At 68.8% G+C, this 113076-nt stretch carries 109 protein-coding genes and 2 pseudogenes (1 of these 111 only partly in view); 37 read left to right on the top strand and 74 right to left on the bottom strand.

Annotated elements, in window-relative coordinates; all coding sequences use genetic code 11:
* From FB473_RS03370 to FB473_RS03325, 10 genes are all read right to left on the bottom strand, one after another.
* A protein-coding gene (locus tag FB473_RS03370; RefSeq protein WP_167164835.1) for a DNA polymerase IV crosses the window boundary here: on the bottom strand, positions 1-388 show its 5' portion. 1022 nt of this gene lie to the left of the window's left edge; the window shows 388 of its 1410 coding nt (coding positions 1-388); it begins with the start codon at positions 386-388; its stop codon lies off the left edge, out of view.
* Positions 389-403: 15 nt separating this feature from the next.
* The gene (locus FB473_RS03365) at positions 404-829 is read right to left on the bottom strand and encodes a MaoC family dehydratase (RefSeq protein WP_167164833.1); all 426 of its coding nucleotides are present in this window, start codon (positions 827-829) and stop codon (positions 404-406) included.
* Entirely contained in the window at positions 826-1323 is a 498-nt protein-coding gene (locus tag FB473_RS03360) for a dihydrofolate reductase (protein ID WP_167164831.1), read from the bottom strand. The genes FB473_RS03365 and FB473_RS03360 overlap by 4 nt, the downstream gene beginning before the upstream one ends.
* 26 nt (positions 1324-1349) lie before the next feature.
* Entirely contained in the window at positions 1350-2165 is an 816-nt protein-coding gene (locus tag FB473_RS03355; RefSeq protein WP_167164829.1) for a thymidylate synthase, read from the bottom strand.
* Positions 2162-2872 (bottom strand): RdgB/HAM1 family non-canonical purine NTP pyrophosphatase, encoded by a 711-nt coding sequence (gene rdgB / locus FB473_RS03350; RefSeq protein ID WP_167164827.1) that lies wholly within the window; start codon positions 2870-2872, stop codon positions 2162-2164. The genes FB473_RS03355 and rdgB overlap by 4 nt, the downstream gene beginning before the upstream one ends.
* Complete coding sequence (gene rph / locus FB473_RS03345) at positions 2869-3642, bottom strand: ribonuclease PH (RefSeq protein ID WP_167164825.1); 774 nt, start codon at positions 3640-3642, stop codon at positions 2869-2871. Before rph ends, rdgB begins: the two co-directional genes overlap by 4 nt.
* A gap of 76 nt (positions 3643-3718) precedes the next feature.
* Complete coding sequence (locus tag FB473_RS03340; protein ID WP_341770014.1) at positions 3719-4378, bottom strand: LutC/YkgG family protein; 660 nt, start codon at positions 4376-4378, stop codon at positions 3719-3721.
* A complete protein-coding gene (locus FB473_RS03335) occupies positions 4375-5880 on the bottom strand; it encodes a LutB/LldF family L-lactate oxidation iron-sulfur protein (RefSeq protein WP_167164821.1) in 1506 nt (501 codons plus the stop codon). Before FB473_RS03335 ends, FB473_RS03340 begins: the two co-directional genes overlap by 4 nt.
* Positions 5880-6665, bottom strand: coding sequence for a (Fe-S)-binding protein (locus tag FB473_RS03330; protein ID WP_167164819.1), 786 nt, complete (start codon positions 6663-6665; stop codon positions 5880-5882). Before FB473_RS03330 ends, FB473_RS03335 begins: the two co-directional genes overlap by 1 nt.
* Before the next feature lie 29 nt (positions 6666-6694).
* Complete coding sequence (locus FB473_RS03325; protein WP_167164817.1) at positions 6695-8386, bottom strand: L-lactate permease; 1692 nt, start codon at positions 8384-8386, stop codon at positions 6695-6697.
* A gap of 260 nt (positions 8387-8646) precedes the next feature.
* Between FB473_RS03325 and FB473_RS03320 the strand changes: the two genes are divergently transcribed.
* A complete protein-coding gene (locus FB473_RS03320) occupies positions 8647-9489 on the top strand; it encodes an FCD domain-containing protein (protein WP_167164815.1) in 843 nt (280 codons plus the stop codon).
* Positions 9486-12341: an FAD-binding and (Fe-S)-binding domain-containing protein gene (locus FB473_RS03315; RefSeq protein ID WP_167164813.1), complete on the top strand. Its 2856-nt coding sequence runs from the start codon at positions 9486-9488 to the stop codon at positions 12339-12341. Before FB473_RS03320 ends, FB473_RS03315 begins: the two co-directional genes overlap by 4 nt.
* Before the next feature lie 70 nt (positions 12342-12411).
* Here FB473_RS03315 and murI read toward each other — a convergent pair whose 3' ends face one another.
* From murI to clpS, 3 genes are read right to left on the bottom strand one after another with little or no spacing between them, the layout of a single operon-like run.
* Positions 12412-13254, bottom strand: a complete 843-nt coding sequence (murI, locus tag FB473_RS03310) for a glutamate racemase (protein ID WP_167164811.1) — start codon at positions 13252-13254, stop codon at positions 12412-12414.
* A gap of 47 nt (positions 13255-13301) precedes the next feature.
* On the bottom strand, positions 13302-13904 hold the full coding sequence (locus tag FB473_RS03305) for a DUF2017 family protein (RefSeq protein WP_167164810.1): 603 nt from the start codon (positions 13902-13904) through the stop codon (positions 13302-13304).
* Positions 13905-13909: 5 nt separating this feature from the next.
* Positions 13910-14221, bottom strand: coding sequence for an ATP-dependent Clp protease adapter ClpS (clpS, locus tag FB473_RS03300; RefSeq protein ID WP_167164808.1), 312 nt, complete (start codon positions 14219-14221; stop codon positions 13910-13912).
* A gap of 68 nt (positions 14222-14289) precedes the next feature.
* Between clpS and FB473_RS03295 the strand changes: the two genes are divergently transcribed.
* A complete protein-coding gene (locus FB473_RS03295) occupies positions 14290-15645 on the top strand; it encodes a nicotinate phosphoribosyltransferase (RefSeq protein WP_167164806.1) in 1356 nt (451 codons plus the stop codon).
* A 7-nt stretch (positions 15646-15652) separates the two neighbouring features.
* A complete protein-coding gene (locus FB473_RS03290; RefSeq protein ID WP_167164804.1) occupies positions 15653-16237 on the top strand; it encodes an isochorismatase family protein in 585 nt (194 codons plus the stop codon).
* A 27-nt stretch (positions 16238-16264) separates the two neighbouring features.
* On the opposite strand, the gene malQ is transcribed toward FB473_RS03290, so the two are convergent.
* The 3 genes from malQ to FB473_RS03275 all read right to left on the bottom strand — a co-directional run bounded on the left by malQ (position 16265) and on the right by FB473_RS03275 (position 19778).
* Positions 16265-18433 (bottom strand): 4-alpha-glucanotransferase, encoded by a 2169-nt coding sequence (malQ, locus tag FB473_RS03285; protein WP_167164802.1) that lies wholly within the window; start codon positions 18431-18433, stop codon positions 16265-16267.
* A 61-nt stretch (positions 18434-18494) separates the two neighbouring features.
* Positions 18495-19199, bottom strand: a complete 705-nt coding sequence (locus tag FB473_RS03280; RefSeq protein WP_167164800.1) for an RDD family protein — start codon at positions 19197-19199, stop codon at positions 18495-18497.
* 48 nt (positions 19200-19247) lie between these two features.
* Entirely contained in the window at positions 19248-19778 is a 531-nt protein-coding gene (locus FB473_RS03275) for an RDD family protein (RefSeq protein WP_167164798.1), read from the bottom strand.
* A gap of 113 nt (positions 19779-19891) precedes the next feature.
* On the opposite strand from FB473_RS03275, the gene FB473_RS03270 reads away from it, so the two are divergent.
* Positions 19892-21121: a serine/threonine-protein kinase gene (locus FB473_RS03270; protein WP_167164796.1), complete on the top strand. Its 1230-nt coding sequence runs from the start codon at positions 19892-19894 to the stop codon at positions 21119-21121.
* An 8-nt stretch (positions 21122-21129) separates the two neighbouring features.
* Here the strand turns inward: FB473_RS03270 and FB473_RS03265 are convergent, their stop codons facing one another.
* The 7 genes from FB473_RS03265 to FB473_RS03235 form a co-directional block, all read right to left on the bottom strand.
* Positions 21130-22515: an MFS transporter gene (locus FB473_RS03265; RefSeq protein WP_167164794.1), complete on the bottom strand. Its 1386-nt coding sequence runs from the start codon at positions 22513-22515 to the stop codon at positions 21130-21132.
* A 46-nt stretch (positions 22516-22561) separates the two neighbouring features.
* Entirely contained in the window at positions 22562-23461 is a 900-nt protein-coding gene (gene dapA, locus FB473_RS03260) for a 4-hydroxy-tetrahydrodipicolinate synthase (protein ID WP_167164792.1), read from the bottom strand.
* 13 nt (positions 23462-23474) lie between these two features.
* Positions 23475-24434 carry a phosphoglycerate dehydrogenase gene (locus tag FB473_RS03255; protein ID WP_243863707.1) on the bottom strand — a complete coding sequence of 320 codons (960 nt, stop codon included), beginning with the start codon at positions 24432-24434 and terminating at the stop codon, positions 23475-23477.
* Positions 24435-24436: 2 nt separating this feature from the next.
* Positions 24437-25855, bottom strand: coding sequence for an Nramp family divalent metal transporter (locus tag FB473_RS03250; RefSeq protein ID WP_167164788.1), 1419 nt, complete (start codon positions 25853-25855; stop codon positions 24437-24439).
* A 118-nt stretch (positions 25856-25973) separates the two neighbouring features.
* Positions 25974-26753, bottom strand: a complete 780-nt coding sequence (locus FB473_RS03245) for a DeoR/GlpR family DNA-binding transcription regulator (RefSeq protein ID WP_167164786.1) — start codon at positions 26751-26753, stop codon at positions 25974-25976.
* Between the two features lie 40 nt (positions 26754-26793).
* The gene (gene pdxA / locus FB473_RS03240) at positions 26794-27801 is read right to left on the bottom strand and encodes a 4-hydroxythreonine-4-phosphate dehydrogenase PdxA (RefSeq protein WP_167164784.1); all 1008 of its coding nucleotides are present in this window, start codon (positions 27799-27801) and stop codon (positions 26794-26796) included.
* Positions 27794-28939 carry a nucleotide-binding domain containing protein gene (locus FB473_RS03235; protein WP_167164783.1) on the bottom strand — a complete coding sequence of 382 codons (1146 nt, stop codon included), beginning with the start codon at positions 28937-28939 and terminating at the stop codon, positions 27794-27796. Before FB473_RS03235 ends, pdxA begins: the two co-directional genes overlap by 8 nt.
* 131 nt (positions 28940-29070) lie before the next feature.
* Here FB473_RS03235 and FB473_RS03230 point away from each other — a divergent pair, with 131 nt between their 5' ends.
* The 3 genes from FB473_RS03230 (at position 29071) to FB473_RS03220 (ending at position 30994) form a co-directional block, all read left to right on the top strand.
* Positions 29071-30048, top strand: coding sequence for an aldo/keto reductase (locus FB473_RS03230; RefSeq protein ID WP_167164781.1), 978 nt, complete (start codon positions 29071-29073; stop codon positions 30046-30048).
* Between the two features lie 81 nt (positions 30049-30129).
* On the top strand, positions 30130-30393 hold the full coding sequence (locus FB473_RS03225) for a DUF3039 domain-containing protein (RefSeq protein WP_167164779.1): 264 nt from the start codon (positions 30130-30132) through the stop codon (positions 30391-30393).
* A 25-nt stretch (positions 30394-30418) separates the two neighbouring features.
* On the top strand, positions 30419-30994 hold the full coding sequence (locus tag FB473_RS03220) for a GNAT family N-acetyltransferase (RefSeq protein ID WP_167164776.1): 576 nt from the start codon (positions 30419-30421) through the stop codon (positions 30992-30994).
* On the opposite strand, the gene FB473_RS03215 is transcribed toward FB473_RS03220, so the two are convergent.
* The 9 genes from FB473_RS03215 to FB473_RS03175 all read right to left on the bottom strand — a co-directional run bounded on the left by FB473_RS03215 (position 30975) and on the right by FB473_RS03175 (position 37985).
* Positions 30975-32075, bottom strand: a complete 1101-nt coding sequence (locus FB473_RS03215; protein ID WP_167164774.1) for a sulfate/molybdate ABC transporter ATP-binding protein — start codon at positions 32073-32075, stop codon at positions 30975-30977. The genes FB473_RS03220 and FB473_RS03215 overlap by 20 nt on opposite strands.
* Positions 32072-32869 (bottom strand): ABC transporter permease, encoded by a 798-nt coding sequence (locus FB473_RS03210; protein WP_167164772.1) that lies wholly within the window; start codon positions 32867-32869, stop codon positions 32072-32074. Before FB473_RS03210 ends, FB473_RS03215 begins: the two co-directional genes overlap by 4 nt.
* Positions 32850-33659, bottom strand: a complete 810-nt coding sequence (modA, locus tag FB473_RS03205) for a molybdate ABC transporter substrate-binding protein (protein ID WP_167164770.1) — start codon at positions 33657-33659, stop codon at positions 32850-32852. Before modA ends, FB473_RS03210 begins: the two co-directional genes overlap by 20 nt.
* On the bottom strand, positions 33656-34060 hold the full coding sequence (locus FB473_RS03200; protein ID WP_167164769.1) for a TOBE domain-containing protein: 405 nt from the start codon (positions 34058-34060) through the stop codon (positions 33656-33658). The genes modA and FB473_RS03200 overlap by 4 nt, the downstream gene beginning before the upstream one ends.
* A 102-nt stretch (positions 34061-34162) precedes the next feature.
* Complete coding sequence (gene ahcY / locus FB473_RS03195) at positions 34163-35578, bottom strand: adenosylhomocysteinase (RefSeq protein ID WP_167164767.1); 1416 nt, start codon at positions 35576-35578, stop codon at positions 34163-34165.
* Positions 35579-35596: 18 nt separating this feature from the next.
* The gene (locus FB473_RS03190; protein ID WP_167164765.1) at positions 35597-36625 is read right to left on the bottom strand and encodes an SIS domain-containing protein; all 1029 of its coding nucleotides are present in this window, start codon (positions 36623-36625) and stop codon (positions 35597-35599) included.
* A gap of 13 nt (positions 36626-36638) precedes the next feature.
* Complete coding sequence (locus FB473_RS03185; protein WP_167164763.1) at positions 36639-36842, bottom strand: Trm112 family protein; 204 nt, start codon at positions 36840-36842, stop codon at positions 36639-36641.
* 9 nt (positions 36843-36851) lie between these two features.
* Positions 36852-37658, bottom strand: a complete 807-nt coding sequence (locus tag FB473_RS03180; protein WP_341770013.1) for an HAD-IIB family hydrolase — start codon at positions 37656-37658, stop codon at positions 36852-36854.
* Positions 37659-37667: 9 nt separating this feature from the next.
* On the bottom strand, positions 37668-37985 hold the full coding sequence (locus FB473_RS03175) for a DUF3499 family protein (RefSeq protein ID WP_376837277.1): 318 nt from the start codon (positions 37983-37985) through the stop codon (positions 37668-37670).
* 153 nt (positions 37986-38138) lie between these two features.
* Between FB473_RS03175 and FB473_RS03170 the strand changes: the two genes are divergently transcribed.
* The 4 genes from FB473_RS03170 to FB473_RS03155 all read left to right on the top strand — a co-directional run bounded on the left by FB473_RS03170 (position 38139) and on the right by FB473_RS03155 (position 43486).
* Positions 38139-38576 carry a metallopeptidase family protein gene (locus FB473_RS03170; protein WP_167164761.1) on the top strand — a complete coding sequence of 146 codons (438 nt, stop codon included), beginning with the start codon at positions 38139-38141 and terminating at the stop codon, positions 38574-38576.
* Between the two features lie 539 nt (positions 38577-39115).
* Complete coding sequence (locus FB473_RS03165; protein WP_167164759.1) at positions 39116-40009, top strand: DUF1684 domain-containing protein; 894 nt, start codon at positions 39116-39118, stop codon at positions 40007-40009.
* Positions 40010-40032: 23 nt separating this feature from the next.
* Positions 40033-42915 carry a DMSO/selenate family reductase complex A subunit gene (locus FB473_RS03160; RefSeq protein ID WP_167164758.1) on the top strand — a complete coding sequence of 961 codons (2883 nt, stop codon included), beginning with the start codon at positions 40033-40035 and terminating at the stop codon, positions 42913-42915.
* Positions 42916-42994: 79 nt separating this feature from the next.
* Positions 42995-43486: a flavin reductase family protein gene (locus tag FB473_RS03155; RefSeq protein WP_167164756.1), complete on the top strand. Its 492-nt coding sequence runs from the start codon at positions 42995-42997 to the stop codon at positions 43484-43486.
* A gap of 169 nt (positions 43487-43655) precedes the next feature.
* Here FB473_RS03155 and FB473_RS03150 read toward each other — a convergent pair whose 3' ends face one another.
* The 8 genes from FB473_RS03150 to FB473_RS03115 all read right to left on the bottom strand — a co-directional run bounded on the left by FB473_RS03150 (position 43656) and on the right by FB473_RS03115 (position 54289).
* Positions 43656-45407 (bottom strand): carbohydrate-binding domain-containing protein, encoded by a 1752-nt coding sequence (locus FB473_RS03150; RefSeq protein WP_167164754.1) that lies wholly within the window; start codon positions 45405-45407, stop codon positions 43656-43658.
* A gap of 18 nt (positions 45408-45425) precedes the next feature.
* Positions 45426-46193: a polyphosphate polymerase domain-containing protein gene (locus FB473_RS03145; RefSeq protein WP_208390413.1), complete on the bottom strand. Its 768-nt coding sequence runs from the start codon at positions 46191-46193 to the stop codon at positions 45426-45428.
* On the bottom strand, positions 46190-46831 hold the full coding sequence (locus tag FB473_RS03140; protein WP_167164752.1) for a DUF4956 domain-containing protein: 642 nt from the start codon (positions 46829-46831) through the stop codon (positions 46190-46192). Before FB473_RS03140 ends, FB473_RS03145 begins: the two co-directional genes overlap by 4 nt.
* Before the next feature lie 176 nt (positions 46832-47007).
* Entirely contained in the window at positions 47008-48693 is a 1686-nt protein-coding gene (locus tag FB473_RS03135) for a DUF5719 family protein (protein ID WP_167164750.1), read from the bottom strand.
* Positions 48690-51806, bottom strand: coding sequence for a glycosyltransferase (locus FB473_RS03130; protein WP_167164748.1), 3117 nt, complete (start codon positions 51804-51806; stop codon positions 48690-48692). The genes FB473_RS03135 and FB473_RS03130 overlap by 4 nt, the downstream gene beginning before the upstream one ends.
* A 71-nt stretch (positions 51807-51877) precedes the next feature.
* Positions 51878-52138, bottom strand: coding sequence for a WhiB family transcriptional regulator (locus FB473_RS03125; protein ID WP_167164746.1), 261 nt, complete (start codon positions 52136-52138; stop codon positions 51878-51880).
* A gap of 215 nt (positions 52139-52353) precedes the next feature.
* Entirely contained in the window at positions 52354-53196 is an 843-nt protein-coding gene (locus tag FB473_RS03120; RefSeq protein WP_167164744.1) for a hypothetical protein, read from the bottom strand.
* A 16-nt stretch (positions 53197-53212) separates the two neighbouring features.
* Entirely contained in the window at positions 53213-54289 is a 1077-nt protein-coding gene (locus tag FB473_RS03115) for a sugar phosphate nucleotidyltransferase (RefSeq protein WP_167164742.1), read from the bottom strand.
* Between the two features lie 70 nt (positions 54290-54359).
* Between FB473_RS03115 and FB473_RS03110 the strand changes: the two genes are divergently transcribed.
* The 8 genes from FB473_RS03110 to FB473_RS03075 all read left to right on the top strand — a co-directional run bounded on the left by FB473_RS03110 (position 54360) and on the right by FB473_RS03075 (position 62354).
* A complete protein-coding gene (locus FB473_RS03110) occupies positions 54360-55091 on the top strand; it encodes a TIGR03089 family protein (RefSeq protein WP_167164740.1) in 732 nt (243 codons plus the stop codon).
* Positions 55092-55133: 42 nt separating this feature from the next.
* Positions 55134-56531: an LCP family protein gene (locus FB473_RS17845; RefSeq protein WP_243863450.1), complete on the top strand. Its 1398-nt coding sequence runs from the start codon at positions 55134-55136 to the stop codon at positions 56529-56531.
* 5 nt (positions 56532-56536) lie between these two features.
* Positions 56537-57895, top strand: a complete 1359-nt coding sequence (locus FB473_RS03100) for a sensor histidine kinase (RefSeq protein ID WP_167164738.1) — start codon at positions 56537-56539, stop codon at positions 57893-57895.
* A gap of 22 nt (positions 57896-57917) precedes the next feature.
* Positions 57918-58574, top strand: coding sequence for a response regulator (locus FB473_RS03095; protein ID WP_341770130.1), 657 nt, complete (start codon positions 57918-57920; stop codon positions 58572-58574).
* A gap of 227 nt (positions 58575-58801) precedes the next feature.
* Positions 58802-59683, top strand: coding sequence for an ABC transporter ATP-binding protein (locus FB473_RS03090; RefSeq protein WP_167164736.1), 882 nt, complete (start codon positions 58802-58804; stop codon positions 59681-59683).
* Positions 59680-60888 carry an ABC transporter permease gene (locus FB473_RS03085; protein ID WP_167164734.1) on the top strand — a complete coding sequence of 403 codons (1209 nt, stop codon included), beginning with the start codon at positions 59680-59682 and terminating at the stop codon, positions 60886-60888. The genes FB473_RS03090 and FB473_RS03085 overlap by 4 nt, the downstream gene beginning before the upstream one ends.
* A 42-nt stretch (positions 60889-60930) precedes the next feature.
* Entirely contained in the window at positions 60931-61053 is a 123-nt protein-coding gene (gene ykgO / locus FB473_RS03080) for a type B 50S ribosomal protein L36 (RefSeq protein WP_167164732.1), read from the top strand.
* 68 nt (positions 61054-61121) lie between these two features.
* The gene (locus FB473_RS03075) at positions 61122-62354 is read left to right on the top strand and encodes an MFS transporter (RefSeq protein WP_167164730.1); all 1233 of its coding nucleotides are present in this window, start codon (positions 61122-61124) and stop codon (positions 62352-62354) included.
* A 24-nt stretch (positions 62355-62378) separates the two neighbouring features.
* Here the strand turns inward: FB473_RS03075 and FB473_RS03070 are convergent, their stop codons facing one another.
* The 3 genes from FB473_RS03070 to FB473_RS03060 form a co-directional block, all read right to left on the bottom strand.
* The gene (locus FB473_RS03070; protein WP_167164728.1) at positions 62379-62543 is read right to left on the bottom strand and encodes a hypothetical protein; all 165 of its coding nucleotides are present in this window, start codon (positions 62541-62543) and stop codon (positions 62379-62381) included.
* A 190-nt stretch (positions 62544-62733) separates the two neighbouring features.
* Complete coding sequence (purE, locus tag FB473_RS03065; RefSeq protein ID WP_167164726.1) at positions 62734-63243, bottom strand: 5-(carboxyamino)imidazole ribonucleotide mutase; 510 nt, start codon at positions 63241-63243, stop codon at positions 62734-62736.
* On the bottom strand, positions 63240-64451 hold the full coding sequence (locus tag FB473_RS03060) for a 5-(carboxyamino)imidazole ribonucleotide synthase (RefSeq protein ID WP_167164724.1): 1212 nt from the start codon (positions 64449-64451) through the stop codon (positions 63240-63242). Before FB473_RS03060 ends, purE begins: the two co-directional genes overlap by 4 nt.
* Between FB473_RS03060 and FB473_RS03055 the strand changes: the two genes are divergently transcribed.
* Positions 64450-65166 (top strand): Type 1 glutamine amidotransferase-like domain-containing protein, encoded by a 717-nt coding sequence (locus FB473_RS03055; protein ID WP_167164722.1) that lies wholly within the window; start codon positions 64450-64452, stop codon positions 65164-65166. The genes FB473_RS03060 and FB473_RS03055 overlap by 2 nt on opposite strands.
* A gap of 342 nt (positions 65167-65508) precedes the next feature.
* Here FB473_RS03055 and FB473_RS03050 read toward each other — a convergent pair whose 3' ends face one another.
* From FB473_RS03050 to FB473_RS03040, 3 genes are read right to left on the bottom strand one after another with little or no spacing between them, the layout of a single operon-like run.
* Positions 65509-66024, bottom strand: a complete 516-nt coding sequence (locus tag FB473_RS03050; RefSeq protein WP_167164720.1) for an AAA family ATPase — start codon at positions 66022-66024, stop codon at positions 65509-65511.
* Positions 66015-66521 (bottom strand): PH domain-containing protein, encoded by a 507-nt coding sequence (locus FB473_RS18385; protein ID WP_167164718.1) that lies wholly within the window; start codon positions 66519-66521, stop codon positions 66015-66017. The genes FB473_RS03050 and FB473_RS18385 overlap by 10 nt, the downstream gene beginning before the upstream one ends.
* A gap of 10 nt (positions 66522-66531) precedes the next feature.
* The gene (locus FB473_RS03040; protein ID WP_167164716.1) at positions 66532-67335 is read right to left on the bottom strand and encodes a biotin--[acetyl-CoA-carboxylase] ligase; all 804 of its coding nucleotides are present in this window, start codon (positions 67333-67335) and stop codon (positions 66532-66534) included.
* A gap of 147 nt (positions 67336-67482) precedes the next feature.
* Between FB473_RS03040 and FB473_RS03035 the strand changes: the two genes are divergently transcribed.
* From FB473_RS03035 to FB473_RS03020, 4 genes are all read left to right on the top strand, one after another.
* The gene (locus FB473_RS03035) at positions 67483-69060 is read left to right on the top strand and encodes an acyl-CoA carboxylase subunit beta (protein ID WP_167164714.1); all 1578 of its coding nucleotides are present in this window, start codon (positions 67483-67485) and stop codon (positions 69058-69060) included.
* Positions 69057-69275 (top strand): acyl-CoA carboxylase subunit epsilon, encoded by a 219-nt coding sequence (locus FB473_RS03030; protein WP_341770012.1) that lies wholly within the window; start codon positions 69057-69059, stop codon positions 69273-69275. Before FB473_RS03035 ends, FB473_RS03030 begins: the two co-directional genes overlap by 4 nt.
* A gap of 99 nt (positions 69276-69374) precedes the next feature.
* On the top strand, positions 69375-70022 hold the full coding sequence (locus FB473_RS03025; protein ID WP_167164712.1) for a DUF937 domain-containing protein: 648 nt from the start codon (positions 69375-69377) through the stop codon (positions 70020-70022).
* Between the two features lie 25 nt (positions 70023-70047).
* Positions 70048-70680 (top strand): Maf family protein, encoded by a 633-nt coding sequence (locus FB473_RS03020; protein WP_208390631.1) that lies wholly within the window; start codon positions 70048-70050, stop codon positions 70678-70680.
* On the opposite strand, the gene FB473_RS03015 is transcribed toward FB473_RS03020, so the two are convergent.
* From FB473_RS03015 to FB473_RS03005, 3 genes are read right to left on the bottom strand one after another with little or no spacing between them, the layout of a single operon-like run.
* Entirely contained in the window at positions 70664-71119 is a 456-nt protein-coding gene (locus FB473_RS03015; RefSeq protein ID WP_167164708.1) for a hypothetical protein, read from the bottom strand. The two genes, FB473_RS03020 and FB473_RS03015, sit on opposite strands and share 17 nt — an antisense overlap.
* A 33-nt stretch (positions 71120-71152) precedes the next feature.
* Positions 71153-72142 carry a magnesium transporter CorA family protein gene (locus FB473_RS03010; protein ID WP_167164706.1) on the bottom strand — a complete coding sequence of 330 codons (990 nt, stop codon included), beginning with the start codon at positions 72140-72142 and terminating at the stop codon, positions 71153-71155.
* On the bottom strand, positions 72139-72630 hold the full coding sequence (locus tag FB473_RS03005; protein WP_167164704.1) for an NUDIX hydrolase: 492 nt from the start codon (positions 72628-72630) through the stop codon (positions 72139-72141). Before FB473_RS03005 ends, FB473_RS03010 begins: the two co-directional genes overlap by 4 nt.
* Before the next feature lie 41 nt (positions 72631-72671).
* Between FB473_RS03005 and FB473_RS03000 the strand changes: the two genes are divergently transcribed.
* Entirely contained in the window at positions 72672-74423 is a 1752-nt protein-coding gene (locus tag FB473_RS03000) for an acetyl/propionyl/methylcrotonyl-CoA carboxylase subunit alpha (RefSeq protein ID WP_167164702.1), read from the top strand.
* A 97-nt stretch (positions 74424-74520) separates the two neighbouring features.
* Here the strand turns inward: FB473_RS03000 and FB473_RS02995 are convergent, their stop codons facing one another.
* Together FB473_RS02995 and FB473_RS02990 are read right to left on the bottom strand one after the other, a co-directional pair.
* Positions 74521-75048, bottom strand: coding sequence for a 2'-5' RNA ligase family protein (locus tag FB473_RS02995; protein ID WP_167164700.1), 528 nt, complete (start codon positions 75046-75048; stop codon positions 74521-74523).
* The gene (locus tag FB473_RS02990; RefSeq protein WP_167164698.1) at positions 75041-75277 is read right to left on the bottom strand and encodes a hypothetical protein; all 237 of its coding nucleotides are present in this window, start codon (positions 75275-75277) and stop codon (positions 75041-75043) included. The genes FB473_RS02995 and FB473_RS02990 overlap by 8 nt, the downstream gene beginning before the upstream one ends.
* Before the next feature lie 57 nt (positions 75278-75334).
* On the opposite strand from FB473_RS02990, the gene FB473_RS02985 reads away from it, so the two are divergent.
* Positions 75335-75958: a GOLPH3/VPS74 family protein gene (locus FB473_RS02985; RefSeq protein WP_167164696.1), complete on the top strand. Its 624-nt coding sequence runs from the start codon at positions 75335-75337 to the stop codon at positions 75956-75958.
* 27 nt (positions 75959-75985) lie between these two features.
* Here FB473_RS02985 and FB473_RS02980 read toward each other — a convergent pair whose 3' ends face one another.
* Together FB473_RS02980 and FB473_RS02975 are read right to left on the bottom strand one after the other, a co-directional pair.
* Positions 75986-76246, bottom strand: coding sequence for an HPr family phosphocarrier protein (locus tag FB473_RS02980; RefSeq protein WP_167164694.1), 261 nt, complete (start codon positions 76244-76246; stop codon positions 75986-75988).
* Positions 76247-76279: 33 nt separating this feature from the next.
* Positions 76280-78328, bottom strand: a complete 2049-nt coding sequence (locus FB473_RS02975) for a PTS fructose transporter subunit IIABC (protein WP_167164692.1) — start codon at positions 78326-78328, stop codon at positions 76280-76282.
* 218 nt (positions 78329-78546) lie between these two features.
* Between FB473_RS02975 and ptsP the strand changes: the two genes are divergently transcribed.
* Positions 78547-80232 carry a phosphoenolpyruvate--protein phosphotransferase gene (ptsP, locus tag FB473_RS02970; protein WP_208390411.1) on the top strand — a complete coding sequence of 562 codons (1686 nt, stop codon included), beginning with the start codon at positions 78547-78549 and terminating at the stop codon, positions 80230-80232.
* Here the strand turns inward: ptsP and FB473_RS02965 are convergent.
* The 7 genes from FB473_RS02965 to FB473_RS02935 form a co-directional block, all read right to left on the bottom strand.
* On the bottom strand, positions 80216-81217 hold the full coding sequence (locus FB473_RS02965) for a dihydroorotate dehydrogenase-like protein (RefSeq protein WP_167164688.1): 1002 nt from the start codon (positions 81215-81217) through the stop codon (positions 80216-80218). The two genes, ptsP and FB473_RS02965, sit on opposite strands and share 17 nt — an antisense overlap.
* Positions 81214-84780 (bottom strand): pyruvate:ferredoxin (flavodoxin) oxidoreductase, encoded by a 3567-nt coding sequence (nifJ, locus tag FB473_RS02960; protein WP_341770011.1) that lies wholly within the window; start codon positions 84778-84780, stop codon positions 81214-81216. The genes FB473_RS02965 and nifJ overlap by 4 nt, the downstream gene beginning before the upstream one ends.
* 37 nt (positions 84781-84817) lie before the next feature.
* A complete protein-coding gene (ilvA, locus tag FB473_RS02955; protein WP_167164687.1) occupies positions 84818-86059 on the bottom strand; it encodes a threonine ammonia-lyase IlvA in 1242 nt (413 codons plus the stop codon).
* A gap of 72 nt (positions 86060-86131) precedes the next feature.
* Positions 86132-86953, bottom strand: a complete 822-nt coding sequence (locus FB473_RS02950; RefSeq protein ID WP_167164685.1) for a hypothetical protein — start codon at positions 86951-86953, stop codon at positions 86132-86134.
* Positions 86938-87693 carry an ABC transporter ATP-binding protein gene (locus tag FB473_RS02945; protein ID WP_167164683.1) on the bottom strand — a complete coding sequence of 252 codons (756 nt, stop codon included), beginning with the start codon at positions 87691-87693 and terminating at the stop codon, positions 86938-86940. Before FB473_RS02945 ends, FB473_RS02950 begins: the two co-directional genes overlap by 16 nt.
* Positions 87690-88049, bottom strand: a complete 360-nt coding sequence (locus FB473_RS02940; RefSeq protein WP_167168932.1) for a GntR family transcriptional regulator — start codon at positions 88047-88049, stop codon at positions 87690-87692. Before FB473_RS02940 ends, FB473_RS02945 begins: the two co-directional genes overlap by 4 nt.
* Positions 88050-88286: 237 nt before the next feature.
* Positions 88287-89240 (bottom strand): Sir2 family NAD-dependent protein deacetylase, encoded by a 954-nt coding sequence (locus FB473_RS02935; protein WP_341770010.1) that lies wholly within the window; start codon positions 89238-89240, stop codon positions 88287-88289.
* Between the two features lie 91 nt (positions 89241-89331).
* Here FB473_RS02935 and FB473_RS02930 point away from each other — a divergent pair, with 91 nt between their 5' ends.
* From FB473_RS02930 to nhaA, 3 genes and pseudogenes are all read left to right on the top strand, one after another.
* Positions 89332-89985, top strand: a complete 654-nt coding sequence (locus FB473_RS02930) for an RNA polymerase sigma factor (RefSeq protein WP_167164681.1) — start codon at positions 89332-89334, stop codon at positions 89983-89985.
* The gene (locus FB473_RS02925) at positions 89982-90896 is read left to right on the top strand and encodes a hypothetical protein (protein ID WP_167164679.1); all 915 of its coding nucleotides are present in this window, start codon (positions 89982-89984) and stop codon (positions 90894-90896) included. The genes FB473_RS02930 and FB473_RS02925 overlap by 4 nt, the downstream gene beginning before the upstream one ends.
* A gap of 118 nt (positions 90897-91014) precedes the next feature.
* Positions 91015-92208, top strand: a pseudogene (gene nhaA, locus FB473_RS02920) (Na+/H+ antiporter NhaA); the annotation flags it as partial.
* 53 nt (positions 92209-92261) lie between these two features.
* Here the strand turns inward: nhaA and metG are convergent.
* Complete coding sequence (gene metG / locus FB473_RS02915; protein ID WP_167164677.1) at positions 92262-94052, bottom strand: methionine--tRNA ligase; 1791 nt, start codon at positions 94050-94052, stop codon at positions 92262-92264.
* Positions 94053-94057: 5 nt separating this feature from the next.
* Positions 94058-94594 (bottom strand): GNAT family N-acetyltransferase, encoded by a 537-nt coding sequence (locus tag FB473_RS02910; RefSeq protein WP_167164675.1) that lies wholly within the window; start codon positions 94592-94594, stop codon positions 94058-94060.
* 105 nt (positions 94595-94699) lie between these two features.
* Between FB473_RS02910 and FB473_RS02905 the strand changes: the two genes are divergently transcribed.
* Together FB473_RS02905 and FB473_RS18180 are read left to right on the top strand one after the other, a co-directional pair.
* Entirely contained in the window at positions 94700-96097 is a 1398-nt protein-coding gene (locus FB473_RS02905; protein ID WP_167164673.1) for a hypothetical protein, read from the top strand.
* 41 nt (positions 96098-96138) lie between these two features.
* Positions 96139-96237: pseudogene (locus FB473_RS18180) on the top strand (ribbon-helix-helix protein, CopG family); the annotation flags it as partial.
* A gap of 224 nt (positions 96238-96461) precedes the next feature.
* On the opposite strand, the gene FB473_RS02895 reads toward FB473_RS18180, so the two are convergent.
* The 3 genes from FB473_RS02895 to FB473_RS02885 are packed head-to-tail and all read right to left on the bottom strand — an operon-like array spanning position 96462 to position 98842.
* Positions 96462-97355 (bottom strand): ribonuclease HI family protein, encoded by an 894-nt coding sequence (locus FB473_RS02895; RefSeq protein ID WP_167164671.1) that lies wholly within the window; start codon positions 97353-97355, stop codon positions 96462-96464.
* Positions 97352-97750, bottom strand: a complete 399-nt coding sequence (locus tag FB473_RS02890; RefSeq protein WP_167164669.1) for a cytidine deaminase — start codon at positions 97748-97750, stop codon at positions 97352-97354. The genes FB473_RS02895 and FB473_RS02890 overlap by 4 nt, the downstream gene beginning before the upstream one ends.
* A gap of 12 nt (positions 97751-97762) precedes the next feature.
* On the bottom strand, positions 97763-98842 hold the full coding sequence (locus tag FB473_RS02885) for a BMP family lipoprotein (RefSeq protein WP_167164667.1): 1080 nt from the start codon (positions 98840-98842) through the stop codon (positions 97763-97765).
* Positions 98843-98929: 87 nt separating this feature from the next.
* Between FB473_RS02885 and FB473_RS02880 the strand changes: the two genes are divergently transcribed.
* Together FB473_RS02880 and FB473_RS02875 are read left to right on the top strand one after the other, a co-directional pair.
* Positions 98930-100243 (top strand): TrpB-like pyridoxal phosphate-dependent enzyme, encoded by a 1314-nt coding sequence (locus FB473_RS02880; protein WP_167164665.1) that lies wholly within the window; start codon positions 98930-98932, stop codon positions 100241-100243.
* 69 nt (positions 100244-100312) lie between these two features.
* Positions 100313-100804, top strand: a complete 492-nt coding sequence (locus FB473_RS02875; RefSeq protein ID WP_167164663.1) for a nitrous oxide reductase accessory protein NosL — start codon at positions 100313-100315, stop codon at positions 100802-100804.
* Between the two features lie 20 nt (positions 100805-100824).
* Here FB473_RS02875 and FB473_RS02870 read toward each other — a convergent pair whose 3' ends face one another.
* The 4 genes from FB473_RS02870 to FB473_RS02855 all read right to left on the bottom strand — a co-directional run bounded on the left by FB473_RS02870 (position 100825) and on the right by FB473_RS02855 (position 106146).
* On the bottom strand, positions 100825-102084 hold the full coding sequence (locus tag FB473_RS02870) for a phosphotransferase (RefSeq protein ID WP_167164661.1): 1260 nt from the start codon (positions 102082-102084) through the stop codon (positions 100825-100827).
* An 18-nt stretch (positions 102085-102102) separates the two neighbouring features.
* Positions 102103-103536, bottom strand: a complete 1434-nt coding sequence (locus FB473_RS02865; RefSeq protein WP_167164659.1) for a hemolysin family protein — start codon at positions 103534-103536, stop codon at positions 102103-102105.
* Between the two features lie 65 nt (positions 103537-103601).
* Positions 103602-104873, bottom strand: a complete 1272-nt coding sequence (gene larA / locus FB473_RS02860; protein ID WP_167164657.1) for a nickel-dependent lactate racemase — start codon at positions 104871-104873, stop codon at positions 103602-103604.
* A 61-nt stretch (positions 104874-104934) separates the two neighbouring features.
* Positions 104935-106146, bottom strand: a complete 1212-nt coding sequence (locus FB473_RS02855) for an NADP-dependent isocitrate dehydrogenase (protein ID WP_167164655.1) — start codon at positions 106144-106146, stop codon at positions 104935-104937.
* Between the two features lie 64 nt (positions 106147-106210).
* On the opposite strand from FB473_RS02855, the gene FB473_RS02850 reads away from it, so the two are divergent.
* Both FB473_RS02850 and FB473_RS02845 read left to right on the top strand, forming a co-directional pair.
* Positions 106211-107053, top strand: coding sequence for a formyltetrahydrofolate deformylase (locus tag FB473_RS02850; RefSeq protein ID WP_167164653.1), 843 nt, complete (start codon positions 106211-106213; stop codon positions 107051-107053).
* Positions 107054-107303: 250 nt separating this feature from the next.
* The gene (locus FB473_RS02845) at positions 107304-108281 is read left to right on the top strand and encodes a malate dehydrogenase (protein WP_167164651.1); all 978 of its coding nucleotides are present in this window, start codon (positions 107304-107306) and stop codon (positions 108279-108281) included.
* 39 nt (positions 108282-108320) lie between these two features.
* Here FB473_RS02845 and FB473_RS02840 read toward each other — a convergent pair whose 3' ends face one another.
* The 5 genes from FB473_RS02840 to FB473_RS02820 are packed head-to-tail and all read right to left on the bottom strand — an operon-like array spanning position 108321 to position 113040.
* Positions 108321-108617: a DUF3017 domain-containing protein gene (locus FB473_RS02840; protein WP_167164650.1), complete on the bottom strand. Its 297-nt coding sequence runs from the start codon at positions 108615-108617 to the stop codon at positions 108321-108323.
* 3 nt (positions 108618-108620) lie between these two features.
* The gene (locus FB473_RS02835) at positions 108621-109472 is read right to left on the bottom strand and encodes a bifunctional methylenetetrahydrofolate dehydrogenase/methenyltetrahydrofolate cyclohydrolase (RefSeq protein ID WP_167164648.1); all 852 of its coding nucleotides are present in this window, start codon (positions 109470-109472) and stop codon (positions 108621-108623) included.
* A 15-nt stretch (positions 109473-109487) separates the two neighbouring features.
* Positions 109488-111041 carry a bifunctional phosphoribosylaminoimidazolecarboxamide formyltransferase/IMP cyclohydrolase gene (purH, locus tag FB473_RS02830; RefSeq protein ID WP_167164646.1) on the bottom strand — a complete coding sequence of 518 codons (1554 nt, stop codon included), beginning with the start codon at positions 111039-111041 and terminating at the stop codon, positions 109488-109490.
* Positions 111034-111615: a phosphoribosylglycinamide formyltransferase gene (purN, locus tag FB473_RS02825; RefSeq protein WP_167164644.1), complete on the bottom strand. Its 582-nt coding sequence runs from the start codon at positions 111613-111615 to the stop codon at positions 111034-111036. Before purN ends, purH begins: the two co-directional genes overlap by 8 nt.
* Positions 111616-111624: 9 nt before the next feature.
* Positions 111625-113040, bottom strand: a complete 1416-nt coding sequence (locus FB473_RS02820) for a cell division protein PerM (RefSeq protein ID WP_167164642.1) — start codon at positions 113038-113040, stop codon at positions 111625-111627.
* Positions 113041-113076: the final 36 nt, after the last annotated feature.

Below are 113076 nucleotides of genomic sequence, written 5' to 3'. Positions count from 1 at the left end.
CGTCGACGAGGGCCTCGACGACACCCGGATCGGACGCGTCCACGCCCCCGGCCTCGAGGTCGACGAAGGCCTCGTCGAGGCTCAACGGCTCGACCAGCGGACTCAGCTCGTGGAGCAGGGCCATCACGATGCGGCTCGACTGCCGGTAGGCGTCGAACCGCCCCCCGAGGTAGGCGGCGTGCGGCACGCGACGACGAGCCTCCGCGGTCGGCATCGCCGACCGGACGCCGAACTCGCGGGCCTCGTAACTGGCCGTCGCGACCACTCCGCGCCCACCGATTCCGCCCACCACCACCGGTTTGCCTCGCAGCGACGGCTTGTCGCGCTGCTCGACCGAGGCGAAGAACGCATCCAGGTCGAGGTGCAGAACCGACGGGGTGGGACGCATGGCAGCCCCGGACGCTCAGGCCAGCGGGGCGTCGAAGAACTTCAGGATGTGGGTCGCGACGGCGCACAGATCCCCACGCTGGTTGCGGATCTCGATGTCCGCGAAGCTCTTGTCGGCGTCCTGGTCGATCTCGGTGATCCGGTATGTCACGGTGAGGGTGTCGCCGATGAGGACCCCCTCCAGGAACCGCACACGGTCGTAGCCGTAGCTGACGCACGCCTGCTGCGCCTTGGCCTGGATCATCGTGGACGTGTTGGACGCCAGGCTCAGCACCAGCATCCCATGGGCGATCCTCCCGCCGTAGCGCGTCGTCCGGCCGTACTCCTCGTTGACATGGTTGGGCGACAGATCCCCTGTGATGCCGGCGAACAGGTAGACGTCGGACTCGCCGAGCGTCTTGGTGAAGGCGACGGTGTCGCCGATGGCAAGGTTGCGGATCATCGGGCGCTCCTCCTTTGGTAGCGGACGAAATCGAACTGCTCGTGCGGCTCGCGAGCCACCTCGAGCCACCCCCCCGGATCGACGTCGGGGAACACCACATCGCCGGCCGCGTCCTGGTGCACCCGCGTCAGGTCGAGTTCGTCGACGTGGGGCCAGGCGAGCCGGTAGACCTGCCCGCCGCCGGCGATGAAGACCGTGTCGTCCAGACCGCGCGCCACTTCCAGGGCCTGCTCGATGGACGACACCGCGTATCCGCGCGGCTTCCCGTCCTCGGCGCGGGGGAACGTGAGCCCCTCGGGGTGACGGGTCAGCACGACGCTCGTCCGTCCGGGCAGCAGCCCCATTGCCTCGTGGGTCGGCCGCCCCATGATCAGCGGATGCCCCATGGTCACGCGCTTGAACCGCGCCCAGTCCTCGCGAAACTTGAAGGGCTGGTCGTGACCGTCACCGATCACCCCGTTGCGGGCCACGACAGCGATGGCGACAACCGGCATCCGGCCTCCTCGTCTGGTGCCGTCGGTCAGACGGCGATGGGTGCCTTGATGGCCGGGTGCGGGTCGTAGCCTTCCACACGGATGTCGTCGAGCGTGAAGCCGTCGATGTCGTGCACCTCGGGGTTCAGCCAGAGCCTGGGCAGCGCGCGTGGCTCACGCGTCAGCTGTTCATGCACCTGGTCGAGGTGGTTGTCGTAGATATGGGCGTCACCGAGCGTGTGCACGAAGTCGCCGACGTCGAGATCGCAGACCTGGGCGACCATGTGCGTCAACGTGGCGTAGGACGCGATGTTGAACGGCACCCCGAGGAACAGGTCGGCCGAGCGCTGGTACATCTGGCAGCTCAGGCGTCCCCGTTGCCTGCCCTCGGCGGGCGGGGCGACGTAGAACTGGAAGAAGGCGTGGCACGGCGGCAACGCCATCTGCGGAATCTCCGCGACGTTCCAGGCCGACACCACGTGCCGGCGTGAGTTCGGATTGCGCTTGATGGCATCGATCACCGCGGCGATCTGGTCGGTGTGTCCCCCGTCGGGGGTGGGCCAGCTGCGCCACTGGTAGCCGTAGATCGGCCCCAGGTCTCCGTGCTCGTCCGCCCACTCGTCCCAGATGTGGATGTTGTTCTCGACCAGCCAGGCGGTGTTCGTCGAACCCTTGAGGAACCACAGCAGTTCCCCGAAGACGCCACGGGTGAAGACCTTCTTCGTGGTGAGCAGGGGAAAGCCCTCCGACAGGTCGAAGCGCATCTGATGGCCGAACACGCTCGTCGTCCCCGTGCCCGTACGGTCGTCCTTGTGGACGCCGTGGTCGAGCACATGGCGCAACAGGTCGAGATACTGCCTCACGCGTTCCTCGCAATCACCTCGGGCTGGGCTGGATCGAGGGCGTCGTCGTCCGGTTCGTCCAGGACGAGACGTGCGTCGTCGCCGAATGCCTCCAGGAGAATGGGCACCATGGCCCGCACGGCACGCCCGCGGTGGCTGATGGCGTCCTTCTCCTCGGGGGTGAGCTCGGCATTCGTGCGAGGACGATCACACCCCGGACGCTCCGGCTGCTCGAACGCGACGAAGATCGGGTCATAGCCGAAACCACGTGCCCCCTTCGAGGCCAAGGCGATGCGTCCGGGCATCTCGCCGCGGGTCGTGAACTCGCGGCCGTCGGGCAGGACGAGCGCCATCACCGAAACGAACCGGGCGGTGCGGCGGTTCTTCGGCACGTCGTCGATCTGCCGCAGCACCAGTTCGAGGTTCGCGACGTCCTCGTGCGCCGGCCCGGCCCAACGCGACGAGCGGACGCCGGGCATCTGGTTGAGCGCGTCCACGCACAGGCCGGAATCGTCGGCGAGAGTGGGCAGGCCCGTGTGCTCCGTGCCGGCACGCGCCTTGAGGAGCGCGTTGCCCTCGAAGGTCCATTCGGTCTCGACGGGCTCCGGATAGGCCGGGAAGTCGTCCAGCGACTTGACCTCGATGTCGAGGCCCTGCTCGGCGAGGATGCGGCGCATCTCCCCGAGTTTCTTCACATTGTTCGTCGCAAGGAGTACCTGAACAGTCATTGTTTCTGCACTTCCCCATGCAGGGCTGCGGCCTGCAGCCCGGTCAACTCCGCACAACCGGCTTGGCCGAGGTCGAGGAGTTGGTTCAGCAGGTCGCGATCGAAGGGCTTGCCCTCGGCCGTTCCCTGGACTTCGATGAAATCCCCCGTGCCCGAGCACACGATGTTCATGTCGACCTCGGCGGTCGAGTCCTCCTCGTAGCACAGGTCGAGCATCGGAACACCCCCGACGATGCCCACACTGATCGCGGCGACCGACCCGAGGAGCGGCTCGCCCGCGAGCAGACCTCGCCCCCGAAGCCATGCGACAGCGTCCGACAAGGCAAGATAGGCGCCCGTGATGGACGCGGTCCGCGTCCCGCCGTCGGCCTGCAACACATCGCAGTCGATGACGATCGTGTTCTCGCCGAGCGCCGAGTAGTCGATGATGCCGCGCAGCGAGCGGCCGATCAGGCGGCTGATCTCATGCGTGCGTCCCCCGACGCGTCCCTTGCGGGCATCGCGGTCGTTACGGGTGTTCGTGGCCCGCGGCAGCATGTCGTACTCGCTGGTCACCCAGCCGAGCCCGGATCCCTTGCGCCAGCGCGGCACGCCTTCGGTCACGGATGCGGCGACGAGCACGCGAGTGCGACCGAACTCGACCAGCACCGAGCCTTCGGCGTGATCGAGCCAGTTGCGAGTAAAGGTGACGGGGCGCAGTTCATCCACGCCGCGGCCATCGATTCTTACGGGTTCAGACACTCTCCCAAAGCTACTCCGAACCACTGACATTCGTCGCACCCACCCGGTACCACGCGCAGGAACGAGGGGCGAGCACCCGACTGCTCGCCCCTCACCCCGCGGATCGCTATTCGGCGATGATCACGTACAGCGTCCGCGGTCCGTGGACGCCCTCGACTCGGCTGAGTTCGATGTCGCTCGTCGCGCTCGGGCCGCTGATCCAGGTCAGCGGCTGGCCGGCCTGCACCGATGCCTTGAGGCGTGCGACCGCCTCGGGCACCCCGGAGACCACCTGGTCGGCCCGGACGATGCACACGTGCACGTCGGGCACCAGCGAGAGCGCGCGACGCCCCTGGTCAGCCGAATGATCGAGAACGATGGTGCCCGTCTGTGCCGCACCGACGGCGGCCGCGGTCAGCACCGCGCCCGTGTCGTTGAGCTCCTTGTGACTCAGGCGGTGCTCCTCGGAGTCGACGACGACATGCGCTCCTGCCTTCGTCACAGCGTCCTTCCACGACTCCTCCAGACCCGTGGGGACGACCACCGACCTGACGCCGAGGGTCGTGAGAGCCTTCGCGATCTCGTCGGGAACCTCCGAGGCCGCACAGCGCACCACGGTGGCTTTGTAGTCGGCCACACGCTGGGCGAAGGAACCCAGCACATCGCCGACATCGACGGCTTGCGCGTACTTCCAGGCCACCGGCACATCGCGCTCGGGAGCCACGCCCACGGGCACATCGGTCAGCGAACTGCGGATCCTGGCGAGGATGACTTCCCTGGCGCTCACTTCTTCGTCTCCCGATTCTGCTTCCACCAGTCGCGGAAGGTCTGCTCCGGCAGCATCGGCACGTCCCTGGCGTCGGTCCATCGCGACAACGGGGGCGGCAACGGGCCGATCTTCTTCCACCCGAGCAGCCCACCCAGCACCCTGGAGCCCAACTCCGAGCCCTTGCCTGCCAGTTCGAGGTGCCGGTGGTCGTCCATCACCCACGCTGCTGCGGCCATGATCTGGGGCTCGGCGGTGTGGGGGATGTGCGGCGGATCCTTCTTCTTGGCCTCCACGACCTTGTGCCTCTCGTGCACCAGCAGGTCGGAGATCGGGATCTTCACCGGGCAGACCTCGTTGCAGGCTCCGCACAGGCTGGACGCGAAGGGAAGCGACCGGTCGATCTCGGAGTCCGTGCCCCGCAGCTGCGGGTTGAGGATGGCCCCGATCGGGCCCGGGTACACCGAGCCGTAGGCGTGCCCGCCGACCCGCTCGTACACCGGGCAGATGTTGAGGCACGCCGAGCAGCGGATGCACCTCAGCGCCGCGCGTCCCTCGGGATCGGCCAGCACATTGGTACGACCATTGTCGACGAGGACGACATGCACGTTCTTCGGGCCGTCGCCGTCGGTCGTCCCGGTCCAGACGCTGGTGTAGGGGTTCATCCGCTCGCCGGTGGAACTACGCGGCAGCAACTGGAGGAACACCTCCAGGTCGTCGAACGTGGGCAGGATCTTCTCGATGCCCACGACCGAGATCAGGGTGTCCGGCAGCGTCAGGCACATGCGGCCGTTGCCCTCCGACTCCACCACCACGAGCGACCCGGTCTCGGCGATCGCGAAATTCGCGCCCGACGTCGAGGTCTTCGCCCGCATGAACTTCTCGCGCAGATGGACGCGGGCCGCACCTGCCAGGTTCTTCGGCTGGTCGTCGAGATCGTCCGGAGGCGGGGTGCCGTAGCGTCCCATCTCCTTGAGGAAGATCTCACGCACTTCCGACCGGTTGCGGTGCAGGGCCGGCACCACGATGTGGCTGGGGCGGTCGTGGCCCAGTTGGACGATCAGTTCGGCCAGGTCGGTCTCCCAGGCGGCGATGCCCTCGGCCTCGAGGGCCTCGTTCATGTCGATCTCCTGGGTGACCATCGACTTGACCTTGACGATCTCCTCCTGGCCGGTGTCCTTGACCAGCGCCACGACGATGCGGTTGGCCTCCTCGGCGTCCCGCGCCCAGTGGACGTGGCCACCCGCCTTGGTGAAGTTCTCCTCGAACTGCAGCAGGTACTCGTCCAGATGCCGCCCGACCCGCGTCTTGATCGCCTCGCCCGCATCCCTGAGGTCCTGCCAGTTCGACAGCTCCCCCACCACGCGGGCCCGCTTGTTGCGGATGGTGGTGGTGGCGTGGCGAAGGTTCGTCCTCTGCTGGTGATTGGCCAACTCGGTCTTCGCGGCCTGCGGGAAGCGCGGGGAGTCGAGCAGATCCCCCTCGGGCGGTGCGGGGGTCAGGCGTTCCAGTTCGGTTCCCATCAGTTGTCCCCTTCCGAGTGGGCGAGGATCTCGACGAGATGGATGGGCTTGACGCCCGCCTTCGTCCGATTCAGCACACCCGAGATGTTGAGCAGGCACAGGTTGTCGCCCGCGCACAGGTACTCGGCCCCCGTGGAGGCGACGTTGCGCGCCTTGTCGCCGGCCATCGCGGTGGAAACATCGGGATTCTTCAGCGAGAACGTGCCGCCCATGCCGCAGCACTGCTCCGCGTTCGGCAACTCGATGAGATCGAGCCCTCGCACTGCCTTGAGCAACTGGTAGGGCTTGTCGCCCACCTTGGCGATGCGCACCGAGTGACACGACGGGTGATAGGTGACCCGGTGCGGGAAGTAGGCCCCCACGTCGGTCACGCCGAGCACGTCGACGAGGAACTCGCTGACGTCATAGGTGCGCGACGCGACGGCTGCCACCCGATCGCCGACCCTGTCGCCGGCCGCCCGGCGGGCCAGCATCTCATGCTGGTGCCGGACGGCTCCGACGCAGGATCCGGACGGCCCCACGATGTACTCGTACCGCTCGAACGCCCGCAGGAAGGTCTTCACCGACCCGACGGCCTCGTCGAAATAGCCCGTGTTGGCGAAGATCTGCCCGCAGCATGTCTGTTCCATCGGGAACTCGACGCGACAGCCGAGGCGTTCGAGCAGCTTCACGGTCGCGATCGGCGTCTGCGGGAACATCACATCGTTGGCGCAGGTGGCGAACAACGCGACCTTCATACCCGCCCCCGGCCGTGCGGTGGCCGCTGATGGTGCGGTGATGGTCATGGGTCCTCCTCCAGTCCGGTTTCACCGGGTCACTTGAACACCGGCAACATCCACGAGAGCACAGGCGTCGACTGGAGCCCGACCAACAGGCACAACACGGCCAGCAGGCCGAGACTCCACCAGACCGACTTCCTGAGGATGTCCGACTCCTTGCCGACCAGACCGACGGCAGTCGCGGCGATCGCGAGGTTCTGCGGACTGATCATCTTGCCGACCACGCCACCAGCGGTGTTGGCCGAGACGAGCAGGGTCGGATCGATGCCGATGTTCTGGGCGGCGGTCTGCTGCAGGGTCGAGAACAACGCGTTGGCCGATGTGTCGGAGCCGGTCACAGCGGTGCCGATCCAGCCCAGGATGGGCGACAGGAAGGCGAAGGCCGCACCGGCGCCGGCGATCCACGTGCCGACGGTGATGGTCTGGCCCGACAGGTTCATCACGTAGGCCAGCGCCAGCACCGAACCGATGGTCAGGAAGGTCCAGCGCAGCTTGTACACCTGGCGCCCGAACACACGCGCCATCAACGACGGGCTCATGCGGTAGACGAGTCCCACGATGACACCCGTGATCAGCAGCAGGGTGCCGGGATTGCTCAGCCACTGGAAGTTGTAGATGGTCGAGCTGTTGGCGGCACCGGCGTTCGTGAGGATCAGCGCCTGGTCGCCGTCCCACATACCCGGCCAGTTGATCTTGACGTCCGTGGACGCCAGCCAGTTCTTGACCGCGGGGACGAGCTTGGCGACCGAGAAGATCACGATGACCAGGGCGTAGGGGAACAGCGCCATCCAGACCTTCGCACCGGTGACCGTCTGAACCTCCTTGACCTCGACCTCGGTCGTGCTGTGATAGCCGTCCTCGGCCTCCTTGGTCTTCATCGCCGTGAGCCGCTCGACAGCTTCTTGCGTGCCCTTGGGCTTCCAGAACCTCATCATGATGACACCGGCGGCCAGGCCGACCAGCGAGGCGATGATGTCGGTGAGCTCGACCGACAGCCAGGTGGAGCTGATCCACTGGGCCAGGGCGAACGCGACGCCGATGGTCAGCGCCGCCGGCCACACCTCCTTGAGACCGCGCACGCCGTCCACGATCAGGACGAGCAGGAGCGGAACGAACCACGCGAGCAGCGGGGTCTGATGGCCGACGTAGGCACCCACCTGCTGATAGGGGATGTGGGTCAGGTTGCCCGCGGTGATGATCGGGGTCGCGATCGCGCCGAACGCGACAGGTGCCGTGTTGGCCAGCAACACGGTGATCGCCGCACGCAGCGGCGGGTAGCCGATCGACATCAGCATGACGCCGGTGATGGTCACCGGCGCGCCGAACCCTGCCAGGGCCTCCATGAGGCCGCCGAAGCAGAAGGCGATCAGGATCGCGAGGATGCGGGGATCGGCCGAGATGGCGTGGAAGGTCGACCGGAGGTCTTCGAAGTGACCGGATTCGACGGTCAACTCGTACATCCAGATCGCGCACAGCACGATCCAGGTGATCGGGACGATGCCGAAGGCCGCACCCTCGGTGGCGGAAAGGACCGCGAGACCGGCGGGCATCTGGAACGCGAAGATCGCCACCAGGATCGCCACGGCGAGTGCGGTCAGACCGGCCCAGTGGGCCTTCCAACGCAGCACGCCCAGGGTGAAGAAGATCGTGAGCAGGGGAAGAAGAGCTACGAGGGCCGAAAGCGTGAGGTTACCGTTGATCGGCGCAATGTCGGGTTGGAATTGCATCGAGGAAACTCCATTGTTCGCAGGATGGCTGACGCAGACCATCGTTGACCTGTGGTCAGACCATTGTCAAGGGCGGCGCAGGCCCTTGGTCGACTCGTGGCCGAGTCAAGCCGGTAATAGCGGCCAGCTGCGGCGAGGTTATCACCGGGCGTCGGCGCAGCGGGGGGAGGGGTCCGACCAAAGGTGCAGGCATAGTCTGATGTCAACGAAATGGGCGCCGATAAGGCCGGGCGGCGCCGCACGTCCCGAGGGAGTGATGAGTGAAGGCATACGAGGTGGTCCTGCGCCACATCGAGCGGCAGATTCTCGCCGGCGAGCTCACCGTGGGCTCGTCCCTGCCGCCCGAGCGCGAACTCGCGGCCCAGCTCGGGGTGAGCAGAACCGCCGTCCGCGAGGCCATCCGCACGCTGGCGGCGCAAGGACTGGTGACCTCGCGGGTCGGCGCGGGCCCGGGGAGCGGCAACCGGATCACCGGCCAGCACGAGCGCGCCCTGCGCAAACTCCTGCGCATGCACGTGGCCCTCTCCGAGTTCCCCGTGGACGAGGTCGTCGAGGCCCGCGTCATGCTGGAGCGGTTCAACGTGCAGCTCGCGGCCAGGCACGCGGACGCCGAGAGCCTGGCCAGGCTAGGCGACATGCTGGCGCGGATGGAGGCTCCCCACATGGAACTGGACGAGTTCAACGGGCTCGACACCGCCTACCACATCACCATCGCGGAGATCGCCGACAACGAGATGGTGACCGTACTGACCTCGGCGGTACGCGAGTCCCTGGCCCGGCCCATCCACATCGCCAGCGAGCACATGGACGACTGGCAGGCCTTCCGCCGCGACCTCATCCGCCAGCACCGGCGCGTCTTCGAGGCGATCGCGCAAGGCGACGAGGCCCGCGCTGCCGACCTCATCGAGGAACACATCCGGACGGCTTATGCCATCCTGCCCATGGAGGGCAAGGCGGCACGTGATACACCAGTAGCACCCAACTCAGGCGAGACCGCACCCGAGTCTGGCGGGGTATCCGCCAGAGTTGTATGGTCTAACCAATCAGCGCGGCCCACTCGGGCCAGCGGTTCTCGTTCACCGTCGAATGGAGACCACACATGACCGTCCTCAGTTCGCGCGCAGCCATATCCGACGTACGGACCGATGTCGTCGAGCGACTCGCCCGGGCCCTGGGGGACGACGTCGAGGTGACCACCCGGGTGCTCGACCGGGTCGCCGTCGCCATCGACGCGTCCCACTACCTCGCGACGCCGCAGGCACTGGCCCGGCCGCGCACGGCAGCCCAGGTGGCGACGGCCATGGCCATCGCCGTCAACGCGGGCTGGCCCCTGACGATGCGGGCAGGCGGAAGCAGCCTGTCCGGGCAAGCGCTGTCCGAGGGATTGACCCTGGACGTGCGCCGCCACTTCCGCGACATCGAGGTGCTCGACAACGGCGCCCGCGTCCGCGTCCAGCCCGGCGCGACGGTCCGCCAGGTGAACGCGCAGCTGGCACGCCATCGCACCAAGCTCGGCCCCGACCCCGCCAGCGAGATCGCCTGCACCATCGGTGGGATGATCGCCAACAACTCGTCCGGCATGACCTGCGGCACCACCGCGAACACCTACCGGACGATCGAGTCGATGACCGTCGTCCTGCCCAGCGGGACCGTGGTCGACACCGGGGCGCCGGACGCGGACGCCAGGCTGCGTGCCGACGAGCCCGCGCTGGTCGAGGTGCTCGAGACCCTGCGCGACCAGTTGCGCCGTCCCGAGATGCGCGCCGACATCGAGCGCCGCTGGGCGATCAAGAACACCATGGGCTACGGCATGAACTCGTTCGTCGACTTCGACCAGCCCGTGAAGATCCTCGAGCACCTGCTGGTCGGCAGCGAGGGCACGCTCGGCTTCATCGCCGAGGCATACTTCCGCACCGTGCCCGTGCATCCCAAGACCGCCACGGGCTTCCTCCTGTTCAACTCGCTCGACGCCGCGACGGACGCGCTGCCCACGCTGGTCAACAGCGGCGCCGACGTGGTCGAGCTCGTCGACTCCGCGGCCATCCTCGCCATGGGCAAGGAAGCCGAGTCGGTGCTGCCGAAGGGCATGGAGGTCAAGGGGCAGGCGTCCCTGCTCGTCGAGTACCAGGGCGACACCGACGAGGAACTCGCCGAGAGGTCGAAGGAGGGCCTGGCACACTTCGGCGACTTCGACCTCTACTCGGATCCCGAGATGACCCAGGACCCGAAGCGGCGCACGGAGATGTGGACGATGCGCCAAGGCCTGTACACGAAGGTGGCCCGCAACCGGCCCAAGGGCACGGCGGCGCTGCTCGAGGACATCGCGGTGCCCATGGAGCGTCTCGGCAACGTCTGCAGCGAGTTGCAGGTGCTGTTCGACCGCCACCACTACAAGGACGCCGTCATCTTCGGCCATGCGAAGAACGGCAACATCCACTTCCTGGTCACCGAGGACTTCGCCGGCCCCGAGTCGATGAAGCGCTACGAGGACTTCACCGAGGACATGGTGCAGCTCGTGCTCGGCAAGCAGGGCACCCTCAAGGCCGAACACGGCACCGGACGCATCATGGCGCCTTTCGTCCACCGCCAGTACGGCGACGAGCTCTACGACGCCATGTGGCAGGTGAAGCGGGCGTGTGATCCCACGGTCAGCCTCAACCCGGGGGCCGTGCTCACCGAGGACCCGAAGCTCCACCTGAAGAACATCAAGAAGACCGTCCCGGTGCGCCCGGTGATCGACGACTGTGTCGAGTGCGGCTACTGCGAGCCCGTCTGCCCGAGCCAGCATCTGACGACGACACCACGCCAGCGCATCGTCGTGCAGCGTGCCATCGCGGCGGCGCAGGCGTCCGGCGATCAGGAACTCGCCAAGCAGTTGTACGAGCAGGAGACCTACTCGGTCGTCCAGACCTGTGCTGTCGACGGGATGTGCCAGACGGCCTGCCCGGTGAAGATCAACACCGGTGACCTCATCCGCGACCTGCGCGCCGAGCGCGCGCCGGGTGCACTGGACTCCGGATGGGCGTTCGCCGCCGAGCACTGGTCCGGCGTCCTACACATCGCCTCGGCGGGCATGACCGTCGTCGACCACGTGCCGAACCCGCTCGTCCGCGGGGTGCTGGGCGCAGCCAGAGCGATCGGCAGCAAGGACGTGATCCCGACGTTGTCGGCAGAGCTCCCCGGTGGCGGACCCATCCGCAAACCGCGCCCCGCCGCAACACCGCAGGCCGTCTTCATGCCCGCCTGCGTCGGATCGATGTTCGGCACCGGCTACGAGCACGGCTCGGGCGTCCGGGAGGCCGTGCTGAAGCTCGCGGACCTCGTCGGCTACCAGGTCGAGGTGCCCGAGGGCATCGGCGGGCTGTGTTGCGCGACCCCCTGGAAGTCCAAGGGCCTGCACAAGGGCGGCGACATCATGGGCCACCGTCTGGCCGAGGTGCTGGGACGGGCGAGCGACAATGGCCGGCTCCCGGTGATCTGCGACAACGTCAGCTGCTCCGAAGGAACCGCGATCGCACTCCACAAGGCCGGCGTCGACGACATCCGGGTGATCGACGCCACCACGTGGGCCGCCGAGTTCGTCGCCCCACGGCTGCCCGAGTTGCACAAGGACCGGCTCGCCGTCGTCCACCCGACGTGCTCCAGCACCCGGATGGGCGTCAACGAGGCGCTCATCATGCTGGCCGGGCTCGTGGCCGACCAGGTCGTCGTCCCCGACGGGCTGCGCTGCTGCGCTTTCGCCGGTGACCGCGGCCTGCTGCACCCCGAACTCACCGCGAGTTCGACGCGGGACGAGGCCGCCTCAGTGGCCAAACTGGACGCCCAGCTGTATCTCTCGTGCAACCGCACCTGCGAGATCGGTATGACGCGTGCCACGGGCAAGACGTACGTGCATGTGCTCGAGGTCGTCGCCGACCGGGCGACCGCGGGCCAGCGCGCGACGGTGCACGCCTGAGGGCGCGATCAAGACATCCGGTGGGTGCCACGACAGGATTGGCACGTGGCGCCCACCGGGTCACCGGCCGTCAGGCCGGAGTGGGAGTCCTGGTCAACCGCACCTGCTGGACGCCGCTGACGAACCCGCCCATGAGGCGGCGGCCCAGGCCCTCGAAGCGTTCGGGGTTACCGGTGGTGACGAACGCACGGGTCGCCTCGTGCGCGTCACCGCGCAGCAGTTCCAGCCTCGTGAGCATCGCGAAAGCAGCGCGGGCGCATTCGTCCGCGCTGCTGACCAGCGTCACGTCCTCGCCCATGAGATAGCTGATGACCCCCGACAGCAGCGGGTAGTGCGTGCAACCCAGGATGAGCGTGTCGACGCCGCGCTCACGCAGCGGCCGGAGGTAGGAGTCCGCGACGGCCATCAACTCGTCCCCCGACGTGACGCCCTGTTCGACGAACTCCACGAAGCGCGGGCAGACGCGGGTCAGCAGGCTCACCCCCGAGACCGCCATCGCGTCGTTGTAGCTGCGCGACGTCGCGGTGGCCTGCGTGCAGATGACCCCGACCTGCCTGTCGCGCGTGATCGCGGCAGCCTTGCGTGCCGCCGGCAGGATCACCTCGACGATCGGCAGCGAGTAGCGCTCCCGGGCATCGCGCAATGCGGCGGACGACCCGGTGTTGCACGCGATGACCAAGGCCTTCACACCCTGGTCGACCAGCCAGTCGAGCCCCTCCAGCGTGTACCGCCGCACGTCGGCGATCGGTCGGGGCCCGTACGGGGCACGCGCGGTGTCGCCCAGGTAGACGACGTCCTCGTTCGGCAGCAGGTCGACGATCGCTCGGGCGACCGTGAGGCCGCCGAACCCGGAGTCGAAGATACCGATCGGGGCATCGACGTTCGCCTCGGGAGGCTGGGACGCATGAGTCACGCGCCAACTGTAGCCCCGACGCCGAGACCCGGCCCGAACGCGCGGGGTCAGTCCCGGGCCGCGAGCAGCGACTCCTGCACCCAGCCCAACCACTCGTAGATCGAGAACACCCAGGTGCGCGGGTTGTCGTCCGGCAGCTCCGACAGATCCTCCGCGTCCTCCGCGCACTCGATGCCGAGACGCACGGCCAGGGCGAGGCGCACGTTCGTGAGGCTCTTCAGCCACGCATCCGTGTGGTCGTCGGGCACGACGCAGTGTCCCGAGTCGCACTGGTCCAGATCGGCCATGACCACCTGCGCCGCGACGACCTTGTCGTCGCGCTGGGCGGTCTGGGTGAAACGGTGAAACTCATGACTGGCCACCGGATCGCCCGGGTAGGCATCGGGGAACAGCCTCTGCAGGACGGGATCCAGGTGCGGGGCGACATCGCCGATGTCCTGGTTGTCACCGGTCATCTCGTGCTCGAGACGGGCGAAGATGTCGTCATCGTCGGGCAGCGGAGCGACCCGTTGTGTACCGGGGCCGAAGTGCCCGCCCGCATCGTCCAGCAGCAACTCGACCAACTGTCCGAGGAGCCCTCGCAGAAGCTCGACCTCGGCCTCCTCGAACTCGCACGAGACCATGGCCCGATGCCGGCGGAACGCTCGCACCGCGATCAACCCGCCTGTTCCAGGGTCGCCCACAGCCCATAGCCGTGCATCGCCTGTACATCGCGTTCCATCGCCTCTCGCCCCCCGGAGCTGACGACCGCACGGCCCTCCATGTGCACCTGCATCATCAGGCGCTCGGCACGCGACCGCGGATAGTTGAAATACGTGCTGAAGACGTGTGTGACATAGCTCATCAGGTTGACCGGATCGTCCCACACGATCGTCACCCAGGGCTTGCTGGTCAGCGCGTCCTGGGCAGGCCGATCGTCGATGGCCGTGCCGCCCGCAGGATGCACGGAAATCGGTTCGCTGGCCATGAGCCCATTGTGGCGCACGCGTGCAAGCGACCCGACGCCAGCGTCGAGTTGGGCCTAGGCTTGCGCACATGACGTCAACGGCTCTGCTGACCGACATGTACGAGCTGACCATGATCAAGGCCGCCATGCATGCCGGGACAGCCTTCCGCAGGTGCACCTTCGAACTGTTCCCCCGCCGTCTCCCCCCGGGTCGCAGCTACGGCGTCGTGGCAGGCACGGGACGCGCCCTGGAGGCCCTGCGCGCCTTCCGTTTCGGGGACGAGGAGCTCGCCTTCCTGCGCGCCAACGGCATCACGGACCCCGAACTCGGTGCCTGGCTCGCCGACTACCGGTTCAGCGGGAACATCCGCGGCTACGCCGAGGGCGATCTGTTCTTCTCCGGGTCCCCGATCATGGTCGTGGAGGGCAGCTTCGCCGAGGTCGTGCTGTTGGAGACGCTGCTGCTGTCGATCTTCAACCATGACTCCGCGGTGGCCTCGGCCGCCTCGCGCATGACCCTGGCCGCCGAGGGGCGCCCCATCATCGAGATGGGCGGGCGCCGCACCCACGAGCAGGCGTCGGTCGCCTCGGCACGAGCGGCGTGGATCGCCGGATTCGGCTCCAGCGCGTGTCTGGAGGCCGGACGCAGCTGGGGCATCCCCGTGAGCGGCACGGCGGCCCATGCCTTCACCATGCTGTTCGACACCGAGGAGGAGGCGTTCCGGGCGCAGCTCGCCGCACAGGGCGAATCGACGACGTTGCTCGTCGACACCTACGACGTGGACGAGGCGATCCGCACGGCCGTGCGCCTCACCGAGGGTCGTCTGGGCGCCATCCGCATCGACTCCGGTGACCTGTCGACCGAGGTACGGCGCGTCCGCAAGCTTCTTGACTCGCTCGGGGCGACCAGCACGCGCATCATCGTCACCAACGACCTGGACGAATACCAGATCGCGGCCCTGCGCGGCGCACCGGTCGACGGGTTCGGGGTCGGCACGTCCGTCGTGACGGGGTCCGGGCATCCGACCTGCGGCATGGTCTACAAGATGGTCAGCCGGGCCGACTCGGACGACAGGTCGGCCCCACAATCGCCCGTGTCGAAGAAGTCGAAGGACAAGTCGACGATCGGCGGGCAGAAGTTCGTCCTGCGCGAGATCGGGGACGACGGCATCGCCACGGCCGAGGTGATCGGCGTGGGTGTCACCCCGCGCTCCGACAGCAACGACCGCATGGTCATGGTCGATCTCGTGCGCGACGGCCAGATCGTCGGTACCGAGCCCCTCAGCGAGGCGCGGGCGCGTCACGAGCGGGCGATCGCGGAACTGCCGCTGCCCGGGCGCAAGATCAGCAGGGCGGAGCAGGCCATCCCGACCGTCTTCGTGGACGAGACCGGCCGCCCCGTCGACAACGTGTACGTGGCGGGCAAACCGCCGGCCAACCTGTGAGGCACCCATGACTTCCGCACTCATTGTCGTCGACGTCCAGAACGACTTCTGCGAGGGGGGCTCGCTGGCCGTCCGGGGCGGCAACGCAGTCGCCTCGGCCATCGCCGAGTGGCTCGGCCCCGACTCCGATCTCGCCCGGGCTCACGGCTACGACTACGTCGTCGCCACGCGCGACCACCACGTCTCGCCGGGATCGCATTTCTCGGACACACCCGACTACGTCGACTCCTGGCCACCCCATTGCGTCGTCGGCACCCCCGGCGCCGAGTTGAACCCCGCGTTGCACGACACCACCTTCGACGCGGTCTTCGACAAGGGCGCGTTCACCGCCGCCTACTCGGGTTTCGAGGGAACCGTCGGCGGCGAGGCCGGCGGGGTCCCGCTGGACGAATGGCTGACCAGGCACGGCGTCGGCCAGGTGGACGTCTGCGGGCTGGCCACCGACCACTGCGTCCGGGCCACCGCGCTGGACGCGTCCGGCCACGGCTACCACACGACCGTGATGCTCGGGCTGTCGGCCGCGGTCGACCCCACGCGGGTGCCCCAGGTGGTCGAGGAGTTACAGAACGCCGGGATCCAGGTCACACTGTGAGGCCTCGCCCCCACGGCTACTCGCCCGTCAGGCCCGGGTGCCGCGCCTCGGTGGACGCCACGGGCCCGGTGCCCTGCTGAACCCGTTCATCACCGCCGCCAGCCTCATGGGACGCTCCAGCTGGTAGATCTCCTCCAGCAGCACCGGGCGGCCGTCGGGGCCCGACAACGGGATCTGCCAGTTCGGGTACTGCTTCCAGGTGCCGGGCTGGTTCTGGACGCGACGATCGCCCACCGCGTCCACGAGCGCGACGTTGAGCACTCGCGCGCGCGTCGACATCAGATACCGGTACAGCCCGAGCACCTCGGTCTCGACCGGGTCGTCGCCGTCGTCGGCCAGGAGCCCCCGCTCGCGCAGGCGCTGCGACCACATGGCGAGCTCACGGTCGGCCTGGGCCATCTCCTCGTCGAGCGATTCGGTCAGCAGCCCGAGCGATCCCCGCAGCTTCACGTGGTCCTTGGCGAGGAACCCCGCGGACGGCGGCAGGTCATGGGTGACCACCGACCCCATCGCGGCCTCCCGCCAGTTCTCCGGGGGAACGGGCTGGCCGTCGTCCCCGTACTCGAACCACAGCACGGAGGTGCCGAGGATTCCGCGCTCGGCCAGGTAACCCCGCACCCACGGCTCGACGGTGCCGAGATCCTCCCCGATGACGAAGGCGTCGGCCCGCTGCGCCTCGAGCATGATGATGCCGATCAGCGCGTCGTGGTCGTACCGCACGTAGGTGCCGTCGCGCGGGGTCGTGCCCTCCGGGATCCACCAGAGCCGGAACATGCCGAGGATGTGGTCGATCCGCACGCCGCCCGCATGCCCGAGGGCGCTTTGCAGCATGCTCCGGAAGGGGGCGTAGGCGGTGTCGGCGAGACGGTCGGGACGCCACGGCGGCTGGCCCCAGTCCTGCCCCACCTGGTTGTAGGCATCGGGCGGAGCCCCCACGACGATGCCCTGCGCATACAGATCGCGCATCATCCAGGTGTCGGCGGATGCCCCGCTCACCCCGACCGCGAGGTCGGTGACGACACCGACCGGCATGCCCGCGTCCCTCGCCGCCTGTTGCGCATCGCTCAGCTGGTCCCAGGCGACCCACTGCAACCATTCGTGGAACGTGACGTCGTCGATCAGCTCGGTGTGCAGGCGGTCGACCTCCGGCGAACTGGGCCGCTGGAGCGCCTCGTCCCACTCACGCCAGTCGTTGCCGTAGTGCTCGCACAACGCGCACCAGGTGGCGAAGTCGCGCAGCCGCCGTCCCTGTCTGCGCCGGAAGTCGTCGAAGGCCATCCACCTGGCGGGACGCAGTCCCGCGGCGAAGACGAGCCGCAGGGCCTCGCGCTTGGCGGCCCAGGCGGCGTCCCGCTGCAGGTACTCCTCCCCTGCCAGCTGCTCGGTCAGGTTCGCCCGCAGGTCGGCGATCCGGTCACGGACCTGCTGATCGACCACCGCGTACTCGCCCACGGCCTCGGGGCGGATGTACATGGGGTTGAGGAACAGCCGTGAGCTGGGCAGGTAGGGAGACACGTCCATCGGTGCGACCGGCTGGGCGGCGTGCAGGGGGTTGATGAGCACGTAGTGGGCATATTGCTGGGTGGCCGACCACACGACGAGGTCAGACAGGTCGCACAGGTCGCCGATTCCCCACGAATGCCGCGACCGGACGCTGTACAGCTGGGCGCCGTAGCCCCACAGGCGCCGGCTGCCGAGCCGCTGGGGCATGCCGAGGTGCCGCGGGGTCACGATGAGGGTGGAGTCGGCCTGGCGATCGTCCGAGACCAGTTCCAGCCTGTGGTACCCGGTCGGCAGATCCGCGGGAATCTGGAAGCTGGCCTCCCCCGTGAGCACACCGTCCACCTCGCGTGGCGGGACCAGGTGTTCGCGTTGTCCCAGGTAGCGCACCTCGCCGGTCTCCAGGCGAAGGCGCACCTCCGCGGGATGCCCATGGACGATGTGGGCCTCGACGTGGGTCTGCGTGCCCACCGGGACGACCACCACGGGTGGCAGGCTCCGGCGCCAGGGTTTCAGCTGCACCTCGGCGATCGCGTCGGCCACCTTCTCGGGAGTGGACGCGTCCACCCCCATCGCCTTGAGCACACGGACGATCGTGTCCTCCGAGACGACGGTGTGGGTGCCTTTCCAGTCCCAGAACTCGGTGGCCACTCCGAGCATGTCGGCAAGGGCGGCCAGCGACGTCTGAACTGCCATGCGGGTTCCTTCTCGAGCTGCTCACGATGACCAGCCCAACCCTATCGCCCCAAGTGAGGGATCAACGGATCCGAACGACCTGAGTCCTGGCGATCATGTCGTGGAAGGTCTGGCGCCTGCGGTTGAACAGCGGTGCGAGATAGTTGACGAGGACGACGATGTTGATCGCGGACAGCACCGCGTAGGCCGCGTTGCGCAGCAGGCTCGTGCCGAGTGCCAGCCCGCGGTGTTCCTGGCCGCGTTCCAGGGGGACGACGCGCAGCCCGAGCGCGAGCATACCCAGGGTGCCGCCCTTCAGCACCTGCAGCGAGACCGAGTAGCAGAACTGGAGTGCCAGGCTGATCAGGTAGATCGCCCAGTAGGGCCGCATGATGCCGTAGCTCGAGTCGGTGTAGTCGGGCATGACGCCCCCGCTGTTCGCCGCACGCATCGCGTCGTCGAACCATGCCTCGAATCCCGTGACCAGGTTGGAGGTGAACGGGATCGTGACGATGCCGGCGATCACGCCCACGACGAGGCTGTCGATGAGCAGCGCCGCCACCCGCGACCACCAGCCGGCGAGCGGCACCCCGTCGGCGGTCGCGGGGCCGTAGAGGGGCCCGGGACGGTATCCGGTCTGCGGGCCCACCGGCATCGGCTGCGGAATCGCCCGCACGTGGTAGGTCCACGCCCTGCCGTCCCAATATCGTTCCTGACCGGGGACGGCGGGATCCGGGTACCAACCGGCCATCGGTTGCGTCTGCGGGGACTGGTCAGGGTAGCTCACGGCATCCAGCATTCCACACGGCCGTGTCGCACGCGCATCGCAGGCGGGTCACCAGACGGTGATCACCTGGGTGCGCGCGACGAGATCGTGGACGGCCTGGCGCCGCGGCATCACGATGACGAGCACGAGACCTATGAGCGCCAGCACCGGGATCAGGCACGCGATCACGTAGGCGAGCGTGCGCACGAAGGCCGTCCGGAACGGGACGCGCCCCGCCCATGGCCTGCCGGTGGGGACGACTCTCAGCCCCACCGTGAGCATGCCCAGCGTCCCGCCCTTCCATGTCACCAGGATGCTGGTCACCAGCAGGACGCATGCCACCGTGATCGCGGCCACCGTCAGCGTCGGGCGGAGCAGACCGAACTGGGACGAGAACAGGTTCGTGCTGCCGGCGTTGCGCCACAGGCGCAGCCCGTCGAGCAGGCTGTCGTAGAAGAAGAGCCCCACCACTCCGAGGCCAAGCACCGCCGGCACGGCGTCCATGACGGCTGCCCGGACCCTGGGCCACCACGAGGCGAGCGGCGGGTTCATCGGTGGGGCCGGCGCACCCGTCGGCGTCGTCGGAGCACTCGGAGTCATACGACCAGCATTCCACAGCGCTCGGCAGCGGTCGGTCGCACGGATGCGTCCGAGAGTCGTCCATGGTGGGCACCGACTGGCCCCGGCTGCGAAGATTGTCCATGATTGGCGTGATGGAGACGATCGGTCGGTATCAGGTGGGGGCGCGCATCGGCGTGGGCTCCTTCGCGACCGTCTTCAAGGGCCGCGACCCCATCCTCGACGTGCCCGTCGCGATCAAGGTGCTGGCCGAGAACTGGTCGGCGAATCCGGACGTCCGCAACAGATTCCTGGCCGAGGCGAGGCTGCTGCGCCGGTTCCACGACGAGCGCATCGTCCCCGTGCACGACATCGGGACGACGGCCGGCGACCAGCCCTACTTCGTCATGGACTACGCCGACGCGGGCTCGCTGGAGCAGTTGCGGCGTCAGCCGACCGCCCCCGGGCGTGCCCTCCGGCTCACCGCCGAGGCCGCCCGCGGGGTCGAGGTGCTTCACCGTCACAACGTCATCCACCGCGACATCACGCCCGGGAACATCCTGCTGCAGTACTCGAAGCAGGGGGTACGGGTGATGCTGGCCGACCTCGGCGTGGCCAAGTCGTTGACCGAGCCCCAGGAGGGGACGATGACGGCCGGCACCCCGGCCTACATGGCCTACGAGCAGGCGACCGGAGGGTGGCTCGACCAGCGGGTCGACGTCTACTCGCTGGCAGCGGTGGCCTATTCCCTGCTCACCGGGCATCCGCCGTTCCCCATCAAGACGCTCAACGACCTGCTCGTCCGCGACTGGTCCGTGGGGGTCACACCGATCGCCGACACGCTGGGGGCACCCCCGGTGCTGGACGAGGTCATGGCGATGGCCCTGTCCCCCGATCCACAGCAACGGCCGCAGTCGGCACTGGAACTCGCCACCGTCTTCGACGCCATCGCCGACGTGCTGCCGGGCGGCGACACCTATGCGCCTCGTCCCGAGGGAATGGACGTGACTGCCACCGGTGCGTCCTGGGCCCCGTTCGGGGGGACGAGGCCCCTGGCCCCACCCCCTCTGTCCGGCGGCTCACCCGAGGCGTTGTCATGGCGTTCGGCCCCACCCCCGATCGCGCCGCCCGGCACCGGCTGGGGTTCGATGGTGCCGCCCTCCCCGTCCTCGGCGGGCAGCTACTACTCGCTGGGCCGGACGAGTTCGGTCGTCCCCCGGGACGAGACCCCCCAGCAGATGCTCGACAAGTACCTCGGCGAAGGCAAGTACACCGTGGCCGAGCCGAAGGAACGGCGGCCGGTCAGCTTCTACGTCGCGGTCGGGATCGGGTTGACGGCCGTCTTCCTGCTCGCGCTGGTCCTGACGATCAGGTACCTGACCTGACCGCCGGCTCAGCCGACTCCAGCTGACTCGTTGCGCACCGGGCCGACGCGCAGGGCCATGACGAACGCCAGGGCACCCATCAGCGCGGTCATCAGGTAGATCGGTGTGAAGGTACCGGACGCGTCCAGGCGCGTGTGCAGCGCCGCGAAGATCGAGCCCGCGATGCCGGTGACCACACTGTTGCCCAGACCTTCTGCCACCTGCAGGGACGAGGTGTTGCGCCCGATCTGGTGTGGCTCGCTGACCTGCATGTTCGCCAGGGAGGTGCTGCTCACCAGAAGGCCCATGCCGAGCCCTGCGGTCGTGAAACCGACGGCCGTGACGATCCAGTGCAGGGTGAGCCACGCACCCAGACCCATGATCCCGGCGCCGGCACCCACGGCGACCGCACCCAGGGCGATGATCTGATCGCGGCGCAGCCGGAGCCAGCGTTGTGCCTGGACCACCGATCCGATCGTCCACCCGGTGGCTCCCAGCGCCAGGAACAGGCCGGCCTGGCTCAGGTCGAACGCGTAGACGTCGGTGAGCAGCAGGGGCGCGAAGCTCTCGGAGGCGAAGAAGGCGCCACATGCCAGACCACGAGCCGCCATCACCGAGGGCAGTCCCGTGGCGAAGCGGATGAACCCGCTCGGCATGAGCCGCGGTAGCCCGGCCAGCAGAGCCACGACGCCGCACACCCCTGCGATCAGCCCGAGCCAGTCGAGCCGCTGACCGGCCAACTGGATGAGAGCGGCGCCGACGGCACCCGCGACTGCTGCCCATACGGGGACCGGGTCGGTCGGCGCCTCCGGTTGGATGTGACGTGCGTTGAGCTCACGAAGCGGCGCGTAACCGATGAGCATGATGACGACCATGACCGGCGCCACACCCCAGAACACCCAGTGCCAGCTGAACTGGGTGGTGATCCATGCCGACACCGGAGGGCCGATGAAACTCGGCAGCACCCAGCAGAACGACAGGACGCTCATGAGGCTCGCCCGCTCGCGGGCGCCGTAGGCCTGGGCGACAACGACCATGAAGGACAGGTTCAGCGCCCCGCCGCCGAAGCCCTGCAGGAACCTCGCGGCCAGCAGCCACTCCATGCTGGGAGCGGCCCCCGCAGCCACGAGCCCGAGTACGAAGATGCCTGACCCGACGCCGAGGGGAATGACGGGCCCCATCCGGTCGACCCACCGTCCCGCCAGGACGATGGCCAGCACCTGGGCCATCAGGAAGGCCGTGAACGCCCAGGCATAGAGCTCGAGGCTGCCGAGATCCTCGGCTGCGGCAGGCATCGCGGTGAGCGTCCCGTAAGCCTCGAAAGCGGTCACACAGGCGCCGCCGAGCAATGCGATGGTGAGGGCCGTGCTCCGGCCGCCCCGCTCGGGTGCGGGGGCGGCGTCGGGCTGGGTCACCGAACCAGTCTGGCACGGCAGTCAAGCCGGGCCCGGGGCGCACGTCCTACTTCATACCGTTGACGGCACCCTCCGCGAGCACGCTGCGCAGTTCCTCCAGCCCGGTCTCGGACAAGGAGTTGAAGGGTGCGCGGCAGAGCCCCACCGGGCGCCCGAGAAGGTTCGTCGCGAGCTTCACGACAGTGTTGGGATTACCGTGTCGAAAGACACTCCGGAACGCGCGGATGGAGTCCTGCAACTGCTTGGCATGAGCGATGTCCCCGCTCCTCCAAGCCTCGTAGATCCCCACCATCGTCTCGGGGTAGACGTTCGCCACCCCCGTGATGGAACCAGCCGCACCGGCCAACAGAGCCCACAGGATCAGCGAGTCGCTTCCGCACAGGACTGCGAAGTCGCGGCCCGCGACGCAGGCCAGATACTGCAGCAGGTTGTCGAAGTTCCCGGACGAGTCCTTGACCCCCACGATGTTCGGCACCTCGGCCAGCTTCTCCAGCGTGGCAGGGGCGATGACATTACCTGTGCGAGCGGGGATGTTGTAGCAGATGACCGGGAGCGTCACGGCATCGGCCACAGCTGTGAAATGCCTGATGAGTTCCTGTTGGGAAGCAGCAGCGAAGTACGGGGTGATGACCGATATCGCCGATGCTCCTGCGGCTTGCGCACCCTTCGACAGCGAGATCGCCTGCGACGTCGTGACGCCTCCGGTACCCGCATAGACCGGAACGGCTTCGCCGACCTCATCGATGACGATCTCCAGCACGCGCGTTCGTTCCTGATCGGTCATCGCATAGAACTCGCCGTTCGTGCCACCTGCGAACACACCGTGTGCCCCGGCCGCGACCATTCGTCGCGCATGCGCTCGCAGTTCAGTTTCGTTGATCGACTCGTCCTCATTGAAAGGCGTTACCATCGCCGGAATGATGCCCCGGATCCCGCTGGCCTCCATGTACAGTTCCTCCTCAGTCCTTGATGATCACCGGATGCCGGGGCGCCCGTCCCGACAAGACAGCCAGGATGTCCTCGACCACGGACATGCCCATGAGTTCGTTCGCGTGGTCGGTGAACGCACCTATGTGCGGCGTGAACACGACATTGGGCGCCGTCAGCAGCGGGCGACCCACTGGGGGTTCGACGGCGAAAGCGTCCGCCGCGTATCCGGCGAGTGCGCCGTCGCGCAACGCGGCCACAACCGCGTCCTCGTCGACCAGATCACCCCTGGCGGCATTCACGAGCACCGCCCCGGGTTTCATCCTCCCGATGGCCTCGCCGCCGAGCAAGGGGCCGGTGCCCGTACTGGGCAGGTGAAGCGTGACCACATCCGCCTCGGCGAGAGCGGCATCGATTTCCTCACAGCGCTCGACGCCTGCACGCTCGAACTCCGCCGGTGCAAGAAACGGATCGTAGGCGATCACCCTCATACCGAACCCGTGGGCTCGTTTCGCCACCTCATGGCCTATGCGGCCGAATCCCAGGATCGCCATCGTCCGGTCGACCAGTTCCGGGCCATGGAATCTCTCCCATCGGCCCTCCAGCAAGGAGTTGTGGGCGTCGACGATCTTCCGTTGAAGGGCGAGCAGGAGACCCATGACGAGGTCCGCCACAGCCGTGCTGTTCATGCCCGGGGCGTTCACGACCGTGATCCCGCCCAGCGCCGCTCTGCCGACATCGATGTTGTCGACTCCGACCCCGTGCTTGGCGATGACCTTCAGATTCCGTCCTGCGGAGATGGCGGCGGCGTCCAACTCATCCAGAGCGACGATGACGGCGTCCGCGCCCCCGAGTTCCTCGCGCACCTGCCGCGACGAGAGCGGTGAGGACGCTTCGGGGTATCGCACGCTGACCCCCGCTTCTCTGAGAGTCCGCAGCGGACGATCGGACCATTGGCTGAAACTCGGTGAAAGGATTAGCACCTCGTACATCGTCATGCCACCGAGATCCCGAAAGCTTCGAGCAGCGAGATCACCGACAAGGCAGCGATTGCCGTGGAACTGATGATCAGCATGGCGTTGAGGAACCGGTTCGACTTGAACCGCTTCGGCACCCCCGTCGTACGCAGGTACCAGACCGCGACGACCACCGCCGCGAGGAACACCGCGCCGCCGATGCCGCCGACCATGACCATGGCGACCGGAGCCTTGAGGCCCAGATAGGTCGACGCCCAGATGATCGGCATGACGATAGTGAATATCCGGATCAGCTTCACCCGGAATCCGACATTGTGCCAATGAAACACCCCGAAGGTCGCCAGGTTGTTCGCCCACAGCCGCGGGACCGATGCGGTCGACGCGATGAACGTCGACCACAGGACACCGATGGCGCCGACGAGGAAGATGTAGTAGCCGGCCGGTCCGAGCACGTCACTGTACATGTGGGAGAGAGTGAGGATGACGTCGTTGCCGCTCGGGTTGAGCCCCTGGGGATGCAGGACCGCAGCACCCATCGTGTAGAAGGACAAGGTGCACAGCGTGCAGATCACCCACGACACCAGGATGTCCAGCCGCATGACCTTGATCCAGCCCTCCGCGCGCTTCGCGCGCTCCTCCGAGCCGTCGTCAGGGCCTGTCCACCGCGCATATCCCTTCTCCATGCACCAATAGGTGTACGTGGTCATCTCGTCGGCGCCCACGCCCGTCAGGCCGAAGACTGCGACCGCGATTCCCACGGCACCCGCGGGGATGTCGAAACTGAACCCGCCTGCGATATCGCCGATTCCGAAGGCGAACTTCGTCGCCGACAGGGAGGCGGCCAGCCCGACCGTTGTCAAGGTGAAGACAACCACCATCCAGAAGGCCACGTTCTCCAGCAGCTTGTACTTGTTCAGGACATTCAGGGTGACGGTAACCACCAGGATAACGATCGTCCAGAACACCAGGGAACTATGGCCGAGCGGCTCGCCGACGACCGGAAGCATGATCGAGAACGCAGAGACAGTTCCGCCGATGATGCCGCCGCGCTGGAACATCTTGGCGAAGTCCATGAGGATCCACAGCACGTTGATCCAACTCGCCTTGCCGATTCTGAAGGGCACCCGGGCGTATGCCTGCATGGCCGGAACGCCGTTGAGAATGGTGTAGGTGGCCAGTTCCATCTGCACCCAGACCTTGACCAGGGTGGACACGACGATGAGCCACAGGAGGGCGAAGCCCACCCGGGCGCCCATGGTCGTGGTCGTGATCAGTTCCCCCGACCCGATGACGGCGGCAGACATGATCATGCCGGGCCCGAGGAAACGCCAGCGCTCCTTCATGGTGACCGGAGCGGTCTTCGCCTCAGCCGGATCGAGTGCGTACAAGTCTGTTGGCTGTTGTGTGGACACGGGACTGACCGTCGTCGTACTCATCATTGAGTCCTTCCATCAGGCATCCTTGCGCGATGCACGCACCATTACACACCATGTGCATTATTTGCGCAATAGTTGGCCCGACAACGCGGCACAGCTGCGCGCAGCGCGCAGTATTTCAGTTCACCTGATCACCGGCGGGGCCAACCACGACGACCTCGACGCCTCGCCGGGCGAATGCTCCCACCTGCGCATCAGAAGCCCCGTCGTCGGTGACGAGCGTCCACCGACGAGGCATCCGTACCCATGCGTGGAACGGCTCCTGGCCGAGCTTTCCTGAGTCGGCAAGCACATACGTTCGCGTGCTGCTCCTCCACATCAGTTCCTTGAGTCGGGTCTGCACCAGGCTCGCCTCACAGATCCCGCGCTCGGGCGTGACGCCGTCGGCCCCCAGGAAGACCACGTCGAAGGTCATCGTCTCGAGCGCCGCCTCGGTGAGCGGCCCGACGAAGCCCTGGCTCATTTCGCGCAACTGACCGCCGAGGCAGATCACCTCGATGCCTTCGACACCCGAGATGGCCGCCAGCGGCGTCAGACCGGTCGTGGCCACGGTCAGCCGCCGATGACTCCTGAGGGCGCGGGCGAGTTCAGCGGTCGTCGTGCCCGCGTCCAGCAAGACGCTGTCCTCCTCCTGCACGGCGGTGGCAGCCCACTTCCCGATGGCGACCTTCGCTGCATGGGACTCCTGGGCGCGCTCATCCAGAGGCTGTTCCCGCGGATGCACGGCCATCGCCCCGCCGTACGTCCTCGCCAACTGTCCCTCAGCACTGAGCCTGGCCAGGTCGCGACGAATCGTGGACGCCGTCACGTCGAAGAACACCGCCAGATCGTCCACACTCGTAGGGCCACCCGACTTCGCGAGGTGGAGTATCTCTTCCCGGCGTTGCGCGGCCCTCATGGTGTGCTCCTTCCGAACCCCGACCAATCTACGGGGCGGCTCACCGGCGACGCGCGAGCGACACCGCCTGACGAAGAGCCTCAACCATGCTCTCGAACCTGACAACGCCCTTTCCCGCGATGTCGAAAGCGGTTCCGTGGTCCACCGAGGTACGGATCACCGGGAGTCCGACAGTCACGTTCACACCGTCCTCGATGCCCAGCACCTTGACGGGAGCATGCCCCTGGTCGTGATACATGGCCACGATGAGGTCGTAGTCGCCGCGCCCGGCGAGGTAGAACGCGGTGTCCGCAGGCAGCGGGCCGTCGACGTCCAACCCTGCGGCGCGCACGACCTCGATGGCCGGGACGATCTTCGACTCCTCCTCCCCATGACCGAAGAGCCCGCCCTCCCCCGCGTGCGGATTGATGGCACACACCCCGATATGAGGATGGTCGATGCCCGCTCGGACCAGCGCCTCGTTCCCCCGGCGGATGACGCGCTCGACCAGTCCCGGCTCGATCCTGGCCACCGCATCCACCAGACCGATGTGTGTGGTCACGTGGATGACGCGCAGTTTGGAAGTTGTGAGCATCATCGACACCTCGGGGGTACCCGTGAGGTCGGCGAGCATCTCCGTATGCCCGGGATACGGATGCCCACCCATGTGGAGTGCCTCTTTGTTGAGCGGCGCGGTGCAGATCGCGTCCACCTCTCCCTTGACCGCGAGATCGGCGGCCACCCGGACGTACTGGAACGCCGCGTCCCCGGCGACAGCACTGAGCTGGCCCCAGGGCAGATCACCGGGCAGCAGCCCGAGGTCGATCACATTGATGCGCCCAGGAGCGTTGACGGCCTCGCTGACACGCTCGACCCGCTGGATCGTCGCGTCGACCCCCATGATCCCGGCAGCCTTCTCCAGGCGTCCGGCGTCGCCGATGACCACGGGCACGCACATCCCGAGGACCTCCGGCCGCGTCACGGCGGCGACGACGACCTCGGGGCCCACGCCGGCCCCGTCCCCCATCGTCACGGCGACGACAGGGAGCGCTGGCAATTCATCAGACATGGTTGTTTCCTTTCGCTACCGAGGACCTGGCCGAATCCAGGGCATCGACCAGATGAACAAGCGAGGCATCGCCTCCGAAAGAGCCGGGACGAGTGACGACCAACCGTTCGCCGGCAACGCTCAGGACCGCTCCCGGCTCGATCTCGCGAATGACGTCGAGCCGTCGCACACGCAGACTCGCCAGGACCGCCGCGGCCGTCTCGCCTCCGATGATCACCAGATCGGAGGCGTCGTCACCCAACCACCGGCACAACTGCTCCAGCAGCGTGGTGCCGATGCGCGGGTCAAGCTCGCGACCGGCAACAGGGTCGCCCGCGTCCAGCGTCACGACCACGATCCCCGTCCCGACCGGGCGCTTCGGCGGCTCCGCGTCTCCGAACCCGAGGACGTACAACCCGGCTCGCCGATCGTCCGCGAGCCGACTCACCTGCCTACGAGCGGACAGCGCCGCACTGCCGACGACCACGGTCACCCCCGGTGGACCTCCGACCGCGACGAGCGGCTTCTGGTAAGGACGCCGAAAAGGCACCAAAGCCCGGCACAATGCTGAGGCGCCGACCAGGATCGCACCGCGCTCCACGGCCATGGCAGCCGCGTCTTCGGGACGCTCGTTGTCGGTCAGTTCGCACACCGTCACCATGCCGGGCACCAGCGCGTCCTGGCGGAGCGGGCCGTCGACGATCCGATGCGGAACCTGCGCGAGGAGATCGTCGACGGAACGCGGCACCTTGTCGCGTTCACGAGCCCACAGACCGGTCTCGTGGAGCGGGATGCCGTCCACCTGGAGCACCCCGGAGACGATCCGGCGCCCCTGTTCTGGCAGCGAAGGTGAGTAGAGGACCGGTCGCCCCGTCCCGACGAGCAGCGACAGTGTCGGCACCAGCGGGCCACGAAGGATCGAGTCGGTCTTGACGAAGACGATCGCCTCGTCGTCGACACGATCGAGCTCGGCTCGTAACCTCGCGAGATGCACACCGGCAGGCAGTTCGCGAGATCCGAGACTCACAGCCCGGCTCGGCGCGCGACCGCCCATGCCTGCGTCCACATGGACCGGCAAGCCCCCGAGCGCCGCTGCAGCCTCGCAGGCACCGGACAAGTCGTCCGCGATGACCACCACATCCCTGTGTCCGACGCTCATGCTCCACCCCCTGTCGGCGCGATCCCAACAGCGCGACCACTGCCTCAACTATGCCAGATTCGCGCAATTCATGCCAATTGTTGCGCACAATGCGCATGTCTGGAACCATGTGGGCAAGGAGGAAGAACACAATGCTGAATGAACCGATCGTCATCGCCGACGTCGATGTCCCCCTGTCACGGCTGGTGCTGGGCACGATGTCCTTCGGCGACACGGCCGATGCCACCACGGCCGCACAGATCTTCGAAGCCGCACTGGAGGCCGGCGTGACCGGCGTGGATTGCGCAAACGGCTACGCCAAAGGAACCACCGAGGAGATCATCGCCCCGCTGGTGTCCGCACACCGCTCCGAGATCGTCCTGGCCACCAAGGTCGGCATGCCGCACCCGGACGATCAGGGCAGGCCCCCGCTCGCCCCGGAGTCGATACGCGCCTGCCTGGACGGATCGCTACGCAGGCTCGGAGTCGACTACGTCGACATCTACTACCTGCACCAGCCCGACCGCCGGACACCGCTGACCAGGACGATGGAGACGATCGCCCAACTGCACCGGGAGGGGAAGTTCAAAGCACTCGGCGTCTCCAACTTCGCCGCCTGGCAGGTGGCCGACATCGAATATCTGGCGCGCGAGTTCGGAGCCCCACGCCCGATCATCGGTCAGAACGTCTACAACCTCGTCGCTCGGCGGCTCGAGGACGAATGGCTCGAGTTCGCCTCGGCCCACGACATCGTCACCATGTGCTACAACCCGCTGGCCGGAGGCCTGTTGGTCGCGCCCCCGTCCAGCTCCGGCGCACCGACCCGCTTCTCCGGTTCGGTCCTGGCCGACATGTATCGGAAGCGGTACTGGACTCCCGAAGTGCTCGGCTCTGTCGACCGCATCGCCGCCATCGCGGACGAGGCGGGAACACCGCTGCCGGAGCTCGGACTGCGCTGGCTCGTTTCCCAGCCAGGTGTCGGTTCCCTCCTCCTCGGAGGCGACAAGGTGGAACACGTGATGTCCAACATCGCCTCCATCGGGAAAGGTCCGCTACCCGACGATCTCGTCCGGGCAGTGAGTGCCGCGACCGATCCGCTCAAGGGTTCGATGCCCGCGTACAACCGCTGACCGTGGACGGTGTGGTGGCGGGGGCATCGCCCAGAGCGAAGCCTCTGCCACCAAGCCATGTGGGCGTGTCACACTTGGTGCATGACGCAGTTGGCCCCTGGTTCGCAGACGATCACTCGCGAGCGCACGGAAGAGCGCTACGAGGAAGGTGACGAGGAGCGCTTCAGCCACTACGTGCCGAAGGCCAAGCTCACCGAGGCCCTCGTGATGGGCACCCCGGTCGTCGCCCTGTGCGGCAAGGTGTGGGTGCCGCACCGCAACCCCGACAAGTACCCGGTCTGCCCGACCTGCAAGGAGATCTGGGAGTCGATGAAGCCCGGCAAGGACAAGGGCTCCGACAAGTAGGACCGCCCCGACGAGGGAGACATCGATGGCGATCGAGGTGCGGCCGGCCGACCACGACCGGTTTCCCGACGTCGAGACGATGCTCGGCCCCAAGCGACCGGACGCGACGGTCTGCTGGTGCCTCAGCCACCGTATCGACTCCCGGACGAACAACTCGCTGCGTGGACGCGACCGCCGCGACTACGTCGAGGATCTCACCCGGCAACCCGTTCCCCCGGGCGTGCTGGCATACGACGGCGATGACGTCGTCGGGTGGGCCGCGGTGGCTCCGAGGGCGGAGCTACCCATCGCCCGCTCGCGGCTGATCCCCCACGTCGACGACCGCGACGTGTGGTCGGTCTGGTGCATGCGGGTGCGCCCGGGATACCGCGGCAGGGGCATATCGCATCCCCTGCTCACCGGGGCGGTCGAGTTCGCACGTGCACACGGCGCGCCCGCCGTCGAGGGCTACCCCGTCGACAACGGTGGCCAGAAGGTGAATCTCACCATGGCGTTCGTGGGCACCAGGGGTGTGTTCGAGAAAGCGGGGTTCACGTTCGCGGTGGCCACCGGCGCGGTCGCCGGTGGCTTCCCCCGCGTCCTCATGCGCCGGATGCTGTGACTCCGGAACTCGGCGCCGAATGCGCCGAGACACCACTGATCGCCACTTCCTGAGCCTTCACCGACAGCCACACCCGCGTGCCGGGCGCGAGTTTCAGTTCCGCAGCCGACGCCGTGGTGATGTCCGCGGCCAGTTCGAGTTGCCCCACGTCGGCACGCACCCGGATGCCGTGCGGAAGCGGCTCCAGGACGTTGACCTGGCCCTGCCACACGTTGCGGGCGCTGGACTCCGGGCGCGACAGCGAGACGACGATCGAGGACGGCCGGATGACCGCGAGGACTTCGTCCCCGGCGGGTTCGTCCTCGGGAATCCCGTGGATGTGCAGCCCCTCGCCGATCAGCGCGTCCGTGCCGTCCAGGCGTCCCCGCACGAGGTTCACCCCGGCCAGCCCGGCCGCGAACGACGACGTCGGGCGTCCGAGCACCCGAGCGGTCTCGCCCTGCTCCACGACGCGTCCGTTCTCGATGACGGCCACCTCGTCGGCGAGCGAGACGATGTCGAGCAGATCATGGCTCACCAGGATCGTCGTCAGACCGCGCGTCGCCTCGGTCAGCACCTGGCGCAGCCCCGCAGCGACACGCACGTCGAGGGCCGATGTCGGCTCGTCCAGCAGCAGCGCGTCAGGGGATGCCGCGAGGGTTCGCGCCAGGGCGACCCGCTGGGCCTGGCCTCCTGACAGTTCCCGGGAAGGCCGGGGCGCGAGCTCGGCGACACCGACACGCTCCAGCCATTCCAGGGCCGTCGTCCGGGCCGAGTGACGAGACGCGCCCTGGCTGCGCGGGCCGAAAGCGACATTGTCGAGCACAGACAGGTGCCGGAACAGCAGACCCGACTGCGCGAGCAGGCCGATTCGCCTGCGGTGCACCGGCACCTGGATTCCCGCTTCGACATCGGTCAGCACCCTGCCGTCCAGTTCAACGCGCCCGGCATCGGGCAACAAGAGCCCAGAGGCGACCTGAAGCATGGTCGACTTGCCGGCGCCATTCGGGCCGATCACCGCCAAGACGCGTCCCTGCGGAACGATCAGCTCGGCGTCCACGTCACGCTCGTCGACGCGGCCGGCGACACGCAATCCGCTCATCGGCTGAGCTCTCGACCGTAGACGGAGGCCACCACCGCTGCGGCGACCACGACGAGCACCAACGACAAGGCCACCGCGGCATCCGGGTCGACCTCGCGTTGCAGATAGATCTCGAGCGGCAACGTCCTCGTCCGGCCCTGAAGGCTGCCGGCGAAGGTGAGCGTGGCGCCGAACTCCCCCAGCGCACGCGCGAACGCGAGCACCGCCCCGGACGCGAGCGACGGGGCCACCGACGGCATCACCACGCGGGTGAAAACCCTGGTCGGGTTGGCCCCCAGCGTCGCAGCCATCGTCTCCAGATCACGTTCGGACGATCGCAGCGCCCCCTCCAGGCTGATCACCAGGAACGGCAGCGACACGAACATCTGCGACATGACGACCGCGACTGTCGTGAAGGCGATCTGGATGCCCAGCGGGTCGAGATAGCGGCCGAGCAGGCCGCGACGGCCGAATGCCTGGAGCAGCGCGATGCCGCCGACCACGGGCGGCAGGACGAGGGGCAGCAGTACCGCGGTCCGCAGCGCCCTGCGTCCCCGGAACTCGAGCCGTGCGAGCACGACCGCCAGGGGAACGCCGACCACCAGGCACAGGATCGTCGTCGCCAACGCGGTCTCCAGGCTCAGGACCAACGCCGCCCGGGACGACTCCGAGGTCACCAGACCCACGAAGTTGCCCCAGTCGACGCTGGGCACCAAGCTGACGATGGGAATCAGGATGAACGCAGCCGCCACGACGGCGGGGGCGACGAGCCAGCCCGGCACCCCCGCCCGCGTGTCAGCCTTCCGCAGGGCCAAAGCCCGCCTCGTCGAAGACGCTCTTGCCGGCCTCGGACAGCACCAGGTCGATGAACGCCTGGGCGCCCTCGGCGTTCGTGGTGCTCTTGAGCAGGCCGATCGGGTACACGTTGGTCACCTCGGCGGCCTCGTCGAAATCGACGGCCGTGACCTCGTCACCCGCACCCTTCGCGTCGGTCCCGTAGACCAGGCCGGCGTCCGCCTCACCACTGGTGACCTTGGTCAGCACGCCGGTCACCGCGTTCTCCTCGCTGACCGGTGTCAGGGTGACACCCGCGAGCTCGGTCACCGACTTGGTCGCCGACCCGCACGGCACCTGTTCCGCGCAGATGACCACCTTGAGATCGGGGTTGGCCAGATCGGCGAGGCTCGCGATGCCGTGCGGGTTGCCGGGGGCGGTGACGATGGTCAGGTGATTTGTGACGAAGGGAACCGGGTCGCCGTCGATGAGGGCGGCGTCGGTGGCCTTGGTCATGTTCTTCTCGTCCGCACTGGCGAAGACGTCACCGGGGGCTCCCGACTGCAGCTGTGACACGAGGTCGCTCGACCCGGCGAAGACGAACTCGACGTCGAGGTCGGGGTTCGCGGCCATGAGGTCGTCGCCCAACTCGGTGAAGGTCTTCTGCAAAGAGGCCGCCGCGTAGACGGTGATGGAGCCCGAGAGATCGCCGGCCGCGCTCGACGACGCGGAGGCACCCGACGACGAACTGCTTGTGGAGGAATCACCCGACTGCCCGCAGGCTGTCAGGGAAAGCGTGAGGAGAAGTGCGGCGGCGGCAAGGCGTTTCATCGGGGGGCCTCCTGGGTTTCGATAATGACGTTGGTTGATTTGATGACAGCGACAGCGACGCTGCCAGGCTCCAATCCCATTTCGCGGACGGAGTCGGCGCTGATGAGCGAGGTGATGGTGAAGGGCCCGCAGCGTAGTTCCACCTGACCCATGACCTCGTCGACCTTCACCTCGGTCACCAGTCCGACGAGGCGATTACGGGCCGAGACCCTGCCCCCGAACGTCTCGTCCGGGGCTGCGGGCTTGCTGGCCGCATAGTGCGCCAGCGCGTCGCCGGGGATGACCTTGCGTCCACTCGTATCCCGGCTGTGGGGCAACGTGCCCGCATCCACGAGACGCCGCACCGTGTCGTCGCTGACGCCCAGAAGGGAGGCAGCCTCCGCGATGGTGATGATGTCCATGACGGACATTCAAGCATCAGCGGATGACAGCCCGCCTTTGATCCGCATTCACGGAGTCACAATCGCGTTACAACCGCATATCGTTTTGATAGCGCCGAACCCTCAGTAGCGATAATCGTCGGCCTTGTACGGGCCGTCGACCGGCACCCCCAGATAGTCCGCCTGTCGATCGGTGAGCGTCGACAGGTGCACGCCGAGGGCCTCGAGATGCAGGCGCGCGACCTGCTCGTCCAGCCTCTTCGGCAGGACGTGCACACCCACCGGAAAAGCGTCGTGGTTGGTGAACAGTTCGATCTGGGCCAGCACCTGGTTGGTGAAGGAGTTGCTCATGACGAAGCTCGGGTGGCCGGTGGCGTTCCCCAGGTTCAGCAGGCGCCCGCCCGACAGGACGATCACCCCATGCCCGTCCTCGAAGCGCCACAGGTCGACCTGAGGCTTGATCTCCTCGCAGCGCACACCCGGCCACGCCGCCAACCCGGCCATGTCGATCTCGTTGTCGAAGTGCCCGATGTTGCCGATGATCGCCTGATGCTTCATCCGGCTCACCTGCTCGGCCGTGATGACGTCGCAGCAACCGGTCGCCGTCACGAAGATGTCGGCGGTGCCAACCACATCATCGAGTCGGACGACCTGGAAGCCGTCCATGGCGGCCTGGAGCGCGCAGATCGGGTCGATCTCGGTGACCAGCACCCGGGCCCCCTGGCCGCGCAGCGACTCGGCGCAGCCCTTACCGACGTCGCCGTAGCCGCAGACGACCGCGGTCTTGCCGCCGATGAGGACGTCGGTCGCGCGGTTGATGCCGTCGATCAGCGAGTGGCGGCAGCCGTACTTGTTGTCGAACTTCGACTTGGTGACCGAGTCGTTCACGTTGATCGCGGGGAAGCGCAGCGTGCCCTCGCGGGCCATCTGGTGCAGCCTGTGGGCTCCCGTCGTGGTCTCCTCGGTGACGCCGAGCAGGCTGCTCGCGATCGCCTCCCAGTCGATGTCGGTGGTCGCGCGCAGCCGGTCGAGCACCACCCCGTACTCGGCGGAGTCGCCGGGGCCCGCCTGCGGCACGGCGTCGCCGAACTCGGCGCCCTTGTGCACCAGCAGGGTCGCGTCCCCGCCGTCGTCCAGGATCATCGTGGGCAACTCATCACCCGGCCAGCGGAAGATCTCGGTCGTGCATTCCCAGTACTCGGGCAGGGTCTCCCCCTTCCAGGCGAACACCGGGACGCCCCGGGGGTCGTCCGGTGACCCGTCGGGCCCGACGGCGATCGCGGCGGCCGCATGGTCCTGCGTCGAGTAGATGTTGCAGGACGCCCATCGCACCTGGGCGCCGAGGGCGATCAGCGTCTCGATGAGCACCGCGGTCTGGACGGTCATGTGCAGGGAGCCGCTGATCCGCGCGCCGGTCAGCGGTTTGGACGCCCCGTAGCGCTCCCGCATGGCCATGAGGCCCGGCATCTCGTGTTCGGCAAGGGTGATCTCCCGGCGGCCGAAATCGGCCAGGCCCAGGTCAGCGACGCGGAAATCCATGCCGGGAAGCCTACCCGCTCAGGGGCGGGCTCCCTCGTCCGTGCCGAGTCCGATGCCCAGGTAGGTGGCCCCGTAGAGCCCCTGCATGAGCAGGGTCACGTAGCGGTCGACCTCCGTGCCGGAACCGGCCTCGAGTTCACACACCCGCACGCTCTTCGCCTCGGCGAGGCTCCTGAGCTCCGATGTCTGCCCGGCCGCCACGTCGCTGGTCTGATCGTCCAGCAGCACGAGCGCCGGGCGACGCTGCACGTCGTCGGTGAACGGGTCAGCGAAGGGATCACGCGGTCGCACGTGCCGCATCACCTGCGCCATCTCTCCCGCGTCCGCGGACAGCGCGTGGCGTCCCGAGTGCAGGCGAAGCGCCTCCGCGATGCGGCGGGCGGCCCTGGCGGCCAGGACGCTGCCGCCCCACACGAGCGGATCTGCGTCCCCCAGCCCGCAGGCGAGGTCCTTGGCGGGGTTGGACGACAGGTCGCGATGAGGACTCGACACCTCGGCAACCATGTCGGCCGCCTCGGCGGCGTGCTCGGGATTCACCTCGGGGGCCAGCCCCAGCCGGTTGAGCAACGAGCACACCACGACCGCCGCGGCCATCACGTCCCCGGTGCGGGTGGGGACGAGGAGCGTGGTGCGCGACGACGCGGCATCGGCCACGGCCGAACCGGCGGGTGCGGCGACGAGCAGCAGACATCCCCGGCGGGCCGCCTGGGCGACCGTGGCCAACAGCGCGGACGACGAGTCGTCCTGCCTGCTGGCCAGGACGACGACCAGGTCGAGGGCTCCCACCCAGCCGGGCAGACCCGGCAGCGACCAGGCCACCAGCGGCACCGGGCAGACGGGCTCCAGCACCGCCCTCACCAGCCGGGCCTCGGCGCCGACCACCACCACGCCGCGCGGTTTGACGTCCGTGGCCCCCGCCGCCAGATCGGCGTCGGCGGCCTCGATACGGATCCGCGCACCCGTGCCCGCGAGTTGCCGGAGCTGTTCGTCGTGGGACGCGAGCACCTCGGGATCGTCCAGGCGCGTGTCGTCGAACTCGGGGATCATCGCCGCTCCTGCCTCAGTCGGGACGCCGGGCCTGGTCGACGAGCAGCACGGGGATGCCTTCGGTCACCGGATAGGCGAGCCCGCACTCGGCATTCACACACACCAGCTCGGAGGCCTCGTAGTCGACGGCGAAGCCGGAGTGGCAGGCCGGACAGGCCGCGATCTCCAAGAACTTGCTCGTGAGGCCGAGTTCGTCGACACCCTCCTGGTCGCTCATGGATCCTCCTCAGTCGTGCTGTGCGAGTAGCGGGATGAGCCGGCCCAGGAAGGCCACGGTCTGCTCGGGGCCTTCGACCGCATGGCAGCGCACGCCGAGCTCGGCCACCGGGTAGTCGTTTCCCCCGGGCATCAAGCGATCGCCGACGAACAGCATCTCGTCGAGGCCGATTCCGGTCTGCTTCGCCAGCGCGGCGATCCCGTAGGCCTTGTCGATGCCCTTGGCGGTGATGTCGATGGAGGTCGAGCCGCCGGAGCGTACCTCGAGGTCGGGCAGTTCGGCGGCGACAGCAGCCCGGAGCCGTTCACGCTTGCCACCGTCGGGGTCCCAGCGCTTCTTGTCGTCCACGGCGGCACGCTGGCCCAGCGCGGAGTAGGTGATCTGGGAACCGCGGTCCTCGATGCGGGGCCCGGCGACCCGATCGTCCGGCTCCCACAGCCCCAGTGCGCGAGCCTGGCGTTCAAGGGCCTCGATCGCGGCGGCCTTCCGGTCGTCCGGCAGGTCGTGCGCGTACACCTGCTGCCACTCACCGTCGACATGGCGCAGATAGCGCGTACCGCAGGTGGGCATCAGATGCAGTTCGGACAGGTCGGCGTCGTCCGGAAGGCGCCGCAACACCTGTGTGGCGAACTGCTCGAAGCGCCCGCCCGAGATGATGCACACGGAGCGCACGGCGAGCAGGTCGGCGAGCACACGTGCCATCTGGGACGACAGCGGCGACTTGGACGGCGCGAGGGTGTCGTCCAGATCAAAGGCGACGATCCGGATCTGCCCGGGGAGGAGACCGTCGATCTCCTGAATAACAGCCTGGGTCACCCGGCCAGCCTAGTCGATGCGTTCGCGGGCAGCGTCCGCGATGACCCGGAGGTGCCCGCGACGGCCGAGTTCGACCACGGACGCGGGATCGGGCCCCCGGGTCGACGGCGGAGCGTCGGCGAAGCCGATCTCGCGCACGGCGTTCGCCAGGGCCAACAGGTCGTCCTCGTCCGGTTCGGGCGGGCCGGGTTCGGGCTCCGACAGACGGATGACCTCCCACCCGCGTGGCGCGGTCATCGACGCGGCATGCGTGGCGCACAGGTCGTAGCAGCCCGGCGTCGCCTGCATCGCCAGAGGGCCGAGCACCGCGGTCGAATCGGCGTACACGTACGTGAGCGTCGCGGCCGCACGATTGGAACACCCGCTACGCGAGCAGTACCTGTTCATCACCCTCCAAAGGCTAATCCGCCAACCTCGGCCACCCCATCTTTGGAGCGGCTGCGGTCACCGTGTCTCGACCACCGCATTAGAGTCTGGGGCATGCCGCACCGCAGGGATCGCCATGGACGCGGGGTTCGCGGCCCGCTGGCACTGCCGAACCGGTTCACCGGACACCCCATGCGATTTCCCGGACGCAGCACGGCAGCCGAGTATTTCCTCGAGTGTATGACCGCATCGGTCCAACGGCTGATGGAGACCTGCCCGGAAGCGCTCGTGGGCGTCGACATCGGTGTGGAGGACGTCCCCAGTTCCGGTTTCGACTGGGCCGCGCTCGACCGGGTGCCGCTGGCCGCAGCGCTGGAGGCGACGCCCGATCACCCGGGACGCATCGTGATCTTCCGGCGCCCCCTCGAGCGGCGCGCCTCCGACCGGGCCGATCTGCGCGACCTCGTGCACGTCACCCTCGTGGAGCAGCTGGCCGCGTTGACGGGCCGGTCCATGCACGACATCGACCCGGACGTGGACGACGACTTCTGACGCATAGTCCTCGCTTGTCTGCAGCAAATTGCCGAGCCTTGTGACCGGATCGGCGCGCCACAGCAGCCGCCACCGCCGACCCGTCTCGGGTCGTGAGGGTGAAACCGAGGGTGAAAAACGCCGCATCACCCTCCGCATCCGTGCTAATGACCGCACGATGGAAGCGGTCGCGACCCGGACCGCACGGTGCGCGACAAGGCACCGGCGAATGGCCGGGCCGCAGGGAAGACGTACTGCTCGGGGGAACCAGTACGCCGGATCGCATCAGGACCGCGTCGACCACGCCGCAGGATCTCACCCAGGGGCACTGTGGGACTCCACGGCGAACTGCCCAGGACGGGCGTCCGCGCAAGGCCCTGATCCAACCGGGATTCCCCTGCCGTTCGTGCCCAGGGACCTGGCGCGAACGGTGGGGGACGTCCCGCATCCCCCACTGTCCGGGACCGGGTTCCCGGAGAACTCGGTTTCACCTCGGCTTGGGGGCAGAATCGTCATCAACACATGTCCGCACCAGGCGGGCACCTCAGGAAGGCGGGCCGATGACCACGACCGAGCAGCAATGGCGGGAATGGCATGAGGCCCGAGTACGGCGGCTCAACAGCCCGTACGGCTGGTTGTCGCTCGTCAGCCTGGACTGGCTCGACGAGGGAACCCCGCTACGGATCGCGAACGTGCCCGGCTCCTGGGTGCTGGTGGAGGGCATCATCACCTACGTGCCCGACGACGGCGCCGAGACGATCACGGTCGACGGGAAGCCCGTCACCGAGGCGACGGTCGTCCTCGACGAGCACGGGCAGGACGCGGGGCAGGGGCGCAGCAGCCGGCTTCTCGCGGGCGATCTCAGGCTCGAGGTGCTCTCGCGCGTCGACAGTCTCGGTGAGGCGATCCACGGGATCCGCGTGCGGGATCCGAAGGAATCGGCCCGCAGACAACTCCCCGACGTGCCGGTGTTCCCCTTCGATCCCGCATGGGTACGGCCCGCGCGCTTCGACAGCGCACCCGGCGTGCCCGTCCTTGCGCCCACCGTCGAACACGGGGTGCTGGAGACCAGCACGATCGTCGGCACTCTGACGGCCGACATCGCGGGACAGCCCCACGAGTTCGACGTGTCGGGCGAGGTCGGCGCGGACGGCCGTGTCCGGGGCATCGTCCACTTCACCGACGCCACCAACGGCCATGAGACCTACGGCGCCGGACGGTTCATCGACCTGTCGGCCGACGCACTCGCCTCGCTGACCGCTCTCGACTTCAACCGGGCGATCAGTTTCCCCTGCGCGGTGACCAACTACGTGACCTGCCCGCTCGCGCCTGCCGGCAACCGGCTGGACGTTCCCGTCACCGCCGGCGAGAAGACTCCGCCGGTCCGCGTCGACCGCCTGCAGACATATCGGAAGGACGCGGCGTCCGCCCTCGCCGACGCCCCGGCGCTGTGAGGCAGACGGGAGCCCGCCACATCATGCCCTCGCAGGCCACCGCGCTCGGGCTTCTCGGGCGACTCACGCTTCGTCCCTTCGACCCCCAGACCTGGCTCGCCCTGGTGGACTCGCTCGACCTGGCCGGCCCGGCCTCGCGTCCCGTGACGATCGAGCAGGCTGCCCGCGAGCTGCTGGACGACGAGCAGGCCGCCCGCCGCGAACACGACCGACTGTTCTTCGGCACGTCGTTCCCCTCCCTGGAACTGTGGGAGTCGTGCTATCTCACCGACGGGGACGACGCCCCGCGGCTGCTCTCTCATCGCACCGAAACAGTCCTGCGTGACTACGGTGCCCTTGGTCTCGCGCCGGATCCTGCCTACCGGCAACCCGGTGACCACTGGGGCTTCGAAGCTCTGTTCGTCGCCCGGCACATGACCGATCCGGGGGCCGAGCCCTTCGTCCGCGACCATCTTCTCCCCTTCACCTCTTTGTTCGCCGCCGCGCTCGCCCACCATGCCTCGTCACCGGCCTACCAGGCCCTGTCCCAGGTGATCGCCGGCGTCGTGGAGGCTGTCGCGTCCGAGATGTCCGGGACGACGATCGCCGGCGGCCATACGGACGCGTCCGACCCGGAGGGCTTCGTCCCCCTGACCGGATGGTCCGACGAACCCACGACGACCGTGGCGTGTGGGCTGGGCAACGGCGGATTCCGCAACCCGATCGCCGTCGAGACGCGCAACGGTTGCGTCCTGGGCATCGGCCCGGGCGACCGCTCGACCGACGGCGTGCCGCTGCGCAACATCGCCATCGACTTCGAGTACCACAACACGTTCCTGGTGGGTCAGCGACTGCGCCACCCGCTCAGGAGGGTCGGCCCCCGCGGCGACGGCAGGTTCGAGCGGATCTCGTGGGACGAGGCCCTCGACACCATCGCCTTCCAGCTGCGCCGCGTGAGGCAGCGCTACGGCCCCACCGCCCGCTTCGTGCACTATGCGTCGGGTATCAACTCCGTGGCCAGGGGAAACGTCATGGCCAAAGGGCTCCTCGCGCTCGACGGCGGCTACCTCGACTCCTACAACAGCTACAGTTCCGCCTGCACCGCCCACGCGACGAAGTACACCTACGGCACCGGGATGACCGGCAACAGCCCGGACGACTTCGTGAACTCCAAGCTGATCGTCCTGTGGGGCCACAACCCCGTCGAGACGGGCTTCGGCACACAGACCGCCGATTGGCTGCGCCGCGCCAAGCGCAACGGCACCATGATCGTCGCCGTCGACCCCCGGCTCAGCGACACGGCTCAGGAACTGGCCGATCACTGGATCGCGATCAGGCCGACGACCGACAGCGCGCTCGTGGACGCGATGGCCCACACCATCGTCCGCGAGGGCCTCCACGATCAGGAGTTCATGGACGCCCACTGCCTCGGGTTCGACGCCGCCCACATGCCCGAGGGCTACGAGGACGAAGAGGACTACCTGAGCTACGTGTTCGGGAAACGAGACGGCATCGCCAAGACGCCGCAGTGGGCCGAGCCGATCACCGGCGTGCCCGCCGAGACCATCCGCTGGCTGGCCAGGCTGTACGCCACCACGAAACCCGCCGCACTGCTGCAAGGGCTGGGGCCCCAACGCACCGGGAACGGGGAGCAGACGGTGCGCTCCATCTGTGTGCTGCCGGGCCTCACCGGCAACATCGGCATACCGGGCGGGGCCGCATCCGGCGTCGGCGGTATCCGGGCACACGCCAGACCGGCGAACGTGGGCCTGGTCCCGAACCCCTACCCGGGCCGGATCCCGGTCTTCCTGTGGACGAAGGCGATCACCGACGGCACCACGATGACCAGGCGGGACGACGGGCTCCAGGGCGTCGATCACCTCGACGCCGACATCAAGCTCATCATCAACCTCGCCGGGAACACCCTGGTCAACCAGCACTCCGACGTCAACGAGACGACGCGGATCCTCAGGGACGAGACCGCCTGCGAGTTCATCGTCACCTCCGACCTGTTCATGACCCCGAGCGCGCTGTTCAGCGACATCGTCCTGCCCGGCACCTCGCTGTTCGAGACCGACAACATCGGCACCCCCTGGCAGTTCGGCGACTACCTCATCTCGAACAACCGCACCGTCGCACCGCTGTTCGAGGCACGCTTCGAGTACGACTGGCTCGCCGACCTCGCTGAGCGGCTCGGCCTCCGCGACGAGTTCACCCACGGCGGGAAGAACCTGGTGGGCCGGCTGGAGGAGACCTACGAGGCGACCAGGGCCGCGGAGCCCGACCTTCCCCCGTTCCAGGAGTTCCGGCGGGCGGGGCTGTTCAAGTACCCCGACGGAGAACCCTTCATCGCCTTCCGCGACCAGATCACCGACCCCGAGCATCATCGGTTCCCCACGCCGTCCGGCCGGATCGAGATCTTCTCGCCCGCACTCTTCGAGCTCCACCAGCCCGCTGACATCCCGGCGATACCCAAGTACGTGCCGAGCTTCGAGGGCCCCCAGGACGGTCCGCGGACAGCCAGCTACCCGTTTCAGCTCGTCGGCTGGCACACCAAGCGGCGCACCCACTCCACGCTCGACACGAGTGAGCGCTTGGAGCGCTTCGAGCCCCACCGGCTGTGGATCCACACGCTGGACGCCGAGAGCCTCGGCATCGCCGACGAGGACGAGGTGGATGTCTTCAACGATCGAGGACGCGTCGTCGTGCGTGCCCGGGTGACCGATCGCATCGCGCGGGGCGTCGTCGGGCTGGCGCAGGGTGCGTGGTTCCGGCCCGGGCCCGGCGGCGCGGACATCCGGGGAAACATCAACATGCTGACCACACAGCGCCCCACCCCGCTGGCGAAGGGCAACCCCCAGCATTCCAGCCTCGTGGACGTGCGCAGGCATGTGCCGCAGACGGAGCCGGCGATGTCGCCGACGTGACGGCGGCTGCTCGCCTCGGGCTCACCCGGCTTCGAGGACTTCTCCAGCCGACGATCGAGGACAGGACAACACGACCCACATGAGCAGGCTCATCGAGGACTTCACAACCGCCTTCCGCACTCATCCGGCTGCGGTGGGCCTCATCACCGCGACCACCGAACGCGGGCCGGTGGGCCTCACAGCGTCCAGCATCGCCTCGCTGAGCACCGATCCGCCGGCGCTGTCGTTCTCTGTGATGCGGGACGGCGGCTCAGCCGGAGGCATCCTCCACGCTCGCACTTTCCTCATCCACCTGCTCGGCGAACAGCACAGGGACATCGCGGACGCCTTCGCGCGTCCGGACGGGCCGCGGTTCGTGCCGGAGCAGGGGTGGCGGCGGCTGCCCACAGGTGAGCCCCACCTGCCATCGGCTCCGGCGGCACTGCGTGCTCGTCCCCTGGAGATCGTCGAGGTGGGTGCCTCGCGGCTCATCGCCGCGGAGGTGCTCGACGTCGTACCGGGCCCGGAGGCGAGCCCGCTGCTCTACCACGACCATCGGTATCTCACCCTGGCGTGCGCCCAGGTGCTCTAGTTCTATCGGGGTGAGCATCGCAGACCTGGTGACCACGTTCCTTCAAATTTCGGACGAGAACCGACGGAAAGCCCACGACTACGGGTAACGCAGGCCGGCTATCGGGAGATGCGCTATTTCAAGGAACCTGGTCACGCCGATCCGCCACCACGCACTCGTCCGGGGAACATCAGCCGTTGCGGCCGCCCGGGCCGCCGCCCATGCCGCCCCCGCCGCCCATGCCTCCGGCGGACTGGCCGGCCGTCGCGGTGGTGGTGCTCCCGTCGACGCTGATCGTGTACTGGTCCCCGCTGACCACGGCGCCGGACGAGTAGACCACCATCGAGAACGCCTTCGACGAGGTGAACTCGCCGAGCACGGTGCCGTCCGCGTCCTGGATCCGCACGGTCGAACCCGCTGAGCCGGAGGCCTGCGCCATCACCCAGCCCTGGGCGGACGAGGAGTCCGGGGACTCCGCCATGCCCGCGCTGCCGAGGGCGATGACCGTCCCTCCGTCGATCGCGAGGGTGCCGTTGGCGTCCAGCGCCGAGTTGTCGCTCGCGGTGGGGCCGTGGACGACGACGGTGCCGCCCTGGATCGTCAGGCTGCCGTTGGAGTCCAGGCCGTCACCCTGGGCGTCCACCGTGACCGTTCCACCCGAGATCGTCAGCGTCTCGCCCGTGTCGCCCATGCCGCCACCCATCCCGGTCGTCGTGGTGTTGCCCGCGGCGTTGATGCCGTCGTCGCTCGTCGTGAGGCTGATCGTCCCGTTCGTGATCGAGATGTCGACACCCTCCAGGCCCTCGACGGCCTCGCTCACCGTGATGTCCCCACCGTCGACGATCAGCGCGGCGTCCGCGTGGACGGCGTCGTCACCGCTGGCGAGGGTGAGGGTTCCCCCGGCGATCCGCGCCGACCCGTTGGTGTGCACGGCGTCGTCGGAGGAATCGACGTCCAGGGTGCCGCCCTCGATCACGAGCGCGACGCCGGCCTTGACGCCCTTGGTCGAGACGTCCTCGGAAGGCTGCGTCTGGTGGCCCGACCCGGTCACGACGTGGAACTGTCCCCCGGTGATCACCACGTCGGTCTCGCCGGTGATGCCGTCCCCGCCGGCCTCGACGGTCAGCGTTCCGCCGGTGATCAACACGTAGCCCGCGGTCGCGTCCTCGTCCTGATCGGACTTGATGCCGTCACCACCGCTGGTCACCGTGAGGGTACCGCCCCGGATCGTCACGGAGTCCTTCCCGCGAAGGCCGTCGTCGGCGGCGTCGACGGTGATGGTGCCCGACAGGACGACGAGGTCGTCCGTGCTGGTGATGCCGTCGTTCCCGTTGCCCGACACGGTCAGGGCTCCGGTTCCGGTGATAGTGAGGTCGACGTCGGCGTAGAGAGCCGCGTTGGCCTGCGTGCTGTCGTCATACGATTGCGCGTCCGACAAGGAGTTCTGCGTGCCATCCGCCAATGCGACGACCGCATCGTCCGCGGAGACGACCTCGATGGCCGGCGAGTCGTCGCTGGTGATCGTCGCCCCGTCGAGGATGAGGACGACCAGCGCGTCGTCCGGGGCCGAGACGACGACCCGGCCGGCCAGCGTCCCGCTGAGCCGGTAGACGCCGGCGGCGGTGATCGTGACGGTCGAGCCGTCCACCGTCACTCCCTCGCCGTCCGCCGACGCCGTGGAGCCCGACAGGGTGATGCCGGTGGCGCCCTCGGACGACCACTCGTCGTCGTTGACCACCGTCGCGTCGGCGTCGTCCGCCAGCACGGCGGCAGCGCTCAGGTCGGAGTCCGCCGACGCGGTGGCCGAGGAGGTCGCGGAACTGGACGCCGAGGACGTGCTCGTGCTCGGCGACGGGTCCGTCGAGGTGGTCTCGGTGGTGCACCCGGTGATGCCGAGTACGACGGCCGCGAGGAACGCCGGGAGGATCAGTCGCTTGTTCATGGGGGTCCTTGTCGTGGGTCAGCGCGTGAAATAGGTAGTCAGAGGCCGGTGCCACTTGTTCGATGGGAGCCCGGGGTGCAGGGCGGCCAGACCCGTCGCGTACTTGCTGAACGACTCGGGCCGGTATCCGTGCGCCCACAGGACCCGGTCGAGGGCAGACGCGTGCCCGCCCGACTTGGTCTCGATGATCGCCACGTCGCCGAGCGTGAGCGTCCCGGCGTCCGCGTCCTGCCAGGACAGGTCGATGTCGACCGTCGCACGGCTCAAGCCGTCGGGCTGCAACAGCGTCCCCCTGCGGTATCGCGTGGTCACCACGGGTTCGAGGACGCCCACCCGCGCGGTTTCCACTCCGGCCCCGGCGAGCGTGCCGACCGCGTACTGGCGGCCCAGGGGGGTCAGTTCATGGCGCTCGTCGATCCCGTAACACATGCGTTCCTTGACGGTCACGCGCCGTGTGCTCCTGGTCTTGACCTCCAGGTAGGCGGCGTCCGCGTCGAGGTAGGCGCGCGTCCGCAGCTTGAACCGCCGCGGACGGCTGCGAGCCGCGAGGCGGAAGCTCAGCAGATCGGGGGTGTCGAAGTAGACCGACTCGTAGGTCGACAGACGCTGCCCGTCGGTCTCCAGCACGCGGAACCCGGTCGGCAACCCTGCAAGGAGGCGCTCGGCCTCGTCGCGCCACATCATGTACTTGCGGTCCACCCGGGTGAGCAGCGATGCCCCGCCGACGACCTCGTCGAGAGTGACCGAGCCGTACCGGGCGAGGCTGCCCGCCATGCCGCCGCTCATGATCGCACCTCGACCCGGACCGCGCCGTCGCGCGCGGCGCCGGTCAACGCGTGTATGCCGGCGCTGTCGGTGTGGACCGCCTGCGGGGACCGGCTCTTCCCGGTTCCCGTCTGATAGCAGACCCGCACGAGGGTGGTGTCGTTGACCAGATCGAGCCGTTGCACCGTCATCGACCGCACCCGGCCACCGACGATCTGCTCGACGCGCTCGCGCAACTCCTGCTCGTCCGTGATCGCCTCGTCGACGTTCACCACATGTTCGCGGTAGCGGGAAAGCAGTGAGGGGTGGTCACCGATGAACATGACCACCAGGACGAGCCCGATGAGTGCGATGGCGACCCAGCCGGTGCCGAGCCCGGCGATCAGGCCGATGGACAAGGCCGAGAAGTAGTAGGCGACCTCGTGCTGTTCGATCTCCGAAGACCGCAGGCGGATGATGGACAGGACTCCGAACAGCCCCATTCCGAGCCCGATCCCCACGTCGACCGAGCCGAGCACGGAGGCGACGGCCAGCACTCCCGTGTTGACGCCGAGGAAGGCGACGACCAGATCGCGGCGACGATGCCGGGTGAAATAGATGCCGAGGGCCAGGATCGTGATTGCCACCTCGTCGATGACGATCATGATGAGGGAGTCCATGGGGCCGTCTCCTTACGTGTTCTTCTCCGGCTTGACTCCTTTCATTCAATTTCTGGTCACTTTGCTGTAACTTTGAGGCGCCTGTGAGTCACCTGTGAGGCCCGCCCGCATCTCACTCATCTCTGCACGCGGAGCATCGATCACACTTGTCAAGGCCCAGTTACTGCCGACAGGTCCTAGCGGCCCATCCCCGCCTCGGGCTGGATCGGGATCCACGCCTGTGAACGTGCCGAGTATTCCAGTGGCACCGCGGACAGCCCCGAGCCCGAACTCGAATGGACGAGCAGCGCACCGGAGACAGGCCCGTTGGACGTCAGCCGCACCGTGGTCGCTCCGTCGGGGATGTCGACCGTGGCGACCGAGCCTGCGAGCACCGTGCGAGCGGCCGGCGCCTGATCCTCACCCCAATCGACCCGCACCAACGCCTCGCCGTCACCGGAGTTCGTGATCTGCAACGTTCCGGTACCGGGGACGACCGCGACCAGGTCCTGCGCGGCCGCGCTCTGCTCGTCCAGTTCGCCGGGGACGACGGCGAAGTCGCCCCCCGCCGTCGCGAACAAGGACGCCGCGAAGTCCTCCCGACCCGTGATGACCAGCGCCGCCGGAACCCCGTTCAACGCGGAGGTGAGGTCGACCTGCACGGTGCGCTGGGCATTGAGCGCATAGCTCTCGTATCCGGGAAGCGCATACCTGCCCGCGCTGGTGATGGCCTCGATCGAGACCGCGTTGCGCGTGGTGCCCGGGTTCGACAGCAGCAGAAGGGTGCTGCCCGAGCCCTCCGGGACGGCCGGGATCACCACTGTGCGCCCGAGGATGGTGTTGCTGGCGAAGTCGCCGCCGTCGTCGCGAACGGCCTGCGCGACGGCCAGGACGCGTCCCAGGCTCGTGCGGACCCTCGCCCCGACCGCGTCGACCGAGCCCGCGTACGCCGACAGATCGACGACGTGCTGCGAGTTCGCCGGCACCGTCACCCCGCGCAGGCTGTCGCCGGTGATCTCACCGTCGGGGCCTGTCAACGTGATGTCGATCAGGGCGTCCTCGGACTCCGGATTGATCACGAGCAGGGTCGCCCCGTCCCCCCCGGGCAGTTGCACGTATTGATCGGTGCGCGGCGAACGGCACGATCCGTACCACTGCTGGGTGTCGCTCGACATCACGGTGCCGCCCACGACACTGCTCTCCGACAACGTCGGGGTGAGGATCGTGGCCGTCGTCTGATCGCCGATGCTGAGCGGGCCGGTGAGGGTGGACGTAGCGGTCGACCCGAGCTCGCGCAACCGGATGTCGCCGTCCGACGAGGACGCCACCAGCGTCGCCGGACCGGTGTCCGACACCGGGCACGTACGGCTGATGGCCGTGACCAGGGGCACCGTCTGAGGAACGGGGGCCGGCTGGGCCGGGACGAGGCCGATCCCCAGGCATGCGATCAGCCCGAACAGGCCGAACGCCAGCGCCAGACGGCGTCGCCTGGCCTCGACTGCGGTGAGAGCCGGACGAGGAGGAGCCGTGCTCGCGCCGCCCTGTGATCGAGGCGCACGCAGCCCTCTGGTACGCGAGGCGGACTTCTCGGCCGACGCGTGGGAGTCCACCACCACGGTCTCCGCTCCGGCGGGTTCCGACTCGGCTGCGGCCCGGCGTCCTCTCCGGGGCGCTGTCTGCTCGGGCTCGGCCGCCGCAGTCGGCTCAGGCTCGGGCTCGGAAGCCGCCCGGCTGGGGCGCCGCGCCGCCGGGGGCGGCGTCATGGCCGCGAGTTCTTCGTCCCGCAACGCCCTTCGCACGGCGGTGGTCTCGGCGTCCGGCACGTTGTCCACCGGGTCGTTCGGGGCGTCGGGCGGCAGCCCACGCCGGGGTCGCTGACTCATCTGCGCGCACCTCCCCTGCGCCCCTGGCCTGCCAGGGCTCGACGTGGGGCGTTCACCTTCTGCGCGGTGGGTGCGGCGAGGACGATGAGAAGGAGGATGCCGCCCGCGAGCCAGAGGACGGACGCGACATCCATGCGCATCCAGACCCTCAACTCACCGCTGCGGCCGTCCGCATCCCAGGCCTGACGCCAGTCGCCCGAGTCCGCGGATTCCAGCTGCCGTCCCCCGGTCGAGGCCCGCCAATCGGGATCGGCCGGCTCGCTCGCCACGATCAACGCACCGGCCCGCGGATCGGAGACGGTCATGTCACTGATCGGGGTCTCGGTGTCACCGGCGGCCAGCATGATGCGGCTGGGTTGTGTGGTGACGGTGAAGACCACTGTGCTGTCGTCCAACTGAGCCACCCCCAGCGATGGTGACGACGACAGGTTCGACACCGACTGAGTGCTCGCGCCGCGCAACCACACGTGCCCGATACCGAGTTGTGCCAGCCGGGACGCGAGATCGTCCGACGGCTGACCCTGGGCGAACTGCTGAGCCGATCGCAGTATCTCCTGTGTGGCTTCGGCGCTGGTGGACAGCACGGGGGACTCACCGGTGCCCCACTCCGGGGAGGTGGCCGAGGTCACGTTGAACTGCGCGGTCCCGCCCGTGAGGTCGATCATCAGGGTCCGGGTGGCACGCGAGGACGCCTCGACGCCCACGACATAGGTGGGCAATGTCTCGGTGTGCCGTTCCAATTCGGACGTGCCCCCGATCACCCACCACGCCGCGCCGACGGCAAGGGCGAACGCGAGCACGGCCCCGAGCAGGTTCCGCCGCCGGGTCGCCTCTCCCGAGCCCCCGTCATCCGGGCCGTCGTCCACCGACACCTCCGGGGGACGGCCCAGACCGAAAGCGGCGAGCACGAGCAGGGCGAACAGACCGAGCAACACCCACGGCACCGGGTCCGGTCGCACCGAGACCCCGGCCACGGAGACCACGAATCGGCTGAGGACGACACCTGCGAGCGGGCCGGCCGCGACCGCCACGTACAGCAGGCGACGCGTTCCCGGACGGATCGCGTCCGACCGGATCGCTCCGACGATGCCCGCCGCCCACACGGCGGCCACGACCACGGCCCCCACGACCATCGGGGTTCCCGGCTCGTGCGCGGAACCGGTGAGGACGTCCAGCCCGCTGGGCGCCAGACCGGCCGATGTGCTGGCCGGATCGCTGCCGACGAGCAGCCGGCCCGGGTCGTCCAGGAGCCGCGGCACCCAGGCTCCCAGCACCAGGAGCGGGCCGAGCACCGCCACGAGACCACCACGGACGTCTCTGCGCCACACGGCCATCCACACGCCGACGACGCCGGTGATCACCAGCATGAGGGGCATGAAGCTCCCCAGCACCGTGCCGATCAGGGCGAGCGAGGCGGGCAGGCGCCACCCCTCGGCGCCCTTCGTGTCCGCGTCGATCCAACGACGCATCACCGATCCCATGATCGGCAGGCATACGGCGACGACCACGGCGTCCATCGAACCGCTGGATGTGGCGCCCACCACCGGCAGCAGGGTGCCCCACAGGCAGGCGAGCACCGGCGTCCACCAGCCGTGGCCGGTGATCGGGCGCAGGAAATAGAACGCCGCCCAGCCCGCCAGAGCCGGCCCCCCGAGGACGAGCACGGACGCGAACCAGTCGGGGTGACCGAGAGCCAGGGTCGATCCCAGGGCCGTGAACGCGAGCCACGGCGCGTTCGACCCCGCCATCCCCGCGTCGGCCTGGGCCCAGGCGGCCCAGGCGTCGTGAAGGGTCGGTGGGGCGGCGAGGAGCTGGGAGCCCTGCAGGAACCCGAAGCGTATGAGATGGCGGCTCGCCACCACGCTGACCAGCAGCATCACGATCATTCCGATGATCGGGGGCGACCAGAAAGTGGTCCGCTGGGGTCCGCCGGCGAAATCGTCGCCCGTCAGCTCGTCGAGGCCGCCGTCGTCGTCCTCGTCGACGAGGTCGTAGTACCGATCGCTGATCGCCCCGGCCGTCCGGTCGAAGAATCGCCGCACGCCCCACGACCTGTCCGGGAGCAGGCCCGCGGGCACCTCACCCTGGCTCTGCTCACGCACCCGCGCGTTCGCGGCGACGAGCATCCGGCGACGGCCCACCAACTGGAACGCGGCTTTCATCCTGCTCGCGGCGAGGCTCGGCGACTTGCCCAGCAGAAAGCCGATCGACGAGACGACCGACTGCAGCCACAGACGGCTGACGGTGCGTCCGGGCTTCTCGGCATGCATGGTGACCACGGACATGCCGGCAAGCCGGTCGGCCCGCTGGGGATCGGGCGCGATGGTACTGTCGCGCAGCCCGACGCGTCCCGCCTCGATGTGACGCAGCGCCGCCGCCGGACAGGTTCGCACGATCAGGCCCCGCGCGTTGGCCCGCCAGCCGAGATCGACGCCGTCGCGGAACAGGGGGATCTCGGGCGACAGCCCGCCCAGCGCGTGCCAGGCGTCCATGCGTATGAGCAGACCCGCCGTCGACGCGCCGAGCACGGGAGCGGGCTCCTGCTGGTGCTGATCGATGTCGCCCGCCTCGACCGTCAGGACGCGCATGCCCGACCGCGCGATCGACTCGCCGACCGCGCTCATCTGATCGGGATGGTTGCGGCGCTTGGGATGCAGGAGCTTGGGGACGAGGATCGCGGGTCCCTCACCCTCGGCCGGGGGCGTCGCCTCGCGGAGGAGTTCCGACAGGCAACTCTGACGGGGGGCCGAGTCGTCGTGCAACAGCCACAGCCATGACGGACGGAACCCCTGGGCCTCCGCCTCGCGCACGGCCGTGTCGACGTTGGCTCCGAAACCCTCGGCGGGCTCGCCGTCGAGGACGACGTCGACGATGCGCTGCGCGCGAGCCCGTTCGAGCAGTTCCCGAGTACCGTCGTGCGAACCCGCGTCCATCGCGATCAGGCCACCGGGACGCACGTCCAGGCGTGCGAGGGCGAGAAGAGTCCGGGGCAGCCACTGGTCACCGTTGTGCGCGACGAGCACCGCCAGCACTCCGCTGGCATCCACCGGTGTGGGCGGTTCGTCGGGCCGTTCGTGGGCCCAGGCCCACATGTCACTCGGCCGGTCCGTCACCTCATGCACACTACCTGCAGAAGCGAAGAAGGGCAGATCCGACGGGCTTTGCCATGTCCGCGAGCCCGGGCTCAGACCGCCCTGCGCCTCAGCTTGCGACGCTCACGCTCCGACAGTCCACCCCAGATGCCGAAACGTTCATCGTTTGCCAGTGCGTACTCAAGGCACTCGGCCCGAACTTCGCAGCTCTGGCAGACTCGCTTGGCCTCACGGGTGGATCCTCCCTTCTCGGGGAAGAACGCCTCCGGGTCGGTCTGGGCGCACAGCGCCCGCTCCTGCCACGCCAGGGCACTTTCGTCGCTGATGTCGACGAGCGCCAGGAATGCTTGCATACCTGTTCCTCTCGTTCCTCTCGACTTTCACTGCTGACCCTGTCCAGAGTTTGTTGAGGTTTTGCCCGGACAAGTCATCCCCCTGCGCGGCACCTGGTACCGGGTGCCGCATGACTTACAAGGACGAAATTACACGCCTGTGGTTAACCGCGCGTCAAATTGAAAGAAGTCGCAACTATCTGTTGAACAGATGGATCAGGTACGCAAGTATCTGTTCACTCGGCGCGAGTGATCGGAGTCCACTTGGGGGGTTCCCGCCGCGGCGACGGCGGCGCGCCACCGTCTCCCGCGTCCTCCCCCGAGGTGGGCGACAGATAGCCGTCGGCGGCCTCCGATGCCGTCGTCCACGGCATACCCCGCGCAGGCGGTCCGGACGACTCGACCGGTGGCTCGGCGTCGGCCAGTGCGTCCGGGCCTATCCCACCGCGCGACCACAGCTGCCGTCTGACAGGGGCGGGCGGGGGAACAGCCTCGGGCAGCGCCGGCGGCGGCACAGAACTGCTCGCCGGGGCACCGGTGGCAGCGTCCCCCGCACGCGCCCACTGCAGACCGACGGCCTCCTCGGCCCGCCAGACCGGATCGGGCCCCCGGCGCCGTGCCCCGTTCCCCTCGTCCCCGGGGACGCCGGCCTCGTCCGCGCTGTCGGGACGCAGACGCCACAGCACCGCCGCACACGCGGCCTTGACGAGGGTCTCCACGACCCCCCCGACCACGCCCAGCGCCTCACCGACGGTGAGCTGCCCGAGCAGGCCGAGCACCAGGAACACCAGCGCGTCCACCGCGACGATCATCATGACGATCGCCGCGGCCGTGACGAGTCTCCGCGAGCGGCGCGGCCGCGGCTCGATGAACAGGCATGCCAGCGCCAGCGCGACGGCGAGGAAGACCCACACCAGCGATGGGGACGACGAGCCCGCCTCCTGGGCGGCCGCCGCGACGGCGCTGCCTCCGGTAGTGAGCATGACGAAACGACCGACACTCAGCCCCACGTAGACCGACAGCACGACGAGCACGACGACCATGGCCGGCCCGCGCAGTCCCTTGGCGTACTGGATCATCCGTCCTCCTCCGTCCTCAGGCCAGCTCGGCGCCCGCCTCGTCGGCGACCTGCTCCACCAGGGTCTTGATCTGTTGGGACGCGGACAGCGGCGCCACCAGGGTGGCGAACTCGGTGCGCACCACCACCACGTCATCGAGGCCGAGCACGGCGAGCACGCTGTCGTCGGTGGCGTTGACCAGCAGGTTGCCGCTCGACTCGCGCACCACCGTCGTGCCCATCCGTGCGTTGCAGTCGGCATCGTGGTCGAGCACGTCCCACAGGGAGGCGAAGCTGCCGACGTCCGCCCAGGTGATGTCGAGGGCGATCGCGGCCACCCGTGCCGACCCCTCGCCGCGGGACACCGGCTCCATGACCGCGTAGTCGACGGAGATCTTCAGCAGGGTCGGGTAGATCTCCGGCAGCAGTTCGGGACGGGCGGCGAGCTCCAGCACCTTCGCATAGGTGCCGGGCAGCAACACGGCGAGCTGGTCGAGGAAGGTGCGCGCACGCCAGACGAACATGCCGGAGTTCCACCAGTACCGCCCGCTGGCCAGGTACTCCTGCGCCGTGGCGGCGTCCGGCTTCTCGCGGAACTCGTCGACCGCGCTCGCCCGGCCGTAACCCGCGATGTCCTGCCCGCGGGCGAGGTATCCGTACCCGGTGTGCGGGGACGTCGGGACGACTCCGAACGTGACCAGCACGTCAGGGCGGTCCTCGGCGAGCCGGAACCCGTTGGTCAATGCCTCGGTGAACACCTCCACCGGTGAGATGAGCTGGTCGGCGGTCACCATCGCCACCACCGCGTCCGGGTCGCGCGCGGCCAGCACCGCGGCCGGCCAGGCCGCTGCGTTGAGCGAGTCACGCCCCTCCGGTTCACCGAGCAGGTTCTCCGGCGCCAGCTCCGGCAACTGCCGGCGGACGACGTCGGCGTAGTCGGCTCCCGTGCACACCAGCACCTGTTCGGGCGCGACGACCCGCGACACCCTGTCCCAGGCGAGTTGCAGCAGGCTGCGCCCCTCGAACAGGGGAAGCAACTGCTTGGGCTCACCCTGACGCGACAAGGGCCACAGCCTCTTGCCCGAGCCACCTGCCATGATCACCACGTAACGCACACCGACAATCTAGCCGGTGCCATTACGAGAGCCGTGTGCACATGCGGGCGCCTGCATCTACGATGGGCGAATGATCCGCCCGTTGAACCCCCGCCTCGGGTTGGGAGTACTGGAAGCCTTGGAGGAGCGTGTGCTCCACGGAGGCAGCGCGCCTCTGCTCACCTGGTACGACCTCGACCACGGCCAGCGCACCGAGTTGTCCGGCCGTACTTTCGCCAACTGGGTCGACAAGTCGGCCAACCTGCTCGTGTCCATGGACGTCGACGAGTTCCCGCGCGTCGCGAACACGGTGCTCATCACCAATCCCGGCCATTGGGTGGGACTGGTCTGGACGATGGCCACGTGGCAACTGGGCGGATGCGTCGTGGCCATGCCACGGGAAGGACTCGCGTCCACGGATCTGCTGGACGCGGCCGTGGTCGGCCCGGAGGACCCGCACCCGGTGCCCGGCGTCGAGACCGTGGCCTGTTCGCTGCACCCGCTGGGTGGGCCCTTCGACCGCAAACCGCTGGGCGTGACCGACTACGCCGAGGTGCTGAGCCAGCCCGACGTGCACTGGCGCGTCCCCGCGACCCGGCCCGTCTGCTTCGAGACCGACCTCGGCCATTCGTGGGACGACCTTGCCCAGGTGGAGCCGTCCGACGACCGCCGGCTGCTGCGAGCCGGCCTCGATCCCTGGCGCACGGTGGTCGAGGGACTCGTCGCTCCCCTGCTGGGCCAGGGATCCGCCGTCGTGACCGTCGGCGGCACCGACGAGCAGGTCGAGCGGATCGCGGGCCAGGAACGCACCACACGCCCGTAGCAGACCCGGCCGGCGCACATTCCCCACTAGTACCCTGTGGGCATGACTGAGCGCCCCGGCCCGGATGAACGCCGTCACGTCAGGAGCGATTCGCAGCGCCAGGACGATCTCGACTGGCTCTACGACAGCACCGCGCGTCCCGCCCAGTCGCCGAGGCCGCGGGTCACCACCGAGCCGTACGCGGACGATTCCGCCTCCGGGCAGCAGGCAGCCCGCATCGGGCGGACGAGCGCCGGCGACCGATCCGGGCGCCGCGAGGCACAGGGGAACCAGGCGCGATCAGGGGCGCAACCGGGGTACCGGGGCACGTCGGGTGCTCGCTCGGCGGGCTCGCGCCCATCGGAGGCCAGGCAATCGGCGTCCCGAGCCGGGCATGCCGACGCGAGGAACACCGCCGGGCGTCCACCCGCTGCACGCGACCCACGGGACCGCGCCGGGGATGCGGCCCGCACCTCACCGAGGCCACGGAAGCGCCGGGGACGACGGGCGCTGCGGCTGCTCAGGCTGGTCGTCATCCTCCTGGTCGCCTGGCTGGCCTGGCTCATCGGGGTGCCGCTGTACGCCGCGGGTCACATGCAGACCGTGGACGAGTCGCAGTCCACCGACCGGCCCAGTACACAGCCGGGCACAGCCGTGCTGCTCGTCGGCACCGACAGCCGCGAAGGTCTCAGCGAAGCGGAGCGTGAGGAACTGGGCACCGGCGATGCGGCCGGGTCCCGCGCCGACACGATCATGCTGCTCTATCGCCCCATCAGCGGGCCGTCGGTGCTCGTCAGCCTGCCCCGCGACTCGTATGTCAGCATCCCCGGCTACGGCCAGGGCAAGCTCAACGCGTCCTATGCCTACGGCGGCCCCGCACTGCTCACCGAGACCGTCGAGCTGGCGACCGGCGTCCAGCTCGACGGCTACCTGGAGATCGGGTTCGGAGGCTTCGCCAGCGTCGTGGACGCGGTCGGCGGCGTCGACGTGTGCCTCGACGCCCCCATGCAGGACGAGTACGCCAACATCGACCTCCCGGCGGGTTGCCAGACCCTCGACGGGGCCAACGCGCTCGGCTACGTCCGGCAGCGCTACCAGGACCCCGAGGGCGACATCGGGCGCGCCAAGCGGCAGCGCGAGGTCATGGGTCAGGTGGCATCCAAGGTCGCCTCGCCGGCGACCGTCCTCAACCCGTTCCGCTACTGGCGGATCAACATGGCCGCGAAGGACATGCTCACCCGCGGAGACGAGACCGGCACGGGCGACCTCATCGGGGCGGCTCGCGCACTCATCGACGTCTCCAGCGGCGACGGCCTGTCGCTGGTCGTCCCGATCTCGGATCCCGCGGGCGTCACCGACGACGGCCAGTCGGTGGTGGTGTGGAACCACGACGACGCGCTGGCGATGTTCGACGAGATCTCGCAGGGTGACACGTCCCAGCTCAGCCGGTTCGCGAGCTGATCGTCATGCGCCTGGGGCAGCGGATCGCCACCTGGTTCGGCACGGACGACGACTTCGTCCGCCCTCCGCAGCGGATCACGCGCGCCGACGTCGTGCTCGTGGTGGCGTTCGCCCTGATCATCGCCGTCAACCGGGAGCTGGAACGGCCCGTGACCGGCGCCTTCCTGCCCGACCGGCCGATCTGGGTCGAATACCTCGCCATCGTCACCGGCGCGTTCCTGCTGCTGGCACGACGCGTCTGGCCCACCCCCGTGGCCGCGCTCGCCTTCGCACATTTCTTCGTGACCTGCACGTTCATCCCCGAGGTGGGATACACCCTGCTCTACCAGGGCATCTGCTTCTTCGCGATCTACTCGGCCGCCGCCTGGGCGCGCGACCGGCGGGCCGGCGCCGTCGTCCTCGGCGCCATCACGATCGCCATGTTCGGCTGGGTCGCCTGGGACGTCGCGGTCGGCAGTTCCCTCGACTCGTTGCGTGAAGCGGTCGCGACCGGGGACGAGGACCTGCGCCCTGGCATCCTGCCGCCGGTCGTGTCGATGGTGCTCGACACGTTCCTCGTCAACACCCTCTACGTCGTGGGCGCCATCTGGCTCGGGCGCAACGCCTGGTGGCAGGCCCGCAGCCAGGCCGTCCTCGCCGAGCAGGCGTCCACCATCGCCGAGCAGTCGGCCCAGTTGCAGCGCAGGGCGGTGACGGCCGAGAGGCTGCGCATCGCACGGGAACTCCACGACGTCGTCGCGCATCACGTGTCGGTGATGGGTATCCAGGCCGGCGCGGCGCGGACCCTGCTCGACAAGCATCCCGACCAGGCACGGGAAGCGCTGTCGACCATCGAGGACTCCTCGCGCACCGCCGTGCGTGAGATGCGGGGCCTGCTCGGGGCCCTCCGCGGGGCCACGGAGGACGCCGAGCCGGCCTCCCGTGCGCCGGAGCCCTCACTGGCCGAACTGCCTGCCCTGTTCGCGCAGATCACGGAGGCTTCCGGGCTACGGATCGCCTACACCGAGGCGATCGACGAGCCCGAGGCCCTCACCCACGTCCCACTGCCGTTGCAGCTCTCGCTCTACCGCATCGTCCAGGAGGCGCTCACCAACGTGCAGCGGCATTCCACGGCCCAGCAGGCCCGCGTCGTCATCCGCGCCCACGGGACGAGACGCCCGGGGGGCTGGGTGGAGGCCGAGGTGCTCGACGACGGGCGTTCCCTGCCGGGCACCGGCGGCACCGGGCTCGGCCAGATGGGCATCCGGGAGCGGGTCGCCTCGCACGGCGGAACCGCCGAGATCGGGCCGAGGGTGACCGGCGGCTATCGTGTGCGTGTGCGCCTGCCGCTCGCGCACGAGCCGGAGGACTGCCCCCTTGCCTGACGATGTGACCGCACCCGCACCCATCCGTGTTCTGTTGGTGGACGACCAGCAACTCGTCCGCACCGGGTTCCGCATGATCCTGTCGGTGTCCGACGACGTGGAGGTCGTCGGCGAGGCGGGTAACGGCGTGGACGCCGTCGAGCAGGTCGCGCGGCTGGCGCCCGACGTCGTGCTCATGGACGTGCAGATGCCGGGGATGGACGGCATCGAGGCGACCAGGCAGGTGGCGCGGACCACCCGTGTGGTCATCCTCACCACCTTCGACCGGGACGACTACCTGTTCGACGCGCTCGACGCCGGAGCCTCGGGCTTCCTGCTCAAGAACGCGGGGCCGGAGATGCTCGTCGAGGCGGTTCACGCGGTGGCCCGCGGCCACGCTCTCCTGTCGCCCGAGGTGACCACGCGCGTGATCGCGCAGATGGCTCGTCCCGCCGGCTCGGTTCCGGCGTCCTCCGCACGGGGCCGTCCCACCGGCCCGGCCGGCGCCGAGCTCACCGAGCGTGAGACCGAGGTGCTCGTCCAGATGGCGTACGGGCTGTCGAACGCGGAGATCGCTGCCGAACTGGTGGTGGGCGAGGCCACGGTGAAGACACACGTCTCGAACATCCTGACCAAGCTCGGGCTGCGCGACCGCGTCCAGGCGGTCGCGTGGGCCTATCGCAGCGGCCTGCTCCGCTGACCGACGCCGGGTGCCCGTCGCCCTTCGACAGGCTCAGAGACCGGATGGACAGGCTCAGGGACCGGATGGACAAGCTCGGGGACCGGATGGGCAGGCTCAGGGACCGGATGCTCGCAGGGCCCGTCCCCGCCTCACCCGAACGACGGACTCCCGATCTCCGTCGCGTGGCCGATGCGCCCGCGGCGCGCGCCCGGCAGGCTGGGAGCATCCCACCAAGGAGGCGATCGATGCTCGAGGTATCCCACCTCACCCGAACGTTCGGGCAACTGAAAGCCGTCGACGACGTGTCGTTCGACGTGCCCACCGGCCAGATGATCGGTTTCGTCGGCGGCAATGGCGCCGGCAAGACCACGACCATGCGCATGATCATGGGGCTGTTGGCACCCGACGGGGGCACCGTCACCTGGAACGGCCGCCCGATCACCCGCGAGGACCGCGCACACTTCGGCTACATGCCGGAGGAGCGGGGCCTGTATCCCAAGCAGGCCATCGTCGACCAGCTGATCTACATCGCACGGCTGAAGGGCATGACGGCCGCCGCCGCACGTGCCGAGGCCACCTCGCTCATGGAGCGGTTCGGGCTCGGCGATCGCCTGAAGGACAAGCTGGAGAAGCTCAGCCTGGGCAACCAGCAGCGCGTCCAGATCGCTGCCGCGGTGATGGCGAACCCGATCGCACTGATCCTGGACGAGCCCTTCAGCGGCCTGGACCCGAAGGCCGTCGACCAGATGGCCGGGCTGCTCGCCGAACGGGCCGCCCGCGGTGTGCCCGTGCTGTTCAGCAGCCACCAGCTCGACCTGATCGACCGGCTGTGCGACGGGCTGGTGATCCTGTCCGAGGGCCGGATGGTGGCGGACGGCACCAAGGACGAGCTCGAATCGCGAGGACGCCTGCGCCATCGCCTCGTCGTGGACGGCGACGCCGGGTGGGTGCGCGATTTCCCCGACGTCCGCGTGGACGACGTCGACGGCTCCACGGCCCTGGTCGAGTTGCAGGGTCCCGGCGCGGAGCAGGCCCTGCTCACCGAGGCATTGCGCCGTGGGAGCGTGCACGAGTTCGCCATCGTCCGCCCGACCCTGTCTGAGATCTATCGAGAGGTGACAGCATGACCAGCAACGCACCCACGAGGACGGCCCCCGACCAGGAACGTCAGCCCCCGTGGCTCACGGTGACCATCCGCGAGGTCATGGTCAAGCTGACCGATCGCGCATTCGTCATCGGCACGTTCGCCACCCTCGCGATGATCGTCCTCGCCGTGGCGGCCAGCGTCTTCTTCAGCTCGCGTCCCGAGACGATGAACGTCGTGGTCACCTCCCCCGAGTCGGCCGCCATGGCCGCGGCCGTGGGGGACGCCGCCCACGCCGCCGACGACCGCTACAGCGTCGACCTGACGACGGTCGACACCGCCGATGCCGCCGAGAGCCTGGTCCGCGACGGCGACGCCGATGTGTTCGTCGATCAGGTGGACGGCCGCTGGCAACTCACCTACGACTCCAGCCCGGACGCCACCTTCGAGCAGTACTTCAGCCAGGTGCTCTCGAGCCAGACGATCGCCGCGCTCGCGCAGGAGGCGGGCGCCTCGCCCGGCGATGTGGCTCAGGCGATGGGTTTCGACTCCGAGACCCTGGGTGGGGACGCGGCCCAGGGGGTGATCGGCTACATCGCCGGACTCGCCTTCGCCGTGCTGTTCCTGATGTCGTCCATGACCTACGGCATGCAGATCGCCCAATCGGTGATCGAGGAGAAGCAGTCCCGCATCGTCGAGATCCTCGTGTCGGTGATACCCGTGCGCCAGTTGCTGGCCGGCAAGGTGATCGGAAACACGCTGCTGTCGTTCGGGCAGATGGTGCTCATGCTGGGCACGGCACTCATCGGCATCGGGTTCACCCCGTTCAAGGACATGCTGCCGAGCTTCTCCAGCGCGATCGGGTGGTTCCTGCTGTTCTTCCTCGCCGGCTTCCTGGCGCTGGCCTGCGTATGGGCCGCGGCCGGTGCGATGGGCACGCGCTCGGAAGACCTCCAGCAGACCAGCCAGCCCCTGATCTGGGTGCTCATGGTCGTGTACATGGCGGGCTTCCTGGCGAGCGGCACGGCACAGGTGGTGCTGAGCTTCGTCCCGATCGCCTCCAGCGTCCTCATGCCGGTGCGTCTCGTCCAGGGCACGGTGGCCTGGTGGGAGCCCGTCGTCGCGCTGCTGATCAACGTCGCCTTCTCGGTGCTCACCGTCCTGCTGGGCGAGCGCATCTACCGGCGGGCGCTCCTGCAGACCCAGGGCCGCTTGACCTACAAGCAGGCCTTGGCCCTGACGGATTGAGGCCTATACTCCAATCGATAACTATTATCAATTGGAGGCGTGATGAAGGTCCGTTCGTCGTTGAGATCGCTCAAGCAGCAGCCCGGCTCCAAGGTGGTGCGGCGACGCGGGCGGGTTTACGTGATCAACAAGCTCAACCCGCGTTTCAAGGCCCGGCAGGGCTGACCGCGGCACCGCTCCCAGCGGGGGTGCTAGCCTCCTGAGGTCTCCCCGCGCGAAAGGAGCGCCCGCGCATGCCCGCAGACACCACCGGCGAGAGCCGCACCACGGGTGACGGCTCCGCCCCAGGACAGGGCGGGGCCGTCACCGGCGGCCTCGTCCCCGTGCTCCTGGTGGCAGCCTGCCTGCGCACCCCGCTGTCGGGGGTGAGCCCGCTCGTACCGCGGATCGGCGCGCAGCTCGGGTTGAGCGCACCGGCGCTGGGTCTGTTGACGACGCTGCCGCTCCTCGCGTTCGCCACCGTGTCGCCGTTGGCCGGCTGGGTGTCCGGGCGTTGGGGAATGGGGCGCACGTTCACGGTCTTCCTCTCGACGCTGGCCGTCGGCATCCTGCTCCGCTCGGCCCCGGGAGTCGGGTCCCTGTACACCGGCACGGTGCTCATCGGGGCGTCCATCGCGTTCGGCAACGTGCTCGTCCCAGCCCTCATCAAGCGCGACTACTCGGCGTCCATGTCGTGGCTGACCGGTGTGTACTCCGCCGTCATGACGGGGCTGGCGGGGGTGGCCTCCGGGATCGCCGTCCCACTGAGCGACGCGCTCGGACAGCGATGGCGTCCCGCTCTCGCCGCTGCGCTTCCGCTGGTGGTCGTGGCACTCGCCGTCTGGATCGGCCGGTCGCGCCGCCTCGGTGAAACCCCTCTCACCGTGACTCGGGACGACGGCTCACGCGGCGGACGAGCCGCCTGGGCACATCTGCTGCGCTCCCCCGACGCCTGGGCGGTCGCGGTTTTCATGGGGCTCCAGTCGACGACCTTCTACATGCTCCTCGCATGGCTGCCGACCATCGAGCGCAACCTCGGGGTCTCCGACGCCGGAGCGGGAGCACATCTACTCGTCTTCCAGGCGGTCGGTGTGCTCGCCGGGCTGGTGGTGTCGCGCTGGATGCAGCAGACCACCGACCATCGTGTGCCGGCCGCGGTGACCGGCATCGCCATGGTCATCGGCGTCGCCGGTCTGCTCGCCCGGCCGCAGTTGCTCGGCTTGTGGATCGTGATCACGGGATTGAGCCAGGGATCGGCCATCGTCGTGGCGCTCGCACTGCCCGGACTGCGCTCGCAGGGGCCTCGGCAGACGGCCCGCCTCGCGGGGATGGCCCAGTCCCTGGGCTATCTCATGGCGGCTGCCGGCCCGACCGTCGCGGGCTGGCTGGGGCAATCGGACGGGTGGGACGCGGTACTCATCGTCGTGGGAGCCCTCGCCTGCGTCCAGGCTGTCGTCGCCCTCCCCGCGGGACGTCACGCCGGGTGACCGACACGGCGCCCGGCCTGTGTGTCACCGGTGCCGGACTCGTGCCGAGCGGATGACGAGCCAGGCGAGTACCGCGACGGCCACGATGCCGAGCAGATTCCCCGACAGCCCGCCCAGGATCGCCGCACCGACCCGGAAGACCAGGATCACGATCGCGATGCCGAGCACGTACTTGATGATCTCCTTCACGGCTTCCTCCCTCGTCCGAGAAGGCAAGCCAACCCCGCCCGGCCGGGCATCCCAAGGAATCGGCCGGACGAACCGGGCATGCCCCCGGACGACCCCGAGCGTTCCCTGAGACCTGACGGCATCGCCGGCCAAGCTGCCGGGTGGGCTTCACGCGGCCCGCCTGAACCGGCCGCGGCGCGGACGTATGCGGCTACACGTGCCCCGGCGAGTTCTGGCGGACCCGCTCGCCCTTCGCCAGAGCCTGGTCACGCAGTTCGGACTGGAATGCGATCATGCGCTCGGTCAGCCGCTGATCGCCGCTGGCCAGGATGCGAACCGCCAGCAGACCGGCGTTGCGCGCGTTGCCGACGCCCACCGTCGCCACCGGCACCCCGCCGGGCATCTGGACGATGGACAACAGCGAGTCCATGCCGTCCAGGTGCTTGAGCGGCACGGGCACGCCGATGACCGGCAGTGGGGTGAGCGCGGCCAGCATGCCGGGCAGATGGGCGGCTCCCCCGGCGCCCGCGATGATCACACGCAGACCACGGTGGTGGGCCTGCCGGCCGTAGGTGACCATCTCCTCGGGCATCCGGTGCGCCGACACCACGTCGGCCTCGTACCCGATGCCGAACTCCAGCAGGGCCGTCCCGGCCGGCTCCATCGTCGGCCAGTCCGAGTCCGATCCCATGACGATCCCCACCAGTGGCGGCCTGGTCATGACTGTCCCTCCCTGATCTCACCCATCAAGTAGCGCGCGGCGTGCCGGGCACGCCCGAGCACATCGTCCAGATTCTCCCCGTAGGTCACCACGTGACCGACCTTGCGTCCCGGACGCACGCCCTTGCCGTAGAACTCGACGCGCAGCCGGGGGTCGCGTGCGAAGCAGTGCAGCAATTCGCTGGTGAGGTCGGTGACCGTGCCGCCGAGCACGTTGACCATGACACACCAGTCGTCGCGCAGGCGCGGGTCGCCCAGCGGTAGGTCGAGCACAGCGCGCAGATGGTTCTCGAACTGACTCGTCCGGGCGCCGTCGATCGTCCAGTGGCCGGTGTTGTGGGGACGCATCGCCAGCTCGTTGACCACCACCGAGCCGTCTGTGCGCTGCATGAGCTCAACGGCCAGGACGCCGACCACCCGCAGGTCGTCGGCGATGTCGAGGCCGAGTTTGGTGATCGCAGCGGCCTGCTCGTCCGGCAGCCCGGGGGCGGGGGTGATCGTCTCGCGGCACACCCCGTCGCGCTGCACGGTCTCGCTGACCGGGTAGGCGACGGCCTGGCCCGACGGGGAGCGGACGACGATGACCGACAGTTCGCGGGCGAAGTCGACGAACTCCTCACCGATGATCTGCACCGTCTCACCCGCGGACGCGTCGAGCGATTCGGCGAAGGGTTTCGCGGCGTCCTGGGGGCCGTCGAGCTTCCAGACGCCGTGGCCGTCGTAGCCGCCGCGACTGGCCTTCGCGATGATCGGCCAGCCCACCTCGTCACCGAAGGCACGCAGGGCGGCCTCGTCGGGGCACCGCCGCCATGCCGGGGCGGGCGCGTCGAGTGTGCGGGTGAGACGCTCGCGCATCAGCAGCTTGTCCTGGGCGTGTTCCAGTGCCTCGGGCCCCGGGCGGACGAGCAGGCCCTCGTCCACGAGACCCCGCAGGATCCTCGTCGGCACATGCTCATGGTCGAAGGTGATGACGTCACAGCCCGCCGCGAACTCGCGCACGATGGCCTCATCGGTGTAGTCGCCGACCGTGACGTCCTTGAAGACACGTGCGGCGCCGACGTCCGGCCCCTCCGCCAGCAGTCGCAGGTTCACATCGAGGGCGATCGCAGGGGCGTACATCATGCGCGCCAACTGGCCGCCACCGATCACGCCGATGGTGGTGGAACGACTCACCCGCCCAGCATAGGCGGCGTGGGATGATGAACTCATGACGACGCACATCGTGACCATGGGCGGTGGCGGGTTCTCCATGGCGCCCGACGGCGCACCCACCAACCTGGACCGATACCTCGTCGAGCTCACCGGACGGCGCAGTCCACTCGTGTGCTTCGCCCCGACGGCCTCGGCGGATGACCCCACCTATGTACGGAAGTTCCTCACCGCGTACGGCACGCTCGGCGTCCGGACGATGGTGCTCACTTTGTGGACCGACGCCGGCGCATCGGTGGCCCGGCTGGAGCAGGCCGACCTGGTGGTCGTCGGCGGGGGCCACACCGTGAACCTGCTCGCCCTGTGGAAGGCGCACCGCGTCGACCAGATGCTCGGACGCATGGCCGCTTCCGGGCGCGACCTCGTCCTCGCGGGGCTGTCGGCGGGCGGGGCGTGCTGGTACACCGGTTGCGTGACCGACTCCTTCGGCGACTACCGGCCCTGGCCCCACGGTCTGGGCATGCTGCCGGGCTCGTTCTGCCCGCACTGGAACGGGGAACCGGAACGGCACGCGGTCTACACCGGTGCCATCGCCTCGGGCGAACTCGACGCGGGCTACGCAGCCGACGACGGCGCCGCCTTGCACTGGGCGGACGGACGACTCACCGACGTCGTGGCGGAGCGCGAGGGCGCCGGGGTGCTGCGGCTCACCGCGAGCGACGAGCCCGCGAGCGGCGGCATCGTCACCGAGCAACTCGCGGTGGACCTGCTGTAGCGTCCGGCCTTTTTCGCGGGTCGATGTAACGCGTAGGCATGTGCCGTGGATGCCCTCAGCCCTGATCACATCGTCGCTTGACACCAAAACCCTGCGCAGCGCACATCGACACGCCCAAGCAAGCGCTTTCCGTCGCGTTCCCGGACGACTGGTGCGCAGAAAACAGGGCGGACGCCCTGAGCCGCGAGGCGGTCCGACCACGCTGTATCGGTCCTCGCCCGACTCGGCGTCGAGAAACGACTCGATCTGGCGACGATGCCCTCCGGGCCCGGCTCGGCCGGAGGATCGACGAACCCGGTCGTGAACCCGCTGAGCCAGGCAGCGCGGCCGGGCCGCCTGCCATCACTTCCCCAGCACCGCCATGACCTCGGCGAACACCCGGTCGTGGTCGAGGGGACGCGCGTTGTCGACGAGCCAGTGCGGCTCGCCCGCCCAGGGCTCGGTCTCGGCGTAGCGCGCGACCACGTCGTCGAACGTCAGCCTCGGCAGCCCGGGCACCACCTCACGCGCCTCCAACCTGGCCTGGTGCAGGGCGAGATCGGCACACACCACCTCGACGAACAGCAGCGGCGTGCTCTGCTCGCGGGCGAGCCGCGTCCACATGTCACGGGCATAGGTCACGTAGTTGGCAGCGTCCACGATCACGTGATGCCCGAGCGCGAGATTGTCACGGGCCACCTGCTCGGCGACCAGGTAGGACGCCAGCCCGGTCGCGAACGATCGCTCGAACTCGGCTTTGACGAGCGACGACTCCACACGGTCGACGTTGACGACCGCAGCCGGCATCCGCTCGGCGAGCCCCAGGGCGACTGTCGTCTTCCCCACCCCGGGCAGACCGGCCATCGCGATCAGTGCCACGGCAACTCCCCGGGCGCGTCCCACGGCGACTCGTCGGCCACGAGTTCGCTGACCGCGTGGCGCATGTCGCGGATGTGCGGCAGGTTCCGCAGGGCCACCCGCTCGCCGCCCATCGTGGTCAGCACGAGCGTCCCCGAGCCGAACACGAGGTCGCCGGCGCCGCGGGTGTGGGTGACGTCCACCACCCGGTTGAGCGGCAGGTCGTGACCGCCGCGCCGCACGAGCCCCCACCGGGTGACGATGCGCCGGGTGGTCAGCGTCGTGGTGGTGGTCGCCCACCGCACCAAGGGACGCACCACGAGCATCACCGCTGCCAGGGCCCCCGCGCCCGCGACCGCATACTGGCCGACCGGGCGCCAGTCCTCCGGGACGGCGGCGAGGCCCCACCCCACCACCGCAGAGACCACCAGTAGCGCCACGACCGGCCCGATCAGCACGCGGGCATGCGGCCGGGTCGTGATGACGAGGTCCTCGTCCGGGGAAAGTCGCGTGGCCACGGGCCCATTGTCACCCCGCCGGCCGAAGGTGGACGACGTCACCGGCCGAGAACGACTCGACTCGTCCGTCCACGTCGACCAGGAGTTCCCCGTTCACCCCGATTCCCACGGCATGACCGTCCACGTGTGCGGGCTCCTGTGCCTGCTGATCGAGGTGGACGCGAACCTCGCGCCCGATCGTCGTGCAACCGCGGGCGTACTCGTCCGCAAGGTCGGCGCCCGCGTCCCAGCTCGCGTAGAGGTCACCGAGGCGACGCAGGATCGCTGCGATCACCTCGTCCTTGTCGGTGGTCAGGCCTGCGAGCAACAGACTGGTGGCGGTGGGGACGGGAAGCTCGGAGGCGTCCATCGTCACGTTGAGCCCCCATCCGCACACGGCGGCGTCCCCGGCCGGGGTGGCCACGTGCTCCGACAGGATGCCGCAGACCTTACGTCCGGTGATGAGCACATCGTTGGGCCACTTGAGTTCCACCCGGTCGCCGCCGCCCACGGCACGAAGACCGTCGGCCACGGCGAGGCCGACGAGCAGCGACAACCAGCCCCAGTCGACCACCGGGCGCCGGGGCCGCAGCAGCACCGACATCGACACCGAGGTGCCGGGTGGGGCCATCCAGGGGCGCTCGAACCGCCCCCGGCCCGAATCCTGGTGTTCCGAGACGAGCACCGTCCCCTCGGCCCGCCCCTCGCGCGCCCAGCCGGCCAGGTCGGCGTTGGTCGACCCGGTGGACGCCACCCACGTCACCTGCCAGCCCAGGCCTGCGTCCCCCAGCAACCGGGCGATGCGTTGTGGATCAGCGGCAGGCGACGAAGGCATGACCTCAGCCTAGAAGGCGGCGCCTGATCGCCGCACCGCCGGGACAGGCGCGGACGAAATCCGTTGTTGCGGGCGAGATTCCATCCGCAACAACAGATTCCGCCCGCAGATGCCGGGCCACCTGGCTGAGACGGCTACTCTGACCCCATGGATGGTGAGATGCACACCACCGCCGACAAGCTGGCCGACCTCGGGCGGCGCATCGACGAGGCGATCCACGCCGCGGGCAACCAGGCCGTCGAGAAGCAGCACGCGCGCGGCAAGATGACCGCCAGGGAACGCGTCATCGCCCTGCTGGACGAGGGCACCTTCACCGAGATGGACGAGTTCGCCCGCCACCGCAGCACCGCCTTCGGGCTCGACCGCAAGCGTCCCTACGGCGACGGGGTGATCATCGGCATGGGGCAGATCCACGGACGCCCGGTCTGCGTATTCAGCCAGGACGTCGGTGTGTTCGGAGGCTCGCTCGGCGAGGTCTACGGGCAGAAGATCGCCAAGATCATCGACATCGCCACCTCGACCGGCTGCCCGCTGATCGGCATCAACGAGGGCGGCGGTGCACGCATACAGGAGGGCGTCGCCTCGCTGGGCGCTTACGGGGAGATCTTCCACCGCAACGTGCTGGCCTCCGGCGTGATTCCCCAGATCAGCCTCATCATGGGTGCGGCGGCGGGCGGCCATGTGTACTCCCCCGCCCTCACCGACTTCGTGGTGATGGTCGACCAGAGCAGCCAGATGTTCATCACCGGCCCCGACGTCATCCGCGCGGTCACCGGCGAGGACGTCTCGATGGAGGTGCTCGGCGGCGGGCGCACGCACAACGTGGTGGCGGGCAACGCGCACTATCTCGCGGCGGACGAGGCCGACGCGCTCGAATACGTGCGCGAGCTCATCACCTACCTGCCCCAGAACAACCTGGAGGACGCGCCGATCTACGAGTTCGCCGACGAGGCCGACCTCGACTTCACCGACCACGATCGCCTGCTCGACTCCTTGATCCCCGACAACCCGGCACACGCCTACGACATGCGCGACGTGATCCGCACGGTGCTCGACACCGACGAGTTCTGCGAGGTCATGGAACTGTACGCACCCAACATCATCTGCGGCTTCGGGCGCATCGAGGGCCGCAGCATCGGTGTGGTCGCCAATCAGCCGATGGTGCTGGCGGGCACGCTCGACATCAAGGCCTCCGAGAAGGCCGCACGCTTCGTCCGCACCTGTGACGCGTTCAACATCCCCGTGGTCACGTTCGTCGATGTCCCCGGTTTCCTGCCCGGCGTCGCCCAGGAGCACGACGGGATCATCCGGCGGGGCGCCAAGCTCATCTACGCCTATGCGGAGGCCAGCGTCCCGCTGCTCACCGTCATCACCCGGAAGGCCTACGGCGGCGCCTACATCGTCATGGGCTCCAAACACCTGGGAGCCGACGTCAACCTCGCCTGGCCGACGGCACAGATCGCGGTCATGGGCGCCGACGGCGCGGTGAGCGTCCTGTACCGGCGCGAGCTGGCGTCCGCGGACGACCCCACCCAACTCGCCGACAGCCTCACCGACGAGTACAACCGCACCCTGGCCAACCCCTATGTGGCCGCCGAGCGGGGTTTCATCGACCAGGTGATCTACCCGCACGAGACCCGGTCGCAGATCATCCGGTTCCTGCGACTGCTGCGCACCAAACGAGAGTCGCTGCCGCCCAAGAAGCACGGGAACATCCCGCTGTGAGCACGGACGACAGCCTCGTGCGGGTCACCCGCGGAGACCCGGACGACGACGAGCTCGCGGCGCTGACCGTCGTCCTCGCGGCGATGCTGGCCGAACCGGAGCCTGCCAGGCAGAACACCGACCGGCCGATGGCCGGTGGCTGGAACTCCTACTGGCGCCGCGTGCGCGAGCCCTTCGTCCACGGGCCCGAGGCCTGGCGGGGCAGCCTGCGCTGACCCGGTGATCGGTTTCGCCGCCGGTGGGCGTCCGCATGCACTTGAATGGGAGGCATCGGCCCCTGCCGTCCGGCAGGACCATGGACCAAGGAGGCTCTCATGAGCGCGATCGACGACATCCTGGGCAAGCTGCCCGTTGACCAGCTCGCCGGCCAGCTGGGCTCCGACCCCGGCGAGGTGAGGCAAGCCGCCTCGACAGCCATCGAATCCCTGCTCGGGGGCCTGTCGCGCAACGCGTCCGATCCCCTCGGCCAGGTCTCCCTGGCCTCGGCCCTCAAGGACCACACGTCGAGCTCCCTGCTCGGCAAGCCAAGTGTCGACGTCGGCGACATCGACACCACCGACGGGGCCAAGATCGTCCAGCACGCGCTCGGGGCCGACCCGGCGCGCGCCGCCCAGGCGATCGGCGGCGGCGCCAACCAGAGTCTGATCCAGCGCCTGCTGCCCATCGTCGCCCCGCTCGTACTCGCCTATCTGGCCAGCAGGCTCGGCAACAAGCAGACCGAGTCCACGCAGGGCGGAGGCATCCTGGACGCCATCCTGGGCCGGGGCGGACAGCTCGGCAGCCAGCCCAGCGAGGACTACCAGCGTGGCTACCAGGACGGCTACAACGCGGCTCGCCAGGAGGGCCAGCAGGACCAGGGGCTGAACCTGGGCGACATCATCGGTGGGATGCTGGGTGGCGGCCAGACGCAGCAGCAGAGCACGAGCGGCCTCGGCGGCCTGCTCGGGGGGCTGTTCGGCTGACCTGTGACATGCTGGGCGCGTGACGATGCGCGTGGTCCTCGGTTCCAGTTCTCCGGCCCGGCTCCAGACCCTGCGGCAGGCGGGTCTCGACCCCGAGGTCGTCGTCCCCGATGTGGACGAGCAGTCGGTTCACCTCGCTGGTGCGCCCGAGTTGACCGCCGAACTCGCACGGATCAAGGGCGAGGCCGTGCTTCAGCAGTTGCGCCGTGACGGCCGGGCGGACGAGCCGCTCGTCTTGTTCAGCTGCGACTCGATGCTCGAGATCGAGGGACGCGTGCACGGCAAGCCCGGTACCCCCGAGGCCGCGATCGTCCGCTGGTACCGCATGCGGGGCAGGCAGGGCCTGCTGTTCACGGGGCACTACGTCGCCGTCGTACGGGGCGACGGCACGGTCGGCCATCAGGTGCGCGTCGCCCAGACCGGGGTGACCTTCGCCGACCTCACGGACGCCGAGATCGCGGCCTATGCTGCGACCGGGGAGCCGCAGCGGGTTGCGGGCGGGTTCACCATCGACGGGTTCGGCGGCCCGTTCGTCACCCGTATCTCGGGCGACCCGCACAATGTCGTGGGAATCTCGCTGCCGCTGGTGCGCCAGATGCTGCTCGACCTCGGCGTCGCCTGGCACACCCTGTGGCACAACGTCAGCCAGGCGAACTGAACGAGCCGGGGTCTCGGCGCAACGTCATGCCGGCCACGCCGCCGCCGCTGGTGTAGGCGCCCTCCCAGCCGGGAGCCGCGAACAGCAGTGATCCCGTCACGTCACCGGTGATCTCGAATCCCATGGCCGTCAGGTTCTGCCGCAGATACGCCTCGAGGATCGCGCCCTGCTCCTCGTCCACCACGAGCGTGACGACGTTCGACTGATCGATCACCTGCTCGGTCACCAGGCCTGTGGGCACGCTGAACCCGTCGGGGCCGTGCTCGATGCCCGCGTCCGCCAGCAACGTCCCACCGGCAGGAAGGCTCGCTGAGGCGACCGCCGCCGACGTCGACGGGGCGGACGACGACCCGGCACCCGACGCCGTGCCGCAACCGGCCAGCGTGCCCACCAGGACGATCAGCGCCACGGCATGGGGCCAGCGGCCGAACGATTTCATACCGGCCAGCCTATCCGCGCAGCGGAGGCGGGCCTACAGCCAGTCGTGGCGGCGGAACAGGACGAACAGCACGATGACCGACACGATGATGCCTCCGGTGGCCGCCAGCATCCCGGCGTTCACCCCGTACCCCGGGTACGGCACGTTCATGCCGAACCAGCCGGTGACCAGGGTCGGGACGGCGACGATGGCCGCCCAGGCCGACAGTTTCTTCATCACGACGTTGAGGCGCATGTCGTTCAGCGACAGGTTCGTCTCGAAGACGCTGCTCACCAGGTCACGCAGCGACTCGGTCCACTCGGCCTCGCGCAACACGTGATCGAGAATGTCCTCGTAGTAGCCGCGCAGGCCCTCGTCCCACCCCACTTCGCGGGCGTACCGGATGACGGCGTCGACCACCTCCCGGGTCGGCCTGGTGAGGCGCCTGACCTCGACCAGTTCACGACGCAGCCGGTAGGCCAGCCGTGAGATGCGCGAGGTCTGGAGGTCGTCGTCGAACAGCATGTCCTCAAGGCTCTCCATGCCGTCGTCGAGGTCCTGGATGACGTCGTAGTGCGTGTCGACCAGCTGGTCCAGCAGCGCGTGCAACAGCCCCCCGACCCCGTAGCCGACGAGCGTGGGGTCACGCGACCAGGTTTCCACGAGGGCCGCGAGATCGAAGCCGTCGCCCATACGCACGGTGATCAGGGCGTTGCGGACGACGAAGGCCGACACTCGTGAGTGGCGCACACGGCTCGCGTAACCCGAGGGCTCGGCGAGCGACAGCGCGTAGGCCTGCAGGAAGATGTGGTGGTCGTGCCGTGTCACCTTGGGGCGCTCGCCGGGATCCAGCGCGTCCTCGACGACGTGGAAGTCGAACGACAGCTCACGGGCCAGGTCGTCGACCGTCTCGTGGCTCGGGTCGTGCAGGTCGAACCAGACCAGGTTGCGCGGGTCGGCGACCAGACCGTCCAGGTCGCGGAGGGGGAAGTCCTCGTGGGTCACCTTTCCGTCGCGCCACACGCACGAGAACGTCGCGGTCATCGCGGCAGCCCCTCCAGGACGACGTCCGCGGGGTTGTCGAGCGCGATCCGGATCTGGGCGAGATCGGCCGCCCGCATGCCGCCGGGCAGATCGTCCAGCGCGAACCAGCCGACCTCGGTGGACTCGTCGTCGCCCACGTGGGCGTCGCCCGCAACCCACCTGGCCCGCACGGTCAGATTGAGATAGGTGGACACGTCCCCGTTGTCGTACCGCACCGGACCGACGACCCCGACGCTCACCAGGCGATCGACCTCGATGCGTACCCCGGTCTCCTCCAGGCACTCGCGAACGGCGGCCTGCGGCACGGTCTCGCCGGGCTCCATGATCCCCTTGACCGGCGTCCAGGTGCCGTCGTCCGAACGGCGCACCAGGAGCACCTCGGCGGGGCCGTCCCAGGGACGCAGCACGATGGCGCACACCCCTGACAGCCACAGGGGATCGTGTCCGATTCGGGAACGCAGCGCGAGGATGAACTCCGGTGTGGCCATGGGGCCAGACTACGTGCGGCCGACGTGCCTAGACTCCGGGTATGACGATCACCAAGCTGCTGGTGGCCAACCGTGGCGAGATCGCAGTCCGCATCATACGTGCGGCACGGGATTGCGGAATCCCCAGTGTCGCCGCCTATGCCGACTCTGATGCCGGATCCCTGTTCGTCGAGATGGCGGACGAGGCGTTCGCCCTCAACGGCGCCACTCCCGCCGAGACCTATCTCGACCAGGCGAAACTGCTCGACATCGCCCGCCGCGCCGGCGCGGACGCGGTGCACCCCGGCTACGGTTTCCTGTCCGAGAACGCCGACTTCGCACAGGCCGTGCTGGACGCCGGGCTGACCTGGATCGGTCCCCCACCGAGCGCCATCGACACGCTCGGCGACAAGGTGAAGGCGCGGCACATCGCCCAGCAGGTGGGTGCCCCGCTCGTACCCGGCACCCCCGACCCGGTGTCGAGCGCCGACGAGGTGATCGCGTTCGCCACCGAGCACGGCCTGCCGATCGCCATCAAGGCTGCCTACGGCGGGGGCGGTCGCGGGCTCAAGGTCGCCCACCGGACCGACGAGATCGCCGAGCTCTTCGACTCGGCCACCCGCGAGGCGCTCACGGCTTTCGGGCGCGGTGAGTGTTTCGTCGAGCGCTACCTCGACCGGCCGCGGCATGTGGAGACCCAATGCCTCGCCGACCAGCACGGACGCGTCGTCGTGGTGTCGACGCGCGACTGCTCGCTGCAACGCCGCCACCAGAAGCTCGTCGAGGAGGCGCCCGCACCGTTCCTCACCGATGCCCAGGAGACCCGGTTGCGCGAGGCGTCCCGGGCGATCCTTCAGGCCGCCGGGTACGTCGGCGCCGCGACGTGCGAGTTCCTCGTCGGTCTCGACGGCACGATCAGCTTCCTCGAGGTCAACACCCGGCTACAGGTCGAGCACCCGGTCAGCGAGGAGGTCACCGGGTGGGACCTGGTGCGCTGGCAGTTCGCGATCGCCGAGGGAGCCGACCTCCCCGACTCCGATCCCCCCGTGACCGGCCACTCGATCGAGTTCCGGATCAACGCCGAGGACGCGGGCCGCGGCTTCATGCCGGCGCCGGGAACGCTGACACGCTGGCGTCCCCCGTGCGGGCCGGGCGTGCGCATGGACGAGGGCTACCGCCGCGGCATGACCGTGCCCGGCGCGTTCGACTCGTTGCTGGGCAAGCTCATCATCACAGGAGCCGACCGGGACGAGGCCATCGCCCGTGCCCGGCGGGCCCTGGGAGAGTTTCTCGTCGAGGGCATGCCGACCGTGCTCCCCTTCCACGAACGCCTCGTCGACGAGCCCGCGTTCACGGCGCCCGACGGGGTGTTCGGCATCAACACGAACTGGATCGAGACGCAGTTCTCCGGCGGCATCGAGCCGTACTCGGGCGAACTGGGTGAGCCGGACGAGCAGGTGCCCTCGCGCACGGTCGTCGTCGAGGTGAACGGGCGGCGCGTCGAGGTGAAGGTGCCTGCGGCACTCGGCACCGGCCATGGGCCCACGAAGCCCAAGCGTCCCACGAGGCGCGCCCGCTCCAAGAGCGTCGAGGCTTCGGGCGACGACCTGGCCTCGCCCATGCAGGGCACGATCATCAAGGCGGCGGCCGCCGAGGGCGATTCGGTCGCCGAGGGCGACCTGGTCGTGGTGCTGGAGGCCATGAAGATGGAGCAGCCCATCAGCGCACATCGCAGCGGCATCGTCCGCGACCTCGTGCCCGTGGGCACCGCGGTCGCCAGCGGAGAGGTGGTCTGCCGCATCGTCGACGCGTAAGCGCGTGACTGAACTTCCCCGACCGACCTGTAGCTGCGTCCCCACTAGGGAATATACGTGGGTGGTCCGCCGCGCGGCACCTGTCGGGGAAGTTCAGTCACGCCTCTCGCCCGCCGAAGGGCCAGGAGTCGATCAGGTGGCAGTCGCCAGCCTCGTACCAGACCAGTTCGAGGCCGACGGCCCGGCAGGCCACGGGGATCGAGCTCCCGAGCAGTACGCGCGTCGAGCCGACGTCGACGCCCGGTCCGATTCGATCGAGCGTCAGATGCGGGTCGGGATCGGGAGCCCCGTTGGGGATCACCCGGGGATGAGCCCGCCAGGCGGCCGCCGTCAGCGCGCGGAACGGCTCGTCCGGCTCGGGGGGCAGGTGGATGCATCCGTCGGGGAACACCGCGATCCGCTCCAGGCGGTAGTCGAAAGGCCGGGTCGCCGCGGCGAGCCGGGCGCAGGCCTTCGCGTCCCACGACCGCAAGGGTGCCAGCACGGTGATGTGCGCATGGTGGAAGCGCGGATCACCACTGACGAACCCCGCGTCGTAGTGTCGCGTGCGCGCGACGATCCAGTCCTCGAGCTCGGGAACAGCCACCTGCAGGACGGCGTGACCATGCCAGTCCGCCTCACTCATGCGGGTGCTCGTCGTCCTCGGGCTTCGTGCGAACCGGCCGGGGTGAGCCCCAGTGGATGTCGGGGGCGAACCATGTCGGTTTGGTGCCCAGGATGCGCGAGATCTCGTCGCCCGGCTCGGAGGGTTCGTCCTCTGGCGGCTCGCTCGCGTGGAGCATCTGTTCACGGCGCCACCGCCCGAGACCGATGACGCCGATCAACAGGACGACGAGAAAGACGGCGACTCCCATGGTTCGATTGTGCCCCGCTCCGGCAGGTGGTGCGCCCGCGATCGCTAGGCTGCGGCCATGGGAACCTCCGGCACCCTGAACCTGGCCCACAACGTTGTGCTCCTGACTCTCGATCCCGACTCCGGCGCGCGCCGGCGGCGGGGCCTGGCGGCCTTCGCAGCGGCAGGCGCGCTGCTGGTCGACCTCGAGACGGCCGGTCGCATCGCTCTGCGTGACCGCCGCGTGTACGTGGTCGACGCGACCCCCACCGGCGACGCCTCCCTGGACATCACCCTGGCGCTCATGGCGGCGAGCGAGCCTCGCACGCCCGCCCGCTGGATCACCCGGTTACGTGAACGCGGCCGTCTGGCCACCCGCCTGCTGGACGAGCTGGTCGCCGCTGGGACGATCGCGCGGTCGCCCCGGCGCATGCTCAGAGCCTCGCGCTACCCGGTGCGGGACCGTCTGCTGCTGAGCAGGATCCGGGATTCGGCCCGCAAGGGCCTGACGACCCCCGCGACCGCCCCCGTGGAATCCGCCGCGCTGGGCGGGTTCATGTACTCGATGCAGCTGGGTGCCGCCGTGGCGCCGCACACCCGGCTCGGCGAGCGCATGGCCGCCCAGCGCACCCTGCGCAGGCGCATCTGGCAGGTGGACGCGGTCGCACGCGTCATCGCGGCTGCCCAGGCCAGCTCGGCCTAGGCTCGACGCCACGGTGAACGCGAACCGCTAGCTCGCGTCGAGGTCCTGCTGGATGAGTCCGGCGATCCGGTCGACGGCGGCCGGGTCGTCGGACTCCACGGTGACCTCGGTGCCCTTCGACGCACCGAGAGTCATGATGAGCAGCGCGGACGCCGCGTCCACCGGATCCCCGCCGGCCACGCTCAACGTGACCTCGTCACTGTACTGACCGGCTGCCTCGGCGATGACCGACGCAGGCCGGGCATGCAGCCCCACAGCGGACCCGACGATGACGATCTTGCTGGCCATTGCTCCTCCTATGAGTGGGCTCGTGGGCACACACTATCCCGTGACCGCGACGGTCGCGGGCTCGGACTTCCGGGTGCCGAGGCTCTTCGCCAGGATCACCGCGGCGGCAGCGACGACGACGCCCAGCACGAGCGACAACACGAAGCCCGGCACGTTCTGGATCGCGAAGAGCACGAAGATGCCGCCGTGAGGGGCTCGGCTGCCGACCTCGAGGGCCATGCAGAGCCCACCGGTGACCGCCCCGCCGAGCATCATGGACGGGATGACGCGCAGCGGGTCTGCGGCCGCGAAGGGAATCGCACCCTCGGAGATGAACGACAGGCCCAGCAGCCAGGCAGCGCGTCCGTTCTCGACCTCGGGGGCGGTGAACAGCTTCTTGCGGACGGTCGTGGCGAGCGCGAGAGCCAGCGGGGGCACCATGCCTGCCGCCATGACCGCGGCCATGACGTGGAAGGACGCCTCGGTGTTGGCCGACAGTCCCGTGGTCGCGAACAGGTAGGCGGCCTTGTTGACCGGGCCGCCGAGGTCGAAGCACATCATGAGGCCGAGGACGACGCCGAGGACGACCGCTGATCCGCCCGACATGCTGTTCAGGCCGTTGGTCAGCCCGGTGGTGATCGCGGCGAGCGGCTTGCCGAGCAACACGTACATCAGGCCACCGGTGATCAGCGTTGCCAGAAGCGGGATGATCACCACCGGCATCAGGCCCGTGAGCCACCGTGGGGTCTTGAACGACCCGATCCAGGACGCCACCAGACCGGCGATGAGGCCGGTGACCAGGCCGCCGATGAACCCTGCCCCCAGCGCGACGGAGATGGCTCCGCCGACGAACCCGGGGGCTATGCCGGGACGACCGGCCAGCGCGTAGGCGATGTACCCGGACAGCGCCGGGACGAGGAACCCGAACGCGTGACTGCCGATCGCGTAGAGGATGGCACCGAGGTAGACGATGCCCGCCGACCACCCCTGGGCGAGCGCGAGGTCGGCCGTCGTGCCGTAGGTGGCGCAGGTGCCGGTGTCCACGCCCGAGGCCCAGGCGGGCAGGCTCGAGCAGTCGGGCGCCAGCGCGATGTCGTACCCACCGAACAGGAAGCCGAGGGCGATCAGCAGACCGCCCGCCGCGACGAACGGGATCATGTACGACACGCCGGTCATGAGCGCCTGCTGGATGCGCTTGCCCCAGCCGATGGTCGAGCCTTCTCCCGGCGTCTCCGCGGCGGCGCCGGCGGTGCCCGCGACCCGGCGCGCGTGGGGGTTCTTCGCCGCCGCGAGCGCCTCGTCGAGCATGGTGCCGGGCTCGCTGATCGCGCGTTTGACGCCGGACTCGATGACCGGCAGGCCGGCGAAGCGTTCGCGATCCTTGACCCCGACGTCGGTGGCAAAGATCGCGGCCTGTGCGTGGGCGATCACGTCGGTGGGCAATGGCTCCACGGCGCCGGACCCCTGGGTCTCGACGCGTACCTCGATGCCCTTCTCACGAGCGGCGTTGACGAGCGAGTCGGCTGCCATGTAGGTGTGCGCGATGCCGGTCGGGCAGGCCGTGACCGCGACGACGAGGGGCTTGTCGGCCTCGTCCGGGGTCGCGGCAGCCGGTGTCGCGGCGGGGGCGGGGCTCTGCGCCGGCGCGGGGGCCGGCTCGACGACCTCCCCGACCAGTTCGACGATCTCCTCGGGCGAGCTCGCCGCCCGCAACGACGCCAGGAAATCCTTGCGGACGAGGGCCCGCGCCAGCCGCGTGAGCAGGACCAGGTGGTCCGCATCGCCGTCGGCCGCTGCGGCGATCAGGAACACGAGGTCTGCGGGACCGTCCTTGGCCCCGAAGTCCACCGCGGGGTCGAGGCGGGCGAAAGCGAGCGAGGCGGTGGTGACGGCCTCCGAACGGCAGTGCGGGATCGCGAACCCGCCCGGCAGACCGGTGGCGGCTTTCTCCTCCCGTTCCATCGCGGAGGCGGTCAGACCGGCGGCATCGGCGCGCCCGGCGTCGGCGACGAGCCCGGCGAGCGATGCGATCACCTCGGCTTTCGTAGCGCCGAGGTCTTTGTCGAGAACCACCAGCGATGTGGTTATCAGCGGTTCGGACATCTGTCGACTCCTTGTCAGTCGCGGTCCCGGGGCACACTCCCGAACTCCGGGGCACGAGCATCGGGCCCCGCTGTCCGACGTATCACCAGAAACCAACACAATCAAATGTTGTTATGAGTTGTTTTACACCCGTTTATATTGACTTCGCAAGCCCCCGTGTGAGATGTTGGAGCGACACAACAGCCGAGACCCGGCTGCACCTCGATGCGGAGGCACAGATGACCGCGGAGTCGCACACAGTACAGGGCACAGGCGTGGTGAGCGGATATGCCTTCGGACAAGCCGCATGGACGAGGCCTCGCCCGGTCATCCCGGAACCCGCGGCGGGTCGCGTCGTCCTCCCGGAGGAGCAGGACGCCGAGATCGAGCGATTCACCCGCGCCGCGAACGACGTCGCCGACCGCTATGCCCAACTGGCGTCCAACTCCAGCGGGGTCGCCTCCGAGGTGCTGAGCGCCACGGCGACCCTCGCCCGCGACCGCGGCTGGCTACGAGCCGCCACCAAGCTCATCAAGGCCGGCCGCTCGGCCGAAGCCGCCGCGGACGCCGCGACCAAGCAGTTCGCCGACCTGTTCACGGGGATGGGCGGGTTGATGGCCCAGCGTGTCACCGACCTGCACGACATCCGCGACCGCGTGATCGCCGCGCTCACCGATCAGCCCGAGCCCGGCGTGCCCAGGCCCGACACACCGATCGTCCTGCTCGCCGACGACCTCGCGCCCGCCGACACCGCCGCCCTTGATCCGGCCGTGGTCCTCGCGCTGGTCACCCGGCTCGGCGGGCCCACCAGCCACACCGCCATCATCGCCCGCCAACTGGGGTTGCCCTGTGTGGTGGCCGCCCACGACCTGGCCTCCATTCCCGAGGGCACGCAGGTGCTCGTGGACGGGACGCTCGGCACCGTGCAGACAGGGGTGTCGTCCGAACGGGCCGAGGGCATCATCGAGACGGACCGCCGACGCCGCGAGGCCGTACGGGCGTGGCGCGCCCCGGGGCGCACCGCCGACGGCACCGAGGTGCAACTGCTGGCGAACGTGCAGGACGGTGCGACCGCCCGGAAGGCGGTCGAGGGCCAGGCCGACGGGGTCGGCCTCTTCCGCACCGAGCTGTGCTTCCTGTCCGCGCAGACCGAGCCGTCCGTGGACGAGCAGGCCCGCATCTACGGCGAGGTGTTCGCGGCGTTTCCCGGCCGCAAGGTGGTCGTCCGCACCCTGGACGCCGGTTCGGACAAGCCGGTTCCGTTCGCGAACCACGAGGACGAGAACAACCCCGCGCTCGGGGTGCGAGGCATACGCCTCAACTGGACGAACCCCGGGCTGCTGGACCGGCAACTCGACGCCATCGCCGAGGCCGCACGGCAGGCGGGCGTCGCGACCCCCTGGGTGATGGCGCCCATGGTGGCCACGATCGACGAGGCCTACGAGTTCGCGGGCGCCTGCCGCGGCAGGGGGCTGAAGCCCGGGATCATGGTCGAGGTGCCCTCGGTGGCAGTGATGGCTGACGAGTTCATCGCCGAGGTCGACTTCTTCTCGATCGGCACCAACGATCTCACCCAGTACGTCATGGCGGCCGACCGGCTGTCGTCCCCGCTCGCCGCTCTGACCACCCCGTGGCAGCCCGCTGTCCTGCGCATGGTCTCCATGGCCGCCGAGGCCGGACGTCGTGCCGGGAAGCCCGTCGGGGTCTGCGGCGAGGCCGCGGCCGATCCGCTGCTCGCCTGCGTCCTCGCCGGGCTGGGCATCACCTCACTGTCGATGGCGGAGGCGGCCATCCCGGCCGTGGGCGTCCAGCTCGCGTCCGTGACCATGGACCGGTGCCGGGACGCGGCCCGGCAGGTGCTCGCCGCGCGCAACGCACCGGATGCCAAGCGGCTTGCGGCAAGCCTGCTCACAGCCTCGAGGTGATCACCTTGATGTACTGGGCGCGCTCGAACTCGCCCGGGTCATCCACGTTGGCCGCGCTCATCGAACTGGTGAGCTGACGAACCGACTCGTACTCGTGCTCGGTCAGCCAGTTCGTCAGCTCCCCCACCATCGTCCGGATGTGCTGGGGGCTCTGGCGCACCACCGCCGAGGCCGTGTACGCCACATCGGCGCCCACGAGCAGGGCCTTCACCGCGTCCAACCCGCTGTGAACCCCTGAGGTCGCCGCCAGCGACAGGCCCGGGCGCTGCGCCCGCAGGATGCCGATCCACCGGAGCGGATACCGCAACTCGTCGGAGCTGGACAACGACAGGAGGCTGCGCAGGCTGAGTGAGTCGAGGTCGACCTCGGCACCGTAGAAACGGTTGAACAGCACCAGCCCGTCGGCGCCCGCGTCCTGCGCCCGCTTGGCGAAATTGGACAGGCCGGTGATGTGCTGTGACAGCTTGACCGCGAGAGGCACCTCGATGTGATGCCGGACCGCGTCGATGATCGTCAGATAGCGGTCCTCGGCCTGCGCCGAGGACTCGTCGGGATCGGCGTTGACCGAGTACAGGTTGAGCTCGATCGCGTTCGCCCCGGCGTCGGCGAGCAGACGCGCATAGCGCGCCCAGTCCCCGGGCCTGGTGCCGTTGACACTCGCGATGACAGGGATGCCCAGCGCGTCGCGGGCCTGGCTGACGAGCCTCACGAAGCGGCTGGGGCCGATGTCGTCGGCCGGCACCTCGGGCAGCGGTGCCGAGGCGTATTCGGCGAAGTCGTCACCGGTCTCCTGCAGGTCGCTGGCCTCCAGTTCCTCGGCCTCGACCTCCTCCTGGAACAAGCTGGGCAGGACGACGGCCGCGGCCCCGGCCCGTTCGAGTTCCTGCAGGGTCTCGATGCGCCCTGTGAGGGGGCTCGACGACGCGACGATGGGCCCGCTCAGTTCCAGGCCCAGATACGTGGTCGACAGATCGGGGACGCTCACTTCTCCTCCTCATCCTTGGCACTGGGCAGGACGCGTTGCACGCCGGCCACCTGGCTGTAGTAGCGCCAGCGTTCGTCGGCGTCCTGTTGGGCCAGCGAGAACAATCTGGCCGCACGCTCCGGGTCGGAGCGTCTGAGCATGGCGTAGCGCGCCTCCCCGGTCATGAAGTCGCTCACCGAGCCCACCGGCGCCTTCGAGTCGAGGTGCAGCGGCGTGCTGGCCTCGTCGGCACTCGGGCGGAACCGGTACAGCGGCCAGTACCCGGTGGCCACCGCGTCGGCCTGGTGGGTCATCGACGTCTCCATGTCGATGCCGTGCGCGATGCAGGTGGCGTACGCGATGACGATGCTCGGCCCGTCCCACGCCTGCGCCTCTAGCAGGGCCCGCACGGTCTGCTGCTGGTTGGCACCCATCGACACCTGGGCCACATAGACATCGCCGTAGGCCTGCGCGATCATGCCGAGGTCCTTCTTCGGCGAGCCCTTGCCCGCGGTCGCGAACTTCGCCGACGCGCCGCGCGGCGTCGCCTTGGACGCCTGGCCACCGGTGTTGGAGTAGACCTCGGTGTCGAGGACGAGCACGTTGACGTTGCGTCCCGAGGCGAGCACGTGGTCGAGGCCGCCGTAGCCGATGTCGTAGGCCCAGCCGTCCCCGCCGACGATCCACACCGACTTGTCGACCAGCTCGTCGGCGAGCGACTCGAGCCGCCGGGCCCTGGTGTCGTCGATGCCCGCCAGCGCCTCCTCCAGTTCCACGACCCGCAGGCGCTGGGCGGCGAGGCCCTCCTCGGACGATTGATCGGCCTCCAGCAGCCCTGTGACCAGCGAAGGAGCCAGCCTGTCGCGGAGTTCGTCGACCAGCCTGCGGGCGTGGGCGTTCTGCTTCTCCCAGGCGAGCCTGATACCGAGCCCGAACTCGGCGTTGTCCTCGAACAGCGAGTTGCTCCATGCCGGGCCCCGGCCGTCCGGGTTGGTGGTGAACGGGCTGGTGGGAAGGTTGCCGCCGTAGATGGACGAGCACCCCGTGGCGTTCGCGACGATGAGCCGGTCGCCGAACAGCTGGGTGAGGGTGCGCACGTAGGGCGTCTCGCCGCAGCCCGAGCAGGCCAACGAGAACTCGAAGAGGGGCTGGAGCTGTGCGGCGCCCTTCACCTGGTCGATGCGCACCTTCGTCCGGTCGACCTCGGGCAGGCCGAGGAAGTGATCGAAGTTGCGGCGCTCGACGTCGAGGTGATCGACGCGCGTTTCGAGGTTGATCGCCTTGTGCTTGACCTCGGTCTTCGAGCGGGCCGGGCAGACGTCGACGCAGACCCCGCAGCCCGTGCAATCGTCGGGGGCGACCTGGACGATCAGCCGGTGCCCGGCCAGCGAACGGTCACGGTAGGGCTTCGACGCGAAGCCCTCCGGCGCGTCCGCCAGCAGTTCCTCGGGGGCGACCTTGATGCGGATCGCCGCATGCGGGCAGACGATCGCGCACTTGCCGCAGTCGATGCACAGACTCGGGTCCCAGATCGGGATCTGTTCGGCTATACCGCGCTTCTCGTACTTCGAGGTGCCGCTGGGCCAGGTGCCGTCCACGGGCAGTGCGCTGACGGGCAACAGGTCGCCCTCCCCGCGCAGCATGACCGAGGTGACGCGCGAGACGAAGTCCGGTGCGGTCGCGGGCAACGGCGGCATCCGGTGGACGAGCCCCGTGGCGTCGTCCGGCACCTCCAAGTGCCTCAGGGCTGCCAGGGCACCGTCGATCGCCGCGAAGTTGCGCTCGACGATCGTCCGCCCACGCCTGCCGTAGGTGTGCTCTACCGACTTCTTTATCCGCGCGACGGCGTCGTCCCTTGCCACCACCCCCGACAGGTAGAAGAAGCACGGCTGCATCACGGTGTTGATCCGCTTGCCGAGGCCCGCCTCGTGGGCCACCGCGGCCGCGTCGATCACCCACACCTGGAGCCCGCGGTCGATGACGAGCCGCTGCACCTCGGCCGGGATCCGATCCCAGGTCTCCTCGCCGTACGGGGAGTTGATGAGGACGGTGGCGCCCCGCTTGGCGAGGTCGAGGGTGCGCATCTGCCCGAGCAACTCGAACTGGTGCACGGCCACGAAGTCGGCCTCGTCGATCAGGTACGCCGAGTCGATCGGATGGTCGCCGAACCGCAGGTGGCTGACGGTGGTGGCTCCCGACTTGCGCGAGTCGTAGACGAAGTAGCCCTGCGCGTACCGACCCTCGTCGGCACCGATGATCTTGACGGTGTTCTTCGCGGCGCCGACCGTGCCGTCGGAGCCGAGCCCGAAGAAGACCGCGGTGAGCGCGTCGCTGCCGATCGCGAAGTCGTCCGGCACCGGCAACGACAGGTGCGTGACGTCGTCGTTGATGCCCACCGTGAACCGGGGCCTGGGCTCGTCACGTGCCAGTTCGGCGAAGACCGCCGCGGCCATCGCCGGGGTGTACTCCTTGGACGACAGCCCGTAGCGCCCACCGGTCACCCGGGGCATCCCGCGGCCGAAGTGGCCCGCATGCTCGGCAGCCGCGATCACGACGTCGCCGAACAGGGGCTCGCCCGCGCTGCCGGGCTCCTTGGTGCGGTCGAGCACGGCGATACGTCGCACGGACGCCGGCAGCGCTTCGATGAGCCGCGCCGCCGGGAAGGGCCGGAACAGCCGCAGCGTCGCCGCGCCGACCTTCTCACCCCGGGCGACCAGGGCATCGACCGCCTGGCAGGTGGTGCCCCATGCCGACCCGAGCACGATCACGACGCGCTCGGCGTCGGGGGCACCGTGGTACTCGACGAGAGAATACCGGCGGCCGGTGCGCTCGAAGAGCTCGTCGAAGACCTCGTCCACAACGCCGGGAACAGCGTCGTAGAACACGTTGGACGCCTCGCGCGCCTGGAAGTAGACGTCGGGGTTCTGCGCGGTGCCCCTGATCGACGGGGCATCCGGAGTGAGCCCGCGCTCCTGGTGCGCGAGCACGTCGGAGTCCTTGACGAGCGCGTGCAGGTCGTCGTCGGTGAGCAGCTGGATCTTGTTGACCTCGTGGCTGGTGCGGAACCCGTCGAAGAAGTGCAGGAACGGCACCCGGCTGCGCAGGGTGGCGCTGTGGGCGACCAGGGCGAAGTCGTGGGCCTCCTGCACGCTGGACGACGCCAGCATCGCCCAGCCGGTCATCCGGCAGGCCATGACGTCCGAATGGTCACCGAAGATGCTCAGCGCATGCGTGGCGACCGATCGCGCGGCGACATGGATGACCGCCGGGGTGAGTTCACCGGCAATCTTGTACATGTTGGGGATCATCAGCAACAGGCCCTGTGAAGCGGTGAACGTCGTCCCGAGCGTCCCTTTGGTCACCGCTCCGTGCAACGCACCCGCGGCCCCGGCCTCGGACTGCATCTCGACGACCTCGGGCACCTCGCCCCAGATGTTGGTGCGTCCGGCAGCACTCCAGGCGTCCGACGACTCGGCCATCGCCGAACTCGGCGTGATCGGGTAGATCGCTATGACCTCCGACAGGCTGTGGGCCACGCGGGCCGCCGCCTCGTTCCCATCCATCGTCGCCCACTGGTGTTCCACGCCCCAAGAGTCGCACACCTGAGCGAAAATGGTCACTTCATACCACGTAACGGTAGAAGGGGCTGTTCGGGTCGATGGGCTCGATCTGCAGCGGGGACGCCTCCATGCGCGCGAGCAGTGCCGGCAGGTCGTCGGGGTGACCCAGCTCGATGCCGACCAGCGCCGGACCGGTCTCACGATTGTTGCGCTTCACGTACTCGAACATCGTGATGTCGTCGTCGGGGCCGAGGATGTCGTTGAGGAAGCGCCGGAACGCGCCGGGCTCCTGCGGGAACGCGACCAGGAAGTAGTGCTTGCGTCCCTCGAAGACCAGCGACCGCTCGATGATCTCCGAATACCGCGAGACGTCGTTGTTGCCGCCCGAGACGATCGCCACGACCAGGTCGCCCGCGCCGACCCGCACCTGGGAGCGCAGCGCGGACGAGGCCAGCGCGCCCGCCGGTTCGGCGATCACCCCGTCCACCTGGTAGAGGTCGAGCATCTCGGTGCAGATCTGCCCCTCGGGAACCGTGGCCCAGTCGCAACCGATCCGCTGGATGATCGGGAACGTCAGCGACCCGGCGGTGCGCACGGCCACCCCGTCGGCGAAGGTGTCGAACTCATCCAGCGGCACGGGCTGCCCCGCGGCCAGGGCGGCCTGCATGCTCGCGGCACCCGCCGGCTCCACCCCCACCACACGGGTCTGCGGATACCGTTCGGCCATCCAGGTCAGGCAGCCGGCGAGCAGCCCGCCGCCACCCACCGGAACCAGCAGCACGTCCGGCGCCCGGCCCAACTGGTCGACGATCTCGGCCGCGACGGTTCCCTGACCGGCGATCGTCCGCAGGTCGTCGAACGCCGGCACCGGCACCGCTCCCGTGCGCTCCGCCTCGCGGTGGGACGCCGTCGCCGCCTCGTCGTAGGTGTTGCCGACGAAGACCAGCTCGACCCATTCGCCGCCGAGCGCCCGCATGCGGTCGCGCTTCTGGCGCGGGGTGGTCGTCGGGCAGAAGATGCGTCCCCGGATGCCCAGGTGCGCACACGCGTAGGCGACGCCCTGACCGTGGTTGCCGGCCGAGGCACAGACCACCCCGGCGGCACGCTCCGCGTCCGACAGATGGCTCATCAGGTGGTACGCACCGCGCAGCTTGTACGAACGGACCGGCTGCAGGTCCTCCCGTTTGAGCAGGACGCTGGCGCCGACCAGGGCGCTGAGCCGTTCGTTGGTGACAAGGTCGGTTCGCCGGGCCACCCCGGCGAGAGTGGCGGCGGCTGCCTCCACGTCGGCTGCGCTGATCATGCGCTCATTGTGCCGCAGACCGCACGACGCATGCCTTTCGCTCTTCCCGGGCGCGGCGCGCCGGGAACTCGCTCAGCGCAGCGAGATCTTGGAGCTCCAGGAGATCGCGGTGCGCCACACCAGCGCGACGGGAATGATCAGCAGCGGTGGGATCAGGCCCAGCGGTAGGCCATTGGGGTCCTGCCCCTCGGCCATCAGCCGCAGGAGGCTCTCCCGGATGACGCGCACCTGCCCGTTCTCGACCTGCACCACCAAGGGCACGGCGAACATCCCGATGAGGTACACGACCTGCGCCACCATGTAGAGCGCCGCGTAGGTGATCACCGGGCCACCGGCCCCCATCCGGCCGAACCGCCCCTCGAGCCCGAACGACACCGCGAAGAAGAACTGGACCAGGTACAGCGCGGGCTGCAGCACGACCAGGGCGACGGCGGCGACCGCCAGCCCGGTGCCCAGGGCCCCGGTGAGCGCCGACCACATATCGGTGACGGTTCCCCACGCATCGGCGGCGTCCAGGCCCCGTGTGGGTGCGGTCATCACGACGGCCGCGGCCCCCAGCGCACCGGCCCACAGGAACGCCACGATCGCCACGAGGCTGCCCCAGGCCATCTTCACGGCATAGATCGTCGAGCCCTTGATCGGCAGGGTCTGGGTGAAGTAACCGGTCTTCGCATACGACGACCTCCAGTAGTCCGTGACCATGAGGGCCTGCGTTCCCAGGACGAGACCGACGATCGCCACCACCATGACCAGGAGGCTCACCTGGTTGAGTACGGGCACCGAGAACCACGTGGCCAGCCCTGCGAGTCCCACCACGCCCGTCACGCCGCCGAAGACGACCGCGAGCATGTTGCGGGTGCGCTTCCATTCGTGCTTGATCAGTGTGCCGACCATGAGTAGACCTCCCGGAAGAGTGCGTCGATGCTGCAGTGGTGCTCGGCGCGCAGGTCGTCGACCTGCCCGGCGAGCAGGACGCGTCCATGACGCATCATCACGATCGAATCGAGGATCGGTTCGAGGTCGTGGATCAGGTGAGTGGAGATCAGCACCAGCGAGTCCTCGGTGATACCGCGGACGATGCCGTCCAGGATCACCTGGCGGGCCGCCGGATCGACTCCGCTGATCGGCTCGTCCAGCAGGAAGACCCGGGCGTCACGGCCCATCGCGAGCGCGATCTGCACCTTCTCGCGCATCCCCTTGCTCAACTCGCGCAGTCTCCGGTCGGTGCTCAGGCCGAAGAAGTCGATGAGTTCGCGGGCCCGCGGCTCGTTGAAGTCGGCGAAGAAGTCGCCGAACAACTCGACACAGTCGCTGATGCGGTCGTCGTCGTTCAGGAAGCCGGCGTCCGGGAGAAACGAGACGTGCGCCTTCGAAGCCGGCCCGGGACGATGCCCCGCGATCCACACCTCCCCCTTGTGGTCGGCCATCACCCCGGCCAGGATCTTCAGCAGGGTCGTCTTGCCGCAGCCGTTCTCGCCGAGCAGGCCGACGACCTGGCCGGGGGCCAGGGCGAGGTCGAGCCCGTCGAGGGCGCGGATCGAGCCGTAGTTCTTGGTCAGCCCGCTGACCCGGACGGCGGGACCGGGCCGCGCCTCCGGTTGCCCTTGAGCGGGCTGGACGATTGGCGTGGTCATGCGGAGGTCCACCTTTCCTCGAGGAGGTTCTGGGCCTGGGCCAGCGTCAGGCCGACGCCGCGTCCGGCGTGGACGAAGGCATCGGCCGCCTGGGCAGCCATGTCCCGGCGCAGATCGTCGATCAACGCGGGATCTGCGGTGACGAACCGGCCGCTGGTGCGCTCGGAACGGCACAACCCGTCGCGTTCCAGTTCGGCCAGCGCGCGCTGGACGGTGTTCGGGTTCACCCCGAGATCGACCGCGAGCTCCCGGACGCCGGCGATCCGGGAGTCCTGTGCCCACTCGCCGGCGGCGATGCGTCGGCGGAACTCGGCCACCAGCTGAAGCCAGATCGGCACCGATGCGTCGAAGTCCATCACCCTGCCCGCCCCGTATTGCTGTACTAAGTGCTTAATACAGTAGCAGTTACCTCGGCGCGGCAACCCCACAGGTGACGAGTCATCGTGAGCCGGCGTGACTCAGTTCCTCGAAATTCGCCGCGCGCCGCACTCGTCCAGACATCTTTCCTTGTCAGAGCACCCTATCGAGATACGTGCGACAGATTTGAAGGAACTGTGTCACGCCCGGCCGAGTAGAGGTGGCCGGCCCGGCCCTCAGGCGACGCCGGACAGCGCCGTCAGCACGTCGGCGACCGAGTCGTCCAGCCGCACGGTGGCGAGATCGTCCGCACGCGTCGCCCCATGATTGACGATCACGACGGGCCGTCCACGCTTGGCGATGTGCCGCACGAAACGCAACCCCGACATCACCGTCAGGCTCGATCCGGCCACCACAAGGGCATCAGCGGCATCACACCAGCTCATGGCGGCTGTGACCCGATGCTTGGGCACCGTCTCGCCGAAGAAGACCACGTCGGGCTTCAACACTCCCCCACACACCTCGCAGTCGGGGACGACGAACTGCTGCCAGTCGGTGACCTCGGCGTCCGCGTCGGGACGAAGCTCGGCGTGCCCGAGGAACTCGGCGAGCGGAACCTCCGGGTTGGCCTCCGCGAGCCTGGTCTGCAGAGCAGTCCGCGAGAAAAGTCGCCCGCAGCTCAGGCAGACGACATCGGCCGACCGGCCGTGCAGCGTGATGAGGCGCCGGGTGCCGGCCTCCTCGTGCAACCCGTCGACGTTCTGGGTGATCACCCCAGTGAGCGCCGTGGGTATACCGAGACGCTCCCAGGCGGCCACCGCGAGATGCCCCGCGTTCGGTTCGGCGCGATGCAGATGCGCCCAGCCCTGGTAGTTGCGCGCCCAGTACCGCTTGCGGGCCATCGGATCGCCGACGAACTCCGAATACAGCATGGGGGTGGCGCGCACCGCCGACGGGCCGCGGTAGTCGGGAACCCCCGAGTCGGTCGACATGCCCGCACCCGTCAGCAACACCGCCGTGCCGGCCCGTTCCAGGACGCGCCGGGCGTCGTCCACGGTGCCCTTCACATGGGTGCTGGGCTGCCACTGGCTCGTCGCGCGGTGGCTGGAGTGGCGCGGGTTCGATGGCGTGGCCCCCTGCGAGACAGGTTCACCGGGAAGGGAGGGATGAGGGCTGACTGTGGTCGGCACGGCTTCCAGATTATGCTGACCTCACGCCGAAGCGCTTGATTGTCTTGAGCTCACCCGTGAACCACACTGAGGTCGAACGCGAAACAGGGGTATGACCAACCCGTACCGAGATATCCCGGAAGCGAGCGACGCGGCCGTCATCCGGGACTCACTGGACGACCCCGAGCAATTCGCGATCATCTTCGAGCGCCACTCGTCGGTCGTCCATGGCTACCTGGGCAGGCGTGCGGGATCTGTGGCCGACGATCTGTTGGGCGAGGTCTTCCTGATTGCCTTCCGCAAGCGGCACACCTTCGACCCGGACGCGAGTTCCGCACGCCCATGGCTGTTCGGAATCGCCTCCAACCTTCTCGCGCGCCGCGCCCGTGCCGAGACCGCGCGATACCGAGCACTGGCTCGCCTCGCCGTCGTTTCCGCTGACGACGTCGACGCTCTGGAACGATCGGACGCCCGGATCGATGCGAGTGCGGCACGCCGAGCTATCGCGACCGGGTTGGCCGATCTGCATTCACGCGATCGTGACGTGCTGCTGATGACAGCGTGGGCGGACATGTCCTACGCCGATATCGCCGAGGCTCTCGACATTCCCCTCGGCACCGTCCGCTCACGACTTCATCGTGCCCGTACCCTCATGCGAAGCCACCTGTCCGGCATCGTGATTTCCGGTGCCATGCCAACGGACGAACCATCACCCCTCGCCCCGAGCCGGGGGCTGATCCCTTTTGCCACAAAGGACGAATCATGATCGACGACGTCGAGATACTCCGCGAATACGGCCCACAAGGCCCCGCCCTCACCAAGTCAGTCGAGGATGCAGCCCTGTCGGCACTGCTCGACGAGATGCGGCAACCGGGAGCATCCCAGGCATCGGCCAGACGGCGGCCGGCCTGGCGTGTCGCCCTGCCGATGCTGGCCTTCCTGACCGTGATCACCTGCGTACTGGCGACTTTCCAGATGGGTACGAGCATCCCCGCCACCGCAGCCCCGCTGATACAGGCTGAAGCTCCGACATTCCCGCTCACAATCGAAGCCCTGCCAGCCGAGTTTCCGAACCCGACGTTCAACAAGGACAGTGACTGGGAGGCTGTCTTCTACCGGGCCGAGGGCCGCGACCTCGCACTCTTCGTGGCTACTACGGCCGAGCCACTTATCGACGCGCGTACCGTCACCGTCGGCGACCGCGACTTCGTGATCGGCCAGAACAGCTACGACCAGGTACCGGTAGTGCGTTGGACGTTGTCCACCGGGAAGATCGCGAGCCTCAACGGCCGCGAAGGATTTGGCCCCGACGAGTTGTTGCCGATCGCAGCCTCCACCAGCGAGAACCCCGTCGCGATCAGTCCCGCGCTGACTGTTCTGCCCGAGGGCTGGCAGCCAATCACCTGGAAGACCGACGTCACCACCTACGCCGCCAGCAGTGGCGAAGAACTCACGGTCATGGCCGAGACATCCGAACTGGACGCCCCGAGCTTCAGCGATGTCGTGGAGACCACGGTGCAGGGAAATCCTGCCGAGTTGGGTCGCAGCGCGATGGGGAGCGGTGCCTGGACCATCGCGGGGACGACATCGAACGGGAAGGGATTCACCATTCTGGCCGACCAGGGTTTCGAAGCGAACCGATTGGTCGAGATCGCGCAAAGCGTCCAGATCTCCTGACCAGGACGTGAGAATTAGGCGTCACGCCAACCGTCCCCTAGAGTGTCTGCCCACAAGCAGTGTGGTGGGCTGGGAAGTCTGGTCAGCACGCGGCGGGGTCGCCGCGTTCATCTCGTCGATGTTGGAGACCAGTATGGCTGCTACCGCCCGCACAAGCCCCCTCGAATTCCTGCGCACCGACAGGGTGGACGGCGCCCTCCTGCTCCTCGCCACCGCACTGGCCCTGATCTGCGCGAACTCTCCCCTTTCCGAGGCCTACCTCGGCGTTCGGGGGCATCACCTCGGCGGCACCGTCGCGGGGCTCGATCTCGACCTGTCCATCGGCCATTGGGCGGCGGACGGCCTGCTCGCGGTCTTCTTCTTCCTTGCGGGGCTGGAACTGAAGCAGGAGTTCGTCGCCGGCGACCTGCGCCACCCGGGCAGGGCCGTCGTCCCGGTCGCCGCAGCTTTCGGCGGGGTGACAGTGCCCGCGATCATCTTCGCGCTGACCAACCTCGCCGATCCGGACGCGTTGCGGGGCTGGGCGATCCCGACGGCCACGGACATCGCCTTCGCGCTGGCCGTGCTCGCGGTCATCGGCTCGCACCTGCCGGGCGCGATGCGCACGTTCCTGCTCACGCTGGCGATCGTGGACGACCTCATCGCCATCGCGATCATCGCCGTCTTCTACACCTCGGACCTCGATGTCGGCCACCTGCTGGCCACCGTGGTCCCCGTCGTGGTGTACGGGATCGTGGTCACCGTGTTCGAACGGTTCTTCCGCCGGCACCGCTGGGCCCCCTGGGCGGTGCTCCTGCCCATCGGGGTCGTGGCCTGGGCGCTGCTGCTCAACTCGGGCGTCCACGCCACGATCGCCGGGGTCGCGCTGGCCTTCACCGTGCCCGTCCACCCGCGAGGACGCGACAGCCGCGAGGACGGCCTCGCGCATCTGCTGGAGCACCACCTGCGCCCGCTGTCGTCCGGGGTGTGCGTGCCGCTCTTCGCGTTCTTCTCGGCCGGGGTCGCGATCGGCGGCTGGTCAGGGCTGACGTCCACCCTGGGCTCGCCCATCGCCCTCGGGATCGTCGCGGGGCTCGTCGTGGGCAAGCTGATCGGCATCACCGGCACGACCTTCCTCGTCACGAGGTTCCGGGGCGTGCACATCGACCCGCAACTCGCATGGGTCGACATCGCCGGGCTCGGCGCGGTCGGGGGCATCGGCTTCACGGTCTCGCTGCTCGTGTCCGAACTGAGCTTCGGCCAGGGCAGCCCGACCGACGACGCCGGCAAGGTGGGAATCCTCACCGCGTCCCTACTGGCCGCGGTGGTCTCGTCCGCGATCCTGGTGCCCCGTGACCGCCACTATCACCAGCTCGGTGCGCAGGCTCAGGCGAGCGGCGCCCACTCGGGGCCGGTCTCACCCAGCGACTCGTCCAGCTTGCGGAACAGAGGTGTCGGCTTGGCGAGCGGGGTGCCGACCGCGATCGGGCGCGATTCCCAGCGGGCGTGCTCCGAGGCGTAGTCGCCGGTGAGGATCGGATAGGACGCGGTGCCCTCGCCCTCGTCCACGACCTTGATCTCGGGCTGGGCAGCCCATGTTCCCTCGCCACCCAACAGCTCGTACACCTTCTGCGCCGAGTGCGGCAGGAACGGGGTGAGCAGGGTGTTCGCGTCCGAGACGACCTGGAGCGCCACATGCAGCACGGTGTCGCGGCGATCGGTGTCGTCCTTGAGCTTCCAGGGTTCCATCTGCGACAGGTACTGGTTGGCCAGACTCACCACCCGCATCGCCTCGGTGATGGCCGCCTTGAACTTGCGCTGCTCCAGCAGTCCGCCGACGGTGTCGAACGCCGCGCGGCTGGACGCGAGCAGTTCCTCGTCGGCCGTGCTGAGTTCGTGGGCGGGCGGGACGGCCCCGTTGTTCCGGTTGGCCATCGAGACCGACCGGTTCACGAGGTTGCCCCATTCGTTGGCGAGCTCGGTGTTGTTGCGGCGCACGAACTCGTCCCACGTGAAGTCGGTGTCGCGAGCCTCGGGGCCGGCCACCGCGATGTAGTAGCGCAGGGCGTCGGGGCCGAACTCGCGCAGGAAGTCGCGCACGTAGATGACGTGGCCGTGCGAGGTGTCGACCTTCGATCCCTTCATCGTCAGGAACTCGGACGACACCACCTCGGTGGGCAGGTCGAGCTTGCCGAACCAGGAACTCCGCTCACCGCCGCGGCTGCCCTCCCCGTTGGCGCCCAGCAGCATCGAGGGCCAGATCACCGAGTGGAAGACGATGTTGTCCTTGCCCATGAACATGTAGCAGCGGGCGTCCTCGTCGTTCCACCACGACCGCCATGCATCGGGGTCGCCGGAGCGGATCGCCCACTCGATGGACGCCGACAGGTAGCCGGTGACGGCATCGAACCACACGTAGATGCGCTTCATGTCCTCGTCGCGCCAGCCCTCGAGCGGGATGCGGATGCCCCAGTCGAGGTCGCGGGTGATCGCGCGCGGCTTGAGTTCCTTGGCGTAGTTGAAGCTGAAGTTCAGCACGTTGGGACGCCAGTCGACCCGCGTGTTGAGCCATTCCATCAGTTGGTCGGCCAGGGCCGGCAGATCGAGGAAGAAGTGCTGGGTCTCGCGGAACTCCGGGGCCTCGCCGTTGATCCGCGAATGCGGGTTGATCAGGTCGATCGGGTCGAGCTGGCGTCCGCAGTTGTCGCACTGGTCACCGCGGGCGTACTCGAACTTGCAGAACGGGCAGGTGCCCTCGATGTAGCGGTCGGGCAGCGTGCGACCGGTGGACGGCGAGATCGCGCCCATGAGCGTCTCGAGGACGATGTACCCGTTGTCGTAGAGGGTCTTGAACAGTTCCTGGGTGACCGCCTCGTGGTTGCGGGTCGTCGTCCGCGTGTAGAGGTCGTACGACAGCCCCAGGCCCTGGAGGTCCTCGACGATGATGCCGTGGTACTTGTCGGCGGCCTCCTGCGGCGTGAGCCCCTCGGCCTCCGCCTTCACCTGGATCGCGGTGCCGTGCTCGTCCGACCCGCTGACCAGCAGCACCTCGTGCCCCCGCATTCGCATGTACCGCGCGAAGACGTCAGAGGGCACGCCGAAACCGGAGACGTGACCGATGTGACGGGGGCCGTTGGCGTACGGCCAGGCAGCGGTAGCCAGGATGTGAGCGCACATATGGCTCAGTCTAGGGGCGGCACCTCTGCGAGTGCGACGCCAGTCATGGGGAGGTCGCTCATGTGGACGACCGGGATGACGGCGCCGGTCAGGCTCGGACGATCGGTTCGGCCGACGATCCGCATGCCGAGGTGCTCGTAGAGCGCGATGTTGCCGGGCTCGTTCGCGCGGACGCAACAGGTCAGCCCGCGCGTCCCCTCGTCCCGCGACCTCACCCTCAGCTCACGCACGAGGAGACCGGCCAGTCCCTGCCCGCGCGCCTCGGGGAGCACTCCCAGACGCCCGAAGTACAAGGCTCCGTCGGCCGTCCGGTGATACTTGACCATCGCCGTCATGCGTCCGTCGACGCGGACGACCGCCAGGTGCGTCCCGTCGGCCATCTCGGCCCTCAGGGAGCGGGCGTCCTCGACGAGGGCCCCCGATGGTCTTCCCTTCAGCGAGTACTCGGCGAACGCCCTGTGCATCACCTCACACGCCTCGTCGACGCATTCGGGCCCCGCATCGAGAGTCACTTCCGGCTCGGTGGAGGCTTGCGAGGTCACTTCGGCATCCTATCGTCGGCTCCGCCCCCGGTCCCCGCGTGTCGTGCCTCCCACGAGACCGCGGAGGGATGCCGTCATGCGCCGTGGGTGACGATGATGGGACATGTGAGTTCGCGCACCCCAGCATTGCGAGTCGTCGGTCAGGCACTCTGGCTCGGCCCCGCGCTCGCCTGCGTCTCCCTGATCATCCTCGGCACGGTGATCAGCGCGACCGACCACGATCCCGACTTCGGTACTGGGCTCGCCGGAGGTTTCTGGGTGACCCTCGTGTCCGCGCCGGTCTGGCTCCCGCTCGTTGTGGCGCTGTCCGGCCTGGCAGGGCTCGCCGCGAGCGGGATCGTGGGCGCACCCACCAGACCTGCGCGTTGTGCGGCCGTTCTCGGTGGCTTCGGGCTGGCAGGCGCGGTCGCCGCATTGACGTACACGTTGGCGTGGCATCGTATCGGGTGGACGCTGGCATCTGCGGCATGGGTGGCCGTCGTCGGGGTGGGCGCCGTGCTGCTGGCCCGTCGCCGGGACGGCACCGACCTACGCCTGTCGCCCGCGGGCCGGATCGCCGCATGGTGGGGCCTGGGGTTCGCGCTGGCGGCCATCTGCACATGGATCGGCGCGGTGGTCCTGCGGGTCAGCACAGGCCTGATCTCCGACGGTGACGCGACATGTGCATCCCAGTCCGACGATCCCGGATGGCAGGCCGTCTACGCCCAGACGTCATTTCCCCCACAAGCCTGGTGTTTGAGCGGGGATGTCGCAGATCCCTGGGTGCCCCTGTGGACCGGGCCGGCGCTGGTCTGCGGGCTGACGCTGACGCTCCTGCTCGGGTTGATGGCGCTCTACTGGCACGGACGCGACCATGACGTGCGCATTCCCCATCAGCAAGCCGCCGGCGTCGTCACCGCCGTCCTCCTCCTCGGCTTGGTCGCGGCCGCCCTGGTGTCCGACCCGAAGCCGCCCGCCGACGCTGTGGCACGCGCCCACGCGCTGACCAGCCCATCGTCATCGCCCACCGAGCCGTCATCGCGATCCTCGGGGACCGAAATTCCGACCACCCCGGCCACCTCCGCGCCCACATCCCTGGCTCCGGCCGTCCCCGCCGCCGCGGTTCGCGACGACATGTCCGGGCTGCAGCGCATCGCCGAACAGACCGGGGGCCCCGAACTCCTGTGGCCGAGTCCGCTGGCAGTCACCGAGGCGCCGTGCACCGACACCTCCGGCACCAGCGGGACGCTGGTCACCCTGACCGGCATGTTCACCACCCGTGACCTCGACACAGCCACCGACAACGTCGATTTCCTGGAGATCACCCAGGCGAACGAGCAGGTGGCCGAACAGATCGTGGACGCCTGGACCGCCAGCGGGCTGGTCGCCGGCGTCGCCGACAAGATGCACGGCGAGTGGTACACGGGCGGGGGCGATCGCGGAACCATCGACCTGGCCCACGTGGGGTTCACCGACGGCGTCGGCGACATTCGCGTCACCGGGCGGTGCGCCACCTACGCCTGAAGCGGTCGTACTTCGGTAATACCTGGGTAGCGTTATCCCCCATGAAGCTGAGTGTGAGCCTCTCGGAAAGCGACGTCGCCGCCCTGGACCGATACGCCCGGAGAACGGGTCTGGAGTCGCGGTCGGCCGCGATCCAGCAGGCGATCAGACTGCTGGACGATCCCGATCTGGAGAGCGCCTACGCCTCTGCCTGGCAGGAATGGGAAGCGTCCAGTGATGCCGGTGCGTGGGAGGCCGCCACCGCCGATGGGCTCGGCGATGACGGGCCTGGCACGGATCGGGCCTACGATCGGCCACGTTCCGCAAGACCTGATGGCGCAACTCAGCGCAGCGCTGCGACTCTATCTCCAGTTGTGAACGCGGACTACCGCTCCGGCGGAACCGGCGTCCCCTGGGCGAAGCGGCAGCGCCAGGAACCCTCGACGCGCTGCCACACCGAGCTGCGAAGCCAGGTGCCGTGTGCGCCCACGGCCCGCCAGCGAAGCAGGATGACGTCGTCCGCGAGCCGCTCGGTGCCGATCGGCTCGAACGCCAGCCGGACGGGCAGCGGGCCGGTCTCGGCCAGCAGCCGGTTGCGCGTCCAGATGCGCCCGGACGCGCCGAACTCGGTGAACTCGGGATGCAGCAGTTGGCGCAGCCGACCCGGATCGGTTCGCACCGCGTCGGTCAGCAGCGCCTTCTCCAGGTCGACGACCAGCGCGAGGTCCGCGTCCACCCGCGACGTGCCGGACGCGGGGGCGGGTTGCGCCGTTGCGGCGGGCTCCGGGGTCCGCGGCGCCGCCGCGTCCCCGGGGCGCCGCGAGAACCCTGGCCCCAGATCGGGCGTCGTCCCCTTCTGATAAGCGGTGGCGACGGCACGGGCGCGCACGTCGGCGGCCTCGTTCATGCGGTGCCCAGCATGCCCCTTGACCCATTCGAAGCTCACGTCGCGGCCTGTGAGCGCCGCGTCGATGGCCTTGAGGAGGTCCTGGTTCAGCACCGGCTTCCCGTCGGCCTTCTTCCACCCCTTGCGTTTCCAGGACGGCATCCACCTGGTCACCGAGTTGATCACGTACTGGCTGTCACACAGGATCTTCAGCGGCTCGTCGGCCGCCACGGCGGTCTGCTCCAGCAGGTCGAGCACGGCCTTCAGCTCGCCCATGTTGTTCGTCCCGCTCGGCCATCCTCCGGCCGCCCAGCGATCGTCGTCGATGTACCAGGCCCACCCGGCAGGCCCCGGGTTCGACAGGGACGACCCGTCCGCCGCGGCGAGGATCATCGCATCCCCGCCAGGTCGTCGGCGTCGAATGCCTGGGGCAGTACGGCCTCCATCGTCCGGACGCCGCCGGGTGTCTCGACCTGGAGTTCGCGTCCCCCGTGCTCCCACAGGAGCTGCCTGCACCGGCCGCACGGCATGATCACCCGACCCGCGCCGTCGACGCAGCAGAACGCGACAAGCTCACCCCCACCTCCGGCGATCAGGTCGCTCACCAGCCCGCATTCAGCACATAGCGTCAACCCGTACGACGCGTTCTCCACGTTGCAGCCGCGGACGATCCGCCCGTCGCTGACCAGTCCCGCCGCCCCCACCGCGTAGTTCGAGTACGGCACATAGGCGCGCTCGGTCATCTCGAGCGCGACACGGCGCAACTCGTCCCAGTCGATCGACCCCATGCACACAGTGTGTCAGTTCACCGCGGAGGGTGACGTGACCGTGATCGTGCCGTCGATGATGCCCTGTGAGACAGCGTCCAACTCGGTGCGGGTCTCGGCGGGCACGTCGTCGGCCAGATCGGACAGATGCGTCCCGCCGTTGCGCAGCGTCCCCGCCAGCACACCGGACGCGCCGCTGCCGTCGTGGTCGGCCTTGATCGCCTCGAACACGCTCGCCTCACGGTCCTTGACCACCGAGGTCAGGATCTGGGCACACGAGGCCGCCTGCGTCTGGCAACCGTCGGTGTCCGACCAGATCACCCGAACGCCCCCGGTCTGCGCCGCCAGTTCCAGCGCTCCCGTCCCGGCCGCTCCGGCGACCGCGAAGACGACGTCCGCTCCCTCGTCGGTGAGGGACTGCGCGGCGGTCAGGCCGGCCGCGGTGTCGTCCCACGGCGAGGTGGCCGAGTGGACGAACGTCCCGCTCTGATCGGTCACGTCCCAGCCGAGGGCCTCGACCTGCGCCTGCTTGGTCTGGTTGTAGTAGTCGACGCCCTGGACGAAACCGTCCATGTATATCGTCACCGTCGCCACGTTCAGAGCCCCGAACGTGCCTACCTTGCCCGTGGACGACTGCGAGGCCGCGAGGTAGCCGGCGAGGAACGCCGACTCCTGGGTGTTGAACAGCACGGGACGAAGGTTCGACAGCGATTCCGTGGGCGTCGCGTCGACCAGCACGAACCGCACCCCGGTGTTGGCCTTGGCAGCGGCCTGGACGGCTTCCGTCGCCGACGACCCGACCCCGACGACCAGCGTGCACGACTCGTCGACCAGTCCCTGGATCGCTGTCGCGTAGTCGGCCGAGGTCGCCACGGTCACCTGATCGGTGTCGACACCCAACTCGGACGAGGCCCTGGTGAGCCCCGCGACACCCTCCTGTGCGGGCGATCCCTCGGCGGTGTCGGCGTCGGTGACCAGGCAGGCCTTGTAGTACGCGGACGCGGTCGATGTGGGCGTCGGCGTGGAGGATCGGACGGACGCGGGCGGCTCGGCGCAGCCGGCGAGCGCGATCGCCAGCAGCCCGGCGGCAAACACGGCGAATGGCTTGTTCATGGCGCGGTCAAATCTACGTGATTCACCCCTGCTCAGTCCTTGATGCGCCCCGGCGAGTCCCGCGCAGAACCCGTTACCCTCAATCCCATGAGTGATGACCGCACGAAGATCGTGTTGTCGGAGGACCAGATCCCGACCCGTTGGTACAACCTGGCCCCCGACCTGCCGACCCCGCCTCCGCCGCCGCTGAACCCGGCCACCGAGCAGCCGGCCCAGCCCGCCGACCTCGCCGCCATCTTCCCGCCCGCGCTGATCGAGCAGGAGATGACCATGGAGCGCTGGGTACCCATCCCCGAGGCAGTCCGCGAGATCTACAAGCTGTGGCGTCCCTCTCCCCTTTACCGCGCACGCCGCCTCGAGCAGGCCGTCGGCACCCGGGCTCGCATCTACTTCAAGTACGAGGGCGCGTCCCCGGTCGGCAGCCACAAGACCAACTCGGCGGTCGCTCAGGCGTACTACAACAAGCAGGCCGGCATCGAGCGCCTCACCACCGAGACCGGGGCCGGGCAGTGGGGTGCGGCCCTGTCGTTCGCCTGCAGCGTCTTCGGCCTGGCCTGCGACGTCTTCCAGGTGCGCACCAGCTACGAGACCAAGCCGTACCGCCACATCCAGATGGAGACCTTCGGCGCCCAGGTGACACCCAGCCCGTCGGAGCGCACCGAGGCCGGACGCTCCCTGCGCGAACGCTTCCCCGACACCACCGGTTCGCTGGGCATGGCTATCAGCGAGGCAATCGAGGAGGCGGCCAAGGATCCGCACGCCAACTATTCGCTGGGCAGCGTGCTCAACCATGTCGCCCTGCACCAGACGGTGATCGGTCAGGAGGCTCTGGCGCAGTTGGAGGCCGCCGGCGAGCGTCTGCCCGATCGGCTGTTCGCCTGCGCGGGTGGTGGCTCCAACCTGGCCGGCATCGCGTTCCCGTTCATCCACGAGAACCTCGAGGGACGCGGCCAGGTGCACGTCACGGCCTGTGAGCCGGCGGCGGCCCCCTCGCTGACGCAGGGCGAGTACCGCTACGACTTCGGTGACACCGCCGGCCTGACGCCGCTGCTGAAGATGTACACACTGGGTGCCGACTTCGTCCCCGATCCCGTGCATGCGGGCGGCCTGCGCTTCCACGGCATGGCACCGCTTGTCAGCGCCGCCTATGACCAGGGCCTGCTGGACGCGGTCGCCATCCGTCAGCGGGCGGCGTTCGCCGCTGGCATCACGTTCGCGCGGGCCGAGGGAATCATCCCTGCGTCCGAGTCGAACCACGCGATCGCCGGCGCCCTCGACTATCTCGCGACCGCGGAGGACGACGGGGACGGCCAGGTCGTCCTGATCGGGGTGTCCGGCAACGGTCAACTCGATCTGCCCGCCTACGCCGACTACCTGAGCGGGGACATGCTGGACGCCTGAGGCGATGCGCGAGCCGGGGCACGGACGACCCGCCGGTCGGGTATGGAAAGCCTGTCCTATGCTGACCCCATGACCGCCGTCCTGAATGCCCAGCTCGGACGCCGCACATTCGTGGGCGGCATGCTCGGGATGGCCGTGGCCACCGCGGGCATGCTGTCCGGTTGCGGCAGCGAACAACAGGCTCCCGACGGACTGGTGGAGTTCACCTCGTCCGACACCTGCTCGCGCTGCGGCATGCCCATCTCCGACCTGCGGTCCGCCGCCGAGATCGTCGGCACCGACGAAGTCTGGAAGTTCGACGACACCGGCGAGATGTTCATGTTCTACTCCGAGCAGCACCTGGACGCCGGCCAGGTCGAGGCCATGTTCGTCGCCGACTTCGAGACCCAGGCGTGGCTGTCCGCCGAATCCGCGGGCTACGTCGTCAGCCCCGACATCGACACCCCGATGAGCACCCATGTGGCGGCTTTCGCCGACTCCGATGCCGTCGGGCAGTACACCGCGTCCGGCCACGGCGAAGCCCGTTCCTTCGATCAGCTGCTTGCCGACCCGCCTGACTGACAGGGTGAGATGCCCGCCGCTTACCTCAGCGGCGACATCCTGGACGCCTGGGTGATCCACCCCTCGGCGGCGTCCAGGATCCGGCGGGTGGTGGCGGGCCAGTCGCGTTCCTGCCCGCGGAACGGGCCGGTGGCCAGCGAGATCGACACCGCGGCCGCCCGCAGGCGTAGCTCGATCGGGTCGACCCGGTGGTCGAACACGGGGAGCCAGGCGTCGATGAGCCGACGCAACCGGTCGGCCTGGGTCGCGTCCATTCCCTGCACGGTGGACAGGTGCGCGAGCAGGCAGCCCAGGTCATCCGCCCGGCGCCCCGGGCCGATCGTGTCGATGTCGAGCAGCCCGGTGATGCGTCCGTCACCGACGAACACCTGGGCCTCGTAGAAGTCGCCGTGGATCGCCTCGTCCCCCGGCGGGATGCCCGCGAGCCCACTGCTGATCGTCTGCACCATCCACTGCAGCCGCGGGCGCTCGCCGGGCAGGGCCGAAGCGGCGACGTCGGCGAAGTGCGCCACGTGGTCGGCCCACGGCCGCCGCCTGGGAAGGCTGCGGATCGACCCGGGGAGCGCGTCCAGCAGGTCGACGATCTGCTGGCCGTGCACCGGCGGCTGCGGGTCGAACAGGGCGGACGCGAGCGGCCTACCAGGCAGTGCCGGCATGACGATGACCGCGTCGGAGGTGGTGGCGACGATGTCGGCCACGGGGATGCCGTGGTCGCGCAGCATCCGGTACCGCTCCAGCGTCATGGTCACCCGCGAGGGACGCATCGCCTTGAGGTAGTAGGTCAGGCCGTAGCGCGGCAGGTCGGCCCTGACGACCGCCCGGCGCCTGGGACGATACGTCACCATCTGCAGGACCACATCGTCACGACCCAGGTCGGGAGGCGCCAGCTGCCGCTCGACCAGCAACCCCGCCACGGCACTAGCGAAGGCCGCGGTCCTCAACCCCGGCAACTCGGGGTCATGGGGGTAGCGCCACGCCACCACCTCGCGTCCCTGTTCGGTGAAGACCCGTGCGATCCGGTCGGACTCGTCGGGTCCACCGGCGCGGGCCGTCACACCGATGAGTTCCTCGTCGGTTCGCGTGCCCCCGTCGTGCAGCGGCCACTCGGCGAGGACGAGGTAGGCCGCCGTCGTCGCCTCGCCCGGCAACCGGTCGACCTGGTCGAGCGTCCAGCTGACCAGGCGTCCACCGTCGCCGGCGAGCACGGCCTGCAGCAGGCGCCCCATGCTCGGGGAGCCGAGCACACCCCAGCCGTCGTCGCACACCCCGCCGTCTCGCATCAGGGGTCCACCGCCTTCTCAGATGCCGGGCGTTGCCTCGTCCGCGGCCTGGGAGGCCTCCGCCAGACGCCGGCGGACCATCAGGTCCTGACGCCTGGCCCGATCATTGTCGTCCAGGGGTTCACCGCCCTGGCCGCGGTCGAGCCGATTGATACCGATCCAGGCGATGCGGCGGCCGTCCATCTCGGCGACGCGCATCAGCACGTCGATCCCGGGCCTGGTGTCGTCGGGGTCAGGCGGGTCGAGATGCGCCTCGACCACGTCCCCCACCTCGGGCACCCGGCCGAGGCGGGCCATGAAGTAGCCCGCCAGAGTGTCGTAGGGACCCTCGGGCACCTGATACCCGGTGCGGTCGGCGAAGTCCTCGAGGCTGATCAGCCCCTCGACGTCCGACAGTTCCTCATGCATGAGCTGATCGTCGTCGATCACGTCGTACTCGTCGGTGATGTCGCCGATGAGTTCCTCGATCAGGTCCTCCAGCGTGACGATGCCCGCCGTCCCACCGTACTCGTCGAGGACGATCGCCATGTGCGAATGCTTGCGGCGCATCTCGGCCAGTGCCCGGAGCACCTTGACTGTCTCGGGCAGGCTCAGGATGGGACGAGCCAACTGCTTGACGAACGCGTGCCGGGCATCGGTGTCCAGGCCCATGAGGTCGCGCACGTGCAGGAACCCGACGATCTGGTCGGGAGACCCGTCGGTGACCGGGTACCGGGAGTGCTGATTGTCTTGCACCAGGCGAAGTGCCTTGTAGACAGGCATATCGCCAGCGAGGAACTCCACCTCGGTGCGCGGCACCATCACCTCGCGCAGGCTACGGTCGCCGGCGTCGAAAACGTCGTCCACGATGCGCCGCTCCTCGTCGGTGAGCATGTCGGCGTTGGCGACCATCGACCTCAGCTCGTCCTCCGTAACGGCCTCCTTGCCCGCCTCGGGGTCGCCGCCCAGCACGCGCACCATGACGTTGGTGCACTTGTCGAGCAGCCAGATCAACGGCGTCGCGACCTTGGCGATGGCGCTGACCATCGGGGCGAGCGCCAAGGAGAACTCCTCGGGACGCTGCATCGCCAGGCGCTTGGCCGTGAGCTCGGACAAGACGATGGAGAAGAACGAGATCACGGCCGTGACGATGACCACGGCGAGCACGGACGCCAGTCCCTGACCCAGCCCCCGGTCGACCAGCCACGGCGCCAGGAAACGCCCGGCCAGCGAGTCGCTACCAAAAGCGGACGACAGGAATCCCGCGAGGGTCACACCGATCTGCACCGCCGACAGGAACCGGTTGGGGTTCTCGGTCAGGGCCGCTATGGCGCGTCCTCGCTTGCCCTTGCCCTGAAGCCTGGCGATCTGCGAATCGCGGAGCGTGACCAGCGCCATCTCGGCCGCCGAGAACAGCGCCCCGACGAAGAAGAGGGCCAGGATGACCAGAATGCTTACCAGTAGGTCAGACATCTGTGCTCACGAGTTGCGCCGCCACGGGGTAACTCTACTTGATCCGGGTCGTCCCCAGTCGTGCCTCAGACGACCATCACCGCGACACCGTCGGGGATGGCGACGATCGATGCCCGCTGATCGCGAAGGATCTGCTCGGCTTTCGTCACGCCCTCCTCGACACTGTGAGCGGGAGTCATGTGCATGTCGGTCACCATCTCCGCAGGCGCGTCGGACACGTAGACGACGCTCGCCTTCGTCAGGACACGCGCGAGGATCTGCGACTCCCACTGGTCCACACGCGTCTCGTCCTTCGGGGTCGACAGGAACGTGCTCGTCAGGCGCCCGAGATCCTTCTCGTCCCGGAAGGTACGGTAGAACTCCTCGCCGCCATGCCCGTCGTTGGACTTGGCCAGCATGACGACCACGCCTCCCGGGCGGACGCACGCCTCGGCCGCCGTCATCCCCTTGACGGCCTGGTAGATGTTCTGGTCGAGCGGGTACCCGCCGTTGGTCGAGATGACGATGTCGGCCTCGGCCGCGTCGACCTGGCACTTGCTCGCCAGGAAGCGGCAGCCCGTGCGATGCGCTTCGTCGGCGTCGCCTGCGACGGCGTACACCACTTCCTTGTCCTCGTTGATGACCACGTTGCAGATGAACGCGAGACCCACGGTGCGGGCCGCGTAGAGCATGTCCGCATGAATCGGGTTGCCGTCGAGCACCCCCGTGCGGGCCTTGTCGCTGGCGATGAACGCCGCGTTGTGGTTGTAGAGCACCGTCGTGCGGGACGCAACCCCGGGCAGGACGCTCTTGCGTCCGCCGGAGTAGCCGGCGAAGAAGTGCGGCTCGATGAATCCCTCGGCCACGAGAAGGTCGGCGTCGACAGCGATCCGGTTGACGACGAGATCGCCGCCGGAGGGCAACTGGCCGACGTGGGTCATCTCCGACTCGTCACAATCGTGCACGACGATCTTCTCGTCCTGGACGATCTGCGGCCCGAACTTGCCCACGAGTTCGTCACGCGTCGTGCCGCGGTGACAGCCCGTGGCGATCAGGATCGTGATGTCCGCGTCGGGGTTCTGGCTACGGATCTCGGCCAGCATCTGGGGGACGATGACCTTGCTCGGCACCGGGCGTGTGTGGTCGCTGGCGATCAGCACGACGTTCTTCTTGCCCCGCGCGAGTTCGGAGAGCCGCGGGCTCCCGATCGGGTTCGCGAGGGCGGCGGCTACGAGGTCGGCCTGCGACGCGGGAGCCTGATACTCCCTCAGATGGGAGACGAGCTCCCCGGCGAACCTGTCATCGGGGATCTGGTAGGGAATCGAATCCTTGCCGTAGGGAAGTGTGACTGTGGGCATGGCTGCTGGGCTCCTCCCGGTTGCGCGTCTTTGCGGCCTTCACGAGTGTTCGACATGGAGCCTAACCCAGGCGGGCCGACAGTCCTTCGTCCAGTGCCGCGAGGAACTCCTCGGTGGTGAGCCAGCCCTGATCGGGGCCCACCAGCAACGCGAGGTCCTTGGTCATCCGGCCCGATTCGACGGTCCTGATGCAGACGTCCTCGAGGGTCTCGGCGAAGCCGACCACCTCGGGGGTCTGGTCGAGTCGGCCACGGTGCTTGAGTCCGCCGGTCCAGGCGAAGATGGACGCGATCGGGTTCGTGGACGTGGCCTTGCCCTGCTGGTACTGGCGGTAGTGGCGGGTGACGGTGCCATGAGCCGCCTCGGCCTCGACGGTCCGGCCGTCCGGCGTCATGAGGATCGAGGTCATCAGCCCGAGCGAGCCGAACCCCTGGGCGACGGTGTCGGACTGCACGTCGCCGTCGTAGTTCTTGCAGGCCCACACGTAGCCGCCCTCCCACTTGAGAGCGGACGCCACCATGTCGTCGATCAGCCGGTGCTCGTAGGTGATCCCGGCGGCCTCGAAGTCGGCCTTGAACTCCTGCTCGTAGACGGCCGCGAAGATGTCCTTGAAGGCGCCGTCGTAGGCCTTGAGGATGGTGTTCTTCGTCGACAGGTACACCGGGTAGCCGCGCTGCAGCCCGTAGCTCAGGGACGCGCGCGCGAAGTCACGGATCGAGTCGAGGAAGTTGTACATGCCGAGCGCGACGCCGCCCCCCTCGGGCACCTTCACGACCTCGAACTCCATCGGCTCCGATCCGTCCTCCGGAGTGAAGGTGAGCGTGACCGTGCCCGCGCCGGGAACCTTGAAGTCCGTGGCCCGGTACTGGTCACCGAACGCGTGTCGGCCGACGACGATGGGCTTCTTCCAACCGGGGACGAGCCGCGGGACGTTGCTGATGACGATGGGCTCACGGAAGATCACGCCGCCGAGGATGTTGCGGATCGTCCCGTTGGGCGAACGCCACATCTTCTTGAGACCGAACTCGGCGACGCGGGCCTCGTCCGGCGTGATGGTGGCGCACTTGACGCCGACGCCGTATTCCTTGATCGCGTTGGCCGCGTCGACGGTCACCTGGTCATCGGTCGCATCGCGGTTCTCGATGCCGAGGTCGTAGTACTCGAGATCGACATCCAGGTACGGCAGGATGAGCCGCTGCTTGATGAACGCCCAGATCACCCGGGTCATCTCGTCGCCGTCGAGTTCGACGACCTTGCCAGCCACCTTGATCATGCGGACCAATCTAGCGGCACGGCTCGATCACCTGTGCGTTTCTCGATCCCGGTAGTCTCGTCGGGTGCACCAGTTGATCCTCACGTTCAGTTGTGACGACACCGCCGGCATCGTCCACGCCGTCACCGGGGCCATCGTCGCGTGTCAGGGCAACATCCTCGAGTTGCAGCAGTTCAGTTCGACCGACACCGGGCGGTTCTTCATGCGGGTCGAGATCGACGTCCCCACCGCCCCGGAGGAGTTCCGGGCGGCGATCGCGCAGGTCGCGACCCGGTTCGCCGCCACGTGGGCCGTCGTCCCGGCAGGTGTTCCCACCCGCACACTGGTTCTCGTCAGCAAGGCGGCCGGCCCGCTCAACGACCTGCTCTTCCACGTCCGCGCCGGCGACCTGCCCATCGAGATCCCCCTCATCCTGTCCAATCACGAGCAGCTCGGCCGCCTGGCGCACTACCACGGCATTCCCTTCGAGCACCACGCGGTGCTGCCCGACTCGAAACCGGCGTTCGAGAACCGGATCCGCCAGGCCGTCGACGAACTCGGCATCGATCTGGTGGTGCTCGCGCGCTACATGCAGATCCTGTCGCCCGAACTGTGCACCGACCTCGCCGGGCGGGTCATCAACATCCACCACAGCTTCCTGCCGGGCTTCAAGGGCGCCAACCCCTATCGCCAGGCCCACGAGCGCGGCGTGAAGCTGATCGGGGCCACCGCCCACTTCGTCACCTCCAACCTGGACGAGGGCCCGATCATCGAGCAGAACGTCCATCGCGTCGACCACTCCGCGACCGTCGCCGAGCTGACCAGCATCGGCCAGGGGCTGGAGTCCGACACGCTGACCAGCGCGGTGCGCCTGTTCGCCGAGAAGCGGATCTTCCTCGACGGGATACGCACGGTCATCTTCCACTAGGGGCGCTCGCTCTTGGCGGGCTCGCTCGCTTCGACAAGCTCAACGAGCGCGGACGACCCCTGAGCCCGTCGAAGGGCCCCCGAGCCTGTCGTTTTCGACGGGGCTCGCTCGTTCAACGAGCGCGGACGACCCCTGAGCCTGTCGAAGGGCCCCTGAGCCTGTCGAAGGGATGCCCCGGGGGACCACGACCGAGCACTCGGGACTACTCTGCTGTCAGGATCACATCCCGATGTTGAGAAGAGGAATCCTCGTGAGCGAGACCCCAGTAAAGGTGGCCGTGACCGGTGCCGCCGGCCAGATCTGTTACAGCCTGCTCTTCCGGATCGCCAGCGGATCGCTGCTGGGTGATCGTCCGGTCGAGTTGCGCCTGCTCGAAATCACCCCGGCCCTCAAGGCCCTTGAGGGCGTTGTCATGGAACTCGAGGACGGTGCCTTCCCGAACCTGACCAACGTGGTCGTCGGCGACGACCCGCTGAAGGTGTTCGAGGGCGCAAACCTGGCGATGCTCGTCGGCGCAATGCCGCGCAAGGCGGGCATGGAGCGTGGCGACCTGCTCGGCGCCAACGGCAAGATCTTCACCGCCCAGGGCAAGGCCCTCAACGAGGTCGCGGCGGACGACATCAAGGTGCTCGTCACCGGCAACCCGGCCAACACCAACGCCTTGATCGCGATGAACAACGCCCCCGACATCCCGAACGAGCGCTTCACCGCCCTCACCCGGCTCGACCACAACCGCGCCAAGGCCCAGCTCGCCAAGAAGCTCGGCGTCGGCGTCGGTGCGGTCACCCACATGACGATCTGGGGCAACCACTCGTCCACGCAGTACCCGGACGTCTTCCACGCCCTGGTGAACGGCTCGGCCCCGCAGGTGGACGAGGAGTGGATCGAGAACGACTTCATCCCGACGGTCGCCAAGCGCGGCGCGGCGATCATCAACGCGCGTGGCGCGAGTTCGGCGGCCTCGGCCGCGAACGCCACGGTGGAGTGCATGCACGACTGGGTGCTCGGCACCCCCGAGGGCGACTGGGTGTCGATGTCGGTTCCCAGCGATGGCTCCTACGGTGTGCCCGAGGGCCTGATCAGCTCGTTCCCGGTCACCACGAAGGATGGTGCCTACGAGATCGTCCAGGGCCTGGAGCTCAACGACTTCAGCCAGGCGAAGCTCGACGCCACGATCGCCGAGATGGCCGACGAGAAGCAGGCCGTCACCGAACTCGGGCTCATCTGACCCGAACCCTCGTTCAGCCGACGCGTCGTGCCCGGGATCTCACACGTAGGTCCCGGGCACGACCATGCCCAGCACCATCATGCCGACGCCGGCGCCGAGCATGAGAGCCACATCGAACGCGCGGTGACGCACCGCGAGGATTCCCGCGATCCGGCTGGGAAGCACCAGCCGTAGCAGCGCGGCGAACACCAACGATCCGCCCATCATCACCGAACCCCGACGCCAGTGCCGCAGGATCACCAGGACGATCCCGGCCGCGAAGAAGACCAGGACGAGCAGCAACGGCCAGGGGTTGAGGCTGCCGCGCGGATCGGGTTGCGGGGCCGCGGTCGACATGAGCTATGCCGCGGTCTGCTCGGCGGCGTCCACGACATTGGACAGCAGCATGGCGCGGGTCATCGGCCCCACCCCGCCGGGGTTCGGGGTGACCCAGGCCGCCTTGTCCCACACGTCGGGTGCCAGGTCACCGGTGGTCTTGCCGTCGACGCGGCTCACACCGACGTCGACGAGCACCGCACCGGGCTTGATCATGGCCGCGTCGACCATGTGCGGCACGCCCGCGGCAGCCACCACGATGTCGGCGCGGCGCGTGTGCTCCACCAGGTCGCGGGTGCCCGTGTGGCACAGCGTCACCGTCGAGTTCTCGCTGCGCCGGGTGAGGATCAGGCCGAGCGGTCGTCCCACCGTGATGCCCCGCCCGATGACGCACACCTCGGCCCCCGCCAGGGGGATCTCGTTGCGCCGCAGCAGTTCGACGATGCCCCTGGGTGTGCACGGCAGCGGGCCGGGCTCCCCCAGCACCAGACGGCCCAGGTTCACCGGATGCAGGCCGTCGGCGTCCTTGACGGGATCGATGAGCTCCAGCGCCGCGTACTCGTCCAACTGCTTCGGCAGCGGCAGCTGGACGATGTAGCCGGTGCACGCCGGGTCGGCGTTGAGTCGTTCGATCTCCTCGCGCAGTTGCTCGGCCGACGCGTCGGCGGGCAGCTCCACCTGGATGGACGCGATGCCGACCGCCTCGCAGTCGCGGTGCTTCATGCGGACGTAGTTGTGGCTGGCCGGATCGTCGCCGACGAGCACGGTGCCGAGCCCTGGTACGGCACCGCGAGCGCGCAGCGCCGCCACCCGTGCGGTGAGCTCGGCCTTGATCGTGGACGCCAACTGCTTGCCGTCGAGTCTTTGCGCAGTCATCTCGGAGGCCTCCGGTCAGTGGAAGAAGTGGCGGATGCCCGTGAAGTACATCGTCACGCCCGCATCCTGAGCCGCCTTGATCGTCTGGTCGTCACGCACCGAGCCACCGGGCTGGACGATCGCGCGCACCCCGGCGTCCAGCAGGATCCGGGGGCCGTCGTCGAACGGGAAGAACGCGTCGGACGCGGCCACCGACCCCGCCGCGCGATCACCGGCCCGCTCCACCGCGAGGCGGCAGGAGTCGACGCGGTTGACCTGCCCCATGCCGACGCCGACCGAGGCGCCGTCGTGGGCGAGCAGGATCGCGTTCGACTTGACCGACCGCACGGCCCGCCACGCGAACGCCAGGTCGGTGAGGGTGTCCTGGTCGGCGGGTTGGCCGGCCACCAGCGTCCAGTTCGCCGGGTCGTCGCCTGGGGCGTCGATACGATCGGGCTGCTGCACCAGCGCGCCGCCCGAGATCAGCGTGAGCTGGTGGGGGCGGTGGGTGTAGGCGGGCGCGCGGAGGATGCGGATGTTCTTCTTGCCCTCCAGCACCTCCAGCGCCCCGTCCTCGTACTCGGGGGCGATGATGACCTCGGTGAACACCTTGGCGACCTGTTCGGCCATCTCCAGGCTCACCGGACGATTGGTCGCGATCACTCCGCCGTAGGCCGACACGGGGTCGCATTCGTGAGCCTTGCGATGGGCCTCGGCGATGTCTGCGCCCACGGCGATCCCGCACGGGTTCGCGTGCTTGATGATCGCCACGGCCGGCGCCTCGAAATCGTAGGCGGAGCGGAAGGCCGCGTCACCGTCGGTGTAGTTGTTGTAGCTCATCTGCTTGCCGTGCAGTTGCTCGGCCTGCGTGATCCCGGCCGGTGCCGCGGGCTGCGCGTACAGCGCCGCCGCCTGGTGGGAGTTCTCGCCGTAGCGCAGCGTCCCCTGCTTGTCCCACGAGCCGCCGACCCACTCGGGGAAGCCGTCGTCGGCCGGGACGAGGGTCTCGCCCATCCAGGTGGCCACCGCGACGTCGTAGGCGGCGGTGTGCCGGAATGCCCGTGCGGCCAGCTCCTGGCGCTGCCGCAGGTCGGTCCCGCCGGCGGACAGCGCGTCACGCACCAGGTCGTACTGTGCGGGCGAGGTGATGACCGCGACGCTGGGATGGTTCTTCGCCGCCGCACGCACCATGGAGGGACCGCCGATGTCGATCTGCTCGATGCACTCGTCGGGCGTGGCACCCGAGGCGACGGTCTCGGTGAACGGGTACAGGTTCACCACGACCAGGTCGAACGGCTCGATACCCAGTTCCACGAGTTGGTCACGATGCGAGGCCAGGCGCCGATCGGCCAGGATGCCCGCGTGGACGCGCGGGTGCAGCGTCTTCACCCGGCCGTCCAGGCATTCGGGGAAACCTGTGAGCTGTTCGACCGGTGTGACGCCGATTCCCGCATCCGAGAGCCTGCGCGCCGTCGACCCGGTGGAGACGATCTCCACGCCGGCGCCGGCGAGCGCCTGTCCCAGCTCGATCAGCCCGGTCTTGTCATAGACCGAAACCAGGGCTCGTTTGATCGGTTGCAGCTCAGCCATCGCTCTCCTCGGTTGCATGTGCCAGCTCGTTGATGACGCGGACGAGCAGTTCACGCTCGACCACCTTGATCCGCTCGTGCAGCGTCTCTTCCGTGTCGCCCGCCGCAACATCGACCGCACGCTGCGCGAGGATCCTACCTGTGTCGACGCCCTCGTCGATCATGAAGATCGTCGTCCCCGTGACCTTGACCCCGGCGGCCAGCGCGTCCCGGACGCCGTGCATGCCCGGGAAGCTCGGGAGCAGCGCGGGATGGCTGTTGATGCATCGTCCACCGAACCGGGCGAGGAACCGCGGCCCCACCAGACGCATGAAGCCCGCGCTCACCACAAGGTCGGGGTCGTGCGCGGCGACGGCATCGGTGAGACGAGCGTCCCACTGGTCCCTGTCGGGGCCCATGGGCTCGACGAACGTCGGTAGCCCGGTATCCCGGGCCCTCGTCAGCCCGAACGCGTCGGGACGATCGGCTCCCACCGCGACCAGGTGCGCACCCAGGCGACCGTCCCGCTCGGCATCGAGCAGAGCCTGCAGAAGGGTCCCGGATCCCGACACGAGCACGACGACACGGCAAGCCACGGGTGCAGCCTACCCGGAGCCGCCGGCCGGAGGCCTCTTGTCCGCGACGACCCTTGTGGATTGCTCCTCCTCGCCGGCTCCCCCGGGTTGTACCCGCTGGCGGGTGACCAGGATCCGGCCCGTGACGGCCTCGCTCATCGCGGCGGTGTCGAGTGCCTGACGATCGGGCCGACGCGCCACACGCCAGGCGATCAGCCATCCGGTGACCATGCCCGCGACCCCCATCGAGGACGGCGCCATGATCACCAGAGCGCCCATCCGGGCGCCGAGATCGACGAGTCGCACAGAGCCGAGGTCGCCCGACGCCGGCACCTGGAGCAGGACGAACACCAGCCCGGTCACGATTCCGCTCAGCGCACCACTGATCGCCCCGACGTCGGCGCCCAGCAACCGGCCGCGCGAGGCTGCGTCCCTCACCTGCGATGTGACGACCACGAACGCAGCCACCGCGCCTGCGACCACACCCGACAGCAGGCAGAGCATGCCCAGCCGCGGCGCCGGCCCGGCCGGGGGCACCGCACCCAGGACGGGGATGGCCGGCAGCATGCCCACGTAGCTCTGGGCGGGTGAGATGACGGTGTCGAGACCGAGTTGGACGCCGGCTCCCAGCGCCCACGATCCGCACCACAGAATGTAGTTCGGCAGCCACGCCAGCTGGACGAGGATGAGCATCACTCCGCCGATCACCCCGGCCGACAATGAGTCGTGGATGGTCTCGATGCGGGTGCGACCCGACACGAGCGAGACGGCCAACACCAGGGCACCCGCGACGATCATCACGCACAGGCCGGCCACCAAGGCCGGCACGATGGCCCGCGTCCAGGCCCAGCGCTCGGCCAGACGACTGAACGGGTCCCAGTGCAGCGACCTCGCGCAGCCCCCGATGCCCAGGAACAGGACGATGACCACGACCGGTGCCAACGTGGTCGACGGGGCCGATGCCCCCACCCAGGCCCGCACTCCCAGCAGAGCGATCACATAGGCGAGGGCGAACAGGCACCCCATCCGCACCGCACGTCGCGGCCTTTCGTCCGGCTCGGAAGGGGCGTGCCCGTGCAGGACGGCGAACCGGCATCCACCCAGACCCGTGACGATAGCGATGAGGGTCAGCCCGAGCGGTGGGATCGACAGCCAGGCTCCCGGGAGCGAGATCGGGATCCCGTGTGCGAGAAGCCAGCCCTGTGCGGCCATGCGGAAGACCTCTCCGCCGCCGAGCTCGGGAACCACGATCCAGCCGAGCAGGCACAGGCCGACCATCAGGAGCCAACCGACCATCGCCGTGATGAGCGCCGCCGCGATCGTCACCAGCGGCCAGGGGGCCTGCCACGTGGGCCGCTCCGGGCTCGCGGCCGCCAACTCCCGGACACGCACGCTGGGCTCGGACCTGCCACGACGCCATGGGCGCCGCCCGCCCAGCACGGCCATCGGTCTCCTCCGCTCATCGGTTGCAACCCCGACCCT

This window comes from Brooklawnia cerclae (assembly GCF_011758645.1).
GTDB classification, from domain to species: domain Bacteria; phylum Actinomycetota; class Actinomycetes; order Propionibacteriales; family Propionibacteriaceae; genus Brooklawnia; species Brooklawnia cerclae.
The sequence above is the reverse complement of the archived record's forward strand: the minus strand, read 5'-3'. Positions and strand labels throughout refer to the sequence as shown.

What these genes read in the sequence shown, in the direction of transcription:
- FB473_RS03365 (WP_167164833.1), bottom strand. Translation starts at nt 829, where the DNA reads ATGATCCGCAACCTTGCCATCGGCGACACCGTCGCCTTCACCAAGACG.
- FB473_RS03360 (WP_167164831.1), bottom strand. Translation starts at nt 1,323, where the DNA reads ATGCCGGTTGTCGCCATCGCTGTCGTGGCCCGCAACGGGGTGATCGGT.
- rdgB (WP_167164827.1), bottom strand. Translation starts at nt 2,872, where the DNA reads ATGACTGTTCAGGTACTCCTTGCGACGAACAATGTGAAGAAACTCGGG.
- rph (WP_167164825.1), bottom strand. Translation starts at nt 3,642, where the DNA reads ATGTCAGTGGTTCGGAGTAGCTTTGGGAGAGTGTCTGAACCCGTAAGA.
- FB473_RS03335 (WP_167164821.1), bottom strand. Translation starts at nt 5,880, where the DNA reads ATGGGAACCGAACTGGAACGCCTGACCCCCGCACCGCCCGAGGGGGAT.
- FB473_RS03330 (WP_167164819.1), bottom strand. Translation starts at nt 6,665, where the DNA reads ATGACCATCACCGCACCATCAGCGGCCACCGCACGGCCGGGGGCGGGT.
- FB473_RS03325 (WP_167164817.1), bottom strand. Translation starts at nt 8,386, where the DNA reads ATGCAATTCCAACCCGACATTGCGCCGATCAACGGTAACCTCACGCTT.
- FB473_RS03315 (WP_167164813.1), top strand. Translation starts at nt 9,486, where the DNA reads ATGACCGTCCTCAGTTCGCGCGCAGCCATATCCGACGTACGGACCGAT.
- clpS (WP_167164808.1), bottom strand. Translation starts at nt 14,221, where the DNA reads ATGGCCAGCGAACCGATTTCCGTGCATCCTGCGGGCGGCACGGCCATC.
- FB473_RS03295 (WP_167164806.1), top strand. Translation starts at nt 14,290, where the DNA reads ATGACGTCAACGGCTCTGCTGACCGACATGTACGAGCTGACCATGATC.
- FB473_RS03290 (WP_167164804.1), top strand. Translation starts at nt 15,653, where the DNA reads ATGACTTCCGCACTCATTGTCGTCGACGTCCAGAACGACTTCTGCGAG.
- malQ (WP_167164802.1), bottom strand. Translation starts at nt 18,433, where the DNA reads ATGGCAGTTCAGACGTCGCTGGCCGCCCTTGCCGACATGCTCGGAGTG.
- FB473_RS03275 (WP_167164798.1), bottom strand. Translation starts at nt 19,778, where the DNA reads ATGACTCCGAGTGCTCCGACGACGCCGACGGGTGCGCCGGCCCCACCG.
- FB473_RS03270 (WP_167164796.1), top strand. Translation starts at nt 19,892, where the DNA reads ATGGAGACGATCGGTCGGTATCAGGTGGGGGCGCGCATCGGCGTGGGC.
- dapA (WP_167164792.1), bottom strand. Translation starts at nt 23,461, where the DNA reads ATGGAGGCCAGCGGGATCCGGGGCATCATTCCGGCGATGGTAACGCCT.
- FB473_RS03255 (WP_243863707.1), bottom strand. Translation starts at nt 24,434, where the DNA reads ATGTACGAGGTGCTAATCCTTTCACCGAGTTTCAGCCAATGGTCCGAT.
- FB473_RS03250 (WP_167164788.1), bottom strand. Translation starts at nt 25,855, where the DNA reads ATGAGTACGACGACGGTCAGTCCCGTGTCCACACAACAGCCAACAGAC.
- FB473_RS03245 (WP_167164786.1), bottom strand. Translation starts at nt 26,753, where the DNA reads ATGAGGGCCGCGCAACGCCGGGAAGAGATACTCCACCTCGCGAAGTCG.
- pdxA (WP_167164784.1), bottom strand. Translation starts at nt 27,801, where the DNA reads ATGTCTGATGAATTGCCAGCGCTCCCTGTCGTCGCCGTGACGATGGGG.
- FB473_RS03235 (WP_167164783.1), bottom strand. Translation starts at nt 28,939, where the DNA reads ATGAGCGTCGGACACAGGGATGTGGTGGTCATCGCGGACGACTTGTCC.
- FB473_RS03230 (WP_167164781.1), top strand. Translation starts at nt 29,071, where the DNA reads ATGCTGAATGAACCGATCGTCATCGCCGACGTCGATGTCCCCCTGTCA.
- FB473_RS03225 (WP_167164779.1), top strand. Translation starts at nt 30,130, where the DNA reads ATGACGCAGTTGGCCCCTGGTTCGCAGACGATCACTCGCGAGCGCACG.
- FB473_RS03220 (WP_167164776.1), top strand. Translation starts at nt 30,419, where the DNA reads ATGGCGATCGAGGTGCGGCCGGCCGACCACGACCGGTTTCCCGACGTC.
- FB473_RS03215 (WP_167164774.1), bottom strand. Translation starts at nt 32,075, where the DNA reads ATGAGCGGATTGCGTGTCGCCGGCCGCGTCGACGAGCGTGACGTGGAC.
- modA (WP_167164770.1), bottom strand. Translation starts at nt 33,659, where the DNA reads ATGAAACGCCTTGCCGCCGCCGCACTTCTCCTCACGCTTTCCCTGACA.
- FB473_RS03200 (WP_167164769.1), bottom strand. Translation starts at nt 34,060, where the DNA reads ATGGACATCATCACCATCGCGGAGGCTGCCTCCCTTCTGGGCGTCAGC.
- ahcY (WP_167164767.1), bottom strand. Translation starts at nt 35,578, where the DNA reads ATGGATTTCCGCGTCGCTGACCTGGGCCTGGCCGATTTCGGCCGCCGG.
- FB473_RS03190 (WP_167164765.1), bottom strand. Translation starts at nt 36,625, where the DNA reads ATGATCCCCGAGTTCGACGACACGCGCCTGGACGATCCCGAGGTGCTC.
- FB473_RS03185 (WP_167164763.1), bottom strand. Translation starts at nt 36,842, where the DNA reads ATGAGCGACCAGGAGGGTGTCGACGAACTCGGCCTCACGAGCAAGTTC.
- FB473_RS03170 (WP_167164761.1), top strand. Translation starts at nt 38,139, where the DNA reads ATGCCGCACCGCAGGGATCGCCATGGACGCGGGGTTCGCGGCCCGCTG.
- FB473_RS03165 (WP_167164759.1), top strand. Translation starts at nt 39,116, where the DNA reads ATGACCACGACCGAGCAGCAATGGCGGGAATGGCATGAGGCCCGAGTA.
- FB473_RS03160 (WP_167164758.1), top strand. Translation starts at nt 40,033, where the DNA reads ATGCCCTCGCAGGCCACCGCGCTCGGGCTTCTCGGGCGACTCACGCTT.
- FB473_RS03155 (WP_167164756.1), top strand. Translation starts at nt 42,995, where the DNA reads ATGAGCAGGCTCATCGAGGACTTCACAACCGCCTTCCGCACTCATCCG.
- FB473_RS03150 (WP_167164754.1), bottom strand. Translation starts at nt 45,407, where the DNA reads ATGAACAAGCGACTGATCCTCCCGGCGTTCCTCGCGGCCGTCGTACTC.
- FB473_RS03145 (WP_208390413.1), bottom strand. Translation starts at nt 46,193, where the DNA reads ATGAGCGGCGGCATGGCGGGCAGCCTCGCCCGGTACGGCTCGGTCACT.
- FB473_RS03140 (WP_167164752.1), bottom strand. Translation starts at nt 46,831, where the DNA reads ATGGACTCCCTCATCATGATCGTCATCGACGAGGTGGCAATCACGATC.
- FB473_RS03135 (WP_167164750.1), bottom strand. Translation starts at nt 48,693, where the DNA reads ATGAGTCAGCGACCCCGGCGTGGGCTGCCGCCCGACGCCCCGAACGAC.
- FB473_RS03125 (WP_167164746.1), bottom strand. Translation starts at nt 52,138, where the DNA reads ATGCAAGCATTCCTGGCGCTCGTCGACATCAGCGACGAAAGTGCCCTG.
- FB473_RS03120 (WP_167164744.1), bottom strand. Translation starts at nt 53,196, where the DNA reads ATGATCCAGTACGCCAAGGGACTGCGCGGGCCGGCCATGGTCGTCGTG.
- FB473_RS03110 (WP_167164740.1), top strand. Translation starts at nt 54,360, where the DNA reads ATGATCCGCCCGTTGAACCCCCGCCTCGGGTTGGGAGTACTGGAAGCC.
- FB473_RS17845 (WP_243863450.1), top strand. Translation starts at nt 55,134, where the DNA reads ATGACTGAGCGCCCCGGCCCGGATGAACGCCGTCACGTCAGGAGCGAT.
- FB473_RS03100 (WP_167164738.1), top strand. Translation starts at nt 56,537, where the DNA reads ATGCGCCTGGGGCAGCGGATCGCCACCTGGTTCGGCACGGACGACGAC.
- FB473_RS03090 (WP_167164736.1), top strand. Translation starts at nt 58,802, where the DNA reads ATGCTCGAGGTATCCCACCTCACCCGAACGTTCGGGCAACTGAAAGCC.
- FB473_RS03085 (WP_167164734.1), top strand. Translation starts at nt 59,680, where the DNA reads ATGACCAGCAACGCACCCACGAGGACGGCCCCCGACCAGGAACGTCAG.
- ykgO (WP_167164732.1), top strand. Translation starts at nt 60,931, where the DNA reads ATGAAGGTCCGTTCGTCGTTGAGATCGCTCAAGCAGCAGCCCGGCTCC.
- FB473_RS03075 (WP_167164730.1), top strand. Translation starts at nt 61,122, where the DNA reads ATGCCCGCAGACACCACCGGCGAGAGCCGCACCACGGGTGACGGCTCC.
- purE (WP_167164726.1), bottom strand. Translation starts at nt 63,243, where the DNA reads ATGACCAGGCCGCCACTGGTGGGGATCGTCATGGGATCGGACTCGGAC.
- FB473_RS03055 (WP_167164722.1), top strand. Translation starts at nt 64,450, where the DNA reads ATGACGACGCACATCGTGACCATGGGCGGTGGCGGGTTCTCCATGGCG.
- FB473_RS03060 (WP_167164724.1), bottom strand. Translation starts at nt 64,451, where the DNA reads ATGAGTTCATCATCCCACGCCGCCTATGCTGGGCGGGTGAGTCGTTCC.
- FB473_RS03040 (WP_167164716.1), bottom strand. Translation starts at nt 67,335, where the DNA reads ATGCCTTCGTCGCCTGCCGCTGATCCACAACGCATCGCCCGGTTGCTG.
- FB473_RS03035 (WP_167164714.1), top strand. Translation starts at nt 67,483, where the DNA reads ATGGATGGTGAGATGCACACCACCGCCGACAAGCTGGCCGACCTCGGG.
- FB473_RS03025 (WP_167164712.1), top strand. Translation starts at nt 69,375, where the DNA reads ATGAGCGCGATCGACGACATCCTGGGCAAGCTGCCCGTTGACCAGCTC.
- FB473_RS03020 (WP_208390631.1), top strand. Translation starts at nt 70,048, where the DNA reads ATGCGCGTGGTCCTCGGTTCCAGTTCTCCGGCCCGGCTCCAGACCCTG.
- FB473_RS03015 (WP_167164708.1), bottom strand. Translation starts at nt 71,119, where the DNA reads ATGAAATCGTTCGGCCGCTGGCCCCATGCCGTGGCGCTGATCGTCCTG.
- FB473_RS03010 (WP_167164706.1), bottom strand. Translation starts at nt 72,142, where the DNA reads ATGACCGCGACGTTCTCGTGCGTGTGGCGCGACGGAAAGGTGACCCAC.
- FB473_RS03005 (WP_167164704.1), bottom strand. Translation starts at nt 72,630, where the DNA reads ATGGCCACACCGGAGTTCATCCTCGCGCTGCGTTCCCGAATCGGACAC.
- FB473_RS03000 (WP_167164702.1), top strand. Translation starts at nt 72,672, where the DNA reads ATGACGATCACCAAGCTGCTGGTGGCCAACCGTGGCGAGATCGCAGTC.
- FB473_RS02995 (WP_167164700.1), bottom strand. Translation starts at nt 75,048, where the DNA reads ATGAGTGAGGCGGACTGGCATGGTCACGCCGTCCTGCAGGTGGCTGTT.
- FB473_RS02990 (WP_167164698.1), bottom strand. Translation starts at nt 75,277, where the DNA reads ATGGGAGTCGCCGTCTTTCTCGTCGTCCTGTTGATCGGCGTCATCGGT.
- FB473_RS02985 (WP_167164696.1), top strand. Translation starts at nt 75,335, where the DNA reads ATGGGAACCTCCGGCACCCTGAACCTGGCCCACAACGTTGTGCTCCTG.
- FB473_RS02980 (WP_167164694.1), bottom strand. Translation starts at nt 76,246, where the DNA reads ATGGCCAGCAAGATCGTCATCGTCGGGTCCGCTGTGGGGCTGCATGCC.
- FB473_RS02975 (WP_167164692.1), bottom strand. Translation starts at nt 78,328, where the DNA reads ATGTCCGAACCGCTGATAACCACATCGCTGGTGGTTCTCGACAAAGAC.
- ptsP (WP_208390411.1), top strand. Translation starts at nt 78,547, where the DNA reads ATGACCGCGGAGTCGCACACAGTACAGGGCACAGGCGTGGTGAGCGGA.
- ilvA (WP_167164687.1), bottom strand. Translation starts at nt 86,059, where the DNA reads ATGATCAGCGCAGCCGACGTGGAGGCAGCCGCCGCCACTCTCGCCGGG.
- FB473_RS02950 (WP_167164685.1), bottom strand. Translation starts at nt 86,953, where the DNA reads ATGGTCGGCACACTGATCAAGCACGAATGGAAGCGCACCCGCAACATG.
- FB473_RS02945 (WP_167164683.1), bottom strand. Translation starts at nt 87,693, where the DNA reads ATGACCACGCCAATCGTCCAGCCCGCTCAAGGGCAACCGGAGGCGCGG.
- FB473_RS02940 (WP_167168932.1), bottom strand. Translation starts at nt 88,049, where the DNA reads ATGGACTTCGACGCATCGGTGCCGATCTGGCTTCAGCTGGTGGCCGAG.
- FB473_RS02930 (WP_167164681.1), top strand. Translation starts at nt 89,332, where the DNA reads ATGACCAACCCGTACCGAGATATCCCGGAAGCGAGCGACGCGGCCGTC.
- FB473_RS02925 (WP_167164679.1), top strand. Translation starts at nt 89,982, where the DNA reads ATGATCGACGACGTCGAGATACTCCGCGAATACGGCCCACAAGGCCCC.
- metG (WP_167164677.1), bottom strand. Translation starts at nt 94,052, where the DNA reads ATGTGCGCTCACATCCTGGCTACCGCTGCCTGGCCGTACGCCAACGGC.
- FB473_RS02895 (WP_167164671.1), bottom strand. Translation starts at nt 97,355, where the DNA reads ATGATCCTCGCCGCGGCGGACGGGTCGTCCCTGTCGAACCCGGGGCCT.
- FB473_RS02890 (WP_167164669.1), bottom strand. Translation starts at nt 97,750, where the DNA reads ATGGGGTCGATCGACTGGGACGAGTTGCGCCGTGTCGCGCTCGAGATG.
- FB473_RS02885 (WP_167164667.1), bottom strand. Translation starts at nt 98,842, where the DNA reads ATGAACAAGCCATTCGCCGTGTTTGCCGCCGGGCTGCTGGCGATCGCG.
- FB473_RS02880 (WP_167164665.1), top strand. Translation starts at nt 98,930, where the DNA reads ATGAGTGATGACCGCACGAAGATCGTGTTGTCGGAGGACCAGATCCCG.
- FB473_RS02875 (WP_167164663.1), top strand. Translation starts at nt 100,313, where the DNA reads ATGACCGCCGTCCTGAATGCCCAGCTCGGACGCCGCACATTCGTGGGC.
- FB473_RS02870 (WP_167164661.1), bottom strand. Translation starts at nt 102,084, where the DNA reads ATGCGAGACGGCGGGGTGTGCGACGACGGCTGGGGTGTGCTCGGCTCC.
- FB473_RS02865 (WP_167164659.1), bottom strand. Translation starts at nt 103,536, where the DNA reads ATGTCTGACCTACTGGTAAGCATTCTGGTCATCCTGGCCCTCTTCTTC.
- larA (WP_167164657.1), bottom strand. Translation starts at nt 104,873, where the DNA reads ATGCCCACAGTCACACTTCCCTACGGCAAGGATTCGATTCCCTACCAG.
- FB473_RS02855 (WP_167164655.1), bottom strand. Translation starts at nt 106,146, where the DNA reads ATGATCAAGGTGGCTGGCAAGGTCGTCGAACTCGACGGCGACGAGATG.
- FB473_RS02840 (WP_167164650.1), bottom strand. Translation starts at nt 108,617, where the DNA reads ATGTCGACCGCGGCCCCGCAACCCGATCCGCGCGGCAGCCTCAACCCC.
- FB473_RS02835 (WP_167164648.1), bottom strand. Translation starts at nt 109,472, where the DNA reads ATGACTGCGCAAAGACTCGACGGCAAGCAGTTGGCGTCCACGATCAAG.
- purH (WP_167164646.1), bottom strand. Translation starts at nt 111,041, where the DNA reads ATGGCTGAGCTGCAACCGATCAAACGAGCCCTGGTTTCGGTCTATGAC.
- FB473_RS02820 (WP_167164642.1), bottom strand. Translation starts at nt 113,040, where the DNA reads ATGGCCGTGCTGGGCGGGCGGCGCCCATGGCGTCGTGGCAGGTCCGAG.